General features: G+C 69.9%; 105 protein-coding genes (1 of these 105 cut by a window edge). 81 read left to right on the top strand and 24 right to left on the bottom strand.

The window, feature by feature from the left end; translation table 11 throughout:
* Nucleotides 1–150 precede the first annotated feature (150 nt).
* From DMB42_RS41605 to truA, 39 genes are all read left to right on the top strand, one after another.
* On the top strand, nucleotides 151–4,026 hold the full coding sequence (locus tag DMB42_RS41605) for a DNA-directed RNA polymerase subunit beta' (RefSeq protein ID WP_125644688.1): 3,876 nt from the start codon (nucleotides 151–153) through the stop codon (nucleotides 4,024–4,026).
* A gap of 576 nt (nucleotides 4,027–4,602) precedes the next feature.
* Complete coding sequence (rpsL, locus tag DMB42_RS41600; protein WP_020542315.1) at nucleotides 4,603–4,977, top strand: 30S ribosomal protein S12; 375 nt, start codon at nucleotides 4,603–4,605, stop codon at nucleotides 4,975–4,977.
* Nucleotides 4,978–4,979: 2 nt separating this feature from the next.
* Nucleotides 4,980–5,450 carry a 30S ribosomal protein S7 gene (rpsG, locus tag DMB42_RS41595; protein WP_043623423.1) on the top strand — a complete coding sequence of 157 codons (471 nt, stop codon included), beginning with the start codon at nucleotides 4,980–4,982 and terminating at the stop codon, nucleotides 5,448–5,450.
* Nucleotides 5,451–5,540: 90 nt separating this feature from the next.
* Nucleotides 5,541–7,589: an elongation factor G gene (gene fusA, locus DMB42_RS41590; protein WP_396985328.1), complete on the top strand. Its 2,049-nt coding sequence runs from the start codon at nucleotides 5,541–5,543 to the stop codon at nucleotides 7,587–7,589.
* A 111-nt stretch (nucleotides 7,590–7,700) separates the two neighbouring features.
* On the top strand, nucleotides 7,701–8,894 hold the full coding sequence (gene tuf, locus DMB42_RS41585) for an elongation factor Tu (RefSeq protein WP_125644684.1): 1,194 nt from the start codon (nucleotides 7,701–7,703) through the stop codon (nucleotides 8,892–8,894).
* 254 nt (nucleotides 8,895–9,148) lie between these two features.
* Nucleotides 9,149–9,457: a 30S ribosomal protein S10 gene (gene rpsJ / locus DMB42_RS41580; RefSeq protein ID WP_012887830.1), complete on the top strand. Its 309-nt coding sequence runs from the start codon at nucleotides 9,149–9,151 to the stop codon at nucleotides 9,455–9,457.
* A 14-nt stretch (nucleotides 9,458–9,471) separates the two neighbouring features.
* A complete protein-coding gene (gene rplC, locus DMB42_RS41575) occupies nucleotides 9,472–10,125 on the top strand; it encodes a 50S ribosomal protein L3 (RefSeq protein WP_125644682.1) in 654 nt (217 codons plus the stop codon).
* Nucleotides 10,122–10,772 (top strand): 50S ribosomal protein L4, encoded by a 651-nt coding sequence (gene rplD, locus DMB42_RS41570; protein ID WP_125644680.1) that lies wholly within the window; start codon nucleotides 10,122–10,124, stop codon nucleotides 10,770–10,772. Before rplC ends, rplD begins: the two co-directional genes overlap by 4 nt.
* Nucleotides 10,772–11,074 (top strand): 50S ribosomal protein L23, encoded by a 303-nt coding sequence (rplW, locus tag DMB42_RS41565; RefSeq protein WP_125644678.1) that lies wholly within the window; start codon nucleotides 10,772–10,774, stop codon nucleotides 11,072–11,074. The genes rplD and rplW overlap by 1 nt, the downstream gene beginning before the upstream one ends.
* Nucleotides 11,075–11,180: 106 nt before the next feature.
* Complete coding sequence (rplB, locus tag DMB42_RS41560) at nucleotides 11,181–12,017, top strand: 50S ribosomal protein L2 (RefSeq protein WP_125644676.1); 837 nt, start codon at nucleotides 11,181–11,183, stop codon at nucleotides 12,015–12,017.
* Nucleotides 12,018–12,028: 11 nt separating this feature from the next.
* Nucleotides 12,029–12,307, top strand: coding sequence for a 30S ribosomal protein S19 (gene rpsS, locus DMB42_RS41555; protein ID WP_030451498.1), 279 nt, complete (start codon nucleotides 12,029–12,031; stop codon nucleotides 12,305–12,307).
* A 31-nt stretch (nucleotides 12,308–12,338) separates the two neighbouring features.
* Entirely contained in the window at nucleotides 12,339–12,692 is a 354-nt protein-coding gene (gene rplV / locus DMB42_RS41550; RefSeq protein WP_080043235.1) for a 50S ribosomal protein L22, read from the top strand.
* On the top strand, nucleotides 12,692–13,543 hold the full coding sequence (gene rpsC / locus DMB42_RS41545) for a 30S ribosomal protein S3 (RefSeq protein ID WP_125644675.1): 852 nt from the start codon (nucleotides 12,692–12,694) through the stop codon (nucleotides 13,541–13,543). The genes rplV and rpsC overlap by 1 nt, the downstream gene beginning before the upstream one ends.
* A 2-nt stretch (nucleotides 13,544–13,545) precedes the next feature.
* A complete protein-coding gene (gene rplP / locus DMB42_RS41540; protein WP_125644673.1) occupies nucleotides 13,546–13,965 on the top strand; it encodes a 50S ribosomal protein L16 in 420 nt (139 codons plus the stop codon).
* Nucleotides 13,965–14,201: a 50S ribosomal protein L29 gene (rpmC, locus tag DMB42_RS41535; RefSeq protein WP_026214152.1), complete on the top strand. Its 237-nt coding sequence runs from the start codon at nucleotides 13,965–13,967 to the stop codon at nucleotides 14,199–14,201. Before rplP ends, rpmC begins: the two co-directional genes overlap by 1 nt.
* Nucleotides 14,194–14,484: a 30S ribosomal protein S17 gene (rpsQ, locus tag DMB42_RS41530; protein ID WP_125644671.1), complete on the top strand. Its 291-nt coding sequence runs from the start codon at nucleotides 14,194–14,196 to the stop codon at nucleotides 14,482–14,484. The genes rpmC and rpsQ overlap by 8 nt, the downstream gene beginning before the upstream one ends.
* A 189-nt stretch (nucleotides 14,485–14,673) precedes the next feature.
* Entirely contained in the window at nucleotides 14,674–15,045 is a 372-nt protein-coding gene (gene rplN / locus DMB42_RS41525; protein WP_090769698.1) for a 50S ribosomal protein L14, read from the top strand.
* Nucleotides 15,046–15,053: 8 nt separating this feature from the next.
* Complete coding sequence (gene rplX, locus DMB42_RS41520) at nucleotides 15,054–15,341, top strand: 50S ribosomal protein L24 (protein WP_229824778.1); 288 nt, start codon at nucleotides 15,054–15,056, stop codon at nucleotides 15,339–15,341.
* Entirely contained in the window at nucleotides 15,341–15,916 is a 576-nt protein-coding gene (gene rplE, locus DMB42_RS41515) for a 50S ribosomal protein L5 (RefSeq protein WP_125644668.1), read from the top strand. The genes rplX and rplE overlap by 1 nt, the downstream gene beginning before the upstream one ends.
* A gap of 4 nt (nucleotides 15,917–15,920) precedes the next feature.
* Nucleotides 15,921–16,106, top strand: a complete 186-nt coding sequence (locus tag DMB42_RS41510; protein ID WP_020542298.1) for a type Z 30S ribosomal protein S14 — start codon at nucleotides 15,921–15,923, stop codon at nucleotides 16,104–16,106.
* A 145-nt stretch (nucleotides 16,107–16,251) separates the two neighbouring features.
* Nucleotides 16,252–16,650 carry a 30S ribosomal protein S8 gene (rpsH, locus tag DMB42_RS41505; protein WP_125644666.1) on the top strand — a complete coding sequence of 133 codons (399 nt, stop codon included), beginning with the start codon at nucleotides 16,252–16,254 and terminating at the stop codon, nucleotides 16,648–16,650.
* A 16-nt stretch (nucleotides 16,651–16,666) separates the two neighbouring features.
* Complete coding sequence (gene rplF, locus DMB42_RS41500; protein WP_125644665.1) at nucleotides 16,667–17,209, top strand: 50S ribosomal protein L6; 543 nt, start codon at nucleotides 16,667–16,669, stop codon at nucleotides 17,207–17,209.
* Between the two features lie 2 nt (nucleotides 17,210–17,211).
* A complete protein-coding gene (rplR, locus tag DMB42_RS41495) occupies nucleotides 17,212–17,595 on the top strand; it encodes a 50S ribosomal protein L18 (RefSeq protein WP_125644663.1) in 384 nt (127 codons plus the stop codon).
* Nucleotides 17,596–17,620: 25 nt separating this feature from the next.
* Nucleotides 17,621–18,250 (top strand): 30S ribosomal protein S5, encoded by a 630-nt coding sequence (gene rpsE, locus DMB42_RS41490; RefSeq protein WP_049572667.1) that lies wholly within the window; start codon nucleotides 17,621–17,623, stop codon nucleotides 18,248–18,250.
* A 2-nt stretch (nucleotides 18,251–18,252) separates the two neighbouring features.
* Nucleotides 18,253–18,435, top strand: a complete 183-nt coding sequence (gene rpmD / locus DMB42_RS41485; protein WP_080043226.1) for a 50S ribosomal protein L30 — start codon at nucleotides 18,253–18,255, stop codon at nucleotides 18,433–18,435.
* Between the two features lie 2 nt (nucleotides 18,436–18,437).
* Nucleotides 18,438–18,893: a 50S ribosomal protein L15 gene (rplO, locus tag DMB42_RS41480; RefSeq protein ID WP_125644661.1), complete on the top strand. Its 456-nt coding sequence runs from the start codon at nucleotides 18,438–18,440 to the stop codon at nucleotides 18,891–18,893.
* A gap of 171 nt (nucleotides 18,894–19,064) precedes the next feature.
* Entirely contained in the window at nucleotides 19,065–20,369 is a 1,305-nt protein-coding gene (secY, locus tag DMB42_RS41475) for a preprotein translocase subunit SecY (protein WP_125644659.1), read from the top strand.
* Entirely contained in the window at nucleotides 20,369–21,019 is a 651-nt protein-coding gene (locus tag DMB42_RS41470; protein WP_125644657.1) for an adenylate kinase, read from the top strand. Before secY ends, DMB42_RS41470 begins: the two co-directional genes overlap by 1 nt.
* Before the next feature lie 126 nt (nucleotides 21,020–21,145).
* Nucleotides 21,146–21,955 (top strand): type I methionyl aminopeptidase, encoded by an 810-nt coding sequence (gene map / locus DMB42_RS41465; RefSeq protein WP_125644655.1) that lies wholly within the window; start codon nucleotides 21,146–21,148, stop codon nucleotides 21,953–21,955.
* 17 nt (nucleotides 21,956–21,972) lie between these two features.
* Nucleotides 21,973–22,398 carry a DUF1707 domain-containing protein gene (locus DMB42_RS41460; RefSeq protein ID WP_125644653.1) on the top strand — a complete coding sequence of 142 codons (426 nt, stop codon included), beginning with the start codon at nucleotides 21,973–21,975 and terminating at the stop codon, nucleotides 22,396–22,398.
* Nucleotides 22,399–22,505: 107 nt separating this feature from the next.
* A complete protein-coding gene (locus tag DMB42_RS41455) occupies nucleotides 22,506–22,883 on the top strand; it encodes a hypothetical protein (protein WP_125644651.1) in 378 nt (125 codons plus the stop codon).
* 286 nt (nucleotides 22,884–23,169) lie between these two features.
* Nucleotides 23,170–23,391: a translation initiation factor IF-1 gene (gene infA, locus DMB42_RS41450; RefSeq protein ID WP_012887858.1), complete on the top strand. Its 222-nt coding sequence runs from the start codon at nucleotides 23,170–23,172 to the stop codon at nucleotides 23,389–23,391.
* A gap of 25 nt (nucleotides 23,392–23,416) precedes the next feature.
* Nucleotides 23,417–23,530: a 50S ribosomal protein L36 gene (rpmJ, locus tag DMB42_RS41445; protein WP_003956441.1), complete on the top strand. Its 114-nt coding sequence runs from the start codon at nucleotides 23,417–23,419 to the stop codon at nucleotides 23,528–23,530.
* A 215-nt stretch (nucleotides 23,531–23,745) separates the two neighbouring features.
* The gene (rpsM, locus tag DMB42_RS41440) at nucleotides 23,746–24,126 is read left to right on the top strand and encodes a 30S ribosomal protein S13 (protein WP_125644650.1); all 381 of its coding nucleotides are present in this window, start codon (nucleotides 23,746–23,748) and stop codon (nucleotides 24,124–24,126) included.
* 42 nt (nucleotides 24,127–24,168) lie between these two features.
* The gene (rpsK, locus tag DMB42_RS41435; RefSeq protein ID WP_020542285.1) at nucleotides 24,169–24,573 is read left to right on the top strand and encodes a 30S ribosomal protein S11; all 405 of its coding nucleotides are present in this window, start codon (nucleotides 24,169–24,171) and stop codon (nucleotides 24,571–24,573) included.
* Nucleotides 24,574–24,596: 23 nt separating this feature from the next.
* A complete protein-coding gene (rpsD, locus tag DMB42_RS41430) occupies nucleotides 24,597–25,223 on the top strand; it encodes a 30S ribosomal protein S4 (RefSeq protein WP_125644648.1) in 627 nt (208 codons plus the stop codon).
* A 105-nt stretch (nucleotides 25,224–25,328) separates the two neighbouring features.
* Nucleotides 25,329–26,345 carry a DNA-directed RNA polymerase subunit alpha gene (locus DMB42_RS41425; RefSeq protein ID WP_043623495.1) on the top strand — a complete coding sequence of 339 codons (1,017 nt, stop codon included), beginning with the start codon at nucleotides 25,329–25,331 and terminating at the stop codon, nucleotides 26,343–26,345.
* A gap of 160 nt (nucleotides 26,346–26,505) precedes the next feature.
* Nucleotides 26,506–27,036: a 50S ribosomal protein L17 gene (gene rplQ / locus DMB42_RS41420; RefSeq protein ID WP_125644646.1), complete on the top strand. Its 531-nt coding sequence runs from the start codon at nucleotides 26,506–26,508 to the stop codon at nucleotides 27,034–27,036.
* A gap of 79 nt (nucleotides 27,037–27,115) precedes the next feature.
* On the top strand, nucleotides 27,116–27,994 hold the full coding sequence (gene truA, locus DMB42_RS41415; RefSeq protein WP_125644748.1) for a tRNA pseudouridine(38-40) synthase TruA: 879 nt from the start codon (nucleotides 27,116–27,118) through the stop codon (nucleotides 27,992–27,994).
* Here the strand turns inward: truA and DMB42_RS53740 are convergent.
* From DMB42_RS53740 to DMB42_RS41400, 3 genes are all read right to left on the bottom strand, one after another.
* Nucleotides 27,959–30,811, bottom strand: coding sequence for a hypothetical protein (locus DMB42_RS53740; protein WP_185845137.1), 2,853 nt, complete (start codon nucleotides 30,809–30,811; stop codon nucleotides 27,959–27,961). The two genes, truA and DMB42_RS53740, sit on opposite strands and share 36 nt — an antisense overlap.
* Before the next feature lie 100 nt (nucleotides 30,812–30,911).
* Nucleotides 30,912–31,907 carry a hypothetical protein gene (locus DMB42_RS41405; RefSeq protein ID WP_125644644.1) on the bottom strand — a complete coding sequence of 332 codons (996 nt, stop codon included), beginning with the start codon at nucleotides 31,905–31,907 and terminating at the stop codon, nucleotides 30,912–30,914.
* Between the two features lie 54 nt (nucleotides 31,908–31,961).
* Nucleotides 31,962–32,663, bottom strand: coding sequence for a CAP domain-containing protein (locus DMB42_RS41400; RefSeq protein ID WP_185845136.1), 702 nt, complete (start codon nucleotides 32,661–32,663; stop codon nucleotides 31,962–31,964).
* Between the two features lie 385 nt (nucleotides 32,664–33,048).
* Between DMB42_RS41400 and rplM the strand changes: the two genes are divergently transcribed.
* The 3 genes from rplM to glmM are packed head-to-tail and all read left to right on the top strand — an operon-like array spanning nucleotide 33,049 to nucleotide 35,391.
* Complete coding sequence (gene rplM / locus DMB42_RS41395; RefSeq protein WP_125644641.1) at nucleotides 33,049–33,492, top strand: 50S ribosomal protein L13; 444 nt, start codon at nucleotides 33,049–33,051, stop codon at nucleotides 33,490–33,492.
* A gap of 26 nt (nucleotides 33,493–33,518) precedes the next feature.
* Entirely contained in the window at nucleotides 33,519–34,040 is a 522-nt protein-coding gene (gene rpsI, locus DMB42_RS41390) for a 30S ribosomal protein S9 (RefSeq protein WP_125644639.1), read from the top strand.
* 1 nt (nucleotide 34,041) lies between these two features.
* On the top strand, nucleotides 34,042–35,391 hold the full coding sequence (glmM, locus tag DMB42_RS41385; protein WP_125644637.1) for a phosphoglucosamine mutase: 1,350 nt from the start codon (nucleotides 34,042–34,044) through the stop codon (nucleotides 35,389–35,391).
* 56 nt (nucleotides 35,392–35,447) lie between these two features.
* On the opposite strand, the gene DMB42_RS41380 is transcribed toward glmM, so the two are convergent.
* Genes DMB42_RS41380 through DMB42_RS41360 form a run of 5 tightly spaced genes read right to left on the bottom strand, consistent with a single transcriptional unit; the run spans nucleotide 35,448 to nucleotide 39,798 of the window.
* Entirely contained in the window at nucleotides 35,448–36,164 is a 717-nt protein-coding gene (locus tag DMB42_RS41380) for an ABC transporter permease (RefSeq protein WP_125644635.1), read from the bottom strand.
* Nucleotides 36,165–37,079 carry an ABC transporter ATP-binding protein gene (locus DMB42_RS41375; protein ID WP_125644633.1) on the bottom strand — a complete coding sequence of 305 codons (915 nt, stop codon included), beginning with the start codon at nucleotides 37,077–37,079 and terminating at the stop codon, nucleotides 36,165–36,167. It lies immediately after the preceding gene.
* Complete coding sequence (locus DMB42_RS41370) at nucleotides 37,076–37,930, bottom strand: ABC transporter permease (protein WP_125644631.1); 855 nt, start codon at nucleotides 37,928–37,930, stop codon at nucleotides 37,076–37,078. The genes DMB42_RS41375 and DMB42_RS41370 overlap by 4 nt, the downstream gene beginning before the upstream one ends.
* Entirely contained in the window at nucleotides 37,923–38,831 is a 909-nt protein-coding gene (locus DMB42_RS41365) for an ABC transporter ATP-binding protein (RefSeq protein WP_125644629.1), read from the bottom strand. Before DMB42_RS41365 ends, DMB42_RS41370 begins: the two co-directional genes overlap by 8 nt.
* Before the next feature lie 40 nt (nucleotides 38,832–38,871).
* Nucleotides 38,872–39,798 (bottom strand): DUF389 domain-containing protein, encoded by a 927-nt coding sequence (locus DMB42_RS41360; RefSeq protein WP_125644628.1) that lies wholly within the window; start codon nucleotides 39,796–39,798, stop codon nucleotides 38,872–38,874.
* A gap of 63 nt (nucleotides 39,799–39,861) precedes the next feature.
* Here DMB42_RS41360 and DMB42_RS55490 point away from each other — a divergent pair, with 63 nt between their 5' ends.
* Entirely contained in the window at nucleotides 39,862–39,996 is a 135-nt protein-coding gene (locus DMB42_RS55490) for a hypothetical protein (protein ID WP_260478245.1), read from the top strand.
* Here the strand turns inward: DMB42_RS55490 and coaA are convergent.
* Nucleotides 39,968–40,870, bottom strand: coding sequence for a type I pantothenate kinase (gene coaA, locus DMB42_RS41355; protein ID WP_189652117.1), 903 nt, complete (start codon nucleotides 40,868–40,870; stop codon nucleotides 39,968–39,970). The two genes, DMB42_RS55490 and coaA, sit on opposite strands and share 29 nt — an antisense overlap.
* A 206-nt stretch (nucleotides 40,871–41,076) precedes the next feature.
* On the opposite strand from coaA, the gene DMB42_RS41350 reads away from it, so the two are divergent.
* From DMB42_RS41350 to tsaD, 12 genes are all read left to right on the top strand, one after another.
* Nucleotides 41,077–42,486: an alkaline phosphatase PhoX gene (locus DMB42_RS41350; protein ID WP_125644624.1), complete on the top strand. Its 1,410-nt coding sequence runs from the start codon at nucleotides 41,077–41,079 to the stop codon at nucleotides 42,484–42,486.
* A gap of 13 nt (nucleotides 42,487–42,499) precedes the next feature.
* Nucleotides 42,500–42,850, top strand: coding sequence for a holo-ACP synthase (locus DMB42_RS41345; RefSeq protein ID WP_125644622.1), 351 nt, complete (start codon nucleotides 42,500–42,502; stop codon nucleotides 42,848–42,850).
* Between the two features lie 44 nt (nucleotides 42,851–42,894).
* Nucleotides 42,895–44,349: an NAD(P)H-hydrate dehydratase gene (locus DMB42_RS41340; RefSeq protein ID WP_125644620.1), complete on the top strand. Its 1,455-nt coding sequence runs from the start codon at nucleotides 42,895–42,897 to the stop codon at nucleotides 44,347–44,349.
* Nucleotides 44,350–44,410: 61 nt separating this feature from the next.
* On the top strand, nucleotides 44,411–45,559 hold the full coding sequence (alr, locus tag DMB42_RS41335) for an alanine racemase (RefSeq protein ID WP_125644741.1): 1,149 nt from the start codon (nucleotides 44,411–44,413) through the stop codon (nucleotides 45,557–45,559).
* A 19-nt stretch (nucleotides 45,560–45,578) separates the two neighbouring features.
* A complete protein-coding gene (locus DMB42_RS41330) occupies nucleotides 45,579–46,628 on the top strand; it encodes an alpha/beta fold hydrolase (protein WP_125644618.1) in 1,050 nt (349 codons plus the stop codon).
* Nucleotides 46,628–47,086 carry a tRNA (adenosine(37)-N6)-threonylcarbamoyltransferase complex ATPase subunit type 1 TsaE gene (gene tsaE / locus DMB42_RS41325; RefSeq protein WP_312024799.1) on the top strand — a complete coding sequence of 153 codons (459 nt, stop codon included), beginning with the start codon at nucleotides 46,628–46,630 and terminating at the stop codon, nucleotides 47,084–47,086. Before DMB42_RS41330 ends, tsaE begins: the two co-directional genes overlap by 1 nt.
* A gap of 166 nt (nucleotides 47,087–47,252) precedes the next feature.
* The gene (locus DMB42_RS41320; protein WP_125644617.1) at nucleotides 47,253–47,927 is read left to right on the top strand and encodes a hypothetical protein; all 675 of its coding nucleotides are present in this window, start codon (nucleotides 47,253–47,255) and stop codon (nucleotides 47,925–47,927) included.
* Between the two features lie 3 nt (nucleotides 47,928–47,930).
* Nucleotides 47,931–48,470 carry a class F sortase gene (locus DMB42_RS41315; RefSeq protein ID WP_185845134.1) on the top strand — a complete coding sequence of 180 codons (540 nt, stop codon included), beginning with the start codon at nucleotides 47,931–47,933 and terminating at the stop codon, nucleotides 48,468–48,470.
* Nucleotides 48,471–48,483: 13 nt separating this feature from the next.
* Entirely contained in the window at nucleotides 48,484–49,413 is a 930-nt protein-coding gene (locus DMB42_RS41310) for a phosphotransferase (protein WP_125644615.1), read from the top strand.
* Nucleotides 49,414–49,440: 27 nt separating this feature from the next.
* Nucleotides 49,441–50,085 carry a tRNA (adenosine(37)-N6)-threonylcarbamoyltransferase complex dimerization subunit type 1 TsaB gene (tsaB, locus tag DMB42_RS41305; protein ID WP_125644613.1) on the top strand — a complete coding sequence of 215 codons (645 nt, stop codon included), beginning with the start codon at nucleotides 49,441–49,443 and terminating at the stop codon, nucleotides 50,083–50,085.
* Between the two features lie 11 nt (nucleotides 50,086–50,096).
* Nucleotides 50,097–50,528, top strand: coding sequence for a ribosomal protein S18-alanine N-acetyltransferase (gene rimI, locus DMB42_RS41300; protein ID WP_125644612.1), 432 nt, complete (start codon nucleotides 50,097–50,099; stop codon nucleotides 50,526–50,528).
* Complete coding sequence (gene tsaD, locus DMB42_RS41295; protein ID WP_125644610.1) at nucleotides 50,521–51,552, top strand: tRNA (adenosine(37)-N6)-threonylcarbamoyltransferase complex transferase subunit TsaD; 1,032 nt, start codon at nucleotides 50,521–50,523, stop codon at nucleotides 51,550–51,552. Before rimI ends, tsaD begins: the two co-directional genes overlap by 8 nt.
* Before the next feature lie 39 nt (nucleotides 51,553–51,591).
* On the opposite strand, the gene DMB42_RS41290 is transcribed toward tsaD, so the two are convergent.
* From DMB42_RS41290 to DMB42_RS41280, 3 genes are all read right to left on the bottom strand, one after another.
* Nucleotides 51,592–53,262, bottom strand: a complete 1,671-nt coding sequence (locus DMB42_RS41290) for a hypothetical protein (RefSeq protein ID WP_125644608.1) — start codon at nucleotides 53,260–53,262, stop codon at nucleotides 51,592–51,594.
* A 195-nt stretch (nucleotides 53,263–53,457) separates the two neighbouring features.
* A complete protein-coding gene (locus DMB42_RS41285) occupies nucleotides 53,458–54,636 on the bottom strand; it encodes a class I SAM-dependent methyltransferase (protein WP_125644606.1) in 1,179 nt (392 codons plus the stop codon).
* A gap of 13 nt (nucleotides 54,637–54,649) precedes the next feature.
* On the bottom strand, nucleotides 54,650–55,147 hold the full coding sequence (locus DMB42_RS41280) for a MarR family winged helix-turn-helix transcriptional regulator (RefSeq protein WP_221762578.1): 498 nt from the start codon (nucleotides 55,145–55,147) through the stop codon (nucleotides 54,650–54,652).
* Between the two features lie 104 nt (nucleotides 55,148–55,251).
* On the opposite strand from DMB42_RS41280, the gene DMB42_RS41275 reads away from it, so the two are divergent.
* The 4 genes from DMB42_RS41275 (at nucleotide 55,252) to DMB42_RS41260 (ending at nucleotide 59,499) form a co-directional block, all read left to right on the top strand.
* Entirely contained in the window at nucleotides 55,252–56,106 is an 855-nt protein-coding gene (locus DMB42_RS41275; protein WP_125644604.1) for an NAD-dependent epimerase/dehydratase family protein, read from the top strand.
* A gap of 171 nt (nucleotides 56,107–56,277) precedes the next feature.
* Nucleotides 56,278–56,592, top strand: a complete 315-nt coding sequence (groES, locus tag DMB42_RS41270; protein ID WP_197093639.1) for a co-chaperone GroES — start codon at nucleotides 56,278–56,280, stop codon at nucleotides 56,590–56,592.
* A 75-nt stretch (nucleotides 56,593–56,667) separates the two neighbouring features.
* Nucleotides 56,668–58,287, top strand: coding sequence for a chaperonin GroEL (gene groL, locus DMB42_RS41265; protein ID WP_125644602.1), 1,620 nt, complete (start codon nucleotides 56,668–56,670; stop codon nucleotides 58,285–58,287).
* A 576-nt stretch (nucleotides 58,288–58,863) separates the two neighbouring features.
* The gene (locus DMB42_RS41260; RefSeq protein WP_090930520.1) at nucleotides 58,864–59,499 is read left to right on the top strand and encodes a sigma-70 family RNA polymerase sigma factor; all 636 of its coding nucleotides are present in this window, start codon (nucleotides 58,864–58,866) and stop codon (nucleotides 59,497–59,499) included.
* A 160-nt stretch (nucleotides 59,500–59,659) separates the two neighbouring features.
* Here the strand turns inward: DMB42_RS41260 and DMB42_RS41255 are convergent, their stop codons facing one another.
* Together DMB42_RS41255 and DMB42_RS41250 are read right to left on the bottom strand one after the other, a co-directional pair.
* Entirely contained in the window at nucleotides 59,660–60,037 is a 378-nt protein-coding gene (locus DMB42_RS41255) for a DUF5319 domain-containing protein (protein WP_090930411.1), read from the bottom strand.
* Between the two features lie 39 nt (nucleotides 60,038–60,076).
* On the bottom strand, nucleotides 60,077–61,087 hold the full coding sequence (locus DMB42_RS41250; RefSeq protein ID WP_125644600.1) for a LuxR family transcriptional regulator: 1,011 nt from the start codon (nucleotides 61,085–61,087) through the stop codon (nucleotides 60,077–60,079).
* Between the two features lie 449 nt (nucleotides 61,088–61,536).
* On the opposite strand from DMB42_RS41250, the gene guaB reads away from it, so the two are divergent.
* The 5 genes from guaB (at nucleotide 61,537) to DMB42_RS41230 (ending at nucleotide 65,967) form a co-directional block, all read left to right on the top strand.
* Nucleotides 61,537–63,018, top strand: a complete 1,482-nt coding sequence (gene guaB / locus DMB42_RS41245; protein ID WP_125644598.1) for an IMP dehydrogenase — start codon at nucleotides 61,537–61,539, stop codon at nucleotides 63,016–63,018.
* 4 nt (nucleotides 63,019–63,022) lie between these two features.
* A complete protein-coding gene (locus DMB42_RS41240) occupies nucleotides 63,023–64,144 on the top strand; it encodes a GuaB3 family IMP dehydrogenase-related protein (protein WP_185845133.1) in 1,122 nt (373 codons plus the stop codon).
* A 109-nt stretch (nucleotides 64,145–64,253) separates the two neighbouring features.
* Nucleotides 64,254–64,454, top strand: coding sequence for a hypothetical protein (locus tag DMB42_RS56150; protein ID WP_312024798.1), 201 nt, complete (start codon nucleotides 64,254–64,256; stop codon nucleotides 64,452–64,454).
* The gene (locus DMB42_RS41235) at nucleotides 64,385–65,278 is read left to right on the top strand and encodes a DUF6596 domain-containing protein (RefSeq protein WP_312024797.1); all 894 of its coding nucleotides are present in this window, start codon (nucleotides 64,385–64,387) and stop codon (nucleotides 65,276–65,278) included. Before DMB42_RS56150 ends, DMB42_RS41235 begins: the two co-directional genes overlap by 70 nt.
* Entirely contained in the window at nucleotides 65,275–65,967 is a 693-nt protein-coding gene (locus DMB42_RS41230; RefSeq protein ID WP_221762577.1) for an SDR family oxidoreductase, read from the top strand. The genes DMB42_RS41235 and DMB42_RS41230 overlap by 4 nt, the downstream gene beginning before the upstream one ends.
* A 46-nt stretch (nucleotides 65,968–66,013) precedes the next feature.
* On the opposite strand, the gene DMB42_RS41225 is transcribed toward DMB42_RS41230, so the two are convergent.
* A complete protein-coding gene (locus DMB42_RS41225) occupies nucleotides 66,014–66,580 on the bottom strand; it encodes a dihydrofolate reductase family protein (RefSeq protein ID WP_125644596.1) in 567 nt (188 codons plus the stop codon).
* Nucleotides 66,581–66,650: 70 nt separating this feature from the next.
* Here DMB42_RS41225 and DMB42_RS41220 point away from each other — a divergent pair, with 70 nt between their 5' ends.
* Nucleotides 66,651–67,223, top strand: coding sequence for a TetR/AcrR family transcriptional regulator (locus DMB42_RS41220; RefSeq protein WP_125644594.1), 573 nt, complete (start codon nucleotides 66,651–66,653; stop codon nucleotides 67,221–67,223).
* Between the two features lie 68 nt (nucleotides 67,224–67,291).
* Nucleotides 67,292–67,726, top strand: coding sequence for an N-acetyltransferase (locus tag DMB42_RS41215; RefSeq protein ID WP_125644592.1), 435 nt, complete (start codon nucleotides 67,292–67,294; stop codon nucleotides 67,724–67,726).
* Here the strand turns inward: DMB42_RS41215 and DMB42_RS41210 are convergent.
* The 4 genes from DMB42_RS41210 to DMB42_RS41195 are packed head-to-tail and all read right to left on the bottom strand — an operon-like array spanning nucleotide 67,716 to nucleotide 71,455.
* On the bottom strand, nucleotides 67,716–68,540 hold the full coding sequence (locus tag DMB42_RS41210; protein WP_125644590.1) for a class II fructose-bisphosphate aldolase: 825 nt from the start codon (nucleotides 68,538–68,540) through the stop codon (nucleotides 67,716–67,718). The two genes, DMB42_RS41215 and DMB42_RS41210, sit on opposite strands and share 11 nt — an antisense overlap.
* Nucleotides 68,541–68,550: 10 nt before the next feature.
* On the bottom strand, nucleotides 68,551–69,453 hold the full coding sequence (locus DMB42_RS41205; protein ID WP_125644588.1) for a 1-phosphofructokinase family hexose kinase: 903 nt from the start codon (nucleotides 69,451–69,453) through the stop codon (nucleotides 68,551–68,553).
* Nucleotides 69,453–70,586 (bottom strand): N-acetylglucosamine-6-phosphate deacetylase, encoded by a 1,134-nt coding sequence (nagA, locus tag DMB42_RS41200; RefSeq protein ID WP_125644586.1) that lies wholly within the window; start codon nucleotides 70,584–70,586, stop codon nucleotides 69,453–69,455. The genes DMB42_RS41205 and nagA overlap by 1 nt, the downstream gene beginning before the upstream one ends.
* The gene (locus DMB42_RS41195) at nucleotides 70,583–71,455 is read right to left on the bottom strand and encodes an SIS domain-containing protein (RefSeq protein ID WP_125644584.1); all 873 of its coding nucleotides are present in this window, start codon (nucleotides 71,453–71,455) and stop codon (nucleotides 70,583–70,585) included. The genes nagA and DMB42_RS41195 overlap by 4 nt, the downstream gene beginning before the upstream one ends.
* Nucleotides 71,456–71,585: 130 nt before the next feature.
* On the opposite strand from DMB42_RS41195, the gene DMB42_RS41190 reads away from it, so the two are divergent.
* Together DMB42_RS41190 and DMB42_RS41185 are read left to right on the top strand one after the other, a co-directional pair.
* Nucleotides 71,586–72,356, top strand: a complete 771-nt coding sequence (locus DMB42_RS41190; protein WP_125644582.1) for a DeoR/GlpR family DNA-binding transcription regulator — start codon at nucleotides 71,586–71,588, stop codon at nucleotides 72,354–72,356.
* 68 nt (nucleotides 72,357–72,424) lie between these two features.
* Nucleotides 72,425–74,161 carry a glycerol-3-phosphate dehydrogenase/oxidase gene (locus DMB42_RS41185; protein WP_125644580.1) on the top strand — a complete coding sequence of 579 codons (1,737 nt, stop codon included), beginning with the start codon at nucleotides 72,425–72,427 and terminating at the stop codon, nucleotides 74,159–74,161.
* A 39-nt stretch (nucleotides 74,162–74,200) separates the two neighbouring features.
* On the opposite strand, the gene DMB42_RS41180 is transcribed toward DMB42_RS41185, so the two are convergent.
* Both DMB42_RS41180 and DMB42_RS56145 read right to left on the bottom strand, forming a co-directional pair.
* Nucleotides 74,201–76,213 (bottom strand): beta-propeller domain-containing protein, encoded by a 2,013-nt coding sequence (locus DMB42_RS41180; protein ID WP_125644578.1) that lies wholly within the window; start codon nucleotides 76,211–76,213, stop codon nucleotides 74,201–74,203.
* Between the two features lie 32 nt (nucleotides 76,214–76,245).
* Nucleotides 76,246–78,456 carry a serine/threonine-protein kinase gene (locus DMB42_RS56145; RefSeq protein ID WP_185845132.1) on the bottom strand — a complete coding sequence of 737 codons (2,211 nt, stop codon included), beginning with the start codon at nucleotides 78,454–78,456 and terminating at the stop codon, nucleotides 76,246–76,248.
* A 73-nt stretch (nucleotides 78,457–78,529) separates the two neighbouring features.
* On the opposite strand from DMB42_RS56145, the gene DMB42_RS41170 reads away from it, so the two are divergent.
* From DMB42_RS41170 to DMB42_RS41150, 5 genes are read left to right on the top strand one after another with little or no spacing between them, the layout of a single operon-like run.
* Nucleotides 78,530–80,035 carry a succinic semialdehyde dehydrogenase gene (locus DMB42_RS41170; RefSeq protein ID WP_125644574.1) on the top strand — a complete coding sequence of 502 codons (1,506 nt, stop codon included), beginning with the start codon at nucleotides 78,530–78,532 and terminating at the stop codon, nucleotides 80,033–80,035.
* Nucleotides 80,032–81,690 carry a GMC oxidoreductase gene (locus tag DMB42_RS41165; RefSeq protein ID WP_125644572.1) on the top strand — a complete coding sequence of 553 codons (1,659 nt, stop codon included), beginning with the start codon at nucleotides 80,032–80,034 and terminating at the stop codon, nucleotides 81,688–81,690. The genes DMB42_RS41170 and DMB42_RS41165 overlap by 4 nt, the downstream gene beginning before the upstream one ends.
* 2 nt (nucleotides 81,691–81,692) lie before the next feature.
* On the top strand, nucleotides 81,693–82,298 hold the full coding sequence (locus tag DMB42_RS41160; protein ID WP_125644570.1) for a TetR/AcrR family transcriptional regulator: 606 nt from the start codon (nucleotides 81,693–81,695) through the stop codon (nucleotides 82,296–82,298).
* 5 nt (nucleotides 82,299–82,303) lie between these two features.
* Complete coding sequence (locus DMB42_RS41155) at nucleotides 82,304–83,044, top strand: MBL fold metallo-hydrolase (RefSeq protein ID WP_125644568.1); 741 nt, start codon at nucleotides 82,304–82,306, stop codon at nucleotides 83,042–83,044.
* A gap of 23 nt (nucleotides 83,045–83,067) precedes the next feature.
* The gene (locus DMB42_RS41150; protein ID WP_125644567.1) at nucleotides 83,068–84,033 is read left to right on the top strand and encodes a PLP-dependent cysteine synthase family protein; all 966 of its coding nucleotides are present in this window, start codon (nucleotides 83,068–83,070) and stop codon (nucleotides 84,031–84,033) included.
* Here the strand turns inward: DMB42_RS41150 and DMB42_RS41145 are convergent.
* Nucleotides 84,008–84,721: an alpha/beta fold hydrolase gene (locus DMB42_RS41145; RefSeq protein ID WP_125644565.1), complete on the bottom strand. Its 714-nt coding sequence runs from the start codon at nucleotides 84,719–84,721 to the stop codon at nucleotides 84,008–84,010. The genes DMB42_RS41150 and DMB42_RS41145 overlap by 26 nt on opposite strands.
* Nucleotides 84,722–84,771: 50 nt before the next feature.
* On the opposite strand from DMB42_RS41145, the gene DMB42_RS41140 reads away from it, so the two are divergent.
* From DMB42_RS41140 to DMB42_RS41125, 4 genes are all read left to right on the top strand, one after another.
* Nucleotides 84,772–85,770, top strand: coding sequence for a LacI family DNA-binding transcriptional regulator (locus DMB42_RS41140; RefSeq protein ID WP_125644563.1), 999 nt, complete (start codon nucleotides 84,772–84,774; stop codon nucleotides 85,768–85,770).
* A 117-nt stretch (nucleotides 85,771–85,887) separates the two neighbouring features.
* Entirely contained in the window at nucleotides 85,888–87,129 is a 1,242-nt protein-coding gene (locus tag DMB42_RS41135) for an MFS transporter (RefSeq protein ID WP_125644561.1), read from the top strand.
* 10 nt (nucleotides 87,130–87,139) lie between these two features.
* On the top strand, nucleotides 87,140–88,630 hold the full coding sequence (locus DMB42_RS41130; RefSeq protein WP_125644559.1) for a DUF885 family protein: 1,491 nt from the start codon (nucleotides 87,140–87,142) through the stop codon (nucleotides 88,628–88,630).
* 39 nt (nucleotides 88,631–88,669) lie between these two features.
* Complete coding sequence (locus DMB42_RS41125; RefSeq protein ID WP_125644558.1) at nucleotides 88,670–89,554, top strand: SDR family NAD(P)-dependent oxidoreductase; 885 nt, start codon at nucleotides 88,670–88,672, stop codon at nucleotides 89,552–89,554.
* On the opposite strand, the gene DMB42_RS41120 is transcribed toward DMB42_RS41125, so the two are convergent.
* Nucleotides 89,499–90,452 carry a hypothetical protein gene (locus DMB42_RS41120; protein ID WP_125644556.1) on the bottom strand — a complete coding sequence of 318 codons (954 nt, stop codon included), beginning with the start codon at nucleotides 90,450–90,452 and terminating at the stop codon, nucleotides 89,499–89,501. The genes DMB42_RS41125 and DMB42_RS41120 overlap by 56 nt on opposite strands.
* 97 nt (nucleotides 90,453–90,549) lie before the next feature.
* On the opposite strand from DMB42_RS41120, the gene guaA reads away from it, so the two are divergent.
* The 4 genes from guaA to DMB42_RS41100 all read left to right on the top strand — a co-directional run bounded on the left by guaA (nucleotide 90,550) and on the right by DMB42_RS41100 (nucleotide 95,622).
* Nucleotides 90,550–92,097, top strand: coding sequence for a glutamine-hydrolyzing GMP synthase (gene guaA / locus DMB42_RS41115; protein WP_125644554.1), 1,548 nt, complete (start codon nucleotides 90,550–90,552; stop codon nucleotides 92,095–92,097).
* 287 nt (nucleotides 92,098–92,384) lie between these two features.
* Nucleotides 92,385–93,560 (top strand): PP2C family protein-serine/threonine phosphatase, encoded by a 1,176-nt coding sequence (locus DMB42_RS41110; protein WP_125644552.1) that lies wholly within the window; start codon nucleotides 92,385–92,387, stop codon nucleotides 93,558–93,560.
* Complete coding sequence (locus DMB42_RS41105) at nucleotides 93,557–95,161, top strand: CHASE3 domain-containing protein (protein WP_260478241.1); 1,605 nt, start codon at nucleotides 93,557–93,559, stop codon at nucleotides 95,159–95,161. The genes DMB42_RS41110 and DMB42_RS41105 overlap by 4 nt, the downstream gene beginning before the upstream one ends.
* Entirely contained in the window at nucleotides 95,158–95,622 is a 465-nt protein-coding gene (locus DMB42_RS41100; RefSeq protein WP_125644550.1) for a response regulator, read from the top strand. Before DMB42_RS41105 ends, DMB42_RS41100 begins: the two co-directional genes overlap by 4 nt.
* Here the strand turns inward: DMB42_RS41100 and DMB42_RS41095 are convergent.
* Nucleotides 95,619–96,756: the 3' portion of a hypothetical protein gene (locus DMB42_RS41095; protein ID WP_125644548.1), read on the bottom strand. Its footprint extends 323 nt past the window's final position; the window shows 1,138 of its 1,461 coding nt (coding positions 324–1,461); its start codon lies beyond the right edge, outside the window; its stop codon occupies nucleotides 95,619–95,621. The genes DMB42_RS41100 and DMB42_RS41095 overlap by 4 nt on opposite strands.

The following is a 96,756-nucleotide window of genomic DNA, read 5'->3' as shown; positions in this document are numbered from 1 at the left end:
CAATGTCGAGGTGCTGTCCAGCGACGGCATGTCCATCGAGATGCGCGACACCGACGAGGACGTCTTCCGCGCGGCGGAGGAACTCGGTATCGATCTGTCCCGGCGTGAGCCGAGCAGCGTGGAAGAAGTCTGAGGGGGAGATCGCACACAATGCTAGACGTCAACTTCTTCGACGAGCTCAGGATCGGTCTTGCGACCGCCGACGACATCCGTCAGTGGTCGCACGGCGAGGTCAAGAAGCCCGAGACCATCAACTACCGGACTCTCAAGCCGGAAAAGGACGGACTCTTCTGCGAGAAGATCTTCGGTCCGACCCGCGACTGGGAGTGCTACTGCGGCAAGTACAAGCGCGTCCGGTTCAAGGGCATCATCTGTGAGCGCTGTGGCGTCGAGGTGACCCGGGCCAAGGTGCGTCGTGAGCGGATGGGCCACATCGAGCTGGCCGCGCCCGTCACGCACATCTGGTACTTCAAGGGCGTGCCGTCCCGCCTCGGCTACCTGCTCGACCTGGCCCCGAAGGACCTGGAGAAGGTCATCTACTTCGCGGCGTACATGATCACGCACGTCGACACCGACATGCGTGAGCGTGACCTGCCCTCGCTGGAGGCGAAGATCTCCGTCGAGCGGCAGCACATCGAGCAGCGCCGTGACGCCGACGTCGAGGCCAGGCAGAAGAAGCTCGAGTCCGACCTGGCCGAGCTGGAGGCCGCCGGCGCCAAGGGCGACCAGCGGCGCAAGGTCCGCGAGGGCGCCGAGCGCGAGATGCGCCAGCTCCGTGACCGTGCCCAGCGTGAGCTGGACCGGCTCGACGAGGTCTGGAGCCGCTTCAAGAACCTCAAGGTCCAGGACCTTGAGGGCGACGAGCTGCTCTACCGCGAGATGCGCGACCGCTTCGGCCGCTACTTCAAGGGCGGCATGGGCGCGCAGGCGATCCAGGACCGCCTGATCAGCTTCGACCTCGACGCCGAGGCCGAGAACCTGCGCGAGACCATCCGCAGCGGCAAGGGCCAGAAGAAGGCTCGCGCCCTCAAGCGGCTCAAGGTCGTGTCGGCGTTCCTGAACACGACCAACTCGCCGCGCGGCATGGTGCTCGACTGCATCCCGGTCATCCCGCCGGACCTGCGCCCGATGGTGCAGCTCGACGGTGGCCGGTTCGCGACCTCCGACCTCAACGACCTGTACCGCCGGGTCATCAACCGGAACAACCGCCTCAAGCGTCTGCTCGACCTCGGCGCGCCCGAGATCATCGTGAACAACGAGAAGCGGATGCTCCAGGAGGCCGTCGACGCGCTGTTCGACAACGGCCGTCGCGGTCGTCCGGTGACCGGCCCCGGCAACCGGCCGCTGAAGTCCCTCAGCGACATGCTGAAGGGCAAGCAGGGTCGTTTCCGCCAGAACCTGCTGGGCAAGCGAGTCGACTACTCCGGCCGTTCGGTCATCGTCGTCGGCCCGCAGCTCAAGCTGCACCAGTGCGGTCTGCCCAAGCAGATGGCGCTGGAGCTGTTCAAGCCGTTCGTGATGAAGCGGCTCGTGGACCTCAACCACGCGCAGAACATCAAGTCGGCCAAGCGGATGGTCGAGCGCGCCCGCCCTGTGGTGTGGGACGTGCTCGAAGAGGTCATCACCGAGCACCCCGTGCTGCTCAACCGCGCTCCGACGCTCCACCGCCTGGGCATCCAGGCGTTCGAGCCGCAGTTGGTCGAGGGCAAGGCCATCCAGATCCACCCGCTCGTCTGCACCGCCTTCAACGCGGACTTCGACGGCGACCAGATGGCCGTGCACCTGCCGCTGTCGGCTGAGGCCCAGGCCGAGGCGCGCATCCTGATGCTCTCGACCAACAACATCCTCAAGCCGGCCGACGGCAAGCCCGTGACGATGCCCACCCAGGACATGGTCATCGGCCTCTACTGGCTGACCACCCACAAGGAAGGCGCGATCGGCGAGGGCCGTGTGTTCGGCTCGATCGCCGAGGCGCAGATGGCCTTCGACCGCCGCGAGCTGGAGATTCAGGCGAAGATCCAGATCCGGGTCAAGGACGTCCTGCCGCCGCGCGACTGGGTCGCTCCCGAGGGTTGGGAGCAGGGTGACCCGATCCGTCTGGAGACGACGTTCGGGCGGTGCCTGTTCAACCAGACGCTCCCCGAGAGCTACCCGTTCGTCAACTTCCAGGTGGGCAAGAAGCAACTGTCCACGATCGTGAACGAGCTGGCCGACACCTACCCCAAGGTCGACGTCGCCAACTCGCTCGACGCGCTCAAGGACGCGGGCTTCCGCTGGGCGACCCGTTCCGGCGTCACGATCTCGATCGAGGACGTCGTCGCGCCGCCGAACAAGACCGACATCATGGAGAACTACGAGCGCCGGGCCGACAAGGTCCAGCGCGAGTACGAGCGTGGTCTGATCACCGACGAGGAGCGCCGTCAGGAGCTCATCGAGATCTGGACCCACGCCACGGCCGACGTCGAGACCGACATGGTCAACGCCTTCCCGGCGACCAACCCGGTCTGGATGATGGTCAACTCGGGCGCCCGTGGTAACAAGATGCAGGTCCGGCAGATCGCCGGTATCCGTGGCCTGGTGTCCAACACCAAGGGTGAGACGATCCCGCGGCCGATCAAGGCCTCGTTCCGCGAGGGCCTGTCGGTGCTGGAGTACTTCATCTCCACCCACGGTCAGCGGAAGGGTCTGGCCGACACCGCCCTGCGTACCGCCGACTCGGGTTACCTGACCCGTCGTCTGGTGGACGTGGCCCAGGACGTCATCGTGCGTGAGATCGACTGCGGCACCGACCGCGCGGTCCCGCTGCACGTCGGCGAGCGGGACGCGTCGGGCAACCTGGTCAAGGCGGAGAACGCCGAGTCCAACGTGCACGGTCGCATCCTGGCCGAGGACGTCGAGGTCGACGGCAAGGTCATCGCTTCGGCGGGTGTCGACATCAACGACATCCACGTGTCGAAGCTGGTCGAGGCCGGCATCGAGACCGTCCGCACCCGCAGCGCGCTCGTCTGCGAGGCCAAGATCGGTGTCTGCGCGACCTGCTACGGCCGCTCGCTGGCCACCGGCAAGCTCGTGGACGTCGGCGAGGCGGTCGGCATCATCGCCGCCCAGTCGATCGGTGAGCCCGGCACGCAGCTGACCATGCGTACGTTCCACACCGGTGGTGTGGCCGGCGCGGACATCACCCACGGTCTGCCCCGTGTCACGGAGCTGTTCGAGGCGCGCATCCCCAAGGGTGTCGCCCCGATCTCCGAGGCCGAGGGCCGGGCCCGGATCGACGAGACCGACAAGACCAGGAAGATCGTCATCACTCCGGACGACGGTTCGGAGGAGATCGCCTACCCGGTCTCGATGCGTTCGCGCCTGCTCGTCCAGGACGGTCAGCGCGTCACGGTCGGCCAGCAGCTGATCGCCGGTGCGGTCAACCCCAACGAGGTGCTGCGCATCCTCGGCCCGCGGGCCGTGCAGCTGCACCTGGTGGCCGAGGTCCAGCAGGTCTACCGGTCGCAGGGTGTGTCGATCCACGACAAGCACATCGAGATCATCGTGCGGCAGATGCTCAAGCGCGTGAACGTGCTGGAGTCCGGTGACACCGACCTGCTGCCCGGCGAGCTGGTGGAGCGTCCGCGCTTCGAGCAGATGAACCGGGAGACGGTGGCCGAGAGCGGCTCGCCGGCCGCGGGCCGTCCGGTGCTCATGGGCATCACGAAGGCGTCGCTGGCCACCGAGTCGTGGCTGTCGGCGGCCTCCTTCCAGGAGACGACCAGGGTGCTGACGGACGCGGCGATCCACGCCAAGTCCGACTCGCTCCTGGGCCTGAAGGAGAACGTCATCATCGGTAAGCTCATCCCGGCCGGTACGGGCATGCCCCAGTACCGCAACATCCGGGTCGAGCCGACCGAGGAGGCCAAGGCGGCCATGTACACCGTCGGCGGTTACGACGGTTCGGCGGCCGACTACACCTTCGGCACCGGCAGCGGCGAGGCCGTCCCGCTGGAGGAGTACGACTTCGGTCAGTACAACCGGTAACGAATCTCAGGCGACGCGCCCGGGTCTCTCTTCCGAGAGGCCCGGGCGCGGTGCTTTTGTGGCCCTACGCGCTGCCGTGGTGGCCCCAGACGCCGTACGGAGCCGGGGGCCGTCCAGGGAGGCAGGGGCTGAGCTCGCCGGCGGTGGGCCGCCGTCACGGCGCGCTGTGGGCCCGGCTCCGCGGTTCCCCGGCGAATCGTCACACGTCGGTCCGCAGGGCGGGTATCATTGCGGCGGCGCTTCGGATGGGCTGGATAAGACAGGCCCCGGTGACACGGAGCGGTGATGCCGAGCAGGTGTTGCCGTGCCGTTTTGACGTGTCGGCTGGGCCTGGGTAGTCTTGAGCATCGTGCCCGTCTCTAGCGGGCTTTCGGCTGTGCGCTCACATCCATAGGGAGAGCGTCGGCTGGACTCTCAGCTCGCAAGTCCTCGCGGCCGTGTCTGTGTGAACAGCGCGACACGCCCGAGCGCGGGGGCGCCGAGACGAGGAAAAACAGCAGGTCATGACACCGGCAGAACCTGCGAAATGCAAGACCCAATGACGTAACACCGGCCAAGGCACGAAACGGAGTGGCAGTGCCCACTATTCAGCAGTTGGTCCGCAAGGGCCGGCAGGACAAGGTCTCCAAGACCAAGACTCCTGCCCTCAAGGGGAGTCCGCAGCGGCGCGGTGTGTGCCAGCGCGTGTACACCACGACCCCGAAGAAGCCCAACTCGGCACTGCGCAAGGTGGCCCGCGTTCGGCTCACGAACGGCATCGAGGTCACGGCTTACATCCCCGGTGTGGGCCACAACCTCCAGGAGCACTCCATCGTGCTCGTGCGTGGCGGTCGTGTGAAGGACCTGCCTGGTGTTCGCTACAAGATCATCCGCGGTTCGCTCGACACCCAGGGTGTCCGCAACCGCAAGCAGGCCCGCAGCCGCTACGGCGCGAAGAAGGAGAAGAGCTAACAATGCCTCGTAAGGGTTCTCCTGGCCGTCGTCAGCTCATGTCTGACCCGGTTTACAGCTCGCCCCTGGTGACCGCCCTGATCAACAAGGTCCTCCTGGACGGCAAGCGTTCCATCGCGCAGTCGATCGTGTACGGCGCCCTCGAGGGCTGCAGGGAGAAGACGGGCAACGACCCGGTCGTCACCCTCAAGCGCGCGCTTGACAACGTCAAGCCGACCCTCGAGGTTCGCAGCCGCCGTGTCGGTGGCGCGACGTACCAGGTGCCGGTCGAGGTGCGCGCCGCGCGCAGCACTACCCTGGCCCTGCGTTGGCTGGTGCAGTACTCCCGCGCCCGCCGCGAGAAGACCATGACCGAGCGCCTCATGAACGAGCTCCTCGACGCCAGCAACGGCCTTGGGGCGAGTGTCAAGAAGCGCGAGGACACCCACAAGATGGCCGAGTCCAACAAGGCCTTCGCCCACTACCGCTGGTAACCCGGCGGGTTCGACGAGACGACGAGGACGCGAGTTAAAGTGGCCGCTACGACCGCTCTAGACCTGGCCAAGGTCCGCAACATCGGGATCATGGCCCATATCGACGCGGGCAAGACCACCACGACCGAGCGCATCCTGTTCTACACCGGCATCAACTACAAGATCGGTGAAGTCCACGAGGGCGCTGCCACCATGGACTGGATGGAACAGGAGCAGGAGCGCGGCATCACGATCACGTCTGCCGCGACGACCTGTGAGTGGACCGGTCACACGATCAACATCATCGACACTCCTGGCCACGTCGACTTCACGATCGAGGTGGAGCGCTCGCTCCGCGTCCTCGACGGTGCCGTCGCCGTGTTCGACGGTGTCGCCGGTGTCGAGCCGCAGTCGGAGACGGTGTGGCGGCAGGCTGACCGCTACGAGGTCCCGCGCATCTGCTTCGTGAACAAGATGGACCGTGTCGGCGCGGAGTTCCACCGCTGCGTCGAGATGATGGTCAGCCGCCTGGGCGCGACCCCCGCTGTGATTCAGCTCCCGTGGGGTGTCGAGGCCGACTTCAAGGGCGTCATCGACCTCATCAAGATGAAGGCGCTCATCTGGAGCGCCGACGCGGCCAAGGGCGAGATGTACGACACCGTCGACATCCCGGCCGACCACGCCGACGCTGCCCGCGACTGGCGTGACCGCCTCATCGAGACGGTCGCCGAGAACGACGACGAGCTGATGGAGCTCTTCCTCGAGGGCACCGAGCCCACCGAGGAGCAGCTGGTCGCGGCGATCCGCCGCGCCACGCTGAGCAGCGCCATCAACCCGGTGCTCTGCGGTACCGCGTTCAAGAACAAGGGCGTTCAGCCCCTGCTCGACGCGATCGTCGCCTACCTCCCCGCCCCGACCGACATCCCGGCCTTCAAGGGCCACGCGGTCGGCAACGAGGAGAAGACGATCGAGCGTCACGCGGACCCGACCGAGCCGTTCTCCGCGCTGGCCTTCAAGATCGCCAGCGACCCGCACCTGGGCAAGCTCACCTACATCCGCATCTACTCCGGCACGCTCGACACCGGTTCACAGGTCGTGAACTCGGTGAAGGGCAAGAAGGAGCGGATCGGCAAGATCTACCAGATGCACGCCAACAAGCGCGAGGAGCGCCCGCAGGCGATCGCCGGCCAGATCGTCGCCGTCATGGGTCTGAAGGACACCACGACCGGCGACACCCTGTCCGACCCGTCGAACCCGGTCGTGCTCGAGTCGATGACGTTCCCGGCTCCGGTCATCAACGTCGCCATCGAGCCCAAGACCAAGGGCGACCAGGAGAAGCTGTCCACCGCCATCCAGCGGCTGGCCGAGGAGGACCCGTCCTTCCAGGTCCGTCGTGACGAGGAGACCGGTCAGACGGTCATCTGGGGCATGGGCGAGCTTCACCTGGAGATCCTCGTCGACCGTATGCGTCGCGAGTTCAAGGTCGAGGCCAACGTTGGCCGCCCGCAGGTGGCCTACCGCGAGACCATCCGCCGCAAGGTGGAGAAGGTCGACTACACCCACAAGAAGCAGACCGGTGGTTCCGGTCAGTTCGCGCGGGTGATCATCGACCTGGAGCCGCTGGGCGAGGGCAACGACGGCTACGAGTTCCAGAACAAGGTCTCGGGTGGCCGCGTCCCGAGGGAGTACATCCCCTCGGTCGACGCCGGTGCCCAGGAGGCCGCCGAGTTCGGCGTGCTGGCCGGTTACCCGATGGTGGGCGTGAAGGTTACGCTGACCGACGGTGCGGCCCACGACGTCGACTCCTCGGAAATGGCGTTCAAGATCGCCGGCTCGATGGCCTTCAAGGAGGCCGCGCGCAAGGCGGACGCCGTTCTTCTCGAGCCGATGATGGCCGTCGAGGTCACCACGCCCGAGGACTACATGGGTGACGTCATCGGTGACCTCAACGGTCGCCGCGGGCAGATCCAGGCGATGGACGAGCGGGCCGGCGCCCGAGTCGTCCAGGCGCTCGTGCCGCTGTCTGAGATGTTCGGCTACGTGGGTGACCTGCGTAGCAAGACGCAGGGGCGCGCGAGCTACAGCATGCAGTTCGACTCCTACGCGGAGGTGCCCCCGGGCATCGCCAAGGAGATCGTCGCGAAGGCCCGGGGCGAATAACTTCCCGGTCCCTGGCGGGGTGGTGCGAGCCACCCCGCCGCCTAGGGGTCTGGGATCTCCCGGGCCCGAGTGTGTAGACGAAAGTCAGTCAGATTCTCAAGGAGAGAACCAGTGGGCAAGGCCAAGTTCGAGCGGACTAAGCCGCACATGAACATCGGCACCATTGGACACATCGACCACGGCAAGACCACGCTGACCGCGGCGATCACCAAGGTGCTTCACGACCGTTACCCCGAGCTCAACAAGGCGACTCCGTTCGACAAGATCGACAAGGCGCCCGAGGAGAAGGCTCGCGGTATTACGATCTCCATCGCGCACGTCGAGTACCAGACCGAGAAGCGTCACTACGCTCACGTTGACTGCCCCGGTCACGCCGACTACGTGAAGAACATGATCACCGGTGCCGCTCAGATGGACGGCGCGATCCTCGTGGTCGCCGCCACCGACGGCCCGATGCCGCAGACGAAGGAGCACGTCCTCCTGGCCCGCCAGGTCGGCGTCCCCTACATCGTCGTGGCGCTGAACAAGTCCGACATGGTCGACGACGAGGAGATCCTCGAGCTCGTCGAGCTGGAGGTCCGTGAGCTCCTGTCCGCGCAGGAGTTCCCCGGCGACGACCTGCCCGTCGTCCGCGTCTCCGCCCTCAAGGCTCTCGAGGGTGACGAGAAGTGGGCCGACAGCATCATCGAGCTGATGAACGCGGTGGACGAGAACGTCCCCGAGCCTCCCCGTGACACGGAGAAGCCGTTCCTCATGCCGGTCGAGGACGTCTTCTCGATCACCGGTCGCGGCACCGTCGTCACCGGTCGTATCGAGCGCGGCATCGTCAAGGTCAACGAGCAGGTCGACATCATCGGCATCAAGCCGGAGAAGACGACCACCACCGTCACCAGCATCGAGATGTTCAACAAGATGCTCGACGAGGGTCACGCCGGTGACAACGCCGCCCTGCTGCTCCGCGGCATCAAGCGCGACGACGTCGAGCGCGGCCAGTGCATCATCAAGCCGGGCACGACCACCCCGCACACCGAGTTCACCGGCCAGGTCTACATCCTGTCCAAGGACGAGGGCGGCCGCCACACGCCGTTCTTCAACAACTACCGCCCGCAGTTCTACTTCCGTACGACTGACGTGACCGGTGTTGTGAACCTCCCCGAGGGCACCGAGATGGTCATGCCGGGCGACAACACCGAAATGCGCGTTGAGCTGATCCAGCCCATCGCCATGGAGGAAGGCCTCAAGTTCGCGATCCGTGAGGGTGGCCGCACCGTCGGTGCCGGCCGGGTTGTGAAGATCCTCAAGTAGCTTGACCGTCGGGGCGGCGGTCGGCCCCGGAGTTCGGGACCGACCGCCGTACCGCGTCAACGGCCTCGCGTAAAGCGCCGTGATCCAGCAGTGGCTTCGGCCAGAGTGACCGAAGTAACTGCCGGATCACGGAAGAAAAGACAGATCGACAGTGTCTGTCTCGTGGGGTCAAGCAGGCTTCGACCTGCAGCAACATAGCGGCACAAGGCCGCACGATACTTTTTCAGACGACAGCGAAGGACACCGAGGCCACTATGGCGGGACAGAAGATCCGCATCCGGCTTAAGGCCTATGACCACGAGGTCATCGACAGCTCGGCCAAGAAGATCGTCGAGACGGTGACGCGGACTGGCGCGAAGGTCGCGGGCCCGGTGCCGCTGCCGACCGAGAAGAACGTGTACTGCGTCATCCGCTCGCCGCACAAGTACAAGGACAGCCGCGAGCACTTCGAGATGCGCACGCACAAGCGGCTGATTGACATCATCGACCCGACCCCCAAGACGGTTGACTCGCTCATGCGGCTCGACCTCCCCGCGGGTGTCGACATTTCGATCAAGCTCTGAGGGAACGCACTGACATGGCTAAGACGATCAAGGGCGTCCTGGGCAAGAAGCTCGGCATGACCCAGGTCTTCGACGCGGACAACCGGATGGTTCCGGTGACCGTGGTCGAGGCCGGTCCGTGCGTGGTGACCCGGGTCCGCACCGCTGAGAAGGACGGCTACTCCGCCGTTCAGCTCGGCTTCGGGCAGGTCGACCCCCGGAAGGTCAACAAGCCGCTCGGCGACTACCTGCGTAAGCACGACATCACCCCGCGCCGTTACTTCGCGGAGATCCGCACCGACGACGCGAGCGACTACACCCTGGGCCAGGAGCTGCTGGCCGACACCTTCGAGGCCGGCCAGTTCGTCGACGTGACGGGCAAGAGCAAGGGCAAGGGCTTCGCCGGTGTCATGAAGCGTCACGGCTTCAAGGGTCTGGGCGCGTCGCACGGTACGCAGCGCAAGCACCGCTCGCCGGGTTCCATCGGTGGCTGCGCCACCCCGGGCCGCGTATTCAAGGGTCTGCGCATGGCTGGTCGGATGGGTAACGTCCGCACCACCGTGCAGAGCCTGAAGGTTCACTCCGTTGACGCCGAGAAGGGCCTCATCCTCATCAAGGGTGCGATCCCCGGCGCGAACGGCAGCCTGGTCCTCGTCCGCACCGCTGCCAAGAAGGGGGCTGCCAAGTGAGCACCACTATTGACGTCCTCGACGCCAGCGGCGCCAAGGCCGGCACCGTCGAACTGCCCGAAGACGTCTTCGGCACGACGGTCAACGTTCCGCTGATCCACCAGGTGGTCGTGGCCCAGCTCGCCGCTCGTCGGCAGGGCACCCACAAGGCCAAGACCCGTGGCGAGGTCCGCGGCGGTGGCAAGAAGCCGTACCGCCAGAAGGGCACCGGCCGCGCCCGTCAGGGCTCGACCCGCGCGCCGCAGTTCACCGGCGGTGGCACCGTTCACGGTCCCGTGCCGCGTGACTACTCGCAGCGCACGCCCAAGAAGATGAAGGCCGCCGCCCTGCGCGGCGCGCTGTCCGACAGGGCCGGTGGCGGTCGCGTCCACGTGGTCAGCTCGCTGGTCGCGGGGGAGACCCCGAAGACCAAGGCTGCCCTGGAGGCCCTGCGCAAGATCACCCAGGCTCCCCGCGTGCTCCTCGTCGTCGACGAGGGCGACGAGCTGACCTGGATGAGCCTGCGTAACGCTCCCGAGGTCCACCTGCTGGACGCCGGGCAGCTCAACACCTACGACGTGCTCGTGCACGACGACGTGGTCTTCACCCAGGAGGCGTACGACCAGGTCGTCGCGCGGCTGAGCCAGGGCGGGAAGGAAGACGCCTGATGGAGAAGATCGCCGACCCGCGCGACATCATCATCAAGCCGGTCGTCTCTGAGAAGAGCTACGGCCTGATCGATGAGAACAACAAGTACACGTTCCTGGTGCGGAAGACCGCGAACAAGACCCAGGTCAAGATCGCCGTTGAGCAGATCTTCGGGGTCAAGGTCACCAGCGTGAACACCATCAACCGGCAGGGCAAGCGCAAGCGCACCCGTACCGGTTTCGGCAAGCGTCCCGACACCAAGCGCGCCATCGTGAGCCTGGTCGAGGGCGATCGGATCGACATCTTCGGTCAGATCGGCTAGCAGCGCCATAGATAGGAAGCGGGCCGAAAGGCCTGCGAGGGACGAGACCGTCGCATTTCGGTGCGGCGGGCTCGCCCATGTAACCGACGAAGGATGAACGAAAAAGATGGGCATCCGTAAGTACAAGCCGACGACCCCGGGTCGCCGCGGGTCGAGTGTCTCGGACTTCTCCGAGATCACCCGCAGCACGCCCGAGAAGTCGCTGCTTGCGCCCCTTCACAGCAAGGGCGGCCGAAACGTACACGGCCGGGTGACCGCACGCCACCAGGGCGGCGGACACAAGCGCGCCTACCGGATCATCGACTTCCGTAGGCATGACAAGGACGGCATTCCGGCGAAGGTCGCTCACATCGAGTACGACCCCAACCGCACCGCCAACATCGCTCTGCTCCACTACGCCGACGGTGAGAAGCGCTACATCATCGCGCCGACCGGCCTCAAGCAGGGCGACCGAATCGAGAACGGCCCCGCTGCCGACATCAAGCCGGGCAACTGCCTGCCGCTGCGCAACATCCCGACGGGTACCTTCATCCACGCGGTGGAGCTCCGTCCGGGCGGCGGCGCCAAGCTCGGTCGCTCCGCGGGCGCCCAGATCCAGCTGCTCGCCAAGGAAGGCCAGTACGCCACCCTGCGTATGCCGTCCGGCGAAATGCGCATGGTCGACGTGCGCTGCCGGGCGTCTGTGGGCCAGGTCGGCAACGCCGAGCAGGCCAACATCAACTGGGGCAAGGCCGGCCGTATGCGGTGGAAGGGCAAGCGCCCGACCGTCCGTGGTGTCGCCATGAACCCCGTTGACCACCCGCACGGTGGTGGTGAGGGCAAGACCTCCGGCGGTCGCCACCCGGTGAACCCCAAGGGCAAGCCCGAGGGCCGCACCCGCCAGGCCAACAAGTCCAGCGACCGGCTGATCATCCGTCGTCGGAGCAAGAGGAAGAAGCGGTAGGAGCAGCCGAAATGCCACGTAGCCTTAAGAAGGGTCCCTTCGTGGACGACCACCTTCAGAAGAAGGTGGACGCCCAGAACGAGAAGGGCACCAAGAACGTCATCAAGACGTGGTCGCGGCGCTCCATGATCGTTCCCGACATGCTCGGGCACACGATCGCCGTGCACGACGGCCGCAAGCACGTCCCGGTGTTCGTCACCGAGTCGATGATCGGCCACAAGCTCGGAGAGTTCGCCCCCACGCGGACGTTCCGCAGCCACGTCAAGGAAGACCGGCGCAGCCGGCGATAGACGCCTTCAGAAGCATTTAGAGGAGTAAGCGATGGAAGCCAGGGCTCAGGCGCGGTTCGTCCGTGTCACGCCCCTCAAGGCCCGCCGCGTGGTGGACCTTATTCGCGGGCTGCCCGCTTCGGAGGCGCAGGCCGTGCTGCAGTTCGCTCCCCAGTCGGCGAGCGAGCCGATCTACAAGGTGCTCAGCAGCGCCATGGCGAACGCCGAGCACAACTTCAACCTCGACCCCAGCACGCTCGTCGTGAGCCGCGCCTGGGTCGACGAGGGCCCGACGCTGAAGCGGTTCCGCCCGCGTGCACAGGGTCGCGCCTATCGGATCAACAAGCGGACGAGCCACATCACCGTGATCGTGGAATCCCGCGAGCCGAAGGGAAGGACCCGATAGTGGGCCAGAAGGTTAACCCGCACGGGTTCCGCCTCGGCATCACGACCGACTTCAAGAGCCGGTGGTACGCCGACAAGCTGTACAAGTCGTACGTCGCTGAGGACGTCGCGATCCGCCGCATGCTCCAGAAGGGCATGGAGCGGGCCGGCATCTCCAAGGTCGAGATCGAGCGCACGACGGACCGCGTCCAGGTGGACATCCACACGGCGCGTCCCGGCATCGTGATCGGCCGACGCGGCGCCGAGGCCGACCGCATCCGCGGTGACCTGGAGAAGCTGACCAAGAAGCAGGTCCAGCTCAACATTCTCGAGGTCAAGAACCCGGAGATCGACGCCCAGCTCGTCGCTCAGGGCGTCGCCGAGCAGCTGTCCAGCCGCGTCTCGTTCCGCCGTGCCATGCGCAAGGCGATGCAGTCGGCCATGAAGTCCGGCGCCAAGGGCATCCGTGTCCAGTGCGCCGGTCGCCTGGGCGGCGCCGAGATGTCGCGGTCGGAGTTCTACCGTGAGGGCCGCGTGCCGCTGCACACCCTCCGCGCGGACATCGACTACGGCTTCTACGAGGCCCGTACCACCTTCGGCCGTATCGGCGTGAAGGTCTGGATCTACAAGGGCGAGGCTCCGACCAGCCGCGCCGAGCGTGAGGCGGCTGCCGCCGGCGCTCGTGCCGGTCAGCGTCGTGAGCGCGACGACCGTCGTGGTGGTGGCGGCGGCGACCGTCCGCGTCGTGGCGGTGGAGACCGTCCGCGTCGTGGTGGCGGTGGCCGTGGCGACCGCGCCCCCCGTACCGAGGCAGCCTCGCAGGCTGCCCCTGAGACCGGCCCGGCTGCGCAGCCGGGTGCTGAAGGGAGCTGACCATGCTGATCCCGCGCAGGGTCAAGCACCGCAAGCAGCACCGGCCTGACCGCAGCGGAGCCGCCAAGGGCGGCACCAGGGTCGTGTTCGGCGAGTTCGGCATTCAGGCTGTTGAGCACTCCTACGTGACCAACCGTCAGATCGAGTCCGCTCGTATCGCCATGACCCGTCACATCCGCCGTGGCGGCAAGGTGTGGATCAACATCTACCCCGACCGTCCCCTCACCAAGAAGCCCGCCGAGACCCGCATGGGTTCCGGTAAGGGTTCGCCGGAGTGGTGGATCGCCAACGTCAAGCCCGGACGCGTGATGTTCGAGCTGTCCGGCGTGGCGGAGTCGGTCGCGCGTGAGGCCCTCACCAGGGCGATCCACAAGCTGCCGATGAAGTGCAAGATCGTTAAGCGTGAAGTGGGTGAGGCGTGATGGCTAAGGGCCTGACCGCCGGCGAGCTGCGAGTGGAGGACCAGGACACCCTGGTCCAGAAGCTCAAGGAGGCCAAGGAGGAGCTGTTCAACCTCCGCTTCCAGGCAGCGACCGGTCAGTTGGAGAGCCACGGGCGGCTGCGCGCCGTCCGCCGCGAGATCGCCCGTATCTACACCGTGATGCGCGAGCGGGAGCTCGGAATCGTCACGGTTGAGAAGGAGTCGAGCGATGGCTGAGACCGAGACCACCGGAACCACCGAGAACGACGCGCGGAACTTCCGCAAGGTCCGTGAGGGCCTGGTCGTCAGCGACAAGATGGACAAGACCGTCGTCGTCGCCGTCGAGGACCGCGTCAAGCACCGTCTGTACGGCAAGGTCATCCGCCGTACGACCAAGTACAAGGCGCACGACGAGGCCAACGCCTGTGGCGTGGGCGACCGCGTGCTGCTCATGGAGACCCGCCCCCTCTCCGCCACCAAGCGGTGGAGGGTCGTGGAGATCCTCGAGAAGGCCAAGTAGGCCCTCTCGGATATACCGCGCCTCGTGGGGGCCTCAGGGCCCCCATGACGGCGTCCAAGGACGCGAGGTCTCCGGACCTCGCGTCGCCTGCGGTGCGGCCCCTGCGTGGACTGTGGCCGTGGGAACAAGACAACGACGGGTTCCGCCAGGCTCAGAAATGAGAACCGGCGCGACTAACAGGAGTTCAACGTGATCCAGCAGGAGTCGCGGCTCAAGGTCGCCGACAACACTGGTGCGAAGGAAATCCTTTGCATCCGTGTTCTCGGTGGCTCGGGCCGACGCTACGCCGGTATCGGCGACATCATCGTCGCCACTGTCAAGGACGCGCTGCCGGGCAGCACGGGCGTCAAGAAGGGCGACGTGGTCAAGGCCGTCGTCGTCCGCACGGTCAAGGAGCGCCGCCGGCCCGACGGCTCCTACATCCGCTTCGACGAGAACGCCGCGGTCATCATCAAGGACAGCGGTGACCCTCGTGGCACTCGTATCTTCGGCCCGGTCGGCCGCGAGCTGCGCGACAAGAAGTTCATGCGCATCATCTCGCTCGCCCCGGAGGTGCTGTAATGCCGAAGCTGCATGTGAAGAAGGGTGACCTGGTCCAGGTCATCGCCGGCAAGGACAAGGGTGCCAAGGGTCACGTCATCGCCACGTACCCGCGCGAGGACCGCGTGGTGATCGAGGGCGTCAACATGATCAAGAAGCACACCAAGGAGACCAACCAGGGTCCGCGTGGCGCCAAGACCGGCGGCGTGCAGACCATGGAGGGTCGCATCCACGTGTCCAACGTGAAGAAGATCAAGGACGAGAAGCCCGCCGACAAGAAGGCCGACAAGGCCGAGGAGACGGGTGAGGACAGCTGATGACCGCCACGACCACTGAGACCGAGCGCCCGACGCCGCGACTCAAGACGAAGTACCGCGAGGAGATCGCGGCCCAGCTTCGTGAGCAGTTCGGCATCGAGAACGTCATGCAGATCCCGGCCCTGACCAAGATCAAGGTCAACATGGGTGTCGGTGAGGCGGCTCGCGACTCCAAGCTCATCGAAGGCGCCGTCCGCGACCTCACCGTGATCACCGGCCAGAAGCCGGCCGTCGTCCGGGCGCGCAAGTCCATCGCGCAGTTCAAGCTGCGCGAGGGCATGCCGATCGGCGCGCACGTCACGCTGCGCGGCGACCGCATGTGGGAGTTCCTCGACCGTCTGCTGGCGCTGGCGCTGCCCCGTATCCGGGACTTCCGCGGCCTGTCGCCGAAGCAGTTCGACGGCAACGGCAACTACACGTTCGGTCTGACCGAGCAGGTCATGTTCCACGAGGTCGACCAGGACAAGGTCGACCGGCCGCGGGGCATGGACATCACGATCGTGACCACCGCGACGAACGACGACCAGGGCCGGGCGCTGCTGAAGCTCCTCGGCTTCCCCTTCAAGGAGGCCTGATCCAATGGCGAAGAAGTCGCTGATCGCCAAGGCGGGGCGCAAGCAGAAGTTCGAGGTCCGTGCCTACACCCGGTGCTCGCGTTGCGGTCGTCCGCGCGCCGTGTACCGCAAGTTCGGCCTGTGCCGCGTGTGCTTCCGCGAGATGGCGCACCGGGGCGAGCTGCCCGGCATCACCAAGTCGAGCTGGTAGATACCCTGGGGGACGGCCCCGTGCCGTCCCCTGGGACCCATGTTCAGAAGAAGACAGGACGCACCGCGTCCATGACCGCGCCGAAGGTCCACCGGCAGAGCGCTGCTTGGCCGACTGGAAACCGCGGCGAGGAAGGCCACTGGCCATGACGATGACCGACCCGATCGCAGACATGTTGACGCGTCTGCGTAACGCGAACTCGGCGTACCACGAGAGCGTGTCGATGCCGTATTCGAAGATCAAGGCGCACATCGCCGAGATCCTCCAGCAGGAGGGTTACATCCAGTCCTGGGCCGTCGAAGACGCCAAGGTTGGAAAGAACCTCGTGGTGGAGCTCAAGTTCGGGCCTACCCGTGAGCGTTCGCTCGCGGGCCTGCGCCGGGTTTCGAAGCCCGGTCTGCGGGTTTATGCGAAGAAGGACAACCTGCCTCGAGTTCTGGGCGGACTGGGCGTCGCGATCATCTCGACGTCCGCCGGTCTCATGACCGACAAGCAGGCCGGCAAGCGTGGCGTGGGCGGCGAAGTCCTCGCCTACGTCTGGTAGAGGGGAGGAACACAGCATGTCGAGAATCGGACGGCTGCCCATCCCTGTGCCCAGTGGCGTAGACATCACGATCACCGGCCAGGATGTCCAGGTCAAGGGCCCGAAGGGCACGCTTTCTCACACGGTCGCGGACCCGATTTCGGTCGGTCGTGACGACGACGGCGCCATCGCCGTCTCCCGACCCAACGACGAGAACAAGGTCCGTGCGCTGCACGGCCTGTCCCGGACGCTGATCGCCAACATGGTGCAGGGCGTCACCCAGGGGTACACCAAGGCCCTTGAGATCGTCGGCGTCGGTTACCGCGTCCAGGCCAAGGGCCCGACGCAGCTGGAGTTCTCGCTGGGCTTCAGCCACCCGGTCATCGTCGACGCCCCCGAGGGTGTCACCTTCCGCGTCGAGAAGCCGACCCTGTTCCACGTGGACGGCATCGACAAGCAGAAGGTCGGCGAGGTCGCGGCCAACATCCGCAAGTTGCGCAAGCCTGACCCGTACAAGGGCAAGGGCGTGCGTTACCAGGGCGAACAGATCCGCCGCAAGGTCGGAAAGGCTGGTAAGTAGGCATGGCTCCGAAGACTGCGTTCAGCAAGCACACGGCTGCCCGCACCGTCTCGCGGGCTCGCCGTCACCGCCGCGTCCGCAAGTTCGTCGTCGGTACGGCCGAGCGTCCGCGCCTGGTCGTCAACCGCTCGACCCGTCACATGTTCGTCCAGATCGTGGACGACTCCGTCGGTCACACGCTGGTCAGCGCGTCCACCATGGACGCCTCGCTGCGTACTCTCGAGGCCGACAAGACGGAGAAGGCCAAGAAGGTCGGCGAGCTCCTCGCTCAGCGGGCCAAGGAAGCCGGGATCACCAAGGTCGTCTTCGACCGCGGTGGCAACCGCTACGCCGGTCGCATCGCGGCTCTGGCGGACAGCGCCCGCGAAGGCGGGCTGGAATTCTGATGGCAACTGAGAAGAGGAACCACTGATGGCTGCAGCTCCGCGTCGCGGTGGCGGCACCGGTGGCGAGCGGCGGGACCGTCGTGACGATCGCCGCGGTGGCGCCGCCGACAAGGGCGTCTCGTACATCGAGCGCGTAGTGAAGATCAACCGAGTGGCCAAGGTCGTGAAGGGTGGTCGTCGCTTCAGCTTCACCGCCCTCGTTGTCGTCGGTGACGGCAACGGCCTGGTCGGCGTCGGTTACGGCAAGGCCAAGGAAGTTCCCGCGGCCATCGCCAAGGGCGTCGAAGAGGCGAAGAAGCACTTCTTCAAGGTGCCCCGCATCCAGGGCACCATCCCGCACACCGTGCAGGGCGAGGAGGCGGCCGGTGTCGTCTTCCTGCGTCCGGCCTCGGCCGGTACCGGCGTCATCGCCGGTGGCCCGGTGCGCGCGGTCCTGGAGTGCGCCGGCATCCATGACGTGCTGTCCAAGTCGCTCGGCTCGGACAACCCGATCAACATCGTGCACGCCACCGTGGCGGCTCTGAAGGGCCTCTCGCGCCCCGAGGAGATCGCCGCCCGCCGTGGCCTGCCGATCGAGGACGTGGCTCCGGCCCGGATGCTCAAGGCTCAGCGCGAGGGCATCGCCGAGGCCGCGGCCGCGAAGGCGGTGAGCTAGTCATGGCACGCCTGAAGATCACTCAGGTTCGCTCGAAGATCGGTGGCAAGCAGAACCAGCGTGACTCGCTGCGTTCGCTTGGCCTGAAGCGAATCGGCGATGTCGTCGTCAAGGAGGACCGTCCCGAGATTCGCGGGATGGTCTCCGTGGTGACGCACCTCGTCGAGGTGGAAGAGGTCGACTAGTCATGACTGACAAGGCTCCGCTCAAGATTCACGACCTGCGTCCCGCCCCGGGTGCCAACAAGGCCAAGATCCGCAAGGGTCGCGGCGAGGCGTCCAAGGGCAAGACGGCCGGTCGCGGCACCAAGGGCAGCCACGCCCGTACCACGGTCCCCCTCGGCTTCGAGGGTGGCCAGGTGCCGCTGCAGAGGCGTCTGCCGAAGCTCAAGGGCTTCTCCAACGCCCTGTTCAAGACGACCTACCAGGTCGTCAACCTGGACAGGCTCGGCGAGCTGTTCCCCGAAGGTGGCGAGGTCACCGTCGAGGCCCTGGTGGCCAAGGGTGCCGTTCGCAAGAACCAGCTCGTGAAGGTGCTCGGCACCGGCGAGATCTCCGTCGCGGTGAACGTCACGGTTCACGCCTTCTCGTCCGCCGCGAAGGACAAGATCGCCGCCGCCGGTGGTTCCGTTACCGAGCTGTAGCTCCGCTATGACGAGGCGTGGGGGCTCCGACAATGGGCCCCCACGCCCTTAGTGCGTTAGAGTTCGGCGAGACGGCAGGATTCTGTCCGGCTCGTTTGACTTGAGACTTGACATGGCAGATCCCCGCACCACCGCATACTCACATCGCCATTAAGGCGCGCAGGAGGGACCGTGCTGACCGCGTTTACCCGGGCGTTCCGGACACCGGACCTGCGCAAGAAGTTGCTCTTCACCCTGGGCATCATCGCGCTGTTCCGTCTCGGCTCGGTTCTTCCGACTCCGGGAGTTCACGTCCAGAACCTCGCGGCCTGTTTCGATCAGGCCCGTAACGGAGCCACCGGCAACATCTATGGGATGGTGCAGCTCTTCAGTGGTGGTGCGCTCCTGAAGCTGTCGGTGTTCGCGCTGGGCATTATGCCGTATATCACCGCGAGCATCATTCTCCAGCTGCTCGTCGTGGTGATTCCACGTCTTGAGGCTCTCAAGAAGGAAGGCCAGGCGGGTCAGGCCAAGATCACGCAGTATACGCGTTATCTGACCATCGGCCTCGGCATTCTGCAGTCCACCGCCTTCATCGCGCTGGCGCGGTCCGGCCAGCTCTTCCCCAACTGCCAGCAGGACGTCCTGCTCGACCCCGACAACATCTTCGGCATCGTCACGATGGTCATCATCATGACGGCCGGTACGTCGGTGATCATGTGGCTCGGTGAGCTCATCACCGACCGCGGCGTCGGCAACGGCATGTCCATCCTGATCTTCACCCAGGTCGTCGCGGTCTTCCCGTCCGAGCTGACCAACATCTTCCAGGCGAACAAGTTCACCTTCGCGGTGGTCATGATCGTGGGAATCTTCATGATCGCGGCTGTGGTCTTCGTCGAGCAGGCGCAGCGCCGCATCCCGGTCCAGTACGCCAAGCGCATGGTCGGCCGAAGGATGTACGGCGGCACCTCGACCTACATCCCGCTCAAGGTCAACCAGGCCGGCATCATCCCGGTCATCTTCGCCTCCTCGCTGCTCTACCTGCCTCAGCTGCTCACCTCGCTCTTCCCCACGACCGACAACGCGGTGGTCCAGTGGATCTCCCAGTACCTGGTCAGGGGCGACCACCCGGTCTACATGATGACGTTCTTCGTGCTGATCGTCTTCTTCACGTACTTCTACGTGTCGATTACGTTCAACCCCGCTGAAGTCGCCGACAACATGAAGAAGTACGGTGGGTTCATTCCGGGCATCCGTCCCGGCCGTCCGACGGCTGAATACCTGAACTTCGTGCTCACCCGTCTGACCGCGCCCGGCGCGCTCTATCTGGGTCTGATCTCCATGATCCCGATCGTCGCGCTGGCGGTGGCCGGGGCTAGCCAGAACTTCCCGTTCGGAGGGACGAGCATTCTGATCATGGTTGGTGTCGGCCTGGACACGGTGAAGCAGATCGAGAGCCAGCTCCAGCAGCGTAACTACGAAGGTTTCCTGCGGTAGTGCGTCTCGTTCTCGTCGGGCCCCCCGGAGCGGGTAAGGGGACGCAGGCCCAGTACATCGCATCGAACCTGTCCATCCCGAAGATCTCGACAGGTGACATCTTCCGTGCCAACGTCTCGGGCGGCACGGACCTCGGCAAGCTGGCCAAAACCTTCATGGACCGTGGCGACCTCGTGCCCGACGAGGTCACCATCGCCATGGTCCGCGACCGTCTGTCCGAGGACGACGCGCAGGACGGGTTCCTGCTCGACGGCTTCCCGAGGAACGTCGCGCAGGCGGAGATCCTGCGCGACATGCTCAAGGACTGGGGTCTGGCCCTCGACCTGGTGCTGGAGCTGGTCGTGGACGACGACGAGGTCGTCCGGCGACTGGCGGGGCGGCGTACGTGCAGTCAGTGCGGCCGCATCTGGCACGTCGAGTTCGACGACAAGAAGGACGACAAGTGCGACGCCTGCGGCGGCGCGCTGTTCCAGCGGGACGACGACAAGGAAGAGACCGTCAGGCACCGCCTGGAGGTCTACCAGGAGCAGACCGCGCCCCTGGTCTCGTACTACGCCGGCGAGGACATCCTCGTGGGCGTCGACGCGACCGGGCCGGTGGAAGAGGTCACCCAGCGGGCCATGGAGGCGATCCGCCCGTACCTGGGATGACCCCGGGCACGATCTACCACGAAGGTGGCACGGTTCTCCGTGCCACCTTCCTTTTTTGGGTGCGGCTATTGTGGGGGAATTAGGGCTCCCACGAGGCCCGTCAGAAACCCCGGGGGGTGCCGAACGATGTTCAAGAAAAACCGACACGGAATCCAGATCAAGTCGACCGAGCAGCTGGAGAAGATGCGGGCCGCCGGCCTGGTGGTCGGGCGCACGCTCGATCTGCTGAAGCGTTCGGTCGAGCCGGGCATGACGCCGCTCGACCTCGACTCCATCGCCGAGAAGGCGATCAGGGACGAGGGCGCGGTCCCGTCGTTCAAGGGCTACCAGGGCTTCCCGGCGACGATCTGCGCGTCCGTCAACGACGAGGTGGTGCACGGCATCCCCACGGACGCCCGCAAGCTGCGCGAGGGCGACGTCATCTCCATCGACTGCGGCGCGATCCTGGAGGGCTGGCACGGCGACTCCGCCGTCACGGTGCCGGTCGGCGAGGTCGACCCCAAGCTGACCGAGCTGATGCGGGTCACCGAAGAGGCCATGTGGCGCGGCATCGCCGCGCTGAAGATCGGCCGCCACCTGTCCGACATCGGCTACGAGGTCGAGCGGTACGTGAAGTCGCAGGGCTGCTTCGGCATCCCGCCCGAGTACGGCGGCCACGGCATCGGCACCGAGATGCACATGGACCCGTGGATCGCCAACCACGGCAAGCCGGGCAGGGGCCCGCTGCTGGAGGAGGGCATGTGCCTGGCCATCGAGCCCATGGTGAACCTCGGCACCGAGCGCACGCGCGTCCTGTCCGACGACTGGACGGTGGTGACGATCGACGGGAAGGCGTCGGCACACTTCGAGCACAGCGTCGCCGTGACACATAATGGACCTTGGGTGCTTACCGCCCTAGACGGGGGCGAAGAGCGTCTGAGTCACCTTCAGCTCTGACCCCCGGGAGTGGTGGTATGGCGAACAGCCCCGAGATGCGAGCCTCGGACGTCGACCGCGATCGGGTGGCCGCCATCCTGCGCGAGCACACCGCGCAGGGCCGCATCACGATGGACGAGTTCAACGAGCGGCTCGAAGAGCTCTACAAGAGCAAGACCTACGGTGATCTGGCCAAGCTGACGGCCGACCTGCCCGACGTCGACCTGCGCAACCGGCCCGCGAAGCCCGAGACGGCGCCCGTGGCGAGCGGCAACCTCCATCCGGGCATGCGGGCGGCCTGGGGTGCCTGGGCCGCGGCCAGCGCCGTCAACTGGGTGATCTGGCTGATCGTGAGCGTCTCGACCGGCGACATGATCTATCCGTGGCCGCTGTGGGTCATGGGCCCGTGGGGCGCGATCCTGCTGATGAGCACGATCTTCGGGAACGGGCCGAAGCGCAGCTAGTCCGGCCCTTTTGTGGCGTAATGCACTGTGTGCATTCCTCCGCAGTGCGTGACGGCGGGCGTTCCTAGCGTGAGCGGTGTCGGGAACACGACTCACGGAGGAATCAGATGCGCAAGGTCCTCGCGGCCGCCGCCCTCGCCGGCTCGGTCGCCCTCACCGGTCTCGCCGCCGCCCCCGCCGCACAGGCGGCCTCGTCCAGTGGCTGGGGTACGTTCTACGCGAGCAACCACAAGGCGTCCACCCACGGGAACACGTACAGGTCGCACGGCAGGGTCTACACCCACTGGTACGGCAAGGAGTCCACGCCGAAGTTCGGTTACGTGTGGTTCAGGTACTACGCGAACGGGAGCTGGCACCAGTTCTCCAGGAAGTGGGACGGGAGCCACGACGAGACCTGGTCCGGCCGGGGGATCAAGAAGATCTACACCTGGACCTGCTGGGGCGGGGCGGGCACGTACTGCGGGGATCGGCACCGCGTCTACTGAGACGTCTACCGAGACCTCTGAGAAGGCCCGCCGATCCCTCCGGCGGGCCTTCTGCTGTCGGTCCGAAGGAGTGCGGGCCGTGGGGTAGACTCTTACATGGTTGTGTCAGGACACCTGGCACGCGTTTCGCGTTTTAGGCTCAGGTGTCGTACACTCCTTAGTCGGCTCACTATGACTTATCACGCGTCGGCGGTCTTTGCCGATCGCCGCTCTCTTCGAAGCGTGAGGTCGCGGCTGCTTAGTGAACCGGAGCCTCAGACGACCGATCAGTGAAACGCGAGGGATTTTGGCCAAGAAAGACGGCGCCATCGAGATCGAGGGCACTGTGGTTGAGTCGCTCCCGAACGCCATGTTCCGGGTGCAGCTCGACAACGGCCATAAGGTCCTGGCCCACATCAGCGGACGGATGCGGATGCACTACATCCGAATTCTGCCGGACGACAGGGTAGTCGTTGAACTGAGCCCCTACGACCTGAGTCGCGGGCGGATCGTCTACCGATACAAGTAACGACGTCTGAGGAACACGAAGGACAATGAAGGTAAAGCCGAGCGTCAAGAAGATCTGCGACAAGTGCAAGGTGATCCGCCGGCACGGTCGCGTCATGGTGATCTGCGACAACCTGCGCCACAAGCAGCGTCAGGGTTAGTCGTACGCAAGGTTTCTCCGAGTCCGCCCCACTTTTTCGGGAGCGGGCTCGACGCATGAGGAGCCTGGCACAGTAATCGCGTCTCACACCTGGGCCGGCGGAGCGATCCGTACCACTCAGGCGACCCCCGGTCGGAGGCCGGGGCCCTCACCCCGGGCATGGGGAGGGGTAGTGCGGCGCAAGACCTCCGCTCAAAAGAAGGAGAATGCCCGACCATGGCTCGCCTGGTTGGCGTCGACCTCCCCCGCGAGAAGCGGCTGGAGATCGCTCTCACCTACATCTACGGAATCGGCCGCACCCGCGCCCAGGAGATCCTCCAGGCGACCGGTGTCAGCGGCGACCTCCGCGTGCACCAGCTCTCCGACACCGAGCTCGTCCCGATGCGTGACTACATCGAGGCGAACTTCAAGATCGAGGGTGACCTGCGCCGCGAGGTCCAGGCCGACATCCGTCGCAAGATCGAAATCGGTTGCTACCAGGGCATCCGGCACCGCAAGGGCCTTCCGGTCCACGGTCAGCGCACGCAGACCAACGCGCGTACCCGTAAGGGCAAGAAGAAGACCGTCGCCGGTAAGAAGAAGCCCGGTAAGAAGTAGTCCACAGCCGCGGACCGAAGATCTCAGGAGTAATGGCAAACAATGCCTCCTAAGAGCCGTCAGGGTGCCCCGAAGAAGGTGCGCCGCAAGGAAAAGAAGAACGTCGCTCACGGGCACGCCCACATCAAGAGCACGTTCAACAACACGATCGTTTCGATCACCGACCCCAACGGGAACGTGATCTCCTGGGCCAGCGCCGGCCACGTGGGTTTCAAGGGCTCCCGTAAGTCCACCCCGTTCGCCGCTCAGATGGCCGCCGAGAACGCCGCCCGCCGCGCCATGGAGCACGGCATGCGGAAGGTCGACGTGTTCGTCAAGGGTCCCGGCTCCGGCCGTGAGACCGCGATCCGTTCCCTCCAGGCCACCGGCCTCGAGGTGGGTTCGATCCAGGACGTCACGCCGGTTCCGCACAACGGCTGCCGTCCGCCGAAGCGCCGCCGCGTCTGAGTTTCCCCAGGAGATATTGAGAAATGGCTCGTTACACGGGCGCGGACTGCAAGCTCTGCCGTCGCGAGAAGACCAAGCTCTTCCTCAAGGGCAGCAAGTGCGAATCCGCAAAGTGCCCCATCGAGATCCGTCCTTACCCGCCGGGTGAGCACGGCCGCGGACGCCCCAAGGAGTCCGAGTACCAGCTTCAGCTTCGCGAGAAGCAGAAGACCCGCCGCATCTACGGCGTCCTCGAGAAGCAGTTCCGCAACTACTACGAGGAGGCCGCGGGCAAGAGCGGCAAGTCGGGTGAGGTGCTGCTCCAGATCCTGGAGAGCCGTCTCGACAACGTCGTCTACCGCGCCGGCTTCGCCCAGTCGCGTGACGCCGCTCGCCAGCAGGTGCGCCACGGCCACATCCTGGTGAACGGCAAGAAGGTCGACATCCCGTCGTACCGCGTTCGCGAGCACGACATCATCGAGGTCCGCGAGAACAAGCGCAACATGCTGCCCTACGAGGTCGCTCGGGCGACCGCGGGCGAGCGCACCGTTCCCGCGTGGCTCGGCGTCGTGCCGGAGAAGCTCCGCGTCCTGGTCCACCAGCTGCCGGTTCGCCAGCAGATCGACACCCAGGTCCAAGAGCAGCTCATCGTCGAGTACTACTCCAAGTAGTCACTGACGTCCTAGTTCGGGTGCGGATTTCCGTGCCCGAACTAGACTGTTTATCGGAGTGGCGTCATATAGCGGGCGTCACACGACAAGGGGAGAACCCACACCATGCTGATCGCTCAGCGTCCGACTCTTCTCGAAGAGTCGATCGACGAGACCCGGTCCCGGTTCGTCATCGAGCCGCTGGAGCCGGGCTTCGGCTACACCATCGGCAACTCGCTGCGCCGCACGCTGCTGTCGTCCATCCCGGGCGCGGCCGTGACGAGCATCCGCATCGAGGGCGTGCTGCACGAGTTCTCGACCGTTCCCGGGGTCAAGGAAGACGTCACCGACATCATCCTGAACCTCAAGGAGCTGGTCGTCTCCTCCGAGCACGACGAGCCGGTCGTGATGTACCTGCGCAAGCAGGGCCCGGGCGAGGTCACCGCCGCCGACATCGCGCCCCCGGCCGGTGTCGAGGTGCACAACCCCGAGCTGCGCATCGCCACGCTCAACGGCAAGGCGAAGCTGGAGATGGAGCTGACCGTCGAGCGCGGTCGCGGCTACGTCTCCGCCGCCCAGAACAAGCAGCCGGGCCAGGAGATCGGGCGCATCCCGATCGACTCGATCTACTCCCCGGTTCTCAAGGTCACCTACAAGGTCGAGGCGACCCGAGTCGAGCAGCGTACCGACTTCGACCGTCTCATCCTCGACGTCGAGACCAAGCCCGCCATGAAGCCCCGCGACGCGGTGGCCTCGGCCGGCAAGACCCTCGTCGAGCTCTTCGGCCTGGCCCGTGAGCTCAACGTCGAGGCCGAGGGCATCGACATCGGCCCGTCGCCGACCGACGCCGCCCTGGCCGCCGACCTGGCGCTGCCGATCGAGGAGCTGAACCTGACCGTTCGCTCCTACAACTGCCTCAAGCGCGAGGGCATCCACACCGTGGGTGAGCTCGTCGCCCGCAGCGAGCAGGACCTTCTCGACATAAGGAACTTCGGGGCCAAGTCGATCGAAGAGGTCAAGCAGAAGCTGCACGAGATGTCGCTGGCGCTCAAGGACTCCCCGCCCGGGTTCGACCCGAGCGCGGTGGCCGGCGGCGGCTACGACGACGACGACAGCGCGTACGTCGAGACCGAGCAGTACTGAGCTTCGAACCGGGGATCCGTCCCCGGTTCGTGCCTGCGCGCGCCGAGCGGTCCTGCCGCTCGGCGCGTGACGAACGTAACGGCCCTGTCGTTGTGACGGAGGCCGGCCCGACTCCGGTACCTGGTACGGCCGGGGCGGGTTGACCCAAGAGGAGAAACAGATGCCCAAGCCCACCAAGGGTGCACGTCTTGGCGGCAGCCCGGCGCACGAGCGGCTGATCCTGGCGAACCTCGCCACGGACCTGTTCCGCCACGGCAAGATCCGCACCACGGTCACGAAGGCCAAGCGCCTTCGCCCGCTGGCGGAGCGCCTGATCACCAAGGCGAAGAAGGGCGACATCCACAACCGTCGCCAGGTCCTGACCGTGGTCAAGGACAAGGGCGTGGTTCACCACCTGTTCACCGAGATCGCGGTGACGTTCGCCGAGCGTCCGGGTGGTTACACCCGGATCACCAAGATCGGTGCGCGTAAGGGCGACAACGCCCCGATGGCCGTCATCGAGCTGGTGAGCGAGCCGCTGAACGGCGTCACCACCCGCCGTACCGAGGCTCCGGCCGCCGCTGCCGCTCCGGCTCCGGCCGCTGAGGAGACCGAGGCCGCCGAGGTCGTGGCCCCCGAGGCCGCCGCCGAGGAGACCCCGGCCGCCGAGGTCGTGGCTCCCGAGGCCGAGGCGAAGAAGGACGAGGCCTGATCTTTCAGGCTGATTGAATCGGGCCCGGACCCCCTCGCGGGGGTCTGGGCCCTTTTCCGTGAACGCGAAAGGGACGATCGTGGTACGCCTCCGCCTGGATCTGGCATACGACGGGACCGACTTCTCCGGATGGGCGAGGCAGCCTGGTCGCCGTACGGTCCAGGGTGAGATCGAGCTGGCGCTCACCAGGATCCTGCGCCTGGCCGAGCCCGCCGCGCTGACCGTGGCGGGACGTACGGACGCGGGCGTGCACGCGCGCGGTCAGGTGGCGCACGTGGACGTGCCGGACGAGTCGCTCGCCGAGCTCGACGGCAACCGGGGGCCCCTGGACGTCGATGAGCGGCTCGCTGCGCTCGTCCGACGGCTGGGTGGGCTTCTGCCCCAGGATGTACGCGTTCATCGGGTCTCGGTGGCTCCTGAGGGCTTTGACGCCCGGTTCTCCGCGATGTTCCGGCGGTACGCGTACCGGGTGTGCGACAGGACCGGCGGCGTCGACCCGCTGCGCCGGCACGAGGTGGTCTGGCACAACCGTCCGCTGGACCTCGACGCCATGAACGCGGCGGCCCGGCGGCTCGTGGGCGAGCACGACTTCGCGGCGTTCTGCAAGAAGCGCGAGGGCGCCACGACGATCAGGGAGTTGCAGCGCCTGGAGTGGACGCGCGAGGCGGACGGCGTGCTGGTGGCCGCCGTCGTGGCGGACGCGTTCTGTCACTCGATGGTGCGCGCGCTGGTCGGCTCCCTGCTGGCCGCGGGGGACGGGCGGCAGCCGGTGGAGTGGCCCGGTCAGGTGCTGACCCGGGCCGTACGGGACTCCGGGGTGCACGTCGCGCCCGCCCACGGGCTGTGCCTGGAGGAGGTGGGCTACCCCGGGGCGGACGAACTCGCCGCGCGGGCCGCTGCCACGCGGCGCGTCCGTACGCTCTCAGCCCTTGGTGACGCGGCGCTCCAGGACGAGTGAGGTCTGATCCCTGAACGCCCCGCTGACCTTGGCCAGCGTCTTTTCCTTGGCCTCCGGGGTGTGGCCGTCGGCGTGGGTGGCGTAGCTGAAGACGACGTAGCGGCCCCACACGAGACCGGCCGCGTAGCCGCCGGCGATGGACACCCGCTCGCCGCCGCTGCCCTCCGCGCCCGGCAGCGCCCGGAACCAGATGTTGCGCGAGAGGTTCTTGGCCTGGTCGGCCAGGACGGCGGCGTCCTTGGTCGGCAACACCGCGATGCCGGTGGTCACGGCGTAGCGGCGCTTGCTGTCGACGTAGGTGGCCCGGACGATCCGGCTGCACTTCTGCTCGCGCAGCGCGTCGGCGAACGCGCCGGTCGCCGCCTTCTCGCAGCTCGTCTCCATGTCGGTCTTGACCCTGGTGAACGTCGTGCCCGCGGCGGAGACCTTCTTCTTCGGGAACGCCTCCGTCAGTGACAACTTCTGGGGGTCCGTCTCTTCGGAGTTGAGCATGGACGCGCCGGGGACGTCGGCGGGCGGGCTCGTGGACAGCTCGGCGCTGGGGAGCGCGGGCGGGGTGGGACGGGCGGCCGTCGTGGCGGCGGGCGGCGGGGTGGTGCTGAGGGCCCGGTAGGCGAAGAAGCCGCCGGTCGCCACGCCTGCCAGGGCCAGGGCGCCGAGTGTGACCAGCAGGGCGCGTCTGCTCTTGCCCCGGGCGGGTGGGGGTGGGGGTGGGATCTGGAACGGGGGTTGTCTGAAGGCGCCCGGGGGGAAGGTGGGGGTGCCTTGGGGTGGGGTGGGGAGGTCCAGGGCGGTGCTGGGCCTCTTGGTCCACATGTCCTGGTTGAAGGGCAGGTCGGGGAGTTTGTCCTCGGACGGCTTGTCTTCGGACCGCTTGTCCTGGGACTGCCCTTCTTCTGCTCGGCTCTCTTCCGTCCGCTGGAGGTCTGCGGTTCGGACGTCTGCCTGGTTTTCTGCTCCGCTGTCTGCCCGGTTGTCCGCTCGGTTGTCCGCCGTTTGGTTGGCTGCGGGGCGGGGGTCTGCGGGGTGTTTGTCCTCGGGGCGGTCTTCTGCCGGGTGCCGGGGGGTGGGCTGGTTGTCCCCCTGGTGCCTCTCCTCGATGGGGGGCGTAGGGGGTACGGGGGGCCATACGGGGACGTCGCCGGGCTCCGGGGGGCGGCCCGTCGGGTTGGTGGGGTGGGGCTCGACGTAATGGGCCGTCCGCATGGGGCCGGTGGGCTCCTCGCGGGGGTCGGACGTACGGATGCCCTGGGGTGGGGTGTTCCGGGTTACGGGGTTGTGCTCGTCGTGGGGAGGGGCGGGGGCGGCCTGCTGGTGGGTGGCGGCAGCGGCGTCGCGCTTGGCGGCCTCGGGGTCGAAGTAGTGGGCCGTTCTGGGCAGCCCGCCCGGCCTGGTGGCGTCGGGGTCGTACGGGGAGGCGTCACCGCCGCCGCCGTACAGCGAGGCGTCGGGGGCGTACGGGGTGGTGTCCCGGTCCCGGTTGTAGGGGCCTGAGTCGCGGTCTTGCGGCGGGGCGTCGGGGCTGCGGAGGGACGCGGGTGTGGTGGCGTTGGGGTTAGTCGGCGCGCCGGCGGCCGCGGTGAACGCAGGGCTGCTCAGCGGGACCGTGGGGTGGCCGGTGGGGTGGCCGACTGGCGTGCCGGTGGGCGGCTCGGTGAAGCGGCCGGTTGGCGTGCCGGTGGGGTGGCCCGGTGGGGTGCCCATGGGTGGTTCGGTGGGGCTGGTGGGCGGTGTGCCGGGCGGTGGGGTGGTGGGGGCGGCACCTTGGGGGGTGGTCGCCGGAGTTGTGGGGTGGCCGGTTTGAGGGGCCGGGGTGGTGGTTGCCGGGTCGTCGGAGTCGGGTTCGGCGACCAGTTCGCCCGTGGCGGCCGGCCAGGGCGGCATGACGTCCGGGTCGGCGACCGGGGCGGGCCAGACCTGCAATCCCGCGGCGGCGGCCGTGAACGCCGGCGGCGGCTCCCACGGCGGCGCGCCCGGCACCACGGGCTTGGCCGGCCAGGCGGGGGGCTCTTCCTCGGGCGTGGCGGCCCAGGGGGTGTCCCCCTCACCCTGCCGACCCTGTGACGCGCCGCCCTCGGCACGCGGCCCCCAGGCAGCGTCGCCCTCGGTGCGCGGGGCGGCGGTGGGGTGGTCCTCGGTGGGTGGGGGCCAGGTGGTTTCGTTCTGGGTTGGTGGGGCCCAGGTGGGGGTGTGGCCGGGTTCGGGATCCTGCCTGGGGGCCTCGGGGCGGCCCCAGGTGGCTTCGGCGGCTGTTCGGGGGGCCCATTCGGTTGTGTCGGAGGCTTCGGGGGTCCACGCCGGTTCGTCGGAGACCGGGGGAGCCCAGGTGGGGGTGCCGGGGGGAGCAGGGGCCGGAGGTTCGGGGGCCCAGCGGGAGGTGTGGGGTGGTTCGGGGGTGGGAGGCCAGGAAGGGGGGGTGTGTCGGTGGGGGGTGGTGAGGGAGTCCTCGTCGGCCCGGGGGCCGCGGGGAGCGCCGGTCGTGGGGTCGTAAGGGACGGGAGGGGTGCCGGCGGTCGGGCGCGTCGGGGGAGCCGGCGCGGCCGTGGGGGCGGTGTCCGGCTCGTCGTCGGCGAACCAGTCGTAGGCGGCCGAGTCGTCGCCGCCCACCTCCCACGGCTGCTGCCCGGGCGACGCCTCGCCGGACTGCGCCTGGGTACGCGAAAGCCGCGCCTCGTCGCCGGTCGGCTCCTCGGACCCGGTGAACGTCCGTGGGACGTCCCCGTCGGTCTGGCCGAAGCTCGGCGGTGGCAGCGCTCGTGCGGTCGTACGGTCGGCTTCCCTGCGATCGTGCTCAGACCCGGGTTCCTGGCCACGCATAGGGGGAGCCTAGCGAGAGTAGCGAGATCGTTATGTCGGTATGGGGGTTCCCGACGGGATCCGCCGTCCCTTTTGGGCGGCTATTGGACCCCATGTCGGTTCAGCTCAGCGCGGTCCCCGTCATCGTACGGTTGTCCAGAGCCTTGAAGACGGTCGCGCCGGTGAGGTCCTTGATGGCCTCGAAGATGCGCTTGGAGCCCTTCTTGTCCGGCTTGCTGCCGTCCTTGTTCTGGAACCAGACCATGATCGCGTAGTGGCCGTGGGTCGAGATCCTGGCCCCGCCGCTGCCCGAGCCGAGGAACTTGGTGACGCTGTCCTTGCCGGCCAGCGGCTTGACGTAGTTGCTCGCGTCGCCGACCTTGGCCACCTTGGTCGCGGTGCCGCTCGTCTTGAGGTTGGCCACGCCGATCGTGCCGATCACCTTGCCGGACTTGTCGCGGAAGCTGGCCCGTACGAGCTGGGTGCACTTGCCGGACTTGAGTGCCTTCTGCAGCTTGTCGCCAAGGGCGCCGTCAGTGCACTTCTTGTCCTTGCTGGTGACCGTCATCTCGTACGCGCGCCCGGAGACGGTGATCTTCTTCTTCGAGCCGAAGAACTCCTTGACCGAGATCGGGTCGGGATCGGTCGTACGTCCGGCGGCGAAGCCGTACTTGCCGGGCGGGGTCGAGGGGAGCGGCGCGGAGGTCCTGGTGGGCCTCGCGGCCTCGGTGGTGGTGCTGCCGCCCGCCTTCCACATCAGCGTGATGCCGCAGCCGAGCAGGGCCAGCAGCGCGACGCCGCCGATCGCGAACCAGAGGGGCGCGCGCGAGCGCCGCCCCTCGTCGTACGGGCTCCAGCCGACCCTGCTCTGCGGCGACGGCGACTGTGACGACTCCGACGACGGCGACGACAGCGGCGAGTCCGCCGACTGCGGCGGCTGCCCAGGGTACGGCGGTTGCCCGGATTGCGGCGCTTGCCCAGCGTATGGCGGTTGTCCGAAGAATGTCGTCTGCCCAGAGGGCGACGCCTGCGCCGGTGGGGCCCCTAGTGGTGACTGCCCGGTGGTCTCGCCCCCGGCGGCGCGGCCCCTGCGCGAACGGCGGGGACCGCTGTCCATGCCACGTTCCTCATTGCCGTTGGAAACCATGCGGAGACATTACCGTGATGTTCGTCATTGAGTTCCGAAATCCTGGGTCCACCACGGGCCGTCCGGTCCGGAGGCGACGCCCACGCCGATGGCCTTGAGGGTGCAGTCCAGGATGTTCCTGCGCTGGTCACGGCTGTCCAGCCAGCCGCGTACGGCCTGCTCGGGCGTGCTGTAGCCGTTGCCGATGTTCTCGGCGGCGCCCCAGTGGTACCCGGCGCGGTTCATCCGGTCCCAGGGGGAGGCGCCGTCGGGGGAGTTGTGGGCGAGTTGCCCGGTACGCGCCATCTCCAGCGAGTGCTCGCGTGCCGAGCGCCCCAGCCGGCCGTCCACCCGCAGCGGTCCGCAGCCGCGCTCGGCACGCGCGGCGTTGGTGAGCGCGACGACCCGCGCGGCCAGGCCGGGGATCACCTTGGCCGGCTCGCCGCCGCCGCCGGTGAACACCTGGGTGGGGTCGTCCTGGGCGTCGAAGCCCGCGATCTGCCCTTCGGGGGTCTTCGTGGGCTTGGGGGTGGATCTGCCGCGTGGGGTCTTGACCGTGGTGGCCTGGCGGGGAATGCGGTCCAGCTCGGGCTGGGCCTTCTTCACGGCGGTCGGCCCCGGACGCGGCGCGGGCGCGGCGGGCGGGGCCGTCTCGTTGAGGTAGATGTGGGCGGTGGGCTCGACGTCGTCGGACAGTCTGCCGAGCAGCACTCCGGTGAACAGGGCCGCCATCAGGCAGGCCAACACGCCCAGACCGTTCCGGCGCCGCGCGCCCTGCTGGGTTTGCCGGGTGTGAGAGTTCCGCCACATACCGCAGCTAACGATAGAGATGTCGGGTACTGGGAAAGAAGGGATCCCAGGGAAACGAAATGGAACCGTTCTGTCGTCGGGTAGACTCGTGCAGGGTTACCGGTCTTTTGACCTGCGCGCCTTCAGGCGGGTAACCTAATCGTTCGTTGTGTGCATAGGTCCAGCGTGACCGATGCGCGGCGCGTCCGGCGTCATCTCCCATTATCAGGCCCATCGGGTTCGGGAGACGGAAGGTCCGGGCTGCCGTGTGCCCGCACCGACCGACCCATGTAGCTGTCGCATCCGACAGCGCCGAAGACGCGAGCAAAAGAAGGCTACGACCGTGCGCACGTACTCACCGAAGCCCGCCGACGTCCAGCGTCAGTGGTACGTCATCGACGCGACCGATGTCGTGCTGGGCCGGCTGGCCAGCCACGTCGCGAACCTGCTCCGCGGCAAGCACAAGCCGATCTTCGCGAACCACGTCGACACCGGTGACTTCGTCATCGTCATCAACGCCGACAAGATCGCGCTGAGCGGTAACAAGCGTGAGCAGAAGAAGGCGTACCGTCACTCGGGCTACCCGGGCGGTCTGCGTTCCGTCACCTATGGCGAGCTCATGGACAAGCGGCCGGAGAAGGCCGTTGAGAAGGCCGTCAAGGGCATGCTGCCGAAGAACTCCCTCGGCCGGAAGATGGCCAAGAAGCTGAAGGTCTACGCGGGTACCGATCACCCGCACCAGGCTCAGCAGCCGGTGCAGTTCCAGATCACCCAGATCGCCCAGTAGTAGTTCGAAAGAGTTAGAGGAGAACCGTGGCTGAGCCCACCGGTGTCGAGACGGTCGTCGAGACCGAGCTGGAGGAATTCTCCGGCGAGGACTTCCCGTCCGAGTACACCACCGAGTCCGCTGCCAGCGCTGACGCGCCCGTGCGCAAGCCCGTCACCACGGGCAACTCGTACGGCACGGGCCGCCGCAAGGAGGCGATCGCCCGCGTGCGCATCGTCCCCGGCACCGGCAAGTGGACGATCAACGGCCGTTCGCTGGACGTCTACTTCCCGAACAAGGTCCACCAGCAGATCGTCAACGAGCCCTTCGTGGTCCTCGGCGCCGAGGAGGCGTTCGACGTGATCGCGCGCATCGACGGCGGCGGCGTCACCGGCCAGGCCGGCGCGCTGCGCATGGGCCTGTCCCGCGCCCTGGCGATCCTGGACGTCGATGTCAACCGCCCGCCGCTGAAGAAGGCCGGCTTCCTCACCCGTGACGCTCGCGCCACGGAGCGGAAGAAGTACGGCCTCAAGAAGGCCCGCAAGGCTCCGCAGTACAGCAAGCGCTAAATTGGCGCGCCTTTTCGGCACCGATGGGATACGTGGGGTCGCTGGTCGCGACCTCACGGCCGAGCTGGCCATGGACCTGTCCGTGGCGGCCGCCCACGTACTCGGTGATGCGGGCGCGTTCGCGGCCACGGGACGTCGTCCCGTGGCCGTCGTGGGCCGGGACCCGCGAGCCTCCGGGGAATTCCTGGAGGCCGCAGTGGTCGCCGGCCTCGCGGCGTCTGGAGTGGACGTGTTGCGCCTCGGCGTGCTGCCCACCCCGGCCGTCGCCCATCTCACCGCCGCGCTCGGCGCCGACCTCGGCGTCATGCTGTCCGCGTCGCACAACCCGGCGCCGGACAACGGGATCAAGTTCTTGGCCAGGGGCGGCTTCAAGCTGTCCGACGCGGTCGAGGACGAGATCGAGCGCCGGCTCGGTGAGAGCTGGTCCTTCCCCGTCGGTTCGGGGGTCGGGCGGGTACGCGACGCGTACGGCGAGGCCGACCGTTACATCTCGCACGTCCTGACCACGATGACCGCCGCGCTCGACGGCCTGCACATCGTCGTCGACTGCGCGCACGGCGCCGCCCACATGGTCGCGCCCGAGGCGCTGGTACGCGCGGGCGCCCGGGTCGAGGCCATCGGCGCCAGGCCCGACGGGCTCAACATCAACGCCGGCCACGGCTCCACCCACCTGGAAAAGATCCGGCAGGTGGTCGTGTCCAGGGGCGCCGACATGGGCGTGGCCTACGACGGCGACGCCGACCGCTGCCTCGCGGTCGACCACACGGGCACGATCGTCGACGGCGACCAGATCATGGCGGTGCTCGCCGCTGCCATGCACGGCGACGGCCTGCTGGCCAAGGACACCGTGGTCGCGACCGTCATGTCCAACCTGGGCTTCAAACTGGCGATGCGCGACAGCGGCATCACCGTGATCGAGACCGCGGTCGGCGACCGTTACGTGCTCGAACGCATGAAGTCCGACGGGTTCAACCTGGGCGGCGAGCAGTCGGGTCACGTCATCATGCTCGACCACGCCACCACCGGCGACGGCCTGCTCACCTCGCTCCACCTGCTGGGCGTGGTGGCCAAGTCGGGTGTCCCGCTGAAGGAGCTGGCCGCCGTGATGACCCCGCTGCCGCAGATCCTGATCAACGTCAAGGACGTCGACAAGGGCAAGGCGTCGGTGCCCGAACTCATCGCCGCCGTGGCCGACCCCGAGGCGGAGCTGGGGGAGACCGGGCGGGTGCTGATCAGGCCGAGCGGCACCGAGCCCATGATCCGGGTGATGGTGGAGGCGGCGTCGGAGGAGCACGCCAACCTGGTGGCGGGCCGCCTGGCCGACGTGGTCCGTACGGCCTGCGCGTCCTGAGCCGCGCGCGGCCGGGGCGGCCTGGTGCCGCGCCCGCCGGCGTCATCGGCGCCCCGCTACTCGTCGCCGGTGAGCGCGAACACCCGTAGTCTGCGTCCGGCCCAGAAGACCGCGCCGACGGTGACGATGACCAGCGCCGGGACGGCGAAGCCCAGCGTGACGTCGGTCTTCAGGAACGGCGAGTCGGAGATCTGGTCGGCGATCGTCTGGGACCACACCTGGATCGAGAACTTGCGGGCCCCCGGGATGAGGTTGCCCACGACGACCTCCCAGACGAGGGCGTAGATGACGCCGATCGTGACCGCGTGCTTGGTCACGACCCCGAGGAACAGGAAGAGGGCGGCGTAGGCGATCCCCGCCACGAGGGCGCCCAGGGCGAAGCCGGCCGCGATGCCGTCCTCGTCGCGTACGAGGATCCAGGCCGCGAGGTAGGTCGGCACCACCGAGAACAGGGCCATGATCGAGGCCGCCACCAGGAACTTGGTCTGGACGATCACGGGCCGGGAGATGGGCTTGGACATCAGGTGGATGACCGTGCCGTCGTCGATCTCGGGGGCGATGACGCCCGTGCCCGCGATGACGCCGAGCAGGGGCAGCACGGCGCCGACGGCGAACTTCTGCATCAGAATCACGGCCGAGCGCTGATCGGCGCCGTCCAGCAGGCGCAGCAGCACCGCCAGGCCGATCAGGGTGAGCGGGAGCAGCAGGAGCAGGATGATGCGCCGCCGCCCGAGCAGGGAGCGGTACGTGATGCCCGCGACCACGGTGTTCATTCAGGTGCTCCTGTTGATCAGGTAGGAGAAGACGCTCTCCAGGTCTTCGTCGGCCGGTGAGACCTGGTGCAGGCGGACGCCCTCGTCCCGGGCGACGCGGGGGAGCAGCCGGGCGAAGCGCCGGAACTCGCTCGCCTGGACCTCCAGGCCGTCCGGGCGGAGCGTGATGCCGCCGGCCGACTCGTCGCGGATCAGGGCCGCGGCGAGCTTCCTGTCGTCGCTGGAGCGGATCATGAACAGGTGCGGCCTGTCGGTCATCAGGCGCCTGATCTCGCGGAAGTTGCCCGAAGCCGCGTGCCGGCCCGACACCAGGACCTCGATGTGCTGGGCGACCCGCTCGACCTCCTCCAGGATGTGGGAGCTGAACAGGATCGTCTTGCCCGCGGTTCCCATGGCGCGGATGAGGTCCATCAGGTGGAGGCGCTGGCGCGGGTCCATGCCGTTGAACGGCTCGTCGAGGAGCAGCACGGCCGGATCGTGCACCAGGGCGGCGGCCACCTTGACACGCTGGCGCATGCCCTTGGAGTACGTCTCCACCCGGCGGTCCTTCGGCTCCTCCATCTCGACCGTGGCGAGGGCCTTGCGGGCGGCCTCGACGGGGTCGGAGAGGCCGTGGAGGCGGGCGGCGGACAGGACGAACTGCCAGCCGGTGAGGAAGCCGTACACGCCCTCCCGTTCCGGGACTAGGCCGATATTTCGGTAGATGTTGTGGTTCTTCCAGACCTGGGTGCCGTCCAGGGTGACCGAGCCGCCGGACGGCGCGAGGAAACCGGCCATCATGTGCAGCAGCGTGGACTTGCCCGCGCCGTTGGGGCCGAGCAGGCCGGTGACGCCAGGGCCGATCGTCATGGTCACGTCGTTGACCGCCACCACGTTGCCGTACCAGCGGGAGACCTGGGAGAGCTCGATCCTCATCGCGAGGCCGCCTTCCTGTAGCGCAGCGCGAGGGCGGCCAGGCCGACGCCGATCAGGACCACCAGGATCAGGGCCGAGATCGGACCGTTGGGGTAGGCGCCCTCGGCGTGGGTCGGGGTGCCGAACAACCACGACTGCACGGAGTCGACCAGCCAGAACGGATCCATCACCCAGGCCCAAGAGGCCGCGGCCTCGTTGCCCGTGGACACCAGCGTGCTGTAGATCACCGGCACCGATGCGAACGACAGGAGGTAGACGGTGATCACCGAGGCCACCCCGAGCCCGCGCCGCGGCGTGAACGAGGCGAGGGCCAGGCCGAACGCCGACAGCAGCAGCGCCAGCACCAGCGCCATGAGCAGCGCGCCGAGGTATTCGCCGGTGGCGGGCGGTCCGGGCATGTCCACGAGCAGCTCGCCGATCCACAGGAGTGTCAGCGGCGCGCCGACCAGCAGGAACAGCGCGGTGGTCATCGCGGCGACCTTGGCGGTGACGTACTGGAAGACCGAGATCGGGCGTGACAGGTACAGGGGCAGCACGCGGTGGCGCAGGTCGGGCGCGACGACCGTGGGCGCCTGGGAGGCCAGGAAGATCGCCACTACGGCCTGCATGACGACCGCGAACCCGCTGTACGGGATGCCGCGCTGCTGGGCCAGCGCCATCAGCGCGATCGACACGACCATGGGCAGCAACATGATGACGACCAGCGCGAACGGCACGATCTTGCTGCGTGCCGGGCGGCCGAGCCCGAAGATGCCGCGCAGGCTGTGGACCGCGAGTGCCCGGGTGGCGTGGCCGCCGCCCAGACGGGGGCCGTCGTAGTGCCGGTAGCCGATGTCGTAGATCTCAGACACTGGCCACCTCCTCCCTGAAGACGTCCTCGATGCGGTGGCGTCCCTGTTCGAGGCGGATCAGGCACAGGTCGAGGTCCACGGCGGCGTCGCGGATCGCGTCGAACGTCTCGGGACCGGCCACCTTGACCACCAGCATGCGGCCCTGCTGGGAGACGGTCTGGCCGGTCTCGGTCAGGCGTCTGGCCAGAGGATCCAGGCCCTCTTCGACCTCGACCGTGACCGTCTGCGTGGCCTGGGTGAACTCCGAGATCGCCGACGAGCGCAGCAGCCGGCCGGCGTCGATGACGATGACGTGGTCGCAGATGCGTTCGAGCTCGCCCAGCAGGTGGGAGGTGACCAGCACGCTGATGCCGAACTCGGTGCCGATGCGCCGGATCAGCGTCAGCATCTCGTCGCGTCCGCGCGGGTCGAGCCCGTTGGTGGGCTCGTCGAGGAAGACGAGCTTGGGGTCGTGCACGAGGGCTTGGGCCAGCTTGACCCGCTGCTTCATGCCGGTGGAGTAGCCGCCGATCGGGCGGTAGCGCTCTTCGGCCAGGCCCACGTGGCGCAGCACGTCGGCGGCGCGCTCGCGGGCGGCCGTACGCGGCAGGCCGGAGATCCTGGCGAGGTGGACGACCAGTTCGGTCGCGGAGACGTCGGGAGGGAGGCATTCGTGCTCGGGCATGTAGCCGACGAGCCTGCGGATCTCGGCGCCCTGGGCGGTGACGTCGAGGTCGAGTACCCGCGCGGCGCCCTCACTGGGCGGCAGCAGGCCGAGCAGGATCTTGATCAGCGTCGACTTGCCCGCGCCGTTCGCCCCGACCAGGCCGGTGACGCCGGATCCCACGGTCACCGTGAGCCCGTCGATCGCCGTGACGGTGGGGAAACGTTTGGTCAGCCCCTCGGTGGCGAGGATGTGCATGTGGCGGACCCTACCTGGCACAGGGTGGGCGTGGCCTCGTTCACACGGATGAACGCTGTCCTACTTGAGGCCAGAATTTCCGCTGGACCGCGAGCGTGGCCGTGCCCGAGATGATCATGCCGAGCACGTTCACCGCGAGCTGCGAGACCGACCCCGCGACCTCCGCCCAGTCGCCGAGCCCCAGCGCGACGGCGAGGTAGCCGGCCGCCGGGACCGTGGTGACCGAGATGAACACGCCGATCAGGGCCGAGGACTTGCCCGCCGTCACCGACAGGACGCCCGCCGCCCCCGCCAGCAGCGCCACGATGAACGACCACTTGTCCGGCTTGACGATGAACTGCACCTCGGCGTTCACCTTGAGGTTGCCGATGTCGATCCAGCCGAGCCAGTTGGAGACCAGCGCGCAGGCGAAGGTGACGGCGATGGCCACCGTGAAGCCGATGACCAATGTCCTGAGGGCGGTGGTGATCAGGCGTCCGCGGCGGCCGAGCAGGCCGAAGCAGATGGCCGCGATCGCGCCGAACTCCGGCCCGAGCACCATCGCGCCGACGATCAGGATGGGCGAGTTCTGCAGCACGCCGATGCCCGCGAGCTGCGTGGCGATGGCCAGGAACGCCAGGTACGCCCAGGTGATGCGCGACTCGCTGGAGACCTTGTGGGCCAGCTCCTCCCAGACCACCGCGTCGTCGGGGTCGCCGGGCGCCTCCTCGACCGCCGCCGTGGCGGCCCTGGACAGCGACAGGTCCACCTGCTCGATGGCGATCGAGCCGACGTCCTCCAGCCATTTGAGCCGGCTGATCACCACGTTGGCCGCCTCGCGGGCGGCGTCGCAGAGGACGACGTCGCCCGCCGGCTCGCGGGCGGCGCCGGGCAGGACGACGATGTTGGTGACGCCCGTGCACTCCTCCAGCACCGCGACGGCCTCGTCGCTGCGCCCGGCGGGGACGATCAGTCGCAGATGCAGCACCCCGCCATTCTTGTCCATCGGACGTTGACGCCGTGTCGATCGCCGTACGCGAGGCTGCCTCACATGACTCGCTTCAGATGCCACGATCATGGTGAGGACTGCTGGTTCGCCGACATCGACGACCAGGAGTGCGCGGGCAGGTTCGCCGTCTACGTCTTCGACGAGGTGTTCAGGTCCGGCGAAGCCGTACCCGCCTGACCGCGTGGTCGGCGCCCTTCTTCAGGACGAGGTCGGCGCGGCCTCTGGTGGGGGCGATGTTCTCGACCAGGTTGCGCTCGTTGATGTCGCGCCAGACGTTGACCGCGAACTCCGTGGCCTCCTCGTACGTCAGCTCGGCGATGTACTTGAAGTAGGACTTCGGGTCCTCGAAGGCGGTGCGGCGGAGCTTGTGGAACCGTTCGACGTACCAGGTGCGGATGTCCTCGACCTTGGCGTCCACGTAGATGGAGAAGTCGAAGTAGTCGTTGACCGCGAGGGACGTGGGCGGGGCGGGCTGGAGGACGTTGAGGCCCTCGATGATCAAGATGTCTGGATTTTTCACGACCTGGCGGGCGCCGGGGACGATGTCGTACTCCAGATGGCTGTAGACGGGCGCGTACGCCTCGGGGACGCCCGCCTTGACCTCCGCCACGAACCTGACCAGCGCGCGCCGGTCGTAGCTCTCCGGGAAACCCTTGCGGTGCATGATGCCCTTGGCCTCCAGCACCGCGTTGGGGTAGAGGAAGCTGTCGGTGGTGATCAGCTCGACGTGCGGGTGCTCGGGCCAGCGGGCCAGCAGGGTGTGCAGGAGCCGCGCCGTCGTCGACTTGCCGACCGCGACGCTGCCGGCGATGCCCAGGATGTACGGCACCCGCGCCCCCGGATGCCCGAGGAAGGCGCCGAGCACGGTGCTGCGCTGCTTGGACCCGGTGAAGTGCAGGTTCAGCAGCCGGGTCAGGGGGAGGTAGATGTCGGTGACCTCGGTGAGGTCGATGGGGTCATCGACGCCGCGCAGGTCTTCCAGCTCGTTTGCGGTGAGAGTCAAGGGCGTGTTCTTGCGGAGTTCGCTCCACTGCTCCCTGCTCAGTTCCACGTAGCCGTTGTTCACCTTGGCAGCGTAGCGATGCGGGACAAATGCGATCATGGGCGGGTGTGGACCGACGATAATCCACAGCCTGTGGATAAAAACGTGGGATTACCAAAGGATGATTCTGGGAAGGAAGACCGGTCCTGACGATCCGGGCATACCGGAGGCGGCGGGCGGCTACTGTTCCGGACGTGGCCTCCCGGGGGGTTCTTGTGCATCGTCGCCGCTTCATCGCCAACGTGGTCGCCGCCGCAGGGCCCTTCGCCGGGGCCGCCTGCGCCGCGGCCCAGGGCGGCGTCCGGCCGGCTCCGGCGCCGGCGTACGGCCGTCTCAAGCCGGTCGCCGACCTGCGTGACGGCAAGGTACGCCTGCACCTGCCCGACGGGTTCAGGTACCGCTCCTTCAGCGCCGCGGGCGAGAAGTTCTCCGACGGGACCACCGTGCCCGGCAGGCACGACGGCATGGCGGCCTTCGCCGGCCCGAAGGACAGCACGATCCTCGTACGCAACCACGAGGTCAACGGCCCGGTCGGCGCGTTCGGCGACGAGAGCGCCGCCTACGACCCCGCGGCCGGCGGCGGCACCTCGACCCTGCACGTCACCCGCCACGGCGAGGTGATCAGGAGCGGCCCCTCGCTCAACGGCACCATGATGAACTGCTCCGGCGGTCCCATGCCCTGGCGGGCCTGGGTGAGCTGCGAGGAGACGGTGAACGGGCCCGACGTGGGCGACGACTCCTCCGGCGGCGACAACAGCAGGCTCACGCGCGGGCACGGCTACCTGTTCGAGGTGCCCGTCGACCGGGCCGCGAGCGCGCGCCCGATCAGGTCGGCCGGCCGCTTCCCGCACGAGTCGGCCGCCTTCGACCCCTCCACCGGAGCCCTCTACCTCACCGAGGACAACTTCTCCTTCCCCTCAGGCTTCTACCGCTACCTGCCGCCCAAGCACCCGGTGCAGGCCGGCCGGCTGCTCGACGGCGGCCGGTTGCAGATGCTCGCCGTCAAGGGCAGGCCGCGCGCCGACCTGTCGCGCGGGCAGCCGGCGGGCGCCTCGTACGCCACCGCGTGGGTGGACATCGACGACCCCGACCCCGCCTTCACCGGCAGGCCGTCCAACGAGGAGGCCGTCCAGGCGGTGGGCCGCCAGGGGCGGGCGGGCGGCGCGGCGATCTTCGCCAGGCTGGAGGGCGCGGTGTTCCACCAGGGCGTCGTGTACTTCGTCTCCACCCAGGGCGGGGCGACCGCGCCGGGCGACACGCCGCCCCCCGGGTTCGGCGAGGGGCGGGGGCAGGTGTGGGCGTACGAGACGTGGAGCGGGCGGCTCAGGCTCGTCTACGAGTCCCCGCGCTCGTCGGCGCTCGACCTGCCCGACAACGTGACCGTCAGCCGCCGCGGCACGCTGGTGCTCTGCGAGGACGGCGACGGCGACAACTACCTGCGCGGCCTGACCAGGACGGGCCAGATCTTCGACTTCTGCCGCCTCCAGCCGATCCCGGACGATCCGGGCGCGGAGTTCGCGGGCTCGACGTTCGGGCCGGGCGGGCACACGCTGTACGTCAACGTCCAGGCCAAGCGGGGGCGTTCGTTCGCCATCTGGGGGCCGTGGGAGCGCGGCCTGTTCTGAGTAGCCTGGGGAGATGATCCTGGGTATCGGAGTGGACCTCGTCGACATCGCCCGCTTCGAGGCGGCTCTCGAACGTACGCCGCGGTTGCGGGAGCGGCTGTTCACCGAGGGGGAACGGCCGCTGCCGACGCACTCGCTGGCCGCCCGCTTCGCCGCCAAGGAGGCCGTGGCCAAGGCGCTCGGCGCGCCCAAGGGCCTCGGGCACCTGGAGGCCGAGGTGCGCTGCGACGAGCTCGGCAAGCCGGAGCTGCACGTCTCGGGCAAGGTCGCCGACGTCGCGTACGGCCTCGGGGTCAAGCGCTGGCACCTGTCGCTCAGCCACGACGGGGGCGTCGCCGTGGCCTACGTGATCGCGGAGGGATAGCTTCGGATCATGCGCGCGACGGAGCAGCCGAACGGAGTGAGGCCATGAAGACCGCCTACACCGCCGACCAGATCCGGGACGCCGAGCGCACGCTGATGGCGCGCCTGCCCGAGGGCACCCTCATGCAGCGGGCCGCCCACGGCCTCGCCGCCGTCTGCGCCGACCTGCTCGGCCGCGTGTACGGCAGACGGGTCGTCCTCCTGGTCGGCAGCGGCGACAACGGCGGTGACGCCCTCTACGCCGGCGAACGCCTGGCCCGCCGGGGAGCGCGGGTGGAAGCGGTCCTGGCCGGCTCCAAGACGCACGAGGCCGGCCTGCGCGCCTTCCTGGACGCCGGCGGCCGGGTCGCCGAGCAGGCGGCCCTCGGCGAGGCCGACCTGATCGTCGACGGGCTGGTCGGCATCGGGGTCTCGGGCGCGCTGCGCGAGCCGTACGCGCGGCTGGCGGAGGAGGCGAACGCGGCCCACGGCACGGTCGTCGCCGTGGACGTGCCGAGCGGCGTCGACGCGAGCACCGGGCAGGTCGCGGGCGCGGCGGTGCGGGCGCGGGTGACGGTGACGATGGGGGCGTACAAGACGGGGCTGCTCGTCGATCCGGGGGCCGCGCACACGGGCACCGTCGAGCTGGTCGACATCGGGCTCGGCCCCTTCCTGCCCGACCCCGACGTCGCGGCGCTGACCCGCGCGGACGTGGAGGACCTGCTGCCGCGGCCCGGCAACGAGTCCGACAAGTACCGCAGGGGCGTGCTCGGGGTCGCCGCGGGCAGCGACCTGTACACCGGCGCGGCCGTGCTGGCCGTCGGCGGCGCGCTGCGGGCCGGCGCGGGCCTGGTCCGCTACGCCGGCACGCACGAGCCCGTCCAGCAGGTACGCGCCCACTGGCCCGAAGCGGTGATCACCCCGCTCGACCGGCCGTCGATCGAGCACGTCGGCCGCGTCCAGGCCTGGCTGCTCGGCCCCGGGCTCGGCACCGGAGACTGGGCGCACGAGCTGGCGGCGCGCGTGCTGGCCTCGGACGTCCCCGTGCTGATCGACGCCGACGGGCTGACGCTGGTGGCCCGCGACCGGTCGTTGCTGCGCAGGCGTGCGCCCGTGCTGATCACGCCGCACGCGGGCGAGTTGTCACGGCTGATCGGCGTGAGCCGCGACGACATCGAGGCCGCCCGGCTGGAGCACGTCCGGCGGGCCGCGGCCGAGCTGGGCGTGACCGTGCTGCTCAAGGGCTCGACCACGGTGGTGGCCGAGGAGGCGAGGCCGGTGCGGGTCAACGGGACGGGCACGTCGTGGCTGGCCACCGGCGGCACCGGCGACGTGTTGTCGGGCGTGGCGGGCGCACTGCTGGCCCAGGGGCTGGGCTGTTACGACGCGGCCTCCGTGGGCGCGTACCTGCACGGGCTCGCCGGTCGGCTGGCCGCCCGCGGCGCCCCGCTCACCTCCGCCGGGGTGGCGACGGCCGTCCCCGAGGCCATCCGCTCCGTCCACGCCGAACCCCGCCCCTGAGCGGCGCGAACCGCGCTCGACCACCCGTCTGAGCTGCCACACTGGAGAGATGTACTCCTCGATGGCCACCCCCGCCGAGGCGCGGGTCGACCTGGCCGCCATCCGGCGCAACGTCGCCCTGCTGAAGGAGCGCGCGGGCGGCGCCGAGTTGATGGGGGCCGTCAAGGCCGACGCCTACGGCCACGGGCTCGTCCCCTCGGCCAAGGCGGTGCTGGAGGGCGGCGCGTCCCGGCTGGGCACGGCGTTCGTCGGCGAGGCGCTCGCGCTGCGCGCCGGCGGGGTCACCGCGCCCGTCCTGGCCTGGCTGATCACCCCGGGCGAGCCCCTCGACCGGGCCCTCGAAGAGGACATCGAGCTTTCGGCGGCCCACGAGGGCCTGCTCGTCGAGATCGCCGCCGCCGCCCGCCGCGCGGGCCGCCCGGCCAGGGTCCACCTGGAGGCCGACACCGGCATGGGCAGGGGCGGCGCGCCGCTGGCCGCCTGGCCGGGCCTGCTGAGCAAGGCGCTGGAGCTGCGGGCGGAGGGCGTCGTCGAGATCGTCGGCGTGTGGTCCCACTTCGCCTGCGCCGACGTCCCCGGTCATCCCTCGGTCGGGCAGCAGCTGGAGGCGTACGAGAGCGCGCTGAAGCAGGCCGAGCAGGCGGGCGCCGCCGGGTCCTCCGTGATCAGGCACGTGTCCAACTCGGCGGCCGTCCTGACCCTGCCCGCCGCCCGCTTCGACCTGGTCCGGCCAGGCATCGCCATGTACGGCCTGAGCCCCGTCCCCGAGCTGGGCGACTTCGGGCTGCGTCCCGCCATGACGCTGACGGCCAGGATCGCCCTGACCAAGCGGGTCCCGGAGGAGTCGGGCGTGTCCTACGGGCACCTCTACGTCACCGACCGCGAGACCACCCTCGGCCTCGTCCCGCTCGGCTACGCCGACGGCATACTCCGGCACGCGACGGGAAGAGCCGAGGTCCTGGCGGGCGGGCGCCGCCGGAAGGTGGCGGGCCGGGTGTGCATGGACCAGTTCGTGATCGACGTGGGCGACGACCCCTTGTCGCCCGGTGACGAGGTCGTGCTGTTCGGCCCGGGTGACGGGGGCGAGCCGACCGTTCAGGAATGGGCGGATACCCTCGGCACGATCACTCATGAGATCGTGACCAGGATCGGTTCCCGGGTGCCACGGGTCCACCAGCATGTGACCACGGACACTCCGGAGCGGCCATGAGCGGAGAAGGATCGGGGACATGACGACGACAACACGGCGCAGGGTCGGGATCGCCGGCGCGATCGTCGGAGCGGCCTCGGCCGGCGTCGCGGCGGCCGCTCTGGCCAAGCGCATCGCGGTCGGCCGGATCAGGCTGCGGCACGACGAGGAGGCCAGCGAGCCGTTCGGCGAGCTGCGCGGCAGGGAGCACACGCTCGTCACCTCCGACGGCGTGGCGCTGCACGTGGAGATCGACGGCCCCGAAGACGCGCCGCTGACGATCGTGTTGTGCCACGGCTACTGCCTCAACCTCGAATCGTGGCACTACCAGCGCAAGGACCTGCGCGAGAACTACCGTCTCGTGTTGTGGGACATCCGCTCCCACGGCCGTTCGCAGCGCGGCACGGCCGACGACAGCACGATCGACCGGCTCGGGCAGGACCTGGCCGAGGTGATCGAGGAGTTCGTGCCCGGTCCGTGCGTGGTGGTCGGCCACTCCATGGGCGGCATGACGATCATGGCGCTGGCCGACAGCCACCCTGAGCTGTTCGGCGAGAAGATCCGGGCGGTCGCGCTCATCGCGACCTCGGCGGGCAAGCTGGCCGAGCTGACGCTCGGGCTGCCGGCGATGGTGTCGAAGGCCGTGCACAAGATCGCGCCGTCCACCGTGTCGCTGCTCGGCAGGAAGGGCTCGCTGATCGACAAGACCCGCTCCGCGGGCAGCGACATCGCCTTCCTGATCACCCGCCACATGGGCTTCGGCGACTCCTCCAACGTCAGCCCGACCGTGGTCGACTTCGCCGAGTCGATGATCAGGCAGACCCCCACCGAGGTGTTCGCCGCCTTCTACCCGGCCCTGATGAACCACGACAAGCTGTCCGCGCTGCACGTGCTCGACCCGGTCCCGACCGCCATCGTCTTCGGCGATCGCGACTGGCTGACCCCGCCCGACCACAGCAGGGCCATCGCGGCCGCGCTGCCCAAGGCGCAGCTCGCCGAGATCCCCGACACCTCCCACCTGGTCCAGCTGGAGCGCCCCGGGATCGTCAACGACGCCGTGCGCGACCTGATCAAGCGAGTGGAGTTGTAGTGCGACTGGCGACAGCGGAGGACATGCGGGCCTACGGCACGCGCCTGGCGGCCCACCTGCGGCCCGGAGACCTGGTCGTGTTGTCCGGCCCGCTCGGCGCCGGCAAGACCACGCTGGTCCAGGGCATCGCCGAAGGTCTCAAAGTACGCGGGCCGATCACCTCGCCCACCTTCGTGATCGCCAGAGTGCACCCGTCGCTGCACCAGGGCCCGCCCCTGGTGCACGCCGACGCCTACCGGCTGGGCGGCGACCTGGAGGTCGACGACCTCGACCTCGACGCCTCGCTGGAGGAGTCGGTCACCGTGGTCGAGTGGGGTGAGGGCCTGGTCGAGGGGCTGGCCGAGGACCGGCTGGAGATCCACATCGACCGGGAGACCGGCGACGACGCCCGCCTGGTGAGCCTGCGCGGGGTGGGGGCGCGGTGGGCCGACACGCCGTCTGATCCGGCGGAAGGCTAAAACCCCCGTCAATCCCTGGCAAAACTGGCACCCTTGACGTACCCGGCCGATGACATAAATCATGATCGTTGGTCAGGGATTTGCCCAGAATTTCTGGGTATCAGGAGGGGCGACATCCGCATATTTGGTGGATGCTGGGTGCAGGACGGCAAAGTGGGGTGCGGCGGTGCTCAGTGTCAGGCGAGTCGCGTACGCGGGTGCCATCATGGTGGTCGGGCTGACCGGTTGTGCGGCCTCGGCCGAGACCACACCGACGGAGACACCGACAGGCACGGCGACGACGTCCCCCACGGCCGACGCGACCGCCACCACGACCGCTCCACCGGCCACCAAGAGGCCGAACATCGCGGTCCAGCTCAACCCCGACCGGGTCACGGCGGGTGAGACGTCCAAGGTGTGGATCCTGGCCAACTGCCCGCTGCCGTCCGGCGGTCCGGCCCACACGGGCACCGCGACCTCGCGGGCGTTCATCAACGGCGTCCCGCTCAACCCCGTACCGGCGGCGTCGGCCACGCCCACCGCGACCAGCAGCCCGGCCAACGGCTCACCCTGGGTACGCGGCGAGGCGACGATCTCCGGCACGGTCAAGCGCGGCTCGTACACCGTCGACGTCAAGTGCGAGGGCACCAATGACGTCGGCAAGGCCACGCTCAAGGTGGCCAGGGCCGAGGCCGAGCCGACCGGCGTGCCCACCAAGGCGCCCAGGGCGGGCGGCGGCGGCACCTTCGGCCAGGACGTCGACGACGAGTCCTCCTTCCCGCTCGGCCCCGCAGGCGCGCTGATCGCCCTGGCGCTCGTCGGAGGCGCGGTCGTGGCGGTCAAGCGGCGCAGCCGGGCGTAGTCGATGGCACGTCCAGGACGGGTGGTGCTCGCGGGCGCCGCCACGGGCCTGCTGCTGGTCGCGTTCGGCAAGAGCATGCAGAACTCCTCCACGCCCGCGGCGGCGGCGGTGGTGCCCAAGAGCATCGACATCCCGTCGATCGACGTCGAGGCCCCGCTGATGAAGCTCGGGCTGAGCAAGGACGGCGAGGTCGAGCTGCCGCCGTACGAGAAGCCGAAGATGGCCGGCTGGTTCAGCGGCAGCGCGGTGCCCGGCGAGAAGGGCGCCTCGGTGATCATCGGCCACGTCGACACCAAGACCGCCCCCGCCGTGTTCTACAAGCTCAGGCAGTTACGCAAGGGCGAGACCGTCAAGGTGGAACGCAGCGACGGCAAGGTCGTCAGCTTCAAGGTGGACGCCATCGAGCAGGTCTCCAAGGACCACTTCCCGGCAAGGCGGGTGTATGTGGACGACGGGCTGAAACTGGTGACCTGTGGCGGTAAGTTCGACTACTCCAAAGGCGAGTACGTCGACAACATCATCGTCTACGCCTCCAAAGCCTGACCCAGACGGAGCCATGAGCACAGACACCAACCCGCCCGCGTCCGGTGCCCGCGTGCCCTGGGAGGATGTCCACCCGCTGGTGCGCGAGGCGGTCGAAGCCTTCCTAGGCGGCCCGATCGTCGAGGCCGTCACCCAGCAGGGAGGCTTCTCCCCGGCCGCCGCGGTGCGCCTGCGGACCGCGGCGGGACGGCGCGCGTTCGTCAAGGCCGTCGGCCCCGAACCCAATCCCGACAGCGTCGCCATCTACCGGTCCGAACTCAGGAACGCCGCCGCGCTGCCCGAGTCGGTCCCCGCGCCGAAGCTGCTGACCGGCTTCGAGCTGGAGGGCTGGGTGACGCTGGTCTTCGAGGACGTCGAGGCCGTCCACCCCGCGATGCCCTGGCAGCGCGACGAGCTCGACCGGGTGCTCCTGGCGCTGAAGGAGATGTCGGCCGCGCTCAGCCCGTCGCCGATCGCGGCTCCCACGGTCGGCGAGGTCATGGGCGGCTCGTTCCAGGGCTGGCGCAGCCTCCTCGACGAGGACACCATGGGGCTCGACCCGTGGGCGCTGCGCAACCTGGCCGAGCTGGCCGGGCTGGAGTCCGGCTGGGCCGCCGCGGCGGCCGGCGACACGCTGGTCCACGCCGACCTGCGGGCCGACAACATCCTGCTCACGTCCGACCGCGTCTACGTCGTCGACTGGCCCTGGGCCTGCCTGGCCGCGCCCTGGTACGACCTGGTCGCCATGTTGCCGTCGGTCGCCATGCAGGGCGGCCCCGCCCCGCACGAGCTGTTCGACGATCCCGACCCGGCGGTCACCGCGGTGCTCGCGGCGATCACCGGCTACTTCGTCCGGCAGGGCCGCCAGGCCGATCCGCCTGGGCTGCCCACGCTCAGGGCGTTCCAGCGGGCGCAGGGCGTGGTCGCGCTGGAATGGTTGAAACGGCGTACCGGCTGGGTGTGACCCGTGCGGCGGGTAGGCTAAACAGTCGTGCTGGTCCTGGCCTTTGATACCGCGACGCCCGCCGTCACCGCCTCCCTCGACGACGGCGAGCGGGTGCTCGCCGAGTCCACGACGATCGACGCCCGCCGCCACGGCGAGCTGCTCGTCCCCACCATCGAACGTGTGCTGGCCGACTCCGGCGCCGCCCTGCGTGACGTGACGGCCATCGTCGCGGGCAGCGGCCCGGGGCCGTACACCGGTCTGCGTGTCGGTCTGATGACCGCCCAAGGGCTCGCGACGACGCTCGCCGTCCCCGCGTACGGCATCTGCACTCTCGACGCGGTCGCCTACGGCAGCGGGCTCGGCGAGCCGTTCCTCGTCGCCACCGACGCCCGGCGCAAGGAGGTGTTCTGGGCGCGTTACCAGGACATGCGCACCCGCGCCGACGGCCCGTTCGTCGACCGGCCCGCCGACGTGCCCGTCGAGGGCCTGCCGGTCGTCGGCGCCGGCGCCGCTCTCTACCCCGACGTCCTGGGCGACCACGACGCCCCGCCCTACCCCTACGCGGGCGCGCTGGCCGCGCTGGCCGCCGAGCGGCTGGCCGAAGGCACCCCGCTCGACCCGCCGCGGCCCATCTACCTGCGCCGGCCCGACGCGGTGGTGCCCGGCACGCCCAAGCGGGTGACGGCGTGAGACTTCGGCCGATGACCGAGGCCGACCTGCCCGCGGTCATGGCGATCGAACGTGCCATGTTCCCGCTCGACGCCTGGAGCGAGGGCATGATGCGCGGCGAGCTGGCCGACATGCCGCGCTCGCGCCACTACCTGGTGGCCCTGGTCGACGACGAGATCGTCGCCTACGCCGGCATCGCCACCGCGGCCGACCAGGCCGACGTGCAGACCATCGCCGTGCTGGAGAAACACCAGGGCACCGGCATCGGCAGCGCGATGCTGACCGAGCTGCTGGCCGAGGCGGGGCGCAGGGGAGCACGCGAGATCTTCCTGGAGGTACGCGCCGACAACCCGCGCGCCCAGGCCGTCTACCGGCATTTCGAGTTCGAGGAGATCGGCACCCGCCGCCGCTACTACGACGACGGCACCGACGCGATCATGATGAGAAGGAAGCTGGATGGCTGACGCACCCCTGGTCCTGGGCATCGAGACGTCCTGCGACGAGACCGGCATCGGCATCGTCAGAGGCCACACGCTCCTCGCCAACACCATCGCCTCCAGCATGGACGAGCACGCCAGGTACGGCGGCGTGGTGCCCGAGGTCGCCTCCCGCGCACACCTGGAGGCCATGACCCCGACCGTGGAGGCGGCGCTGGCCGAGGCCGGCCTCAAGTTCTCCGACATCGACGCCATCGCCGTCACCGCCGGGCCGGGCCTGGCCGGGGCGCTGCTGGTGGGCGTGGCCGCCGCCAAGTCGTACGCGCTGGGCCTCGGCGTCCCGCTCTACGGCGTCAACCACCTGGCCGCCCACGTGGCGGTCGACCAGCTCGAACACGGGCCGCTGCCCAAGCCGTGCATCGCCATGCTGGTCTCCGGCGGCCACTCCTCGCTGCTGCTGGTGCCCGACGTGGCCGACGACGTGATCTCGCTCGGCTCGACCGTCGACGACGCGGCCGGCGAGGCGTTCGACAAGGTGGCCCGGGTGCTCGGCCTGCCCTTCCCGGGCGGCCCGCACATCGACCGGGCCGCCCGCGAGGGCTCGGGCACCGCCGTCGCCTTCCCCCGGGGCAAGATCGACGACGGCACGCTCGACTTCTCCTTCTCCGGCCTCAAGACCGCCGTGGCCCGCTGGGTCGAGGCGCGCGAGGCGTCCGGGCAGTCCATCCACGTGCCCGACGTGGCCGCCTCCTTCCAGGAGGCCGTGGTCGACGTGCTGACCCGCAAGGCGTTGCAGGCGTGCAAGAAGTACGACGTGCACGACCTGTTGATCGGCGGCGGCGTGGCGGCCAACTCGCGGCTGCGGGCGCTGGCCCAGGAACGTTGCGACGCGGCGGGCGTACGGCTGCGGGTGCCGCGGCCGGGGTTGTGCACCGACAACGGCGCGATGGTCGCCGCCCTGGGGTCCGACCTGGTGGCGGCGGGTGTGACGCCCTCGACCCTGGAGATCCCGGCCGACTCGTCGTTGCCGATCACGACGGTCCACGTCTGAGCCCTGGCGGCGGGGCGTTCCCCCGCCGCCGGGCGGTGCTCAGTCCTTCGTCCTGGTGGGCCGGAGCAGGGCCTCGGCCAGCGCCAGCATGGTCTCCTCCAGCGCGGCCAGCCGCTTGGTGAGGTCGTCGGTGGCGGGCTGCACGATGCCGCTGACCGTCTCGCTCAGCTCGTCGCGGTCGGGGCGGGAACGTACCAGCTCGGTCAGCGCGTCGGCGGCGGCCGACAGGCGGTCGGCCTGGGCGCCGGCCTGTGACTGGATCAGCTCGCCCACCCGCTCGGGGATGGCCAGGGCGGCGGGGAGCTGGCTGACGTGCTGGTTCATGGCCTTGACGCGGTCGTCGACCGACTCCAGGTGCTCGCTGGCCTGCTCGGCCCGCGTGGCCAGGCCGTTGAGGTGGGTGCCGAGGCCGTTGAAGCGGCTGTCGAGGCCGCTGAACTGGCCGTCGAGGGTGTCGAACCGGGTGATCAGGTGCTCCTCGGCCTCGACCAGCCGCTCGTCGATCGACTCCATCTGGTTGTCGAGCTTGTTGAAGCGGCCCTCGCTGCGGGTGGCGGTCTCGGTGAGGTGCTGGTCGGTGGCCGACACGTGCTCGTCGAGCGAGCCCAGGCGGCCGTCGAGGCCGTCGAGCCTGGTGTCGATGTCGGCCAGGCACTCGTCGGCCGACTCCAGCCTGCTGTCGAAGCCGGTGAGCCGGGTGTCGAGCCCCTTGAGCCGGCCCTCGACCCGGTCGAGCCGGGCGTCGACGCCGTCGAGCCGCCCGGTGAGCCGCTGCTCGCTCTCCCCGAGCTGCACGGCGAGGTGCCGGTCGGCCTCGTCGAGACGGGCGGTGAGCCGCTGCTCGACGTCGGTCAGCCGGACCGTGAGCCGCTGGTCGGCGGCGTCGAGCCTGGCGGCGGCGCGCTCGTCGGCGCGGTCGAGCCGCGCGGTCAGGCGTTCGTCGGTCTCGTCGAGGCGGCCCGCCAGGCGCTTGTCGGCCTCGTCGAGACGGGCGGCGAGGTGCAGGTCGGCGTCGTCGAGCCGGGCGGTCAGACGCTGCTCGGCCGCGTCGATCTTGACCGCCGCCTGTTCGGCCGCGGCGGCGACGCTCTCGGTCAGCCCGCCGACCGCGCTCTCGACCCGTTCGGTACGGCCCGACAGGTCGGCGACCGACTTGTCGAGCCGGGTGAACCGGCTGGCCGCGGCCTCCATGCTGGAGTTGAGCTGCGTCAGCTTGGTGGCGAAGTCGGACATGCCCTGGGTGATGCCGTCGGTGGTGTCGAGCACGGACTGGAGGCGTTTGAGCGCCTCGTCCACGGCCTCGCCCACGGTGCCCAGGTCCGCCCACAGGCTCGGCAGCTCGGCCACCGGCGCGACCCGGGCGTCGACGTTGCCGATCTTCTCCCCGACGGCGTCCACGTGGTCGCGTACGGCCTCGACGTGCTGGGCCAGGCCCTCGGCCCACATCGGCGGCTTGGCGGTGATGTCGTCGAGCCGCCCGCTCACCGATTCGAGGGTGCCGCTCAGGCCGCCCAGCTCGCGTTCGCGCACCTCGCGCAGCAGCCACTCCATGCCTTCAAGGCGCTGGCGGATCTCGTCGAGGACGGCTCCCTGGGTGCGCTGCTCGTAGACGTGGTCCTGGGCGGCACGCGCGAGGAGGTCTCGCATCCTCTCGGAGATGGCGGACTGGCCGCCCGCCTGAAGAAGGGTGGTGTGGTTGGAATGGTCCACCGAAAGGCTCCTTCGCTCGCCGACGGTCTGCCGCGCAGCGGTGGGATAGGTCCGGTTTGCAGATGAAAGGGCGAGTACGCGGGTTACCGCATAAGGGGGAGAACTCCCGCCCGTCAACCTTAGCCTTTCGATCAACGTCCGGCAGGGCCGAAGTGAAAGATCGTATTTAGCGGAAGAATGACCGCTTTGGATTGTTCAAGCAGGTGAGATGGGGTTGCAGATGAGAACCGAAGGTTTATCGAGAATGCGGGTCAGAATGACGATTCCGGATTTGTCGCCGGAAAGTCGGAGGTCGGTCCGCAGGCGTTCGATGTCGATCGCGGAGGCGCGCTTCTTGATGGTGACGTTCCCGATCCGGCGTTCGCGGAGAGCCGCGCGGAGCCTTTTCAGCGAGAACGGCATGACCTCGTCCACCTCGTATCCGGTGGCCCAAGGGGTGTCGGCCGGCTCGTCGGCGGTGATGTAGGCGATCATGGGGTCGGCCAGGCGGCCGTTGATCATTTCGGCCACCTCGCCCACGAGATGGGCCCGGATCGCCGCGCCGTCGGGCTCGTAGACGTAACGGCCCATCGGGCCGACGGGGGCCTCGACCCCCGTGGCGGCCAGGGTGTGGCCGGCGGGCAGCAGGGTGGCGCGGCGGGCGACCCCGGTGTCGGGGCCCGTGTCGGGGCCGGTCCACAGGGTGGCCTCCTTGACCTCGCCCTTGTACGACACCCATTCGGCCTCGGCGTCCTCGGGGATGAACTCGTACGGGATGCCGGGGGCGACCTTCAGGCACGCCCGCGGGGCCCGCGCGACCAGGTCGAGCACGACCGGCCAGGGCGGCGAGTAGGCCATGGGGTCGAACGTGCGGCCCTTGCCGCTGCGCCGGGCCGGGTCGGCGAACAGCGCGTCGTACTCCTCGGGCCGGACCTGCGCCGCGTCGCCCACGGAGACCCGCACCCGGTCGGCCAGCCCGAGCGCGTCGGCGTTGGCCCTGGCCACGGCGACGGTCAGCGGGTCGAGGTCGACGGCGTCGACGTCGCAACCGGCGTGGGCGAGCGCCAGGAGGTCGCCGCCGACGCCGCAGCACGCGTCGATCACCCGCGCGCCGCCGCCCATGCGCCGGGCGCGGTGGGCGGCGACCTCCTTGCGGGTGGACTGTTCCAGGCCGTGCGGTGTGAAGTACATCACCTCGGCGTCCGCGCCGAACTTCGCCCTGGCGCGTTCCCGCAGCGCCGCCTGCGTGAGCGCGGCGGAGGTGAGCGCCGCGTCGTAGGTGCGGCGCAGCCGGGTCGCCGCGGCGACCGGGTCGGCCCCGGCCAGCTCCGCGGCCTCCGCCAGCGCCCGCTGCCCGCGCGGGGTCAGCAGCTCGCCGAACGCGTCGAGATCCATGTACGCGCTCCGCTCACAAAGAGGTGTCGCCGAGGGACACCAGAAGCTTGCGCAGCAGCCCGGCCAGGGCCTCGCGCTCGTCCTCCGGCAGGCCGGCGAGCAGCCGTTCCTCGTTGGCGGCGTGCAGGACGAGCATCTCGTCGGCGACCCTCCTGCCCTCCTCGGTGAGGGCGACCAATGTCATGCGGCGGTTGTGCGGCGCGGGCCAGCGATCGACCAGGCCGCGCTTGACCAGGTGGTCCATCCGGTTGGTGAGCGCGCCGGGGCTGACCATGGCGGAGGAGGACAGGTCCTTCATGCACATCGTGGCGTCGGCGCCGCTGCGCAGCAGCGTGGCCAGCATGTCGAACTCCCACGCCTCCAGCCCGTGCTCGGCGAAGAAGTCCTTCACGCCGCGTTCCAGCAGGCGGGAGGCGCGCGAGACCCGGCCGATCACGCCCATCGGGGACACGTCGACGTCGGGCCGTGTCCGTGCCCACTGTCCGAGTATCTCGTCGACCGCGTCATCCACGTGGCTCAGCCTATCAAAGCTTCGACGTTGAAATGTTGGAGGTCGTACGGTACTGTCCACGACGTCGAAATGTTCAACGTAGAAATTTTCAAGGTGGGATCGTCATGAAGGTGCTGGTGCTGGGCGCGACGGGGTACATCGGCGGCGCGGTCGTCGAGCGGCTGGCCGAGCAGGGACACGAGGTGGCCGTCCTGGTGCGGCCCGCCGCCGACGGCGCCAAGCGGGTGCCCGGCGTGGCCGACGAGCGCCACGGGGACCTGGCCGACGCCGCGGACGTCGCCGCCGCGATCACCCCGGACATCGACGCGGTCGTGGTCGCCGCCAACCTCAGCGGCGACCGGGAGACCGACCTCGCCGCGGCCGGCGTGCTCGCGGCGTCGGGCAGGAAGATCGTCTTCACCAGCGGCGTGTGGGTGCTGGGCGCCACCGTGGACGGGCACGAGGACAGCCCGGCCGACCCGATTCCGCTCGTGGCGTACCGGCACGAGCTGGAGCGGCTGATCCTCGACGGCGGCGGCTCGGTGATCCGGCCCGGCGTCGTCCACGGGCGCGGCGCGGGCATCCCGGCCCTGCTGCGCGCCCAGGCCGCCGAGCGCGGCGCCGGCGTGTACGTCACCGCCGACGGCGAGTCGCCCACCTGGACGTTCGTGCACGTCGAGGACCTGGCCGACCTCGTCGTCGCCGTCCTGGAGAAGGGCGGGGCGCGGGTCTACCACGGCATCAGCGAAGAGGCCGTGCAGGTCGCGTCCGTGGCCGAGGCGGCGGCCCGGTCCGTCGGCGTAAAGCCGCAGGCCGAGCCCTGGCCGCTGGCCGAGGCCGCCCAGACGCTGGGGACGGGCTTCGCCGAGGCCCTGGCGCTCAGCCAGCGCATCAGCGCGACACGCACGCGCGCGGAGCTCGGCTGGAACCCCTCCCGCCCCGGTGTGGTGGCCGATCTGGTCGAGGGCTCCTACGTCTGATCGCTCTGAGCAGACGAGTTCGTGTTGACTGTCAAGCCCCTCTTGCATATGTTTCCTGTTGGCACTCTCACCTTGAGAGTGCCAACGTGCGACGAGGCAGGTCTGACACCCGCGACGGCAGGCCCAGCTGGTCGCCTCTTCTAGATCATTCAAATCTGAAGGGGAGGTCCGATCGTGACGACCGCCACCAAGGTTCCCGTTAAGCCGCTCGGCGACCGCATTGTGGTTCAGCCGCTTGAGGCAGAGCAGACCACCGCTTCCGGACTGGTCATCCCGGACACCGCCAAGGAGAAGCCGCAGGAGGGCAAGGTCCTCGCGGTGGGCCCGGGCAACTGGGATGAGGACGGCGACAAGCGGATTCCGCTTGACGTCTCCGAGGGCGACATCGTCCTCTACAGCAAGTACGGCGGCACCGAGGTCAAGTACGGCGGCGAGGAGTACCTCGTGCTCTCCGCCCGCGACGTTCTCGCGATCATCGAGAAGTAGTAGGCCGGTTGTGTCGGGCCCCGGGCGCTCTTGAGGGCGGCCGGGGCTTTCGACGCCAGGAGAGGACTTTCAGCAATGGCGAAGATCCTGGAGTTCAACGAGGACGCCCGCCGCGCGCTTGAGCGCGGTGTCAACGCCCTCGCGGACGCCGTGAAGGTAACCCTCGGCCCGCGTGGCCGCAACGTCGTCATCGACAAGAAGTTCGGTGCGCCGACGATCACGAACGACGGTGTGACCATCGCTCGTGAGATCGAGCTGGAGGAGCGCTACGAGAACCTCGGCGCCCAGCTCGCCAAGGAAGTTGCCACCAAGACCAACGACATCGCGGGTGACGGCACCACCACCGCCACCGTGCTGGCCCAGGCGATGGTCCGCGAGGGCCTGCGCAACGTGGCCGCCGGCGCCTCGCCGCTGTCGCTCAAGCGTGGCATCGACAAGGCCGCCAAGGAGATCAGCGACCGGCTGCTGGCCAGCGCGCGCGAGGTGGGCGACAAGAAGGAGATCGCCAACGTCGCCACCATCTCCGCCCAGGACGCCAAGATCGGCGAGCTGATCGCCGAGGCGTTCGACAAGGTGGGCAAGGACGGTGTCCTCACCGTCGAAGAGTCCAACGCCATGGGCATGGAGCTCGAGTTCACCGAGGGCATGCAGTTCGACAAGGGCTACCTGTCGGCGTACATGGTGACCGACCCCGAGCGCATGGAGTCCGTCCTCGAGGACGCGTACATCCTGCTCACCCAGAGCAAGATCTCCTCCATCGCCGACTTCCTGCCGCTGCTGGAGAAGGTCGCCCAGACCAAGAAGCCGCTGCTCGTGGTCGCCGAGGACGTCGAGGGCGAGGCCCTGGCCGTCCTGGTCACCAACAAGATCCGCGGCACCTTCACCTCCGTGGCCGTCAAGGCCCCGGGCTTCGGTGACCGCCGCAAGGCGATGCTCCAGGACATGGCCATCCTCACCGGCGGCCAGGTCGTCAGCGAGGAAGTCGGGCTCAAGCTGGAGCACGTCGGCCTCGAGGTGCTCGGCACGGCCCGCCGTGTCGTCGTCACCAAGGACGCCACGACCATCGTCGACGGCGCCGGTGACCAGCAGGCCATCGAGGACCGCGTCAAGGAGATCAAGATTGCCATCGAGCAGTCCGACTCCGACTGGGACCGCGAGAAGCTGCAGGAGCGCCTGGCCAAGCTCGCTGGCGGTGTGTGCGTGCTGCGCGTCGGCGCCGCCACCGAGGTGGAGCTGAAGGAGAAGAAGCACCGCCTCGAGGACGCGATCTCCGCGACCCGCGCCGCGATCGAGGAGGGCATCGTCTCCGGCGGTGGCTCGGCCCTGATCCACGTGGGCAAGGAGCTCGACGACCTCGGCCTGACGGGCGACGAGGCCACCGGCGTCGGCGTCGTGCGCCGCGCGCTGGTCGAGCCGGCCCGCTGGATCGCCGAGAACGCCGGCCTGGAGGGCTACGTGGTGACCCACAAGGTCGCCGAGCTGCCCGCCGGCCAGGGTCTCAACGCCGCGACCGGCGAGTACGTCGACCTGATCGCCCAGGGCGTCATCGACCCGGTCAAGGTCACGCGCTCCGCGGTGCAGAACGCCGCTTCGATCGCGGGCATGCTCCTGACGACCGAGGCGCTCGTCGTGGACAAGCCCGAGGATGAGGCTCCGGCCGGCGGCCAGGGCCACGGCCACGGCCACGGTCACTGACCCGCCTCTTCCCCCGCGCCTGTACGGCCCGCACCGGTTCCCCCCGGCGCGGGCCGTCGGCGTTCCCGGGGTCTTGAGCGGGTTCGCCCCGCGCCCCGCCCTGTACGGCCCGTACTGGTTTCCTCCGGTGCGGGTCGTCGGGGTTTCCGGCACTGTGGGGCGGGTTTGCCGCAGCGCCGCGTACGGCCCGCACTGGCTCGCTCTGGTGTGGGGCGTCGGTGTTCCCGGCCCTCTTGGGCGGGTTTGCCTCGCGCCTCGCGCCCGCGGTGGTTCCCGCTGGTGTGGGCGGCTCACCTGAGTGGTTTCTGAGGGGGGAAATGCCTTCTGGGACGGGTGGGGGCAGAGGGGGCGGGGGCGTGGAAAAGTGGGGGAAAAGGTGGAATATCGGAGTAAACCAGGAGTGACGGTTAAGCGTCAGGGGCTGGCAATTGTCGCGCATTATGGGTTATGGAGTGAAACATTATGTCAGCTCTTAAGGCTTAGTGTGGTCGTTTGATTACTGTTGGTTATCGTCGCTTCAATGTGACCAATCCGTAGCCGTTCGCCATGACGACAGGCCGGATCAGTGCGGGCATCATGCCTATCGTGAGCGAGGGAAGCGTCGCCGACGCCAAAATTGGGGTAAGGCTCGCGTCGAGACTTCCGGCACGGACGGATGACTCCGACCTAAGGGAACTGACGAGCCTCGCCGTGCAGGGAGATCGCAGTGCGATCGAATCCTTGCTCGGGGAGTTGCGTCCCATGGTGGTGCGGTATTGCCGCGCCAGGCTGGGCAGGGTTTCTGGGCAATATCACATTGCCGATGACGTAGCCCAGGAGGTGTGCATCGCGGTGTTGTCCGCGTTGCCGCGATACCGGGACATGGGGCGGCCTTTCGCGTCCTTCGTGTTCGGGATCGCCTCGCACAAGGTGGCCGACGCGCTGCGCAGTTCGGTGCGCTCGGCCGTGCCCACCCAGGATCTGCCCGACGGGCCCGACGACGGCCCTGGGCCCGAGGAGACGGTGGTCCGCTACATCGAGGTCGAGCACGCGCGCAGGCTGCTGGCCAGGCTGCCCGACAACCAGCGGGAGTTGCTGCTGTTGCGGGTGGTCTCGGGGCTGTCTGCCGAGGAGACCGGTAATGTACTCGGCATGTCACCAGGAGCGGTCCGCGTCGCCCAGCATCGGGCGCTGGCCAGGTTGCGGCAGATGGCCGAGCTGGAGTCGGCTTGACGCCGGAGGACGAGCTCCATGCGCTTGACCTGCTCCAGACCGACGCGTTGCTCGACGCGGTCGCACGGGGCCGGGCGCGGGACTCGTCCGACCCTGCGGTGAGGTTGCTGGGCGCGCTGCTGGACGACGTCTCCGAATCAGAGGTCGTCCCGGAGGTCGATCAGCGGCGCTCCTCGGTGTCGATGACGCCGTCGACGTAGCCTCGGGCGTACTCCCAGCTGACATAGTCGGCGGGATCGGGATGGAAGGCCGGCTCGTGCACCTGCGGCTGGCCTTTCTCGATCATCTGGCGAAGGTTGCCGCGCAGCAGCTCCCAGTCGAAGAAGTGCTGCTCGCCGCACTCGGGGCAGTCGAGCACGAGGCCGAGCACACCCTGCGGTTCGAGCAGGGAGCGAAAGACCTCGACGTCTGCCAGGTCGGTGATGGCCTCGTCGCGCTCGGCCGCGGTGAGTGGCTCGGCGTCGTCGAGAGCGCCCATCGCCGAGGACGGGTCGTTCGGGTCGTCCGCGAACGGGTCGCGGGGGACGTCTTCCAGCACCTTCCCACCATATGACCGAAGCGGCCCCGGCGTAGAGTATTAGCCGAGCCATCCCCGCCTGGCGGCCTCCACGCCGGCGTGGAAGCGCGACTGGGCGCCCAGCTCGGCCATGGCGTCGGCGAACCTCGCGCGTACGGTGCGGACCGAGACGCCGAGCTGGCGGGCGATGGAGTCGTCGCACACACCCTGCGCGGCCAGGCGCAACACCTGGACCATCCCGTCGCCCCGGTGGCCCCAGGGGAGGGACACGGCCCGGCCCCACAACTCCTGGAACAGCGTGCGCAGCATGCCGACGACGATCGGGGTGCGTACGAGATAGAAGTTGTAGGCGTGGTCGGGCAGGTTGCCGCCCCACAGGGCGGGCAGGCCGGCGACCTCGGGCCCGGCCGTCATGAACCAGCTCGGCACCCGGTCGAGGGTGCGCACCTTGCCGCCCGTGTCCTGGAGCCGGGTGAGCTGATGGCGTACGCCCGGCAGGCCCAGAGTGGAGACCGGGACGATCACTTCGACGCTGAGCAGTTGTCGTTTCTGCGCATCAATCCATGGGTCCGCAAATTTGCGAACAAAATCTGCCATTGTGCGCTCGTCGGGGATCGCGGTCAACAACTCCATCGGCGGTGATTGCAGTGCTATGCCGACGACGCTCTCGTAGAGGACGTCCGCGCCGTTCGCCATCTCCACGGGGAATGTCCCGCTCTGATAATTGCGGCCAGCGTCGTAGTCGCGGATCAGGCCGCGGATGGAGCCGAGCGCCGAGTCGATCCTGCGGCTCTCCTCGGCCAGCCGGTCGAGCCGCTCGGCGATGACCCGGCCGAGCGCCGCGGCCGGATGCCTGGCCAGGTACTCGCCGGACTGCTCGTCGACCACGCCCAGCCTGACCAGGTCGTCGAGCTGACGCCCCACCTTCTCCACCGGGCCGTCCATGGCCTGCGCGAGGTCGGTCCGCGTGGCCCTGTGCAGGCGCAGCACCGCTGTGTACAGGGCGGACTGCGCCGGGTCGAGGCCCAGCGTCTCGAACGGCTCTGCAACGCGCCGGGGCTGGTTATGCATTATGGGCGGCTCCGTCGGGGGGACACGGGCGTGCCGCGAGGATAACTCCAGAGCGCGTTCGTGTCCGGGGCTTGCCGGGAATCGGCGGCGCCGCGTGCAACTTCGTGCAATTGCACGTTTTCACATTGCGTTGTGCCGGTGAGTAACGCAGGCTTTACCTAGCGTCGGCACCCTGAAGCGGGGCTGGGCAGCAGCCGCCATCAGGACGCGGAGGGGGGTTCGGTGGCGTGAAACGCGCTGCCCGGCCTGGGTGCCGGTGGCCGGGGGACGGGATGGATCACCGAACGTCCCGTCCCCCGGCACTTCTTTACGTTCCGGGGTGCGTCCCGGGGCGGCGGAGCCGGGAGTGCGAGGGGCCTGGGGGCCTTGGCACTCCCGGCTTCGTCGCGTTTTGGAGGCAGGCCCTAGACTTGGTCCAATCAGCGCAGAGGTCAGGAGGGGGCCGAGGCATGTCCAAGTTCACCGAGATGGGTTTGACCTTCGATGACGTGCTGCTGGTGCCTGGCTATTCCGACCTGCAACCAGGGGAGGCCGAAACCGGGTCCCGCCTGTCACGGGAGATCACGCTGTCCATCCCGCTGGTCTCCGCGGCCATGGACACCGTGACCGAGGCCCGCATGGCGGTCGCCATGGCCCGCCAGGGCGGCATCGGCATCCTCCACCGCAACCTGTCGGTCGAGGAGCAGGCCCAGCAGGTCGATCTGGTCAAGCGGTCCGAGGCCGGGATGGTGACCAACCCGGTGACCTGCAGCCCCGACGACACGCTCGCCGACGTCGAACGGCTTTGCGCGACGTACCGGATCTCCGGGGTGCCGGTGACGGACGTGTCGGGCACGCTGGTCGGCATCGTGACCAACCGCGACATGCGCTTCGAGAGCGACCAGACCCGCCCCGTACGCGAGGTCATGACCAAGATGCCGCTGGTCACCGCCCCGGTGGGGGTGTCGCGTGACGAGGCGTTCGCGCTGCTGCGGCAGAACAAGATCGAGAAGCTGCCCCTCGTCGACCCCGACGGCAGGCTGCGCGGCCTCATCACGGTCAAGGACTTCACCAAGAGCGAGCAATACCCGCTGTCCACCAAGGACGCCGACGGCCGGCTGCTGGTCGGCGCGGCGGTGGGCGTGGGCGGTGACGCCGAGCTGCGGGCCAAGGCGCTGATCGAGGCCGGCGTCGACGTCGTCGTGGTGGACGTGGCCCACGGCCACTCCAAGGGCCTGGCCGACATGATCGCCAAGCTCAAGGCCAACAGCAAGGTCCAGGTCATCGGCGGCAACATCGCGACCAGGGCGGGCGCGCAGATGCTGGTCGACGCGGGCGCCGAAGCGGTCAAGGTGGGCGTCGGGCCGGGCTCGATCTGCACCACCCGCGTGGTGGCCGGGGTGGGCGCGCCGCAGGTGACCGCGATCCACGAGGCGTCCAAGGCGTGCGCGCCGGCCAGGGTGCCGGTGATCGGCGACGGCGGCCTCCAGTACTCGGGCGACATCGTCAAGGCCATCGCGGCCGGCGCCGACACGGTCATGCTGGGCTCGCTGCTCGCCGGGTGCGAGGAGTCTCCGGGTGAGCTGATCTTCATCAACGGCAAGCAGTTCAAGTCGTACCGGGGCATGGGGTCGCTCGGCGCGGTGCGCAACCGCGAGCGCGGCGGCACCTCCTTCAGCAAGGACCGCTACGCGCAGGCCGACGTCGACGACGACGACAAGTACATCCCCGAGGGCATCGAGGGGCAGGTGCCCTACCGCGGGCCGGTCGCGGCCGTCGCCCACCAGCTCATCGGCGGGCTGCGCCAGGGCATGTGGTACGCGGGGTGCCGCACGATCGGGCAGATGCACACCGACTGCGAGCTCATGCCGATCACGGCAGCGGGGCTCAAGGAGAGCCACCCCCACGACATCCAGATGACCGTGGAAGCTCCGAACTATCACAGAAGGTAAGTTCATGACTCAGCAGGTGGAGATCGGGCGGGGCAAGACCGGGCGGAGGGCGTACGCGCTCGACGAGATCGGGCTCGTGCCCTCGCGCCGCACCCGTGACCCGGAAGAGGTCTCGATCGCCTGGCAGATCGACGCCTACCGGTTCGAGCTGCCCGTCGTCGTCGCCCCCATGGACAGCGTGGTCTCGCCCGCCACCGCGATCGAGATCGGCCGCCTCGGCGGCCTCGCGCCGCTCGACCTCGAAGGTCTCTGGACGCGCTACGAGGACCCGTCGCCGCTGCTGGAGGAGTGCGCCGAGCTCGACGCCGCGGCCGCGACCAGGCGGCTCCAGGAGATCTACGACGCGCCGATCAAGGAAGAGCTGATCGGGCGCAGGATCGAGGAGATCCGGGCGTCCGGGGTGACGACGGCCGTCCGCCTGTCGCCGCAGCGCACGGTCCAGTACCACAAGGCCGTGATCGACGCCGGGGTGGACATCTTCGTCATCCGCGGCACGACGGTGTCGGCCGAGCACGTCTCGGGCCGCGCCGAGCCGCTCAACCTCAAGCAGTTCATCTACGAGCTCGACGTGCCGGTCATCGTGGGCGGTTGCGCCACGTACACCGCGGCGCTGCACCTGATGCGCACGGGCGCCGCGGGCGTGCTGGTGGGCTTCGGCGGCGGCGCCTCCCACACCACCCGCAACGTGCTGGGCGTGGCGGTGCCGATGGCGACCGCGATCTCCGACGTGGCGGCGGCGCGGCGCGACTACATGGACGAGTCCGGCGGCCGGTACGTGCACGTGATCGCCGACGGCGGCATGGGCACCTCGGGTGACATCGCCAAGGCCATCGCCTGCGGCGCCGACGCCGTCATGGTGGGCTCGCCGCTGGCCAGGGCCGCCGAGGCCCCCGGCCACGGCTTCCACTGGGGCTCCGAGGCCCACCACCCCGACCTGCCGCGCGGCCGTCGCGTGGAGTTCGGCACGGTCGGCACCCTGGAGCAGATCCTCCACGGGCCCTCCAGCGTGGCCGACGGCTCGATGAACCTGATGGGCGCGCTCAAGCGGACGATGGCCTCCACCGGCTACTCCGACATCAAGGAGTTCCAGCGCGTCGAGGTCGTGGTCGCGCCGATCCAGCGCTGACCGGCCCGCGTGACGGCTCCCGGGGGTTGCCGCCCCCGGGAGCCGTTCGCTGTCCGGGGGCGGCCCGCCGGGGCTTCGCCGTCCGTGCCGGGCGCAGGGGAGGGCAAGGGTGTCTGAGCAGGTCGAACTGGTCTTCCGGGAGGAGTACGGCCGCGCGGTTTCGGTGCTCGTCCGCGTGTTCGGGGACATCGACGTCGCCGAGGAGGCGGTGCAGGAGGCGTTCGCGGTCGCGGTACGGCTGTGGCCGGAGCAGGGGACGCCGCCGAGCCCGCGCGGGTGGCGCTCACGTTGCGGCTGCTCGGCGGGCTGACGACGGCCGAGATCGCGCACGCCTTCCTGGTGCCGACGGCCACGATGGCCCAGCGGCTGGTCAGGGCCAAGGACAAGATCCGGCAGGCGGGGATCCCGTACCGGGTGCCGGAGGCGGCCGACCTGCCGGACCGGCTGCGCGCGGTGCTGGCGGTGGTCTACCTGTTCTTCAACGAGGGCTACACGGCCAGTTCGGGTGAGCGGCTGGTCCGGGAGGACCTGTGCGCGGAGGCCGTCCGGCTCGGACGGCTGCTGGCCGAGCTGATGCCGGACGAGGCCGAGGTGTGGGGGCTGCTGGCGCTGATGTTGCTCATCGACTCGCGCCGGGCGGCCAGGACCAGGGGCGACGGCGGTGAGCTGGTGCCGCTGGCCGAGCAGGACCGTACGCTCTGGGACCGGGCGCTGGTCGAGGAGGGGCAGGCGATCGTACGGCGGTGCCTGCGGCGCGGGCTGCCGGGGCCCTACCAGGTGCAGGCGGCGATCAACGCCGTGCACGGCGACGCGGCGAGCGCGGGGGAGACCGACTGGGGGCAGATCGTGCAGCTCTACGACCTGCTGCTGGCATTGACGCCGGGGCCGGTCGTGGCGCTGCACCGCGAGGTGGCGGTGGCCGAGGGTGACGGCGCCGGGGTGGGGCTTGCGCTGGTCGAGGGCCTGGAGGTGACAGGCTATTACCTGTTCCACGCCGTACGGGCCGACCTGCTGCGGCGGCTAGGACGCGACGGGGAGGCGGCGCGGGCGTACGACGAGGCGACCTCCCGCGCGGGCAACGACGTCGAGCGGGAGTTCCTGCGCCGACGGCGCGAGACGTTGAGGGGGACGTGAGGGTGAACCGGATCTGCGTGGTCACAGGAGCCAATCGGGGGATCGGGCTGGAGGTGGCCAGGCAGCTCGCGGCGGCCGGCGACACCGTCGTGCTGACCGCCAGGGACGAGGACAAGGCGGCCAAGGCCGCGGCCGGGATCGGCGGCGACGTGCTCGCGCGGCGGCTCGACGTGGCCGACGAGCGGTCGGCGGCCGAATTGGCGCGGGAGCTGGAGGAGAGCCACGGGCGGGTCGACGTGCTGGTCAACAATGCCGCCATCCACTACGACACCTGGCAGCGGGCCGGTGACGCGGACCTGGGCGTGGTGTCGGAGGCGCTGGAGACGAACCTGCTGGGCGCCTGGCGGGTCACGCTCGCCCTGCTGCCGCTGTTGCGCCGAGGCGCGCACGGGCGGATCGTGAACGTCTCCAGCGAGCTGGGCTCGCTGGCCTCCATGGGGGGTGGCACGCCCGCGTACGCGGTGTCGAAGACGGCGCTGAACGCGCTGACGAGGATGCTCGCCGCCGAGCTGCGCGAGGACGGCATCCTGGTCAACGCCGTCTGCCCGGGGTGGGTGGCGACCGACATGGGCGGCCCGGGAGGGCGGCCGGTCGCCGAGCGGGCGAGCAGCGTGTTGTGGGCGGCGGACCTGCCCGACGGCGGGCCGACCGGCGGGTTCTTCCGCGACGGGCAACCGTTGCCGTGGTGATCCGCGGGAGGATTTCCGTGGTGCCGGACGGGCGCCACGACGGCGGTCAGCGGGTGTAGGTCATGAGGACCACCCCGCCCTCGAACGTGCGCGTGCCGGTAAGCGTGAACGTGGTCGGCTGGAACGCGCCGTCGAACGCGGCGATCCCCGTCCCGGCCACCACCGGGTAGGCCTTGACGATCAGCTCGTCGATCTCGGGCAACACGGACGCGGCCAGCTTGCCGCCGCCGCAGAGCCAGATGTCGAGGCCGTCCTCCTGCTTCAGGCGGCGCACCAGGCCGAGCGGGTCCTCCTTGACCAGCTCGACGCCGGGGTCGTCGATGCTCTCGATCGTGCTGGACACGACGTACTGGCGCAGGTGGGCGTACGGGCTGGTGATGCCGGCCTCAAGGGCGGGCTCGTACGTGCCGCGGCCCATCACCAGGGTGTCGAAGCGCCGGTTCGGCGCGTCGAGGCCGACCTGCTGCCTGATGTGCGTGGGGACGGCCTCGGACATCTCACCGTTGATGTAGGCGGCCAGGGCGTCGCTCACCGGGTAGAAGTCCCACTCGCCGCCGGGGCCGGCGATGTAGCCGTCGATGGAGATGCCGACGTAGTACACAAGCTTTCGCATAAATAACTCCGTTTGAAGTACTATGGTTGAAGTGATTTCACCGTAGTACTACAGATGGAGTGGTGTCAACATGGTCCGGCAGAACCTGGCGAGGAGGGCGGCGCTCATCGACGCCGCGATCGAGGTGCTGGCCGTGGAGGGGGCGCGCGGCCTGACCTTCCGGGCGGTCGACGCGCGGGCCGAGGTGCCCACGGGCACCGCGTCCAACTACTTCGCCAGCAGGGACGACCTGCTCACCCAGGCCGGCGGCCGGATCTACGAGCGGCTGCAGCCGGACGCGCAGACCATCGCGGCCAGTCTGGCCGGGCCCCGCGACCGTGAGCGCGTGGTGCAGCTCATGATCGAGCTGGTGGACCGGATCTCTGCGTTCAGGTCGGGCTATCTCGCGCTGCTGGAGCTGCGGCTGGAGGCGACCAGGCGGCCGGAGTTGCGGGCCGTGCTGACCGAGCGCATCCGCGCCGACGTGCAGGCCAACATCGACTATCACCTGGAGTCGGGGCTGCCCGGCGACGCCACCACCGTGGTGGTGCTCTACCTGGCCATGAACTGGCTGGTGGTCGAACGGCTCACGCTGCCCGACGTGTTCGGCGAGGACCAGGTCAAGGATCTCGTGACCCGGACGGTAGAGCGCATCCTGCCGTAGCGGGCCCGGTTGATCCGCCCGGCACCCTCGGTCGTTCAGGCCGGGAGGGTGCTGCGAACATTGGACGCATGAGACTGGCGCAGGAGGCCGACAGGGCCGCCGTCGAGCAACTCGTCCACGACGCCTACCAGCCGTGGGCGGAGATCATCGGCACGCGGCCGCTGCCCATGGAGGCCGACTACGCGGCCCTCATCGCCGCGGGCCGCGTGCACGTCACCGACGGCCTCGAAGGGATCGTCGTGCTGGTCCCCGAGGAGGGCGTGCTGCTGGTCGACAACGTCGCGGTGCGTCCCGGGCTGCACGGCAGGGGCATCGGCCGCGGCCTGCTGGCCTACGCCGAGCAGGAGGCCGCCCGGCTCGGCCTGCCCGCCCTGCGTCTCTACACCAACGTCAAGATGACCACGAACATCGCCCTGTACACCTCGCTCGGGTACGTCGAGATCGGCCGCGTCGACCTCGAAGGCCGGTCGGCCGTGCAGATGCGCAAGGAGCTCAGCCGGTGAGCACGCCCAGCAGGTGACTCACCTCGCGGGCCACGGCGTCGCGGCCGGCGTTGAGGTACTTGCGGGAGTCGACCACCCGCTCGTCGTGGGCCAGGTAGTCGCGTACGGCCCGGGTGAACGCCTTGTTCAGGTGGGTGGCGATGTTGATCTTCTTCATGCCGCTGGCCACGGCCTCGCGCAGCACGTCGTCGGGCACCCCGGACGAACCGTGCAGCACCAGCGGCACCGGCACCGCCGCCCGCAGCTCGGCGATGAGCTCCAGGTCGAGCACGGCGTCCTTGGTGGTCATGGCGTGCGAGGTGCCCACGGCCACGGCCAGGGCGTCCACGCCGGTCCTGGCGACGTAGTCGACCACCTCGTGGGGCTTGGTACGGGCGCCGGGGGCGTGCACGCCGTCCTTGCCGCCGACCTCGCCCAGCTCGGCCTCCACCCACACGCCGCGTTCGTGGCACCAGGCCGCCACCTCGGCCGTGGCCGCCACGTTCTCCTCGTCGGGCAGGGCGGAGGCGTCGTACATGACCGAGCCGAGGCCCAGCGCCACCGCCTCCTCCACCAGCGCGCGGTCGGTGGCGTGGTCGAGGTGGACCGCGACCGGCACGTCCGCCCGGCGCGCCACCGCCAGCGCCGCCAGCGCGACGGGCTCCAGCGCGCCGTGGTAGCGCACGCAGTTCTCGCTGATCTGCAACACGACCGGCAGGCCGAGCGCCTCCGCGCCGGCCACGATGGCCGTGGCGTGCTCCAGCTGGATCACGTTGAACGCGCCCACCCCTGCGGGGGACTCCCGGACGATGTCACCGATTCCGGCGAGGGCCATGACGAGCTCCTTACGTGATGATGATCTGGGGGTGTATGTCGGCGTAGACGTCGCCGACGAGGTCGCCGGCGACCGGCGCGGCCACGGCCGCCGCGCCGAGCGCCGCGGCCCGCCGCAGCCGGTCGGGCCACGGGGAGCCCTCGACCAGGCCCAGCGCCAGCCCCGCGACCAGCGAGTCGCCCGCCCCGGTCGGGTTGCCCTCGACCGTGTACGGCATCCGCGCCCGGAAGGTTCCCTCGCCCGTCACCGCGAGCAGCCCGTCGGCGCCCATGGAGACGACCACGGCCTCGGCCCCCCGCGCGCGCAGCGCCTGGGCGCCCTCGGCCGGGGTGCCGCCGGGGACCGCCCTGGCCAGCTCCTCGGCGTTGGGCTTGACGACGGCAGGCCGGCCCGCCGGCGCGTGGCGCAGCGGGTCGCCGTCGGCGTCCACGATCGCCGGCACGTCCGCGCCGGCCGCGAGGGAGGCGAGGGTCGCGTAGACGTCGGCCGGGACGCCGCGGGGCAGGCTGCCGGAGATGACCACGGCGTCGGCATCGGCCAGCAGCGACGTGTACTGCTCGGTGAACGCCGCCAGCTCGGTCGCCGTGACCTCGGGGCCGGGTTCGTTGAACAGCGTGGCCCCGCGCGCCTCGGAGACCACCAGCGTCGTACGGGAGTCGTCGGCGACCCCGGTGAGCGCGGCGGGCAGCCCGGCGGCCCGCAGGTCGTGCTCGATCGCCTGGCCGGTGGGCCCGCCCGCCAGCCCCGTGACCAGGACCTCCTGGCCGAGGGCCGCCAGTACGCGGGCCACGTTGACGCCCTTGCCGCCGGCGCGCCGGTGGACGCCGCCGACCCGGTTGACACCGTGCCAGTCGACGGACGGGACCTCGTACGTCACGTCGAGCGCGGCGTTGAGCGTCACGGTGATGATCATCAGGGCTCCGTGATCCAGTCGCCGTTCTTCATCACGCCGTCGACCTCCAGTTCGGCGGAGAGCACCACCAGGTCGGCGGCCTTGCCGACCGCGATCGCGGCGATCGCCTCGGCCAGGCCGAGCACCCTGGCGGGGGTCAGCGAGGCCACCTGGACCGCGTCGGGCAGCGACATGCCCAGCTCGCGCACGCCGCGGCGGAAGGCGGCGTCCATGGTGAGGGTGGAGCCGGCGATGGAACCGCCCTCGACCAGCCTGGCCACGCCGTCGGTCACGTGGACCCGCATGGGCCCGAGCACGTAGTCGCCGTCGCCGAGGCCGGTGGCGGCCATCGCGTCGGTGATCAGCGCGGTCCGGCCGGGGCCGGCCACCTCGTAGGCCAGGCGCAACATCGCCGGGTGCACGTGGACACCGTCGTTGACCAGCTCGACCGTCACCCGCTCGTCCTCCAGCAGCGCGGCGATCGGGCCGGGGGCGCGGTGGCCGAGCTGCGGCATCGCGTTGTAGAGGTGGGTGGCGACGGTCGCGCCCGCCTCGATGGCCGCGATCGCCTGGTCGTAGTCGGCGTCGCTGTGGCCGAGCGCCGCGAGCAGGCCCTCGCCGACGGCCGTGCGGATGGTGTCGAGGCCGCCGGGCAGCTCGGCCGCGACGGTGACCATGCGCGCGTGCCCGCGCGCGGCCTTGACCAGCCCGGACAACTCCCGCGGGGACGGCTCGCGCAGCAGCGCGGGGTTGTGCGCCCCGCAACGCGCCTTCGCGATGTACGGCCCCTCGAAGTGGATGCCCGCGAACAGCCCCTCCTCGCACAGCTCCGACAGCGAGGAGGCGGCCCTGGACAGCCCGTCGAGCGTGTCGGTGACCAGGCTGGCCATCATCGTCGTCGTGCCGTGGCGCCGGTGGAGGGCCACGGCGTCGCGTGCCTTGTCCTGCTCGCCGGTGGGGAAGGACCCGCCCGCGCCGCCGTGGTTGTGGATGTCGACGAACCCGGGGACGACGTGCCGCCCCCCGAGGCTCAGGCCGGGGCTGGGGGCCGATCCGTGGCCGACATGCGTGATGCGGCCGTCTTCGATGGTCAGCCACCCTTCGTGCACCCCTTCGGGGGTCACGATCCTGGCGTCGGCGAGAGTAAGGCTCATGAAGAAAGGATCACAGATCGCGTGAGGTGCATGGGCTCGTCGGGGTTCAGCCCACGGGCGAAGGCGCGCGCGACCGCCACGCGCTGGGCGCGTACCAGCTCGGCCATGGGGTCGAGGCCGCTCTCGACGAACGTGCCGCCGGTCGCCTCGACCTGCTCGCGCAGGCCCTCGGGGGCGGTGCCGAGCATCCACGTGACGCGGCCGGGGCCGGCGATGCTGATCGGGCCGTGCCGGTACTCCATCGCCGGGTACGCCTCCGTCCACGACCGCGACGCCTCGCGCATCTTGAGCGCGGCCTCCTGGGCCAGGCCGACCGACCAGCCGCTGCCGAGGAAGCTGAACTGCTCGGCCTCGATCACCGCGGCGGGCAGCGGCTCGGCCACGGCCCGTTCGGCGTCGGCGATCGCCGCCGTGAGGTCCTCGCCGAGGCTGGCGCGGAGCATGGCGAGCTGCGTGGTGGCGAAGCGGGTCTGCACGACCGAACTCTCGTCGGCGTAGTCGAGCACGATGACCTCGTCGGCGGCCGTCATGATCGGCGTCTTCGGGTCGGCGGTGATGGCCGTGCTGCGGGCGTTCGTCCTGGACAGCAGCTCCAGGACCTCGGTCGTGGTGCCGGAGCGGGTCAGCGCGAGCACCCGGTCGTACGAGCGGCCGATCGGCGCCTCGGAGGCGGCGAACGCGTCCGTCTCGCCCTGCCCGAGCAGCTCGCGCAGCGTGGCGTAGGCCATCGCGATGAACCATGACGTGCCGCAGCCGACGACGGCCACCCGCTCGCCGGGCTGGGGCAGCGCGCCGGCGGGCACTGCGGCCACGGCACGGCGCCAGCAGGACGGCTGGGACTCGATCTCGGCTTCGGTATGGGTGGTCACCGCGTTCCTCCCCGTTGTTGTTTGTTTCTGCCCTTTTTATACAGTAAAAGTGCATCTTTGTGCACTGTTCGCTCTGAGCTCTCCGGTTGTGCCACGCTTGCACCTGTCCGGATCTCACTGGGGAGGCTTCGTGTCCCGCTACGATCGCTGGAACGCCATCCTGGAGCTGCTCGCCCAGGAGGGCAGGCTGTCGGTGGAGGAGGCCGCCCAGGCGCTCGACGTCTCCACCGCCACGATCCGGCGGGATTTCGACCAGCTCGCCCAGCAGCAGATGCTCATGCGCACCCGCGGCGGAGCCGTGGCCCAGAGTGTCAGCTACGACCTGCCGCTGCGCTACAAGACGGCCAGGCACGCCGACGAGAAACACCGCATCGCCGCCGCCGCGGCCGGCCTGGTGAGCGCGGGCGCCGTGATCGGGCTCAACGGCGGCACCACGACCTCCGAGCTGGCCCGCACCCTGGCCACGATCTCCACGCTGGAGAGCGGCTTCACGATCGTCACCAACGCCCTGAACATCGCCGCCGAGCTGACCGTACGGCAGCACGTCAAGATCGTGGTCACCGGCGGGGTGGCCAGGCAGCAGTCGTACGAGCTGATCGGGCCGCTGGCCTCGGGCGTGCTGGAACAGGTCACCCTCGACGTGGCCTTCCTGGGCGTCGACGCGATCGACGTCGAGCTGGGGGCCTCGGCCCACCACGAGGGCGAGGCCAGCGTGAACAACCTGCTGATCAGCCGTGCCGCCCAGGTCGTCGTGGTGGCCGACTCCTCCAAGGTGGGCCGGCGGGCCTTCTCCCGCATCTGCCCCATCGACCAGATCGACACGCTGGTCACCGACGCCCAGCTCTCCGACGAGCTCGCCGGCCGGCTCACCGACGCGGGGGTCAAAGTCGTACGCGCCTGAGGTCGTGCCGCGTTACATGTCACCGGACAAACGGGTAGGTAGTACCGCAGGCGACCCCAGGGGGGATGATGACGGCGGGTAGGAGCGTGTCCCGGCTCGGGCCGGCCGAACGTGCGGCGGCGCTGGCGGAGATGTCGGCCAGGGAGTTCGACGTGGTCGTGGTCGGCGGCGGCGTGGTGGGCGCGGGCATCGCGCTCGACGCCGCCACCCGGGGGCTCGACGTGGCCCTGCTGGAGGCGCGCGACTTCGCCTCGGGCACCTCCTCGCGTTCGTCCAAGCTCATCCACGGCGGCCTGCGCTATCTGGAGCAGCTCAACTTCGAGCTGGTACGCGAGGCGCTCCAGGAACGGGCGCTGCTGCTCCAGCGCCTGGCGCCGCACCTCGTACGGCCCGTGCCGTTCCTGTTCCCGATGACCCACTTCGGCTGGGAACGCCCCTACGTGGGAGCCGGGGTCGCGCTCTACGACACGCTCGGCTTCGCCTCCGGCCTGACCCGCGGGGTGCCAGGACACCGGCATCTGTCCAGGTCACGGGCATTGCGGCTGGCCCCGGCGCTGAAGAAGAGCGCGTTCACGGGGGCCGTCCAGTACTGGGACGCCCAGGTCGACGACGCCCGCTACGTGATGACCATGTTGCGCACCGCCGCCACGTACGGCGCCCAGATCGCGCCGCGTGCCCAGGTGGTCGGGTTCCTGCGCGAGGGCGAGCGGGTCACCGGCGTACGGGCCCGCGACCTGGAGTCGGGCACGGAGTTCGACGTGCACGCCCAGCAGGTCGTCAACGCCACGGGCGTGTGGACCGACGACATCCAGGAACTGGTCGGCGGACGCGGCCAGATCCACGTACGGGCCTCCAAGGGCATCCACCTCCTGGTCCCGCGCGACCGCATCCACTCCCGCACCGGCATCATCCTGCGTACGGAGAAGTCGGTGTTGTTCGTGATCCCGTGGGGCCGCCACTGGATCATCGGCACCACCGACACCGAGTGGACGCTGGACAAGGGCCACCCGGCGGCCTCCCGTACCGACATCGACTACCTGCTCGACCACGTCAACGCCGTGTTGTCGGTGCCGCTGACCCGCGACGACGTCGAGGGCGTCTACGCGGGCCTGCGCCCGCTGCTGTCGGGGGAGTCCGACCAGACGTCCCAGTTGTCCCGCGAGCACGTCGTGGCGCATCCGGTGCCGGGGCTGGTGATGATCGCGGGCGGGAAGTACACGACGTACCGGGTGATGGCGCGCGACGCGGTGGACGCGGTGGCGCACGGGCTCGACCAGCGGGTGCCGCGTTCGTGCACCGACCGCGTCCCGCTGGCCGGGGCCGAGGGCTACCAGGCGCTGTGGAACTCCCGTTACCGCCTCGCCCAGACCTCGGGCCTGCACGTCGCCCGGATCGAGCACCTGCTCCAGCGCTACGGCTCGCTCATCGACGAGGTGCTGGAACTGGTCGAGGACGATCCGTCGCTCGGCCGCCCGCTGTCCGGGGCCGACGACTACCTGCGGGCCGAGATCGTCTACGCCGCCACCCACGAGGGCGCCCGGCATCTCAACGACGTGCTCACCAGGCGGACGCACATCTCCATCGAGACCTTCCACCGCGGCCTTGCCGTGGCGCAGGAGGCCGCCGAACTGCTCGCCGGGCCGCTCGATTGGGACGCCGAGCAGGTGAAACGGGAGGTGGAGTACTTCACCAAGCGCGTCGAGGCCGAACGCCGCTCGCAGGAGCAGGACTCCGACCAGGAGGCCGACGCGATCCGGCTGGGCGCCCCCGAGATCGTCCCCGTCGTCGCGCCGGAACGCGGGTGACCGTCCCCCAGGAACGGTCACCCGTCTCCGCGGGCCGGGTCAGCGCAGCGGGATCCACGCCTGCCGGGCCAGCGTCGTGGCGTCGTTGACCTGGAGGCCGTCCCACGACAACGTCCACACGGCGTCGCCGATCACCATCGAGCGGGTGATGCCGGGCTGGTAGGCGTAGTCCTTGTCCTGGTGGGTCGGGTGCTTGATCATGCCGAGCTTGGTCACGGCCGAGTCGTCGATCTTCAGCACGACCGCGCCCGACTCCTTGGGGGTCATCAGCGGGATCACCGACAGGCCGGTCTTCGGCCAGTACAGGAACGCGTGCGGGTCCCACTCGGCCTCGGAGCCCGCCTCCTTCTGGAAGAGCTGCGACAGCCTGCGCGGGTTGGCCGGGTCGCTGACGTCGAACAGCGAGACCTGCGTGCCGAGTGTCCTGCCCTTGTCACTGGCCTCCTGGCCGATGCCGATCAGCCTGCCGTCCGCGCCGGGGTGCAGGTACGCCGAGTAGCCGGTGATCTTCAGCTCGCCGGTCACCTTGGGGGCGGCCGGGTCGCGCAGGTCGAGGGTGTAGAGCGGGTCCACCTGCTTGAACGTGACGCAGTAGCCCACCGGGCCGACGAACCTGACCGAGTAGATGCGCTCGCCCTTGCCGAGGCCGCCGACCTCGCCGACCTTGGCCATGGTGTCGGCGGCGAGCACGTACACGCTGCTCTCGCTGTTCCTGCCGTCGGTGGAGGTGAGGGTGGTGGCGACGCGGAGGTTGCCCTCGTACTCCGACAACGAGTACTGGTTCAGCAGGCGGCCGGGGACCTTGCCGGAGGCGACGTAGGCCGGGGCGCCGGGGGCGCTGATGTCGAACCTGTGGACCTCGGTCTCCTCGGGCGGCGCCGTCGGAGTGGGGTCGGGCGCGGGCGCCGACGTGGACTCGACCGGGGCACTGGCCGACGCGGTCGGCGCGCCGGTCGTCACGGCCGGGTCGCTCGTCGTGGGCTCGACGGCCGGGGCCCCGTCGGTGGCCGTCGGCACGGGCTCGACCGGCATCGGCTCGATGGCCACCGGGAACCACCAGCGGGGGTTGCTGGCGACGTACAGGCTCTTGCCACTGCCGTAGACGGTGTCGCCGTCGGCGGCGAGGCTGATGGGCTCGGTGCCGGTCGCGGCGACGTCCTGGGTCAGGTCGATGGTGTGCACGGTCAGCAGCGAGGTGCCGGTGTAGTCGGCCGGGTGGCTGACCCGCTCGCACTTGACCGTGTCCTTCTTGACCGTGCCGGACGCGCTGGTGATCTCGACCGTGGGCTGCCAGGCGGTGAGCGGCGCCTGCCGTACGACGGCCTGGTTGGCCTTCTTGCGGTCGGCCTCGGTGGCGTCGGGGCTCTTGGGCTCGGGGAAGGTGATGTCGGGCTGGCTGCGCGTGACGAGCCGGACGGTGGAGCCGATCATCCGGGCGTCCACGTACGAGCCCTGCGCCCTGATCGTGCTGAGCACCTTCGGCTGCCCGGCCAGGTCGACCACGACGTAGCGGGTCTCGCCGGGCGGCGCGAACGACTTGACCATGATGTCGCCGCCGCGGAAGAGCACCAACGCGCGGTCACCGGAGACCAGCAGGTCGGCCGGGGTGAAGGTGGGCTCGTCCTTCTTGGTGAGCTTGATCGACGCGGTGACCTTCTTCGTCGCCGTGTCGATGATCCGCAGGGTGCCGTCCACGACCGTGATGACCCGGTCGCCGTCGGTCTTGACCAGGTCGGGCTCGTCCACGCCGGCCTCGTGCACGTTCGTGGTGGAGTGCTCCGGGGTGTTGGAGGTGGTCTTCGCCCTCGCGGTGCTGGCGGTGTCCTCCATGTACATGATCTGCGGGCCGCCGAAGCCCCAGGGGCCGACGTTCTCCGCGGCGTGTTCCCGCAGGCCCGCCAGCATGTCGTCGCAACTGTCGTAGGCGACCAGGCGGACGGCGTCGAGCGTGACCTTCGGCACGGGCGCCTGGCCCGTCGCCGCCGAGGTGCAGGCCGCCGTGACCGTGGCGAGGGCCGCGGCGGTCACGGCCGTACGGATCAGCGTCTTCATGACCTCCTTGACGGCTGCGCGGGCCGGATGGTTCAGGAACCCTTGTCGGGGTTGACGGTGAAGACCGGGCTGAAGTCCACGTCGTCCGGCACGTCCACGATCTTGCGCAGCAGCGTGCCCTTGAAGTCGACGACCTGGATCTCGTCCTTGGTGTTGTTGTCCTGCTCCCAGCAGTAGAGGTGGGTGTCGTCGTACCAGCCGAGCACCTTGTCGCAGTCGGAGGAGAACTTGTGTGTCCGGTCGCCGGACTTGACGTCCCACACGCAGGTGTCGCCGTCGCTGCCGTTGGGGCAGTCGGACAGGAACGACTCGCCGGAGGGGGAGAAGATGTCCTGGGTGCCGGCGGGCAGCGTGCCGATCGAGCGCACGTCGCGGGTGGCCTTGCCCTGGGCGTCGAAGAAGCGCAGGCCGCGGTTCTTCTCCGAGCCGAAGATGTTGACCACGCCCTCGTCCTTGCCGTCCCAGCCGAAGGCGGTCTTGCGGACGGCGGCGTCGTCGACCGTGACGATCCGGGCCTTCATCGTGGCCACGTCCACGATGACGAAACCCGGGTACGTCCACGTGTCGCCGGACTTGCGCTCGATGTTGAGCAGGATCTTCGAGGCGTCCTGCGACCAGCCGCGGATGCTGGCGATCAGCGGGCTGCGGACGGTCTTGATCGTGCTGCGTTCGCCCGACCGGCGGTCGCTGACGATGATGTAGTCGTAGTTGTCGTCGGAGTACTTCCGGCCGCGGGTGGCCAGGTATTGGCCGCCGGGCGAGACGCTCGACTCCCAGTTGCCGGCGTACTTGCGGAACGGGCCGCGCAGCGAGTCCCTGGCGTGGTCGACCCAGTCGCTCTTCTTCTTGTCCAAGATCTCGTAGGAGGTCAGGACGATCGCGTCGGCGGGGTTCTCGTACAGGCTGATGGCCGCGCCGGGCAGGGCCTTGCGCGGGCCCTCCTTCGGCACGGAGACCTCCGTGACCGGCGGTGTGGCAGGCGGCGTGGTGGGCGGGGTGCTCCGGTCGGCCGGCTGGGTGGCCGGCGGGGTCGTGGTGCCGCCGTCGCCGGCCAGGGGCGTGCGCTCGGCGCTGATGAGCACGACGAGCCCGGCCAGTACCAATAACGCGACCCCCAGCGTGACCCCGATGATCAGCGGCGCCCTGCTCTTCCTGCCGGGCGGCTGGTGATGGACGCCCGGGTGGGTGGGCTGCGCGTACGGCGAGGGCGGGTGCCACTGCTGCTGCCGTGGCGGGTACGGCGGCGGACCCGGCACCGGCCCGGTCATCGGGTTGGGCGGCGCCCCGGGCACGGGCCCGGTCATCGGGCCGGGCGGACCCGTCATCGGGCCGGGCGGCGGCGGGCCGGGGGGACCGGTCATCGGGCCGGGGGACGGCGGCCGCGCGGGGACGGCCTCGGCGGCGGCCGCGGCCAGGATGGCCGAGTTCGCCGGCATCGGGTGCTGGAGCAGGCGCATGATCACCTGCTCCGCCGTCGGCCGCTGCGCCGGGTCCTTGGCCAGGCACGCGGCCACCACGTCGCGCAGCGCGCCGTCGAGCACGCCCAGGTCGGGCTGCTGGTTGAGCACCCGGTTGATCACCGCGGGCATCGTGTCGCTGCCGAACGGCGCCCGCCCCGACGCGGCGTAGACCATCGCGCTCGCCCACGAGAACATGTCGGCCGCGGGCCCGACGGTGTGCCCCATGATCTGCTCGGGCGGCATGTACGACGGCGTGCCCACGACCATGCTGCTGATCGTCGAGGTCGCGTTGAGCGCCCGCGCGATGCCGAAGTCGATCACCCGCGGGCCGTCCGCGCCCAGGATGACGTTGGCCGGCTTGAAGTCGCGGTGGACGATGCCCGCCTGGTGGATCGCGGCCAGGGCGGTCGCGGTGCCGATGGCCAGCCGGTGGAGCGTGGACCCGGTGCGCGGCCCCTCCTCCTGCACCACCCGCTGGAGCGAGGGCCCCTCGATGAACTCGCTGACGATGAACGGCCGGTCCTGCTCCACACCGGTGCCGAGGACGGTCGCGGTGCAGAACGGCGCCACCTGCTGGGCCACCTGGACCTCGCGCAGGAACCGCTCGACGCTCACCTCGTCGCCGGACAGGTCGGGCCGCAGCCATTTGACGGCGACGTGCGTGCCGGAATGATCTTTCGCGAGGTAGACGACGCCCTGGCCGCCCTCGCCAAGCCTGCCGAGGAGATCCAGCCCGGCCAGACTCGGTGGATCTCCGGGGCGTAGCGGAGCGAACGATGGCATAAGAGGATTCTGGCCCCAGGCCGCGAATCCGCAAAAACTACCCGCGGGTAGCCGGGCGGAATATCCTTCTGGCATGCACGTCACGTCCAGCGGCAAGACCCGGCAGATCACCGCGCCCTTCACCGGCGAGCCACTCGCCGAGCTGCCCATTTCCACGGCCGACGACGTACGCCTGGCCTACGAGCGAGCCAGGGCCGCCCAGGCCGAGTGGGCGGCCAGGCCCGGCGTGGCGCGGGCGAGACCGTTCCTGCTGCTGCACGACGCGATCCTCGACCGCAGGGACGAGATCCTCGACATCGTCCAGGACGAGACCGGCAAGGCCCGCAAGCACGCCTTCGAGGAGGTGCTCGACGTCGCCGGCTGCAGCCTCTACTACGCCAGGCGCGCCCCCGGCCTGCTCGCGCCGCGCGGGCGCAAGGGCATCTTCCCCGCCGCCACCCGCGTGGCCGAGCTGCGCCAGCCCAAGGGCGTCGTCGCGCTGATCTCGCCGTGGAACTACCCGCTCTCGCTCGGCGTCACCGACGCGGTGCCCGCGCTGCTGGCCGGCAACGCGCTGGTGCACAAGCCGGACACCCAGACCGCCATGTCCACGTTGTGGACCATCGACCTGCTGGCCGAGCTGGGCATGCCGCGCGAGATCTGGCAGGTCGTGCTGGGCGAGCCCGCCGAGATCGGCGACGCGCTGCTCGACGACGCCGACTACGTGGCGTTCACGGGGTCGACCAGGGGTGGCAGGAAGATCGCCGAGGAGGCGGCCAAGCGGCTCATCGGCTGCTCGCTGGAGCTCGGCGGCAAGAACCCGATGGTGGTGCTCGACGACGCCGACCTGGCGCTCGCCGTCCAGGGGGCGATCCGGGCCTGCTTCACCAACGCCGGCCAGCTCTGCCTGTCCATCGAGCGTCTGTACGTGCACGAGTCCGTGTTCGACGACTTCGCCGCGCGCCTGGTCAAGCAGGTCAGGAACCTCAAGCTCGGCGCGGGCCGCGACTGGTCGGTCCAGATGGGCTCGCTCACCTCGCAACGCCAGCTCGACGCGGTCGGCGAGGACGTCGACGACGCCGTGGCCAAGGGCGCGACGGTGCTGACCGGCGGCCGGGCCAGGCCCGACCTCGGCCCCCTGTTCTACGAGCCGACCGTGCTCACCGGCGTACGCGACGACATGGACCTGTGCCGCAACGAGACGTTCGGCCCGGTGGTGGCCCTCTACCCGTTCACCTCCGAGGAGGAGGCGGTCGAGCTGGCCAACGACACCATCTACGGCCTGAACGCCTCCATCTGGACCACCGACCTGGCCCGCGGCCGCGCCCTGGCCGCCCGCGTCAAGGCCGGCACGGTCAACATCAACGAGGGGTACGGCTCGGCCTACGCCTCCTACGACGCGCCCATGGGCGGCATGAAGTCCTCCGGCCTCGGCCGCAGGCACGGCGCGGAGGGCCTGCTGCGTTACACCGAGTCCAAGACGGTGGCCTCGCAGGCGTCCTGGCTGGGCTTCGAGCCGCCCTTCGACCTGACGTACGAGACGTGGGCGAACGTCCTGGCCGGCACGCTCAAGACGATGCGAAGGCTGCGGATCAAGTGACGTTCGACGTCCTCGTCATCGGGTCGGGGTTCGGCGGCAGCGTCTCGGCGCTGCGGCTGGCCGAGAAGGGCTACAAGGTCGGGGTGCTGGAGGCCGGCCGCCGCTTCGACGAGTCCACGCTGCCGGTCACGTCCTGGAAGCTGCGCGACTTCCTGTGGGCGCCCTGGCTCGGCATGAAGGGCATCCAGCGCATCCACGTGCTGCGCGGCGAGCGCGGCACCGGCGTGATGGTGCTGGCCGGAGCGGGGGTCGGCGGCGGCTCGCTGGTCTACGCCAACACCCTCTACGAGCCGCTCGACCCGTTCTTCCGTGACCCGCAGTGGGCCGGCATCACCGACTGGAAGTCGGAGCTGGCCCCCCACTACGACCAGGCCAAACGTATGCTCGGCGCGGTCACCAACCCCACCTTCACCCGCGCCGACGACATCATGCGCAGGGTCGCCGAGAAGATGGGCGTCGGCGACACCTTCCACCTGGCCCCGGTCGGCGTCTACTTCGGCGAGGACGGCGTCGACCCGTACTTCGGCGGCGCCGGGCCGCGGCGGCGGGGTTGCGTCGAGTGCGGGCAGTGCATGACCGGCTGCCGCCACGGCGCCAAGAACATGTTGATCAAGAACTACCTCTACCTCGCCGAGCGGGCGGGCGCCCGGGTCTACGCCGAGTGCACGGTCACCTCGGTACGTCCCCTGCCCTCCGGCGGCTACCGGGTGGTCGTGCGCAAGACCGGCTCGGCGGTGCGCCGCCGTTCGTTCACGGCCAAGCAGGTGATCTTCGCGGCCGGCACGTACGGCACCCAGCGCCTGCTGCACAAGCTGCGCGCCACCGGTGACCTGCCCCGTGTGTCGCCCCGGCTCGGCACGCTGACCAGGACCAACTCCGAGGCCCTGCTCGGCTTCGAGCGCCCGTCGGCCGGCGGCGAGAAGCTCAACAAGGGCGTGGCCATCACCTCCTCCATCCACCCCGACGCCGAGACCCACATCGAGCCCGTGCGTTACGGCGACGGCTCCAACGCCATGGGCCTGCTCCGCACCCTGCTCGTGGACGGCGGGCAACCCCGGTTGCGGGCGCTGGCCCGCGAGATCGCCGCGCGGCCCCTCCAGGCGCTACGGCTGCTCGACCTGCGCCGCTGGTCGGAACGGACCGTCATCGCGCTGGTCATGCAGGCCAAGGACAACTCGATCACCATCCGGCGCACCCGCTGGGGCCTTCGCTCCGCGCGCGGGCACGGCGAGCCCAACCCGACCTGGATCCCGGCCGGGCACGACGCCGCCCGGCACGCGGCGGCCGAGATCGGCGGGCTGGCCGGCGGCACCTGGCTCGACCTGTTCGACATCCCGACCACGGCCCACTTCCTCGGCGGCTGCGTGATCGGCGACTCGCCCGAGACCGGCGTGATCGACGCCTACCACCGCCTCTACGGGCACGAGGGGCTGCACGTCGTGGACGGCTCGGCCGTGTCGGCCAACCTCGGGGTCAACCCGTCGCTCACCATCACCGCGCAGGCCGAGCGCGCGTTGTCCCTCTGGCCCAACGTCGGAGACCCCGACCCGAGGCCCGCCCCCGGCTCGCCGTACGTCCGACTGTCCCCGGTGGCGCCACGCGACCCGGCGGTGCCCGCGCACGCTCCGGGAGCGCTCCGTCTGTATACACTGTAAACGTGAGTGAGCAGGGAACGGCCGCGCGCATCGCGAGCGTGGCCCGGCGCATCCTCGTGGAGGAGGGCGCCGACGCCGTCAGCATGCGGCGCGTCGGCGAGGCCGTGGGCGTCACCGCCATGGCCATCTACCGGCACTATCCCAACAGGGAGGCCCTGCTGCGCGCGGTCGCCGACGCGAGCGCGCGCGAGCTGGCCGAGGCGTGGACCCGCCGGCCCGACGCGGGCGGCCTGGAGGAACGGTTCGCGGCGGCGCTCGACGACTTCCTCGACTTCGCGCTCGGCAGCCCGCATCTGTACCACTTCCTGACCTCCGACGCCTGGGCGCGGGCCCGCCGCTTCCCCGACGACTTCCGCGACGGCCAGGGCCCGCCGTTCAGCGTGGTCGTGGCGCTGGTCGAGGAGGGCATGCGGGCGGGCCTGCTGCGCGAGGACGACCCGCTGGAGACCGCCCTGGCCGTCACCGCGAGCACGCAGGGCCTGGTCCAGCAGTACCTGAGCGGCCGGATGAGCATGGCCGAGCCCGACTTCCGCGCCCTGTGCCACCGTACGGTGAGCCGGCTGTTCAACGGGGTGCGGAATAAACCCCTCACCCCGCCGTGTCGTTGACGAACATGGATATTCGTTACGCCGGTGGTCCGACCGCCGTCATCGAGCTGGGCGGCGTTCGGCTGCTGGTGGACCCCACGTTCGACCCGGCCGGTGAGCACCCGGTCGGCGCCAGGGTGCTGACCAAGACCGCCGGCCCCGCCTTCGGCCTCGACGAGGTGGGCCCCGTCGACGCCGTGCTGCTCTCCCACGACCAGCACCCCGACAACCTCGACAACGCGGGCCGGGCGTTCCTCGCCGAAGTGCCGCTGGTGTTGTCCACGAAGTCGGCGGCCGAGCGCGTGGGCGAGCCGGTACGAGCCCTGCCCAACTGGAGCGAGACCCAGGTCGGCCCGGTACGGGTGACCGGCGTGCCCGCCCAGCACGGCCCCGACGGGACCGAGCACCTGACGGGCGAGGTCACCGGGTTCGTGCTCAGCGGCGAGGGGCTGCCCACGGTCTACGTGAGCGGCGACAACGCCTCGCTCGACGTCGTACGGGCCGTGGCCGACCGGTTCCCGAGCATCGACGTGGCGCTGCTGTTCGCGGGCGGTGCGCGTACCCCGCTGGTCGACGGGTTCCTGACGCTGACCAGCGAGGACGCCGCCACCGCCGCCGAGATCCTGGGCGCGCGGCACGTCGTACCGCTGCACTTCGAGCAGTGGGGGCACTTCACCCAGGGCAGGGAGACGCTGGAGAAGGCGTTCGCCGGGTTCGGCGAGCGGTTCGTCCTGCTCGCTCCTGGCGAACGGGTGGAGCTTTCCTGATCTCGTCCTGACAGGGTGGTCCGGTGAGCTGGAGCACACGCGCGCTCGACGCGCTGGCCGCCGGGCCGCCGACCAGGTTGATCGACTTCCCCGTCCGGGCGCCCGGCGTCCGCCTGCTGCTGAAGGACGAGTCCGGCCAGCCGACGGGCAGCCTGCGCCACCGGCACGCCAGGGCGCTGTTCCGGCAGGCGGTGCTCGACGGGCTGGTCACCGAGGGCACCACCGTGGTCGAGGCGACCGGCGGCAACGCGGCGGTCGCGCAGGCGTGGTTCGCCCGGCGGCTCGGCCTGCCCTACATCGTGGTCATGCCGGGCCGGCGTGACCAGGCGCGGGCCCGCGCGGTGGAGGCGCTGGGCGGCGAGTGCCGGTTCGTGACACCGCCCCTGGCCATCTACGACGCGGCCAGGAGCATCGAGGGCCACTTCCTCGACCAGTTCGGACGGGCTGCGCCGCACGACCTGGCCGACGAGCTGTTCGCGCAGGTGCGTCCCGACTGGGTGGTGACCGGCGCCGGCACCGGCGCGACCTCGGCCACGCTCGGCGCCGTGGCCCGGGGGTTCGGCTGCCGGGTGGCCGTCGCCGATCCCGACGACTCCGCCTACTTCCCGGGCTGGACGCTCGACGTGCCCGACTACGCCACCGGCATGCCCTCGCGGATCGAGGGCATCGGCCGTCCCCGCGTAGAGCCGGGGTTCCGGCCCGACCTGGTCGACCTGGTGGTGCCGGTGCCCGACGCGGCGAGCGTGGCGGCGGCCAGGCACCTCAGGGAGGTCACCGGGCTGCCCGTGGGCGGCTCGTCCGGCACCGCGCTGTGGGCCGCGCTGGAGCTGGTCGAGCGCATGCGGGCCAGGGGCGAGAGCGGCACGGTCGTCTCGCTGGTGGGCGACGCGGCCGAGCGGCACCTGGCGACGTACCACGACGACGCCTGGGCCGCCGGCAAGGGCCTCGACGTCGCCGGCCGCCTCACCGAGCTGCGGCAGCGGGTCTGATCCAGCCCTCCAGCCCCGCCAGGAAGTCCTCGAACAGGTGGCGGTGGATCGTGTGCTCGGCCCCCGTGACCACGCGCACCTCGAACCCCTTGCCCCGCAGTTCCTCCTGGAACGCCGGCGGCACCAGGAAACTCGGGTCGGCCACCTGCACCAGCGACGGCACGACGGGCGCGGGCGTGAAGTCCATGCCCGACGCCTCGACGAGCGACAGCGCCGACCGGCGGTCCCAGCGCGCGAGCATCTCGACCTCGACCGCCACCTCCTCGGCCGAGAAACCGGGATGCATGGCGGTGATCAGCTCGCCGGTCTCGTCGGTGAAGTCCGCCATCGACTCCAGGGCGCCGCTCTCCAGCGTCGGCAGGCGGAAGGCCGGGTCGGAGTAGATCGCCCGTCCGGGCATGAGCCGTTCGACGGCGAGGCCGAGCGTGAGGCCGCCGAGCGAGTGCCCGATGGCCAGCTCGGGGTGCGCGGGCACCGACTCCGCCAGCGACGAGGCGAACAGCTCGGCCGGGTAGGCGTCGGCGCGGGGGCTCTCGCCGTGGCCGGGGAGATCGACGGCGATGACCCGGTAGCCGCGCGCGGCCAGCTCGGGCCCTACCCGCCACCAGCATCGCGAGTCGGCCATGATGCCGTGGACGAGGACGGCCAGGCGATCGCCCGAACCCCATTCACGAGTGTGCAGCTTCATGCGGCAGCCTCTCCTGATTATACGTATAAGCAGTTGATACCATCCACCCCGTGAACACGACAAGGGGGGACCGCCCGCCGACCAGCGTCGACGTGGCCAGGGCCGCGGGAGTCTCACAGGCCACGGTCTCCTACGTGCTCACCGACAACCCCCACGCCCGCGTGAGCGAGGAGACCCGCAGACGGGTCCGCGACGCCGCCGCCCGGCTGGGCTACGTGCCCGACGCCGCCGCCCGCACCCTGCGTACGGGCCGCAGCGGCATCGTGCTCATGCCGCTGTCGCGGGCCAGGGTGGGCCGGCTGGCGCAGCAGGTGTTCGACGAGCTGGAGGAGGAGTTCAGGACCCGCGGCTACACCCTCGTCCAGTACGGCGAGCGCACCCTCAAGGGCGTGGCCGCGGCAAGGAGCTGGCTCGCCCTGCGGCCCTCGGCCGTCCTCGTCGAGGCCGCGCGGCTGACCAGGCCCGCCGTGGACCTGCTGCACGCCTCGGGTGTCCGGGCCGTCATCGGCCTGTCCGACCAGCCCTCGCCCCTGGTGCCGGCCGTGGTGTTCGACCACCGGGCCCTCGGCGCCGCGGCCGCCCGCCACCTGGTCGACCGGGGGAGCCGGAGCCTGGCGGCCGTCGTGCCCCGGGAAGAGGGCCTCGACGCCATGGGACGGGCCCGGCTGGCGGGGGTGCGGGAGGTCGTTCCCGGGGCCGCGCGCATCGACCTGGCCTTCTCCGAGGAGGAGGCGGGGCGGATCGTCCGCGCGGGCGACCTGCCCGACGGCGTCTTCGCCTACAACGACGAGTACGCGATGTTGCTGATCAGCGCGTTGCAGGACGCCGGTCTGCGGGTCCCCGAGGACGTCGCCGTCGTCGGCGCCGACGACCTGCCGATCTGCACGCTCATGCGGCCCCGGCTGACCAGCGTGCACTTCGACGCCACCGCGAGCCCGGCCGACCTGGCGGGCGAGATCGACGGGATCGTCCGAGGAGAGCGGCCGTCCGTGGGCGGCGAGGTCGTCGCCCGGTTCGAGCCCCGGCTGGTGGTCCGGGCCAGCGCCTGAGGCCGCCGCCGGGCGCGTAACGAGTTGGACGCGCGTCTTGTCAGCCCTTCCCGTGCGACCTACAGTCCAGAGCAATCGTCGGTGATACGTATCATCACTGCCCGGAAAGGTCCCCCCATGGCTGAAGTTCTGAGCGGCGCGCTCAGGGACACCCGGCGTCTCGGGCCGCTCTACCTGACGCTTCCGCTGGCCAACGTCGCCGTCATGTTCCTGTGGCTGAGCGTGGGCGCGTTCGTCCTGCCCGTGCACGTGCAGCGCATCACCGGCGTCAACGACGTGGCCGCGCTGGGCCTGGCCAACTCGATCGGCCCGCTCATGGCCACCCTCGCCAACCCCGTCTTCGGCCAGATCTCCGACCGGACCAGGTCGCGCTTCGGCCGCCGCTCGCCGTGGATACTCGGCTGCGTCCTGCTGGGCGTGCTCGCCCTGTTCGCGCAGGCCAACGCGGGCAGCGTGCTCATGCTCGGCATCAGCTGGGCGGGCGTGCAGACCATCATGAACGGCTACCAGGCCGCCATGACCGCGATCCTGCCCGACCGGGTCCCACCGACCCGGTACGGCACCTATTCCGGCCTGTTCGGACTCGGCACGCCGCTGGCCACCATCGCGGCGTCGATCATGTTCATCGTGTTCCCACAGCTGGCCGCCGGCGGGGCGTACTACGTGGCGATGGTGTTGCTGCTGGTCGCGGCGGTGCTGGTCGTGGTCGTGACGCCGGACACGTCCTCGGTGGGGATGGCGCGTGAGCCGTTCAGCCTGAGGGCGTTCCTGGCCGGGTTCGTACGCCCGCTGAGGAGTCCGGACTTCGCCTGGGCCTTCGTGTCCCGCTTCGGCGTCATGCTCGGATATTTCGTCATCTTCACCTTCAACCTCTTCCTCCTTGAGGACTTCATCAAGATCCCCAAGGGCGAGGTGATCGCCACGATGGGCCTGCTGATGCTCATCGGCCAGGCCGCCACGCTGCTCGCGGTGCTCGTGATCGGCCCGATCTCCGACCGCCTCGGCCGCTTCCGGATGTTCGCGCTCGTCGCCGGGTTGTCCTCGGCGGTGTTCCTGGGCATCCCGCTGGTGATGCCGACGTTCCAGGGCATGATCGTCTACAACGTCGCGCACGGCATCGCGTTCGGCGTCTATCTGGCCGTGGACATGGCCCTGGTGACGAAGGTGCTGCCGGACCCCGGCGACGCGGGCAAGGACATGGGCGTCATCAACATCGCCAACGCCGGGCCGCAGATCCTGGCGCCCGCCCTCGCCGCCGTCGTCGTGGGGACGGGCGGCTACCCGGCGCTGTTTGTCGTGGGCATCGTGATCTCGCTGGTCGGCTCCGTCGGGGTCCTCAAGATCAGGGGTGTGCGCTAGCGTCGGCGGCATGACGGAACTTGACCCCAGATTGCGTGCCATCACCGATTTGATGGTGTCCGAGGCGCGCGAGGGGGGCGGCAGGCACGAGTACGACGGCCAGATCCAGGACCTGTCACCCGAGGGCGTACGGGCCGGTCTGGCCCGCCTCGGCGAGGGCGACGCGCCGGACGACCCGCACGACGCCGAGCACCTGCAGATCTTCGAGGCGGCCATGCGCACCCAGCTCGGCGAGCTGGAGCTGCACCGCAAGAACCCGCTGATCCACCTGTCCAACCTCGACCTGGCCTGCTACGACCGCGACTACGGCCCCGAGGCCGAGCGCGCCGCCGCCAAGGCCGACCACCTCGCGCTCTGGCCGCAGGCCGTGGACGCCGCGATCGCCGCGCTCGACCAGGTCCCGGCCCCGGTCGCCACGTCCCTGCTGGGCGCGGTGCGTGGCCTGTCGGCGGGCATCACCGACGAGGCCGCGATCGAAGCCCACGGCAGGCTCGTGGCCCATGTCGCGCACGCCGCCGCCGAGGGCGACCCCGACGCCGCGCTCGGTGGCGCGGCCCTGGTCAAGCTGATGAGCACCGCCGAGGGCCTGCCGGTCGACCTGGGCCGGCTGGCCGAGCGCGCCGACGCCGAACGCGACCGGCTCATGGGCCTGCTCGCCGAGTCCTGCGCCAAGCTCGGACGGGACGAGCGGCCCCTCGACGTCGTACGCGAGCTGGTCAAGGACCACCCCGACGCCGACGGCGTGATCGAGGCGGCCAGGATCGGCACCGAACGGGCCATCGCGTTCACCCGCGAGAAGGACCTCGTGCCCTACCACGACGGCGAGTGCCTGGTCGGGCTGGCGCCGGAGTCGCGCCGCTGGGCCATGGCCATGATGGCGTGGAACTCGCCGGGCGAGCCCGAGGGCCCGTCCTGGTACCACATCACCCCGCCCGACCCGTCCTGGGACGAGCGGGAGCAGGAGGAGTGGCTGGAGGTCTTCAGCAGCACCACGCTGCCCGCGATCAACGTGCACGAGGTCGCTCCGGGGCACTTCTCGCACGCCCGCGCGCTGCGCCGGGCCCCCTCGGACGTACGGCGGCAGCTCCAGTCGATGTCGTTCGTCGAAGGGTGGGCGCACTACGCCGAGGAGCTGTGCGTCGAGGAGGGCTACGCGCCCGACGACCCGCGTTTCGAGATCGGCGTCTGGGTGGAGGCCCTGATCCGGGTCACCCGGCTGGCCTGCGCGATCGGCGTGCACACCGGGCAGATGACAGTCGAGGAGGGCGCCAGGCGCTTCGAGTCCGACACCCACCTGGCCGGTCCGGCGGCGTTGTCGGAGGCCCGGCGCGCCTCCTTCGACCCGACCTACGGCCGCTACACCTGGGGCAAGTTGCTCATCCTCGACCTGCGTGAGCAGGCACGCGAGCAGTGGGGGACGGGCTTCTCGGTCCAGCGTTTCCACAAGGCGCTGTTCGACCTCGGCTCGCCGCCCCTGGGTTTGCTCGGCGCGATCCTGTAGCGTCGGTGGTGCCGAGCGAGCGCTAGGGAGGTTCAGGCCGTGCGTGAACTGTCCGGCAGGGCCGCGGTGGTGACGGGCGCGGCCAGCGGCATCGGCAGGGCCCTGGCCTTACGGTTCGCCGCCGAGGGCATGTCGTTGATGCTGGCCGACGTCGATCCCGGCGGCCTGGCCGAGACGGCCGCGCTGGCCGAGAAGGCGCTCGCCGGGCCGGGCGAGGTGCTCACGCAGGTCACCGACGTCTCCGACGCGGCGGCCGTACGGCACCTGGCCGACCGCAGCTTCGGCGAGCTCGGCGCGGTGCACGTGCTGTGCAACAACGCCGGCGTCTACCAGGGCGGCCACCTGTGGACCCGGACCCCCGAGGACTTCGCCTGGCTGCTCGGCGTGAACCTGTGGGGCGTGCTGCACGGCGTGCACGCGTTCGTGCCGCGCATGATGGCGCAGGACACCGAGGGGCACATCGTCAACACCGTGTCCGTGGCCGGGCTGTTCGCCGCGCCGCGCGCGGGCGGCTACGCCATCACCAAGTACGCCGCCCTGGCCGCCTCGCAGTCGCTCGCCCAGGACCTCGCCACCGTCGGCTCCAAGCTCCGCGTGACCGCGCTCTGCCCCGGCGCGGTCAGGACGCGGATCAACGATTCCGACCGCTCCCGCCCGGCCGACCTGGTCGCCACCCCGACCGACGACGAACTGGCCGCCCGCGAGGCCGTCGACGCGTCCATGGCCCGCGGGGTCGAGCCCGCCGAGGTCGCCGACCTGGTCGTCCGGGCCATTCACGAGGAACGGTTCCTCGTCCTCACCCATCCCGAGTTCGCCGACCGCCTGCGCAGGCAGACCGAGCTCCTGCTGGCCGGCGACCTGCCCGGCGCTACCAGCGGCGCTCGTGGGCCAGCACGCTCACCACGCTCCCGCGCCGGGGATTGACCAGCAGCCGGACGTGGTCGCCCGGCAACACGTCCTGGTAGAACCGCTCCTTGGCCCGGTACGCCGCCGCCCGCTCCGAGACGCCGTCGTGCAGGGCCACGTAACAGGTGCGCGAGGAGGACAGGTCGTCGCCGTGCTCGGCCACGATCCAGCGTTTGACCACCCGTCCCTCGACCTCCTGCCGCTTGGGCGCGCCGGCGTCGCGGGGAGCGGGCTCGACCAGGACGCCGCGCCACCCGTCGCCGGTGAAGATCCCCTCCTGCCGGGCGTCCACGGGCGCGGGCTCGGGCCCGGCGGCCTCGCGGCCGAGCGGCGTCAGCAGGAACCCGCGCCCGCCCAGCAGCAGCGCGACCCCGGCCACGAACGCCCCCGCCGTGGCGATCCAGCCGGGCCAGGACACACCCGCGTGGGAGATGGTGACGTACCAGGGCACGACGAGGGCGGCGGCCAGCAGCAGCGGCACGAGCATGCTCTGCCAGCGCCGCCGCGCGAGACCCAGGTCGATGGCGCTCTGGCGTACCAGGGGCACGAACTCGGCGTCGAGGTCGCCGCTGTCCGGCATCAGGGCGACGACCGGCGCCTGCGGCGCCCCCGCCAGCCGGGCGGCCACCCGGTCGAGCACCCACTGCTCGTACGGCCACACCCGCCCCTCGCCTTGCGCCGAGAGCGAAAGCCGATCACCCCGGATCGTCACCCATTCGCGCCTGGCCAGCTCGAACACCGTCGCGTGAAAGAGCTCGCCGGCCCGCAGCCCGCGTAAGAGCTCGACGACGGCGGGCGGCGCCGGGGGAGCAGGGGCCGCCGGGGCCGCGGCGGCCCGGCGAGTCGTCAACCCGAACGCGGCGGCCAGCGCGGCGAACCACAGGGCCCACGCCGAGGCCGGCCAGACAAGATCCACCGTTCTGTGTTAGCACGAGTGACGGTGTGAGGCCAGGCGTAATACCCGAGGCCGATACACTGAGGGCACCGCATTTCGCCTTTGGGGGGTTCTCACGGTGTCTGAATTCGACACAGTGCTGGTGGTCGACTTCGGCGCTCAGTACGCGCAGCTCATCGCCAGGCGGGTGCGCGAGTGCCACGTCTACTCCGAGATCGTGCCTTCGACGATGTCCGTCGAGGAGATGATGGCCAAGAAGCCCAAGGCGATCATCCTGTCCGGCGGCCCGTCCTCGGTCTACGCCGAAGGCGCGCCGCCTGTGCCTCACGGCCTGTTCTCGACCGGCGTGCCCACGTTCGGCATCTGCTACGGCTTCCAGGCCATGGCCCAGGCGCTCGGCGGCGAGGTCGCCCGCACGGGCATCGCCGAGTACGGCGGCACGGCGCTCGAAGTGCTCAACGAGGGCGTCATCTTCCAGGGGCTGCCCGCCACCCAGACGGTGTGGATGTCCCACGGCGACAGCGTGGCCGCGGCCCCCGAGGGCTTCGCGGTCACCGCCTCCACGAACGAGACCCCGGTCGCCGCCTTCGAGCACCCCGAGCGCGGCCTCTACGGCGTGCAGTTCCATCCCGAGGTGCTCCACTCCGAGCACGGTCAGGCGGTGCTCAAGCACTTCCTCGACGCGGCCGGCTGCCGTCCCTCCTGGACCATGCTCAACATCGTCGAAGACTCCGTCGAGGCCGTGCGCCGCCAGGTCGGCGAGGGCCGCGCCATCTGCGCGCTGTCGGGCGGCGTCGACTCCGCGGTGGCCGCCGCGATCGTCCAGCGGGCCATCGGCGACCGGCTGACCTGCGTCTTCGTCGACCACGGCCTGCTGCGCAAGGGCGAGGCCGAGCAGGTCGAGCGCGACTTCGTGGCCGTGACGGGCGTCAAGCTGCGGGTCGTCGACGCCGCCGACCGCTTCCTGAAGGCGCTGGAAGGCGTCACCGACCCGGAGGAGAAGCGGAAGATCATCGGCCGCGAGTTCATCCGCGTCTTCGAGGACGAGCAGCGCGCCATCATGGCCGACGGCCCGGTCGACTTCCTGGTCCAGGGCACCCTCTACCCCGACGTCGTCGAGTCCGGCGGCGGCACGGGCACCGCCAACATCAAGTCCCACCACAATGTCGGCGGCCTGCCCGAAGACCTCCAGTTCAAGCTGGTCGAGCCGCTGCGCGCGCTGTTCAAGGACGAGGTCCGCAGGGCCGGCGAGGAGCTCGGCCTGCCGCCCGCCATGGTCTGGCGGCAGCCGTTCCCCGGTCCGGGGCTCGGCATCCGCATCGTCGGCGAGGTCACCCGCGACCGCCTGGCGCTGCTGCGCGAGGCCGACGCCATCGCCCGCGAAGAGTTGTCCCGCGCCGGCCTCGACCGGCAGATCTGGCAGTGCCCGGTGGTGCTCCTGGCCGACGTCCGCTCGGTGGGCGTGCAGGGCGACGGCCGCACCTACGGCCACCCGGTCGTGCTCCGGCCGGTGACGTCCGAGGACGCGATGACGGCCGACTGGGCGCGGGTGCCCTACGACGTCCTGTCGCGCATCTCCACCCGCATCACCAACGAGGTGAGCGAGGTCAACCGGGTGGTCGTCGACGTCACGAGCAAGCCCCCGGGCACCATCGAGTGGGAGTAGCGCCACATGTGAACGGCCCGGGACCGATGTCGGCCCGGGCCGTTCGCATGTCCGGATGAGAGCGGTTAATGCAGGTCAGACCATTGGCTAGGGTGGAAGTAGGTCGATTCGCCGTGCCCGCCGGATCGTGGCCCGTTACGATTGCTCAGCCTATGGACGCATACCGGAAAGTTTCTTGGGAAAAGTGCGTTAGTTTGGGCCATTTCTTGGCCGTAGTGGGCAGTGGGGCACCTGAGGCGTCGATCCGCTAGAGCTCGGTGCCGGTGACGAAGGGTGCAATTGCCAACATGGCCCATGCGAGTGAGGATGTCCGGCAGCCGTTGGTGTTGCTCGTGGAGGACGATCCGCAGGATGCGCTGATCGTCCAGGAGCTGCTGGAGGACAGCGGCCTTGCCGTACGGCTGGAGTGGGCGCGCTCGGTCGACGGGGCGCGGCGGGCGCTGGCCCGGCTGCGCCCGCAGTGCGTGCTGCTCGACCTCGGCCTGCCCGACTCCTACGAGTTCTCGGCGCTGTCATCGGTGCTGGAGGCGGCCGGCGACGCCGCGGTCGTGGTGCTGACCGGCCTGGCCGAAGAGGGCGCCGGCCTCGCCGCGGTGACCGCCGGAGCCCAGGACTACCTGGTCAAGGGCCGCGTCGAGGCCGAATGGCTGGGCCGCACCCTGCGTTACGCGATACAGCGCAAGCAGGCCGAGCAGGCCGCCGTCGCGCTGCACACCGCACGCCTTCGCGCCAAGGAGAACGCCCGCCTGGAACGCGGCCTGCTGCCGACGCCGCTGCTGCAGCGCGTGCCGCTGGAGGTCGCCTCGCGCTACCGGGCCAGCCGCTCGGCCACGCTCGGCGGCGACTTCTTCGACGTCGTCGAGTCCGACGACAAGCTCGTGCACGCGGTGATCGGCGACGTGTGCGGCCACGGCCCCGACGAGGCCGCGCTCGGCGTCTGCCTGCGCATCGCCTGGCGGGCGCTGGTGCTCAGCGGAATGACCGGCGTCCCCCTGCTGCGCCAGCTCGAACGCATACTCAAGGCCGAGCGTGCCAGCTCGGAGATCTTCGTGACGATGTCCATGCTCGTCCTGGAGCCCGACCGGCACACCATGCGCCTGTGGCGCGCCGGGCATCCCGGCCTGCTGCTGCACACACCCGAGTCGGTGCACCTCGCCGACCCCCGGCAAGGGCCGGCGCTCGGCCTGCCCATCGAGGCGGACTGGGAGGCGGACCTGCTGGAGCTGCCCGAGGGCGGCGGCGTGACGCTCTATACCGACGGCCTCTTCGAGCGCCGGCTCCCGGGTGACACACCCCGCTGGCTGGGCGAGGAGGGCCTGCTGGAGCTCTCCCACCGGTGGACGGGGCTCGCCAGCGAGGAACTGCTCGACGCGATCCTGGCCGACGTCGAGTCGGCCTCCGTCCCCGACGCGACGGCCGACGACGTCGCCGTCGTGCACCTGCGCTGGAAAGACGAATCGTGAGCGAACGGGCACCCGTGCGGCAGGTTTCCGTCAAGCCAGGGGCCGACCAGGGGTTGCGGCGGCTGACCGTGCACGGCTGGTTCGTGGTGATGATCGCGGCCGTCTCGGTCCTGGTGGTCGCCTGCGTCGTGATCGCCACGGTCATGCTCGACCGCACCGCCCGGCTGTCCGACCAGGTGATCCTGCGCATCTCGCCGGCCAGGATCGAGGCCGCCCAGCTCCGCAGCACGCTGATCGACCAGGAGACCGGCGTGCGCGGTTTCCTGCTGACCGGCAACGACGACCTCCTGGAGCCGTACACCGCCGGGATCGAGGCCGAGCGGCGCAGCCGCGAACGTATCGCCGCGCTCATCGGCGACCGGCCCGAGCTGGTCGGCGAGCTGAACGCCGTCCGCGACGCGGCGGCCGCCTGGCGGCGCGACTACGCCGAACCGCTCACCGCCGACCGCCGGGCCGACGGCGCCATCCCGGCGAGTCGGATCGAGAGCGGCAAGCACGCGTTCGACCAGATCAGGACGCTGCTCGACCGGCAGGACGACCGGCTGGCCAAGGCCCGCCGGCTCGCCCAGGAGGAGCTGGAACAGGTCGAACGGGTCCGCAACCTGGCCTTCGTCGTCATGCTGATCCTGTTCCTGATGGCCGGCGTCGCGATGGCCGTCCTGCTGCGGCGGGCGATCGGCCGGCCGCTCGACGAGCTGCGCGAGGCCGCTCGCGACATCGCGGCCGGCGACTTCGACCGCGTCATCCCGGTCAGCGGGCCGGCCGACATCCGAGAGGTCGCCCGCGACGTGGAGTCGATGCGTACGAAGATCGTCGATGCCCTCGGCGAGTCCCGTCAGCAGCACGTCCTGCTGCGCGAGCAGGCGGCGGGCCTCGACGCCCAGGCCGAGGAGCTGCGGCGGTCGAACGCCGAGCTGGAGCAGTTCGCCTACGTCGCCTCCCATGACCTCCAGGAGCCGCTGCGCAAGATCGCCACCTTCTGCCAGCTCCTCCAGAAGCGCTACGGCGACGTGCTCGACGAACGCGGCCTCCAGTACATCCACTTCGCCGTCGACGGCGCCACCCGCATGCAGGTCCTGATCAACGACCTGCTCACCTTCTCCCGCGTCGGCCGCCTGTACGACGACCGCAAGCCCGTCGAGCTGGAAGAGGCGCTGGAGAAGGCGCTCGTGGACCTGTCGGCCGTCATCGAGGAGAACGGCGCGCAGATCGAGCGGCTCGACCCGCTGCCTCGCGTGATCGGCGACCCCACGATGCTCGGTATGCTCTGGCAGAACCTCGTCGGCAACGCGCTGAAGTTCCGTGCCCCCGACCGCGTACCCCGCGTCACGATCACCTGCGAGCAGCGGGAGAACGACTGGCTGTTCGCGGTCAGCGACAACGGCATCGGCGTGGACGCGGAGTTCGCCGATAAGATCTTCGTCATCTTCCAGCGCCTGCACAGCCGCGAGGCGTACACCGGCACCGGCATCGGCCTGGCGATGTGCAAGAAGATCGTGGAGAACCACGGCGGGACGATCTGGCTCGACACCGGCTACACCGAGGGCGCCCGGATCAGCTTCACCCTGCCCGCCGTAACCGACGAAGGAGCACCCGCATGACCGTCCAGCCCATCGAAGTGCTCCTGGTCGAGGACGATCCCGGCGACGAGCTCATCACCCGCGAGGCGTTCGAGGACAACAAGATCCGCAACAACCTCCACGTCGTACGCGACGGCCTGGAGGCGCTCGACTTCATCTACCAGCGCGGGGCCTACACCGAGGCGCCCCGTCCCGACCTGGTCCTGCTCGACCTCAACCTGCCGAAGTACGACGGGCGGCAGGTGCTGGAGAAGATCAAGGGCGATCCGGAGCTGCGGGCGATCCCGGTCGTCGTCCTGACCACCTCCTCGGCCGAGGAGGACATCCTGCGCAGCTACAAGCTGTTCGCCAACGCGTACGTCACCAAGCCCGTCGACCTTGAGCAGTTCATGGCCGTCATCCGGCAGATCGACGAGTTCTTCGTCACCGTGGTGCGGCTGCCGGGCCGTACCCGGCTGCCCGACGGCCAGGGCCTGGCCTAGTCGGTCGCCTCCGGGGGCGCGGCCGGAGGCCGCAGCGCGCGCCACGCCGACCGGGCGGCGGCGAGGAGCAGCCGTCCCGCGCTCGCCACGAGCAACGGCGTCAGCAGCAGCCCGACGAAGATCGGCGCGGCCATGTACCGGAAGTCCTGCGCCGAGATGTTGGCCAGCACGGCGAGCTGCTGCCCGGCCACGACCGCCGCCACCCCCAGGACGTACCGGTTGCGCAGGGCCAGCGCCCCGAGGGCCACCGCCGCGTACGACAGGTAGGCCCACGAGGCCCCCCGCCACCACACCCAGTCCCATTCGGGGGTCAGCGCCCCCGTCAGCCACGGCTCGGCGACCTGGTTCAGCTCCGCCGACAGCGGCCGGAGCGAGAACACCCCCCGCCCCGCGAAGTCCGGCACCTTGTACGGCCCCACGTACGTGTCCGCCGTGGGCCGCCGCGAGAACCGGTACGTCGTCCCGCCGACCACGTACGGATCCTGCACCGGGCTCCAGGCGATCGCCCCCCGGCACAGACGGGTGCCGATGATCAGGCCGGGATCGCCGGTCAGCAGCCGTTGCCACACGCCCAGCAACTCGCTCGCGCGGGCGTCGGCGGCCTGCCAGCTGAAGTCCCGCCGCCAGATGAGCAGGTTGACCGTGGCGCAGGTGCCGCCCTCCCACCACCTGCTGAGCGGCGCGACCGAGGCCATCAGCTCCTTGTCCTGCTCGGTGAACAGGTCGGGCCGCTCCCTGAACGCCACCGCGACGTCGGCGAAGGCCGTGTGGTAGACGTACGTCTTCGACGGGGCCGCGATGCCGAGCCGCGGGAACAGCAGGTTCGTGAGCAGCAGCGGAACGGCGGCCGCCACCGCGCCGACGAGCGCGAGGCGGACCCGCCGCGTGGCCACGATCACCAGCAGGACGGCGACGGCGATGCCCACGACGAGGAAGCCGTTCGCGCGGAAGAGCCCGAGCAGCGTCATGAGCACGCCGAGCCCGGCCAGGGACACGCGCCGGCGCGCGGCCATGCGCGCGCAGACCCCCGCGATCATGATCGCGCAGATCGTGAACGGCACGTCCTTCCACAACGTGACCGTGAACGCCCCCACCGTCGGCGTCAGCGGCGCCAGCATCGCCACCAGCGTCGTG

Origin of the sequence: Nonomuraea sp. WAC 01424, from assembly GCF_003947315.1 — a bacterium.
GTDB lineage: Bacteria > Actinomycetota > Actinomycetes > Streptosporangiales > Streptosporangiaceae > Nonomuraea > Nonomuraea spiralis.
The sequence above is the reverse complement of the archived record's forward strand: the minus strand, read 5'-3'. Positions and strand labels throughout refer to the sequence as shown.

Bases quoted from the DNA above. Each gene is read 5' to 3' on its own strand.
- DMB42_RS41605 (WP_125644688.1), top strand. From the start codon at position 151: ATGCTAGACGTCAACTTCTTCGACGAGCTCAGGATCGGTCTTGCGACC.
- rpsG (WP_043623423.1), top strand. From the start codon at position 4,980: ATGCCTCGTAAGGGTTCTCCTGGCCGTCGTCAGCTCATGTCTGACCCG.
- fusA (WP_396985328.1), top strand. From the start codon at position 5,541: ATGGCCCATATCGACGCGGGCAAGACCACCACGACCGAGCGCATCCTG.
- rpsJ (WP_012887830.1), top strand. From the start codon at position 9,149: ATGGCGGGACAGAAGATCCGCATCCGGCTTAAGGCCTATGACCACGAG.
- rplC (WP_125644682.1), top strand. From the start codon at position 9,472: ATGGCTAAGACGATCAAGGGCGTCCTGGGCAAGAAGCTCGGCATGACC.
- rplW (WP_125644678.1), top strand. From the start codon at position 10,772: ATGGAGAAGATCGCCGACCCGCGCGACATCATCATCAAGCCGGTCGTC.
- rplB (WP_125644676.1), top strand. From the start codon at position 11,181: ATGGGCATCCGTAAGTACAAGCCGACGACCCCGGGTCGCCGCGGGTCG.
- rpsS (WP_030451498.1), top strand. From the start codon at position 12,029: ATGCCACGTAGCCTTAAGAAGGGTCCCTTCGTGGACGACCACCTTCAG.
- rplV (WP_080043235.1), top strand. From the start codon at position 12,339: ATGGAAGCCAGGGCTCAGGCGCGGTTCGTCCGTGTCACGCCCCTCAAG.
- rplP (WP_125644673.1), top strand. From the start codon at position 13,546: ATGCTGATCCCGCGCAGGGTCAAGCACCGCAAGCAGCACCGGCCTGAC.
- rpmC (WP_026214152.1), top strand. From the start codon at position 13,965: ATGGCTAAGGGCCTGACCGCCGGCGAGCTGCGAGTGGAGGACCAGGAC.
- rpsQ (WP_125644671.1), top strand. From the start codon at position 14,194: ATGGCTGAGACCGAGACCACCGGAACCACCGAGAACGACGCGCGGAAC.
- rplE (WP_125644668.1), top strand. From the start codon at position 15,341: ATGACCGCCACGACCACTGAGACCGAGCGCCCGACGCCGCGACTCAAG.
- DMB42_RS41510 (WP_020542298.1), top strand. From the start codon at position 15,921: ATGGCGAAGAAGTCGCTGATCGCCAAGGCGGGGCGCAAGCAGAAGTTC.
- rpsH (WP_125644666.1), top strand. From the start codon at position 16,252: ATGACGATGACCGACCCGATCGCAGACATGTTGACGCGTCTGCGTAAC.
- rplF (WP_125644665.1), top strand. From the start codon at position 16,667: ATGTCGAGAATCGGACGGCTGCCCATCCCTGTGCCCAGTGGCGTAGAC.
- rplR (WP_125644663.1), top strand. From the start codon at position 17,212: ATGGCTCCGAAGACTGCGTTCAGCAAGCACACGGCTGCCCGCACCGTC.
- rpsE (WP_049572667.1), top strand. From the start codon at position 17,621: ATGGCTGCAGCTCCGCGTCGCGGTGGCGGCACCGGTGGCGAGCGGCGG.
- rpmD (WP_080043226.1), top strand. From the start codon at position 18,253: ATGGCACGCCTGAAGATCACTCAGGTTCGCTCGAAGATCGGTGGCAAG.
- rplO (WP_125644661.1), top strand. From the start codon at position 18,438: ATGACTGACAAGGCTCCGCTCAAGATTCACGACCTGCGTCCCGCCCCG.
- map (WP_125644655.1), top strand. From the start codon at position 21,146: ATGTTCAAGAAAAACCGACACGGAATCCAGATCAAGTCGACCGAGCAG.
- DMB42_RS41460 (WP_125644653.1), top strand. From the start codon at position 21,973: ATGGCGAACAGCCCCGAGATGCGAGCCTCGGACGTCGACCGCGATCGG.
- DMB42_RS41455 (WP_125644651.1), top strand. From the start codon at position 22,506: ATGCGCAAGGTCCTCGCGGCCGCCGCCCTCGCCGGCTCGGTCGCCCTC.
- rpmJ (WP_003956441.1), top strand. From the start codon at position 23,417: ATGAAGGTAAAGCCGAGCGTCAAGAAGATCTGCGACAAGTGCAAGGTG.
- rpsM (WP_125644650.1), top strand. From the start codon at position 23,746: ATGGCTCGCCTGGTTGGCGTCGACCTCCCCCGCGAGAAGCGGCTGGAG.
- rpsK (WP_020542285.1), top strand. From the start codon at position 24,169: ATGCCTCCTAAGAGCCGTCAGGGTGCCCCGAAGAAGGTGCGCCGCAAG.
- rpsD (WP_125644648.1), top strand. From the start codon at position 24,597: ATGGCTCGTTACACGGGCGCGGACTGCAAGCTCTGCCGTCGCGAGAAG.
- DMB42_RS41425 (WP_043623495.1), top strand. From the start codon at position 25,329: ATGCTGATCGCTCAGCGTCCGACTCTTCTCGAAGAGTCGATCGACGAG.
- rplQ (WP_125644646.1), top strand. From the start codon at position 26,506: ATGCCCAAGCCCACCAAGGGTGCACGTCTTGGCGGCAGCCCGGCGCAC.
- DMB42_RS53740 (WP_185845137.1), bottom strand. From the start codon at position 30,811: ATGCGTGGCCAGGAACCCGGGTCTGAGCACGATCGCAGGGAAGCCGAC.
- DMB42_RS41405 (WP_125644644.1), bottom strand. From the start codon at position 31,907: ATGGACAGCGGTCCCCGCCGTTCGCGCAGGGGCCGCGCCGCCGGGGGC.
- DMB42_RS41380 (WP_125644635.1), bottom strand. From the start codon at position 36,164: ATGAACACCGTGGTCGCGGGCATCACGTACCGCTCCCTGCTCGGGCGG.
- DMB42_RS41375 (WP_125644633.1), bottom strand. From the start codon at position 37,079: ATGAGGATCGAGCTCTCCCAGGTCTCCCGCTGGTACGGCAACGTGGTG.
- DMB42_RS41365 (WP_125644629.1), bottom strand. From the start codon at position 38,831: ATGCACATCCTCGCCACCGAGGGGCTGACCAAACGTTTCCCCACCGTC.
- DMB42_RS55490 (WP_260478245.1), top strand. From the start codon at position 39,862: ATGACTCGCTTCAGATGCCACGATCATGGTGAGGACTGCTGGTTCGCC.
- DMB42_RS41345 (WP_125644622.1), top strand. From the start codon at position 42,500: ATGATCCTGGGTATCGGAGTGGACCTCGTCGACATCGCCCGCTTCGAG.
- DMB42_RS41340 (WP_125644620.1), top strand. From the start codon at position 42,895: ATGAAGACCGCCTACACCGCCGACCAGATCCGGGACGCCGAGCGCACG.
- alr (WP_125644741.1), top strand. From the start codon at position 44,411: ATGGCCACCCCCGCCGAGGCGCGGGTCGACCTGGCCGCCATCCGGCGC.
- DMB42_RS41330 (WP_125644618.1), top strand. From the start codon at position 45,579: ATGACGACGACAACACGGCGCAGGGTCGGGATCGCCGGCGCGATCGTC.
- DMB42_RS41315 (WP_185845134.1), top strand. From the start codon at position 47,931: ATGGCACGTCCAGGACGGGTGGTGCTCGCGGGCGCCGCCACGGGCCTG.
- DMB42_RS41310 (WP_125644615.1), top strand. From the start codon at position 48,484: ATGAGCACAGACACCAACCCGCCCGCGTCCGGTGCCCGCGTGCCCTGG.
- rimI (WP_125644612.1), top strand. From the start codon at position 50,097: ATGACCGAGGCCGACCTGCCCGCGGTCATGGCGATCGAACGTGCCATG.
- tsaD (WP_125644610.1), top strand. From the start codon at position 50,521: ATGGCTGACGCACCCCTGGTCCTGGGCATCGAGACGTCCTGCGACGAG.
- DMB42_RS41285 (WP_125644606.1), bottom strand. From the start codon at position 54,636: ATGGATCTCGACGCGTTCGGCGAGCTGCTGACCCCGCGCGGGCAGCGG.
- DMB42_RS41275 (WP_125644604.1), top strand. From the start codon at position 55,252: ATGAAGGTGCTGGTGCTGGGCGCGACGGGGTACATCGGCGGCGCGGTC.
- groL (WP_125644602.1), top strand. From the start codon at position 56,668: ATGGCGAAGATCCTGGAGTTCAACGAGGACGCCCGCCGCGCGCTTGAG.
- DMB42_RS41260 (WP_090930520.1), top strand. From the start codon at position 58,864: ATGCCTATCGTGAGCGAGGGAAGCGTCGCCGACGCCAAAATTGGGGTA.
- DMB42_RS41250 (WP_125644600.1), bottom strand. From the start codon at position 61,087: ATGCATAACCAGCCCCGGCGCGTTGCAGAGCCGTTCGAGACGCTGGGC.
- guaB (WP_125644598.1), top strand. From the start codon at position 61,537: ATGTCCAAGTTCACCGAGATGGGTTTGACCTTCGATGACGTGCTGCTG.
- DMB42_RS41240 (WP_185845133.1), top strand. From the start codon at position 63,023: ATGACTCAGCAGGTGGAGATCGGGCGGGGCAAGACCGGGCGGAGGGCG.
- DMB42_RS41225 (WP_125644596.1), bottom strand. From the start codon at position 66,580: ATGCGAAAGCTTGTGTACTACGTCGGCATCTCCATCGACGGCTACATC.
- DMB42_RS41220 (WP_125644594.1), top strand. From the start codon at position 66,651: ATGGTCCGGCAGAACCTGGCGAGGAGGGCGGCGCTCATCGACGCCGCG.
- DMB42_RS41215 (WP_125644592.1), top strand. From the start codon at position 67,292: ATGAGACTGGCGCAGGAGGCCGACAGGGCCGCCGTCGAGCAACTCGTC.
- DMB42_RS41210 (WP_125644590.1), bottom strand. From the start codon at position 68,540: ATGGCCCTCGCCGGAATCGGTGACATCGTCCGGGAGTCCCCCGCAGGG.
- DMB42_RS41205 (WP_125644588.1), bottom strand. From the start codon at position 69,453: ATGATCATCACCGTGACGCTCAACGCCGCGCTCGACGTGACGTACGAG.
- nagA (WP_125644586.1), bottom strand. From the start codon at position 70,586: ATGAGCCTTACTCTCGCCGACGCCAGGATCGTGACCCCCGAAGGGGTG.
- DMB42_RS41185 (WP_125644580.1), top strand. From the start codon at position 72,425: ATGACGGCGGGTAGGAGCGTGTCCCGGCTCGGGCCGGCCGAACGTGCG.
- DMB42_RS41180 (WP_125644578.1), bottom strand. From the start codon at position 76,213: ATGAAGACGCTGATCCGTACGGCCGTGACCGCCGCGGCCCTCGCCACG.
- DMB42_RS56145 (WP_185845132.1), bottom strand. From the start codon at position 78,456: ATGCCATCGTTCGCTCCGCTACGCCCCGGAGATCCACCGAGTCTGGCC.
- DMB42_RS41170 (WP_125644574.1), top strand. From the start codon at position 78,530: ATGCACGTCACGTCCAGCGGCAAGACCCGGCAGATCACCGCGCCCTTC.
- DMB42_RS41155 (WP_125644568.1), top strand. From the start codon at position 82,304: ATGGATATTCGTTACGCCGGTGGTCCGACCGCCGTCATCGAGCTGGGC.
- DMB42_RS41145 (WP_125644565.1), bottom strand. From the start codon at position 84,721: ATGAAGCTGCACACTCGTGAATGGGGTTCGGGCGATCGCCTGGCCGTC.
- DMB42_RS41135 (WP_125644561.1), top strand. From the start codon at position 85,888: ATGGCTGAAGTTCTGAGCGGCGCGCTCAGGGACACCCGGCGTCTCGGG.
- DMB42_RS41130 (WP_125644559.1), top strand. From the start codon at position 87,140: ATGACGGAACTTGACCCCAGATTGCGTGCCATCACCGATTTGATGGTG.
- DMB42_RS41110 (WP_125644552.1), top strand. From the start codon at position 92,385: ATGGCCCATGCGAGTGAGGATGTCCGGCAGCCGTTGGTGTTGCTCGTG.
- DMB42_RS41100 (WP_125644550.1), top strand. From the start codon at position 95,158: ATGACCGTCCAGCCCATCGAAGTGCTCCTGGTCGAGGACGATCCCGGC.